This window comes from Ruegeria sp. AU67, assembly GCF_900312795.1.
Taxonomy (GTDB): Bacteria; Pseudomonadota; Alphaproteobacteria; order Rhodobacterales; family Rhodobacteraceae; genus Ruegeria; species Ruegeria atlantica.
Genome location: NZ_OMPH01000027.1, coordinates 1 through 115,343 on the forward strand (window position 1 = coordinate 1; position 115,343 = coordinate 115,343).

Here is a 115,343-nt window from a genome sequence, read left to right on the forward strand (position 1 = left end):
CAGCGCGCCCGCCTAAATCATTCCCTAAGATGCCCCCAGTCTCTCCTGAGCGTCTCCACCGTCTCTCCGATGCGTCCGGCCGTCTCTCCGACCCGTCAGCGCCGCCTCAGCAGCGCCGGTGAAGGGGGTTCTAAGTATAACCGCATAAGTCCGCAAGCAGAAAATGACCTCCTGGGCGAATTTTTTCCATTTTTCTGCTTAATTGTTTTTTATCAATAACTTAAGTTGTATCATACACCCCTTCGAACGGCGATCTCATCAGTTGAAATACAAGTCGGACCTACACCTGCCTGCGCCTCCAGTAATCGTACCCCTATATATAGACAGGGCGCCCCATCACACCACAAGACTCAATCGAGTCGGAAACGATTCAATGAGTCGGAACCGGCCTAAAAAACGGTGCTAGTACTCAATTCAGGTATGGAATCCGCGCGTGTCTACCTACGCCGGGCTTGCGCATTGGCCCGGGATGCTGTGTGGTCGCCTCTGTAAGATGCCCGGGTTAGCCGTGAAATGACCACCGATACAGCCGACATGTTTCCACGCATAAATACCGTAGGCTATGACGGCCTTCTTGTCTCCTTTGCCGATGCCATGGCCGAACCCTCGAACCGAGCGGCGCTGGCCTTTAGGGGCGCAATCGACGCGGCATCCTGGGACGGTGTTGTCGAAACCTCGGCATCCCTTGCATCGGCCTATCTGAGGTTCGATCCCGACAAACTGCCTCGCACTGAAATCCAGGATAAAGTGCAACACCTACTTGCCCAGCAAAATTGGTTTGAGGCACCACTGCCTGCCGGTCGCAGGTTGTGGCGGGTCCCCACAGTTTATGGGGGCAAGCTTGCTCCGCAACTGGACGATGCAGCGGCGGCGGCGGGGTTGGATTCCGTGGAAGCCGTTCAGCGGCTGAGCGCCACAAAGGTACGCGTATTAACCATCGGCTTTGCACCGGGGCAGCCGTATCTTGGTCCGCTTGGTCCTGAGTTCGATATTCCACGTCTGAAGGAATTGACTCCTATGGTCCCAGAGGGGGCCTTGGTAATGGCAATTTCCCAATTCGTACTGTTCTCGGGCCCTACTCCGACCGGTTGGCGGCACGTGGGCCAAACCGCATTTCGCTGCTTTCGCCCTGACGCACCGCAGAGCTTTACGTTGAACCCAGGGGATGAAATGCAGTTCCTGTCCGTTTCGCGCGACGAACTGGAAACCATCCGCGCCAACAACTCGGACGGCTCAGGCGGGGCCACCTGCGAGGAGATCGCGGGATGAGTCTGATTGTTCATCGCATTGGCCCGGCCTGCACCATACAAGACCAGGGCCGTGTCGGGTATTTGGATCAGGGGCTGTCCCGATCCGGCGCCGCCGACCAACTGGCCCTGCACGAGGGCGCAGCGTTGCTGCGTCAAAACCCGGGACTGGCCGCTTTGGAAATGGCTGGAATGGGGGGCGAGTTCGAGGCAACGCAATCTCTCGGCATCGCTCTGACAGGTGCTCCGATGCAGGCCAGCATTGATGGCGCACCTGTGGTCTGGAATGCGTCGCACCAGATGGAAGCCGGGCAGCGGCTGGTGATTGGTGCTGCGACGCGCGGGACCTATGGCTACTTGCATGTCAGCGGTGGGATCGCGTCCGAAGCCTTTCTGGGATCACGCTCGGCGCATTTGACCGCCAAGATCGGAAGCACCATTCAGACCGGAGATACATTGCCTGTCGCCGACGGATCAGGTGTGACGGGCTTGAAACTCAACCCGGATGATCGCTTCTCAGGTGGCGTTCTACGCGTGATCGCCAGCTTTCAGACCCCCCTGTTTGATCAGGAAACGTTGGACCGCTTTGTGCAATCCGAGTTTCGGCGTGGCAGTCGGGCCAACCGAATGGGGATGCAGTTGGATAGCGAGGGCGAAGGTTTCGCGGCCCAGGGTCAGCTGAACATTCTGTCCGAGGTCATTACCCCCGGTGACATACAGATGACCGGTACAGGCAGCCCCTTTATCCTGTTGCCTGAATGTCAAACCACCGGAGGTTATCCCCGTATCGCGACGGTTCTGCCCTGTGACCTTCCGCGCGCGGCACAAACCCCGGCGGGCGGGCAGCTCAAGTTCGAATTCGTGTCACTGGACGAGGCCACAGCCCTGCAAACCGCCCACGAAGCCGAACTAGCCCGGCTACCTATGCGAGTCGAACCGCTGGTCCGCGATCCGCATGACATCCCGGACCTCTTGTCCTACCAATTGATCGGCGGAATGATCTCTGCCACCGACTAAGGAGTATCACCCATGCCAAGCGTCGATCTGAATGCCGATATGGGCGAAAGCTATGGCCCATGGAATATGGGCGATGATGAAAGTCTTCTGAAAATCATCACATCCGCCAATATCGCTTGCGGCTTTCATGCCGGCGACCCGGACGTCATGGCCAAGACGATGACCTTGGCCGCCGAAAACGGCGTCGGGATAGGCGCGCATCCCGGCTTTCCCGACCTGCAGGGCTTTGGCCGCCGCAACATGAAAGTGCCCCATGCCAGCCTGCGCAATCTGGTTCGGTATCAACTGGGGGCGGCAATCGGAATGGCCAAGGCCGTTGGCACCGAAGTGCGGCACCTGAAACTGCACGGGGCGCTGGCCAACATGTGCTCGGTCGATATCGACATGGCCCGAGCCTGTTATCAGGGCGCGCTGGATGTCGATCCGGACATCATCATCATGGTTTTGGCCGTTACCAAACAAGAAGAAGCCGTGCGCGAACTAGGGTGCAAGTGGGTCGGCGAGATCTTTGCGGACCGGGCATATAACAACGACGGAACTCTTGTCGACCGCAGCCTGCCCGGCGCGGTTATTCATGACCCCGAAATTGCCGGACCGCGCATCCTGAACATGGTGCGCGAAGGTGCCATCATCACCGAAAGCGGCCAGCGGCTGGAGACATCCATCGACACGATCTGCCTGCATGGAGATGGCCCAACCGCGGTACAAATCGCCCGCTCGGTTCGCACATCCCTGATCGACGGCGGGGTCGATGTGACAAAATTCATGCGATAGAAAGAAGGGCGTAATCCTGACGATCTATCCCCTGACTGTTGCCTGTATGGAATACAGACCCTAGCATGCCCGACAAGTGCATGTTCTGAATACCACAATTCCAAGCAACGCCATGCCAAACCGGTATAGGCAAGGAGGTTGGCCAATGTCTTTTGATCTGATGAATTACGAACCACGCGGCGACAAAAAGAACTCTGAGTTCTTCCACCAATATCTGCCGATGATCTACGAACGCCGCCAAAGCTCGGGCGTGGCGGATCAGGTCGGGGCGATGCAGGCGATCGTCATTCAGGTTGAACCGGACGCTGTGTTCGACACGCTGATCGAACTCTATGTCATGACACCTTACCGGCATACAGCCGGCTATCTGGGCCAGACGCACAAATTTGCGGTGTTGCATTCGCACTCCGATTATCCCGCGATGATCGTCATGGCTCCGCTGAGCGCGACCTTCGAGGACTTTATCCCACGCATTAACCGGATGTACCCGCTGGCCCGCAACACCCCCCAGACCCGCTATGTCGGAGAGATTTATGGCGCCACGGACCTCAAGACCCTGACCAAAACGCTTGAAGATCAGAACATCAGGTTTGAGTACAAGGGAGACACCGAAAACCCGTTCTACACTTCGGACGGGTTCAGATTTACGTCGCCGTCCGATTTCACCTGTAACAGGGTTGGTTACTCATCCCTGGATTTCAACGACACCGACAGCCTCGGTTTGGGTGATCGGATATTGCTGAGCAATGACGAACAGGCGCGGCTGGATCAGGCGGCGGCGTTCGGGGCAGACAGCAAAATCGCGCCTTTGATGCTGGGGGTCGACCACCTTGCAACACGCATTCTGGCCGGCGAGCGTGAGGACGCGATCCTCGAGTTTCTGACCATGGTGCCCTATTACTTTTGGGGCGCGTACAACATCTTTGAGATGAACTCGTCTACCAATGTGAACCGAAACGCGAATGTGGACGATGACAAGAAATCCCCCGCCAAGGTCTTCACCGCGAACAACACGCCCTCCTTCGTCAATTCCTTCGAACAGCTGCCGATGCCAACCGAGGATTTCGTTCGGAACTTTGGCCGTCGCCTGCACCACATGGCAATCGAGATCCAGGACGGCGACCACGGCGCGGGTGAAAAGAACGTCGATTTTGTGGTCAACACACTCAAGGCTGAAGGTGTGCCGTTCCTGGCCCATGTGGTGGGCGAGTGTAAGGATGATCCGAACCTCAAACAGATCTTCTCGAAGCATTCGAAGTACACGCTGTTGATCACCGAGTATATCGAACGTTGCCACCACTATGACGGGTTCTTTACCAAGGATAACGTTGCCGCCCTGACCGCTGCGGCGGGTCAGGATGAACAATACGAACACGGCCACGTGTTCGACTGACAAAAAAAGGCTGCGAGTTTCCTCGCAGCCCAGATCCATTCAGGAGAGTATGTCGAGCCTTATGACGGCCCGATCATGAAACAAGTCACATTCCGGGCCTGCAACCGGCGGCAGGCCAGATCGGCCTGTTCGCGGGTCATGCCTTGGAATGTCGCGTCGAAGCCGCGCGAGCTTTGGTTCACCTTGCGCAGCGTGCCTTCCAGAGTGGTCATTTCCGACAGGGCCGTTTTCAGCAAAATCTTTTCCGCCTCATATCGGGTGGTATAGCGGCCAACGTTCACGCCCCATAGCCGTCCGCCCGATGTGGACAGTCGGGTAACGATCTCTTGCTCGGGTTCGGGCTGCGCTGCTGGATCGGTCGAGGCCAGAACCAGGTCAGCCGGGCGCGCAGCGGGACGGGGTGCGCCACCGTCACCAGAGGGCTGAATGTCGGCAGCTGCAATCGCCGCAGCGATCCCGTCTTTTATGCGCGTACCGTTTTTGGCAGCCGTCTCAGCCACAGTGCCAGCAACCTGAACTGCGGCACCCGGTCCAGGGCGCAGAACGGGGCGCAGACTGGATTTTGGCGCGATAGTCAGGGCCGCGACTGTCGCACCCAATCCTGCGTTTCCGGCATAGGTGGGGCGCGCCGGCTTGCGGATCGGGGCACGCGAGGGGGCGCGGCGGAATCCCATATCCAGCAACTCAGCGACTTTTGCATTCCGCGACGCGCCGGATTTACCGCCAAAGACAGTCGCGATGATGCGTTCGTCCTTGCGTTTGGCCGATGCAACCAGGTTAAAACCAGCGGCCCGCGTGTATCCGGTCTTGATTCCATCCGCACCTTTGTAAGCTGCCAACAGACGACGGTTAGTGTTTGGAACCGTCTTGATCCCGGCATGCGTGGATTGGCGCGAAAACAGGTTGTAATACTGCGGGTAATCATAAAGCAGGTGGCGACCCAACGTGGTCATATCCCGCGCGGTCGACAAGTGACCTGATTCCGTCAGGCCATGTGCGTTCTTGAACGTTGTGCGGCTCATACCCATGGCCTTGGCCGTGCGCGTCATGCGACGGGCGAATGCTGCTTCGGATCCACTGATCGCGATGCCAATCGCCGTGGCCGCATCATTGGCGGACTTCACGGCAGCCGCCCTGATCAGATATCGGAACGCAATGGTTTGCCCGGTGCGAAGGCCCAGTTTCGAGGGGGGTTCAGAAGAGGCCTTTTTTGTAATCCGAACGGGCGTGTCCAAGGTGATCTCACCATTCCGCACCGCCTCGAACGCAATGTAGAGTGTCATCATCTTGGTCAGAGAGGCCGGATGCAGTCGGGTGTCAGCATTGCGCGAATGCAGAACCTCGCCTGTCCGGGCGTCGATGACCATCGCCGCATATGGTGCCGCAAATCCCTGCAACGGCGCGAAGGAGAGCAGCCACAAGAATGCTATAAGAAATAAGCCCATCCGGGCCGGAACTGTCCGCCGAACCTGCACGATCTTTGCCTCTGTCTACCTCAGGCCGCCGGGTTTTCCCGGTCAGCGTTAATTATTTTTATTGCCTACAAGGCTAACACAGAGACCCAATGAAATAAACCGAAAGCGTGCAAATTCGCTGTTTTGTTAAGCGTCCGAACCGGCACTACATGTAGACGCGCGCAGCCCGCAACCTACCACATCCACGCAAATTGAACCCCTTAACGTAATTCCCACCTCGTTTTTTGAAAACTGAGACCAATTGGCAACATCAACTTAGGCGCTGAACCAGATCAGCAAGTTCGCCCAAATCCCGCATCTCGCGATAGCGCGGATTGCCCGCAGGGGTTTCGGCCTTCTCAATCTCCCAGACCAACCGATGGGGCACATAGACGCCCCAACATCCGGCCTGAATTGGGGCGACGACATCGGACCGCATCGAATTGCCTACCATCATTGCAGATTCGGGTCCGTCACCATGCCGCGCAAAGATACCGCGGTAGGTTTGTGCTGACTTTTCGGACACGATTTCGACCTCGTCGAACAACTCTCCCAGACCGGATTGCGCCAGCTTTCTCTCTTGATCGATCAGGTCGCCCTTGGTGATCAGAATCACCTTATGCGTATCAGTCACCGCTTCGATGGCCTCTCGCGCGTGGGGCAAAAGCTCGATCGGGTGGGCTAGCATGTCCTGCCCCGCTTCGACCAACTGGCGGATAACCGAGGCTGGAACACGGTCGTCGGTCACTTCGATTGCGGTTTCGATCATCGACAGGGTGAAGCCTTTGATTCCGTAGCCGTAGTGCCGGATATTACGTTTTTCCGCAGCAAGCAGCCGATCCAACAGGTGATCGCGATCAGCGTGATCGGCCAGCAATTCCGTGAAATGCGTCTGCGTCAGTTTGAAAAACCGCTCGTTGTGCCAAAGTGTGTCGTCGGCGTCGAACCCAATTGTGGTCAGCGCTTTTTCCATTTCGATTACGTCCTGCTGGCTCTTTTCTCTGGCCCCATGCACGTTATATAACCGATCAGACAAACCGAAGCCTGAATCGGACAAAGGCGCAATGACTGAACACAAATGGATGATGTCTGACCAACCGGACAACGACGATGATCCGTCGCTGTTGGTGCAGACGCGCCCTAAGACCAAGCGCCCGCCGTTGTACAAAGTACTGCTGCTGAACGACGACTACACGCCGATGGAATTCGTGGTGCATGTGCTGGAGCGTTTCTTTGGCATGACCCATGCCGAGGCGTTTGAAATCATGTTGATCGTCCACAAGAAAGGCGTCGCCGTGGTTGGCGTGTTCAGCCATGAGATCGCCGAAACCAAAGTGGGCCAGGTCATGGACTTTGCCCGCAGGCACCAGCACCCCCTGCAATGCACAATGGAACGGGAAGAGTAAGGCCACCTTAGCCTTCTCTCTCATATTTGCCGATGTCCCCTCGTCTTGATCTTGCCCTGCAAAGCGGCCTTGAGCTGTCGCAACCACTCAGCGTGCTTGGACCGACATCCGACAGCGATCTGTCGGCCCTGCCGCGTGAAACGCAGGTTGTGCAGCCATTCAAACCGTTTCACGACCACTTTGCCGGACAGGGCTTTGCCGCCGTCCCGGAAGCCCACGACCCTTGTCAGGATGCCATCGTGATCATGCCCCGCGCCAAGGCGTTGGCGCGCAGCATGGTGCATCAGGCCTGTCAGCGGGCCAGCGGACTGATTGTCATAGACGGTGCCAAAACCGACGGCGTCGATAGCCTGCTGAAAGACATCCGCAAACGCGTTGACGTCGAAGGGCCCATCGCCAAGGCGCATGGCAAGATCTTCTGGTTCCAATCCGCACCCGAGGCTTTTGCCGACTGGGCCGCCCCGAACAATCAGACAGTCGATGGCTTTCAGACCGCGCCCGGTGTGTTCTCGGCTGATGGGATTGACCCTGCCTCGGCCCTGCTGCTGGGCGCATTACCCGAAAAGCTGGGTGCAAGGATCGCTGATTTGGGCGCTGGCTGGGGGTATCTCGCAGCCGGTGTGCTAAAGGCCGCCAATCCGCGCGCGTTACATCTGGTCGAGGCTGACCAGATCGCCCTTACCTGCGCACGCTTCAATTTGGCCAAGACCTGCGCGCAGTTCCACTGGGCCGACGCCGTCACTTGGAACGCGCCGGAACCGTTGGACACGGTGATCATGAACCCTCCGTTCCACACATCGCGCGCCGCCGACCCTGACCTGGGTCAGGGCTTTATCAAATCCGCAGCTCGAAACCTGACCCGGAGCGGCAATCTGTGGATGGTCGCAAATCGCCACCTGCCCTACGAGGTCACGCTGGCCGAGAATTTCGTACAGGTTCAAGAGGTGTCCGGCGACAATCGGTTCAAGGTGTTTCACGCCTCTCGCCCTCGACGGTGATCCCGGTTAACCTCTGCCGCAAATCAGGAGACAACGCATGTCCTTTTCCATAGCCGGCAAGACCGCCATTGTCACAGGCAGCGCCAATGGTGTCGGACTGGCCATCGGGCGCCACTTTGCGGATGCCGGGGCCAATGTCATGTTCGCCGACATGGACGAAAAACGGCTGTCCGATGAGCTTGGCGAACAGGCCGATGACAGCAACATCCGGTTTTTCGCTGGCGACCTGCGGGAAAAGCTGACCATCGCAAACCTGCTGTCTGCCACGCTTGATGCGTTTGATCAGGTAGACATCCTGATCAATGGCGCGCGGCAGGTGATCCCGTCCGATCCGCTGGACGCGGACGACGATTCCGTGCGCATGCTGCTCAATCAGAACCTGATGCCCTCGCTGCGTCTAAGCCAAGCGGTCGCCAAACGCATGATAAAACAAGCAGGTGACACTGACAAAGGCCCCGCCGGGTCGATCATCAACCTGTCTTCAATCGCCGCGCGGCGCACCCACCCCGATCTGATGGCCTATTCCGTATCCACCGCCGCGTTGGATCAGATGACACGTTCGCTGGCCGTTGCACTGGCCCCGAAACGGATCCGCGTCAATTCCATCGCGCTGGGATCGGTCATGAGCGCCTCGCTGCAGTCCACGCTCAAGGAAAATCGGGATTTTCGCAACGATATCGAGAGACATACGCCCTTGGCCCGAATCGCAGCCCCGAACGAACTGACCGAAACGGCACAGTTCCTGGCCTCGGACGCGGCCGGCTTCATCACCGGACAAATTCTGACAATTGATGGCGGCCGCACCTTGCTGGACCCCGTCGCAGCCCCGGCTCATTAATCCGTATGTTCGATACCGAAAAATCAACCGCCGCCGCGTGGTTCCGCCAATTGCGCGATGAAATTGTCGCCGCGTTTGAGGCACTTGAAGACACCCACAGCTCTGGCCCTTTTGAAGACGCAGCACCTGGCCGGTTTGAGGTCAAGGAAACCAAACGCCATTCCGAAGACGGCAGCGATGCGGGCGGCGGGTTAATGTCCGTGATGCGTGGCGGGCGGGTCTTTGAAAAGGTCGGCGTCAATGTCTCGACCGTATACGGCACTTTGGGTGCGCGAGCGCAACAGGCCATGGCGGCGCGTAAGGGGATACCGGGGATGACCGAAGATCCGCGTTTCTGGGCGTCGGGAATCTCTCTGGTCGCGCATATGCAAAACCCGCATGTACCGGCCGTTCATATGAACACCCGCATGTTCTGGACGCCGCACGCATGGTGGTTCGGCGGCGGTTCGGACCTGAATCCCTGCATCGAATACGATGAGGACACAGCGCATTTTCATGCCACCCAAAAGGCGCATCTGGATCCGCATGGTCCCAGCCATTACCCCCGCCTGAAAGACTGGGCTGATGAGTATTTCTATCTCCCCCACCGCAAGCGCGCGCGAGGCGTAGGCGGGATATTCATGGATGATTATTGTACCGGAGACTGGGCCGCAGATTTCGCGCTGACCCAGGATATCGGTCGCGCGTTCCTGCCGGCTTTCCTGCCATTGGTGGAAAAGCGCCGCATCCAGGGTTTTGACGAAGCGGCCAAAGACACGCAACTGGTGCATCGGGGCCTTTATGCCGAATACAACCTCGTCTACGACCGGGGCACAAAATTCGGGCTGGAAACCGGCCATGACCCGGATGCGGTGTTGATGAGCCTTCCTCCAATGGCAAAATGGGCCTGATAGATTAGCGGAACCCAAAATCCAGGAAGTTGTCAAAGCAATAGCCCTGCGCGGACCCCGCCGACATGTTCTCACCCACACGTTTTACGGTAATCGAATATCCCGGCGTGGTATCGACACCATCGGGTGGGGTGAGTGAAAACTGCACCGTGCGCACGCCTTTTTCGTAGGCCCGAACTATATAGATACGCTGGGTTGCTTTTGTTCTCAGGCTGCGAATAGCAAAGTCGCCTATCCCGCACCAATACGCGACCGGGGCCGAAGACCCACTGACGGCGACCTCGTAAACACCGTTGTTCATAGGAGTGACTGTGGTTTTAAAACCCGGGTAAGCGCCGATTCCGATCCCAATTCCCTGTGCAAATAAAGGCGACACCGCAAATGTTGCCAGGGCCGCTATTTTCAAAACTCGCATAATGGCAATTCCTGTTTCGAAACACTTTTTCAAGATCATACCGGACACGTGGTCCGAGTAAAGCGGCACCATTTTCGGGAATTCGGCCGACAGGACCCCGACACAGCACATACAGGCAAATCAGTATCATTTTTGATTATAAGCAATTAGGATCAAGGCATATATTGGCTGGGGTTTGTTTTGAGCAAAGCGTTTCCAAATGACTGGTTTGATATCCCGTCCGAAAAATACGCAGATTTCGGCGCCATGTTCTATCTTGCATCGCTGACCAATACACACAGGCCACGCACCCTCGGGCAGGTGCTCTATGCCTTTGAAACGCCTTTTCGGCTGAACCAGTACCACATTTTCCGGCAGAACGGTTTCCCACGCGGGTTTGTGACCTTCGCCGGCCTCAGCCCCGAAGCCGAGCGTCGGTACGCCATTCAGGAAAAACCGCTGAAAGATACGGACTTTGCCAGCGGCACGTCCTTCTGGATCGTCGACCTTGTGGCCCCGTTTGGACAAACCAACCAGATCGTCGAAATACTGAAAAAAGAAATCCCCCACCCTCGGGTTCGAACCAATCGGATGGACAGCGACCTGACCCGAAATCGCATCGTGGAGTGGACCCGCGACGACGCGGGGGACGTACACATGAAGCTTTACCGGAAGAAAGAATTTCGTGAGGTCCTGAAAATGGAGGGGTCTTGAAATGGTATCGATCGTAGGGACAACAACTGGCTTTGTAACCGGAGATCCCCCTAATCAGGCCAGTGGCGATCTTGGCTTAACCGGCTTTCCTCGGACGCAATCCTGGTCGATCTCTGATCAGCCATCACTGGGCGTGGCCTCCATTAACCCAAATACCGGCGAATGGACCTACACGGTCAATCAAAGCGATTTTGACGATATCCCGTTCGGGACTACGGTCACTGATACCTTCACGGTACAGGTCACCGGATTGGACTTTTTATTCCAACCATATGACCTGACCCAAGAGATCACCATCACCCTTGAAGGCGTGTGCTTTACTGCAGGCACCTTGATCCTGGCTGAAAAAGGCAATCAAAAGATAGAAACCCTGAGCGTTGGCGACAATGTGATGACCGTAGATCGCGGGCTGCAACCGATCCGGTGGGTGGAAAGCAGCGCCTTATCGCCGGACCGATTGCGAGACAATCCGGCCATGCGCCCGGTTCGGATCAAAGCTGGCAGCCTTGGCGCAGGACGGCCCGAACGCGATCTGCTGGTATCACAGCAACACCGCATTCTGGTCAGCGGACCAAAGGTCGAGCTTTTGTTCGGCGCGCCCGACGCGCTGGTTGCGGCCAAGCACCTTTGTTCCTGGCCAGGTATCGCGATTGACACCTCGGATGACCCGGTCGAGTATTTTCACATCCTGCTGGATAGCCACGAAATACTGACAGCCGAGGGCGCACTGGCTGAAAGCCTCTATCTCGGCGAAGAATCCCTGTACACTCTGTCCTCGGACGCATTGCAGGAGCTCGCCGCCATTTTCCAGGACACAGCCATGCCGAATGGGCTAGGATTCGGCCGAGCAGCCCGCCTGATCCTGCGAGAATTCGAAGCCCGCGCGCTGGCTTAGACCCCGCGCAAGTGCCCACCCACGTCTTGCGGTGCCAGTGCGACCGTTTTGATGACCGCAAAACAGGGTTTGCCCGGTTCCAATCCCAACGCTTCGACGGAACGGCGAGTAACCCGGGCCAAAACAGAACCCGCGGGTGTTCTTACGGACACAATTGCACCCGGCCCTTCGCCTGCGCGGATCGTGTCGACCGTACCTTCCAGAACATTTAAGGCCGAAAGACCCTCGGGGCATTTGCTGGACAGAATAACCTCTTGCGCGGGAATGCGGATTCGCAGTTCTTCCGCAATTTGCAGGGGTATCCGGGGCAGAAACAAAGACGACCCGCCTGCGTCCAACTCGGTCAGCCCGTCCGAATGATGTTTGACGACCCGAACCTGCAACACTGCACCGACAGCCCGCACACCCGCCGGTGCGACCGACGGATCGGCCAGTACATCGGAGGCCGGGCCATGCCGTACGACCTTGCCCTCTTGCAACGCGACAACCGATGTCGCCAAACGCGCAACTTCCGCGGCCGAGTGTGTGACATACAAAATCGGCACCGAAACCTCATCCCGCAGCCGTTCAAAATACGGCAATATCTCAGCCTTTCGCGCGTCGTCCAATGCGGCCAGAGGCTCATCCGCAAGGATCAACCGTGGACTGGCCAGAAGAGCGCGGCCAATGGCAACGCGCTGCTTTTCCCCGCCGGACAACCCTGAAGGCCGCCGGTTCAACAGGTGCCCGATCCCCAGCATTTCGATCACTTTGTCCGGGCTTTCGCGGCGCGCACCCTTGGGCGCGAACCATTTTCCGTAGAACAGGTTCTGGCGCACAGTGAGATGTGGAAAAAGACGACCTTCCTGAAAGATGTAACCCAGCCGTCTTTTGTGCGGTGGCAACCAGAGGCCTTGCGCGGTGTCAAACAGCTCCCACCCGTCTACAGCAACCCGACCGGCCATGGGTTTCACCAAACCGGCGACGGCATTTACGATGGTTGTCTTTCCAGATCCGGACCGCCCAAACAGAACCGTCACACCGGGTGGGGCATCAAAACTCAGATCCAGCTTGAGGTCAGGCAAATCGTGCTGCAAACGAACGGACAGGCTCATGATCCGGCCACTCGCGCTGCAACGCGTCGCCCAATGAACTCGGACAACAACAGCGCGCTCATAGCAACCACGATCGAGATGACCACTAAACGGGTGGCCGCGGCTTCGCCGCCCGGAACTTGCAGGAAGGCATAGACCGCTGACGGCAGGGTTTGCGTCTGACCCGGGATATTCGACACAAAGGTAATCGTTGCCCCGAACTCTCCCATCGCTTTGGCAAAAGCCAGTATTGCCCCGGCTATAACGCCGGGCAGGATCATCGGAAGGGTCACCGTAGCAAACACAAACAGGCGTGATGCACCCAGTGTGGCTCCGGCCTGTTCCAGTTTGGGATCCACAGCTTCGATCGACAGGCGTATGGCCCGCACCATCAGCGGAAATGCCATTATACCCGCGGCAAGGGCGGCGCCAGTCCAACGAAACGCCACGACAATTCCGATCTCTGCCAGCAACTTGCCCAGCGGCCCCTGAATTCCAAAAGTCAAAAGAAGCAGGTAGCCGGTCACCACCGGCGGCAGGATCAACGGCAAATGCACCAGCCCATTCAAGACCTGCCGACCCGGAAACCGCCAACGTGCCAGCGCGTAGGCAACGAATATGCCCAACGGCAATGTCACCAGTGTTGCCCAAAACGACACACTTAGCGACAACTTCAGCGCCTCAAGCTCTGCAGGTCCCAACCACCCCATACCGCTATCCGTTCGGCAGGGTGAAACCCTGCTTTTCAAACACAGCCCGCACCGCCTGAGATTGCAGGTGGTTCAGAAACACCCGCGCGGATTCAGCACCGGCAGCCGTCAGAGCCGCCGGGTAGATGATGGGCGGATGCAGGTCGGGCGAAAACTCGGCGATAACACGAACCCGTCCCTCGACCTGCGCATCGGATCGGTAGACGATCCCCATCGGGGCCGCACCCGTGGCAACCAGTGCAAGGGCTGCGCGCACATTGTCCGATTGCGCGACCTGAGCCTGAACACCCTGCCACAACCCTAAGCTTTCCAACGCCGCCTTTCCGTAGATCCCAGCCGGCACGGCATCAACCAGCGCCATAGCCAGATATCCACCGTCCAGTCCGGAGGCCAAAGCGACCCCGGGCCGCATTTCGCCAATGTCAGCCCCTTCGCTCCCAGCGACCAGAACCAGGCCATTGCCCAGCAAATCTACACGAGTAGTAGGGTCAATCAGGCCCTGATCTTGCAGCACATTCATCCAATCCACGTTGGCGGAAATAAACAGATCTACCGGGGCACCCAACTGAATCTGGCGCGCAAGAACGGACGATGCCGCGTAGGATACAGTTATGGCCTGCCCAGTTTCCTGCTCAAATTCAGATGCCACTTCATCAAGCGCGGTTTTGAGGCTGGCCGCAGCAAAAACCAAAATCCCCTCGGCCCCCACGCGAAGCGGGGCCAGCGTCAAAACGCCCAGAACTAGGGCCGCAATCAGAACTCGGCGCGCGTGGGACAGGATCGGTTTTCTCCCACCTGGAAAGTTGCAGTTCCTTTGGGGATATCTGAGGCGGCAGGTGACACGCAAGCGCCTTTGCAATCACCCACGACGTAGAACGCAAAACGACAGGCCCCTCACAATAGAAACGACCCCGCAACACGAGGCACGGCGAATTTCCCGCCCGATTGGATTGTCAGTGGCTAACAAATCAGATTCTGGGAAAGAAATTCTGCCAGACCCTCTTGCACCCGGGCGCAGGCTTAGCTAAATGCACCGTCACGGGTGATTAGCTCAGTTGGTAGAGCGCTTCGTTTACACCGAAGATGTCGGGAGTTCGAGTCTCTCATCACCCACCATTCCCAATACTTTCAATGGTTTAATCAGGTCCTTGTAACGAGAACTTGGAGACTATTTGAGGATGAACGTACGGGAATCGAAACCTAAAAACCGTGTTGGATTACCTAGAGGATTGTTCCTCAGAGGCAAAGGATACGCTCTTAGGGTAGCTGTACCGGCTGAATACCAAGACATTGTTGGCAAAAAAGAGATCGTCCGAGGGTTAGGAACTCAGAACCTAGCCGAAGCCTTGAAACGTCGACCTAAAGCCCTTGAGGAAATCCTTGAAGCTATCACCAAAGGACAAACACCGTCTCAATCATTTCGCCCCAATAATACGAAGCAGGGGTATACTGTGAGAGAAACCGGTGACAGGTGGTTAGCTGAATCGGACGGGATAAATAGCAGCACAAAGGTTAGATACCGCCAACACCTTAGGACCTTTGAGGCGTACTCCGGAAACATACAGGTCGCGGACATTAACCGCTCTATAGCACTGGGTTTCATTGAGCACCTCAAAGCCAAACCCTCAGAGCGAACTGGGCAACTACTCTCGGGCCGCTCTCTTCAATCATGCCAATCCTGCTTAGCTTCTTATTGGCGTGTTTTAGATCACTGGGGTTTGGTTGATCCCGAAATGCGGAACCCGTTTAGCTCTCTCCTGAGACGTATGGCTGGCCAAAAGAAGAAGGTAGACCCACGAGTCAAGAAACTAAGGCCAGTAACCAGAGAAGAAGCTCAAAAGCTGCTGCAATACATAGCTGACAACAATTGCCTCAAATACCAATTCGAAATGTACGTCACAGTAAGACTGCTTTGGGTTACTGGATGCAGACTCAATGAAATCTGTTCGAGGTACTTAAAGGACATTGACGACAGAGGAAATCATATCAAAATCAACATCCCTCAGAGCAAGACAGAAGCCGGAATAAGGGATGTAATGATCGTTGGCGCAGAGGATTGTCGACTTCTACGGGAAGCTATCAAAAGGGCAAAAATAGTAGAGCCAAGTTGTCCAGAGAATATCGGTAGGTTGTTTCCTCGTATTGCTTTGGGTGGCTACGATAGGCACCCCAGCCATTATTTGGGGAAAGCGCTAGAAAAAGCGCGAAAGAACCTAGATGGCGACAATTCCAACTGGGATATGCACTCTTTTAGGAGGACTGTAGTTTCTGTTCTTGTTAACGCAGGAGTTTCACGAGAAGCAAGAAATCTCGTTGTGGGTCACTCTAACAAAGACGACATCGGCATTAGCGTTTACGCAAAAAGAGCCGATCTACAAGGGATCACAAGGAACACCTTCGAGGTTCTAAACAAGGAGCTTGGAGGGAGACTCAAGGGATCGGCTTCCTTGGACTGATCCAAGGTAGGAGACATCTCACTGCACCGTTAAGGAAGCCCTGCCTCAGGATGGGCGTTTGAAGCTAGTGTAGGCCAACGCCCAGCGCTTATTGTCGCTCCAACCATGCCGTTACGGAGTCAAAGCAACTTCGACCAAGGTGCGCCAACGCCCGAAACCATCATCCCGATAGATAAGAGGCCAATGGCGCACTAACAATCAAACTGGACCAGTCAGATTAGGCTGAACATAGATTAGTCTAGTGTTTCCAAGTTTCACAGTTCAGCGCTCGATAGGTAATGCAACATTTGAAACGCAACCATCAGTAATAGAAATGGCCATCGGACACTAACTGACACCGTCACTAGAAGACACTTCGGGGAACCATTTAGTTGCTGCTGCTCAAGAGATAATCTCGGCTCTTACTAAAGCGCCCCATAATTGTACCGTTAAGGAAGCGTTGGGGTCTCCAACTGCACCCTTACGGAACCGTTTCAACCCCTCAACGTCCCTCTTAGCGGCTCTATGGAGACGACAGTAGCAGAGGTCCTAAAGCTGAGGAAAACATCTTCAACGGTGACGTCTAAGCGGACGGCTCCTGAAGCCAAAACACAGCGAAAGGCGTTTTCGCGCCCAGCACCAACCTAACCAAAGGACATCTTGATGACCACTTTACCAACCACTTTGGTGGACCTGAAGTCATGCCCGCAATGCAACCACAAATTTGAACCAAAGAGGTCTAACCAAAAATTCTGCTCTAGAGTTTGCCAAAAAGCGGCCACGCACAACACCTCAAGGGGTAACCGCAAATCCGAGAATGCTCTCCGGAATGAACGACACTATGCTCGCGCCAAAGACCTTGCAGAGATGATCTATTCTGCTCCACCACTCGAACGATATGGGATCATGAAGCACATCCTCTCATTCGTTGATGTTGATGCTGGACTCAGAAACATTCTGTGTGACCCACTAAAGCTTAAGGCAGAGCCACGGCTTGATAGTCGAATGAATTTTGCCAAAGCTGCAAATGCATTTACTCAACAGCAATTTGGGGTCTCCATTAAAACCTATATCAGACGTGTCCTTTATGGTGAGGAACTGGAACTGGTGGAGATCGACCACAATAGATCGCAGCCAGCCCCCATGACACTAAAGCGTAGGCAATATCTTGAGGAACGAAGGAACAAACCATTGGGTTCTCAACAGAAACATATCGACTTGCTCCGTATGGAAGCTGAGGATTGCTCCGAGACCGACCCTGACCGGTCTGCAAGATTGTCCCTCAAGGCCGACCGTTGGCAGTGCCGCACACCGACAAAAGAGGACTTTGAGCGGATCGACAAGATCGTTAACACTGCCGTCAACTCGATCCAACTGGATGATTGTCAATTTGAAGCTAATCCGCCCTCCGCATACTTTAGTAGTATGAGGTTATGCTTAGAGAGTTCACAGGACTTCTCCAAAAACGCCACCTAGTTGGTCACGTAGTGACACCCAACGCTTGGCATAGTGTTAGTAGAGAATACAGAATTGAAGCAGCTACTTGGATCACATTCAAAGCCGTAAACCATGAGTAAGCCGAGGATCTGTAGCCTAGGTGCATCTGCCTAAATGGATTTCCTCTGCATCACTCAGAGAAAGTTCATGATCACTCGATAGAAGCAACTGCTCAGATCATCTTCTCAACATTCTTCGTAAGCCACAAAGTGTAACCTATTTCTTAATTGGCTATAGGAATGAGACATTCCAACTCATGTTCTGCGGGGAGAGAGCCAAGTGTTGCAATCATTGACGCCGAGGGAACACGTAACCATTGAAGAACATTATCCTACCTAAATGGGCCTCTTTTGCGATGTTAACTGTGAATCTCCTGAATCGTGACTTCCTCGGCTCCAAATGACGCACAAAACCTTGCCACAAAGAAGCAGTGAGGCAAAAGAAATTCCGGTTAATATACAATACTTTATGAGATAACTGTTAGTAAATACCTCTCCAGAAGCTGATATCAATTTCATCCTCGGAAACGATTAGCTCATGGTTCGAGGTTACGCCCATCGCTGGGCCCACCTCAGTCTAGAAAACCATTTTCAATAGCGTTTGCGTTGAGTTATTTAGCGTTCAATTTCCGTTATTACTACAACCTTTCAGATGGTTAGAAGAATTTTGCTGAAGGATATTGACTCACACTAATTCAAAAAGTTACGTTACTTTACGTTTTGGTTACTGGAGTAAGGTTATGCCACCACTTAGCAATGCCGAAAAACAGGCTCGACACAGAAAGAAAGAAGCACTCAAGAAAATTGCCCACAGGTGTTTTGTAGATGCCTCGTTGGGCGCTTGGCAGCATGCAAACGCGTCAGAGCGGCTAGAGGAAATCAAAAAACTAGCGGAGTTGCCTTCGAGCTGGACCGATGAAGACTTTGATTGGGCTGTCGAGAGGATGGAGCAGCTTCGGATGGACTTGATCATGCCTGACAACGACCTCCAAAACGACGTTCATCAGGCGGGTTACTCTGGGGAAGAGTTTCTGAAAACATCGGACCCAAAAAAATTCTTAAAGAAAGCCGAAAAGGCGGTTGAAGACGCTCGCCTCCTTGCATCGCATTTGATTTCCGCAATGGAGCTTACTGACTTAAGTAACAGCGAGCGAGCCGCAGCACTTATGCAAGCTATGCGCTATGTTGCTCGTTCACTGGCAAATGAACGATCAATACAAGCCACCGATGCAAACATCGTCTGTTTGACGGTCTTGCCCCCCCAATATCGACGCCCTGAATGGTACCCCAAAGAATTTGCAAAGTGGATTGCGTATAGGCTCGGGCAAGAAGATGAAAAAAACCAATTGGGACGAGAAATTGTTGACTTCGACTTCGGGATTTGAGCCATGAGCGGAGACACAAACCAAACCGGGAACACGCCCACAGTTGAAGAATTCGTGGTGGAAACCTCCGTAACCTATCGAGACGAAGAGTACCGCGTCCGCGACAACGGCGCTGTTTTTCGAAGCCAAGCAAACCCAAAAAGGCTACGCCCGCTTGACCACAAATGGACTTTCGGACGGCAAAACTTAAAAACGGGTTATATGTACTTATCGAGCGTTCCTATTCACCGGATTATCTGTAGTGCGTTCCACGGCCAACCACCATCAGAACAGCATGTTGTAGATCACATCGATACCAACCGTGCAAACAATCGACCAGAAAACCTTCGATGGGTGACAAAGCTCGAGAATCTTCTAATGAACCCGATTACTGCGGCAAGGATCGAGTTTGTTTACGGGTCCTTTGATGCGTTCTTTCAAGACCCATCAAATGTCCAGACACACACGGATTTTCCGGATGTCTCGTGGATGCGTACCGTTTCAAAAGAAGAAGCCCGAAACGCCAAAGAAAGCCTTGCGAGTTGGGCAGAGAGGCGGAAAGAGCCGATTGGTGGCACCTTAGGTGAATGGCTGTATGGTGAACACAAATCGGTGGAGTCCGAACCCGCAAGAGAAGAGTATGATTCACTAACGCCGTCGGTGGTTCAGGTTCGATGGAAAGTTCCTTCAGAATTTCCCTCTTGCCCCACTCAAATGACTGAAGATGCGCTGGACAAATACGCCGCATCCCTCAATTTCGGTGAAGTATTCGTTCGAAACGATTTGTACAGTGGTCTTGTCGTGCAACGCGCCTTGAGCGATGAAGGTCTAATAGTTCTTTCGCACTGTGTTTCAGGGATCAAGGATTGGGCCATCGCCCAGATTCAGACGAAAGACCAACTCTTTTACCACAAGAGCATCGGAACTTTTTTCACACTGCAAGGAGCGTTGAAGGAATTCTGCAAACTTTCAGACGAAAGCTATGAGGATTGCATCGACGACTACTGTTGATGCGAACCAAATGACAACTCTACCCAAAGTCTGCAAACGGATTTGAAGCCTTTTTGAGGAGGGTGAGCCGAGACGCGAAAACGGTCTGGGTTCGCAAGTGTGAAACGACTACGGGAAATAGCTGGTAGTATTCTGCCGCTACATATTCGCAATTCGCACTTGAGCCTTAAGCGAATGCACGGAAGCCGCTCAATTTAGTGGACTGACTAACGCACTTAAGACACCCAGGCTCCACGGTTTAGCAGCAATAATAAGAACAATAATCCCCTTTTTTTTGAAGTCGGTTTCCAAAACCCCTGCCCCCTTAGTTTCCAACTAAAAACTCAGCCAATAGGCCAAGGTTCTGTGTCCATCTGCTGAGGGTGGCGGAAATGGTGGCAATGAAGTCGGTCTCGGCTTTTGGCAAACAATTGCCTCAACGTCTAAGAACCTAAAGGAGATCATCACCATGATCATCGGATACGCAAGAACATCTACACTGGAACAACAAGCAGGACTGGAAGCCCAACAGAGGACACTCTCGGAAGTTGGATGCGAGAAAATCTACTCGGAACAAGTCTCCTCTGTTGCCCGTAGAGAGGCGCTCAGTGAAGCTCTCAGCTACTGCAGAGAAGGAGATGTCCTCATTGTCACCAAACTTGACCGCCTTGCTCGTTCAGTCAGGCATTTAGGCGAGATCGTGGATGACTTAACTCAAAGAGGCGTCGATCTAAGAGTACTCGACATGTCCCTTGATACCTCCACAGCTACAGGGAAACTCATACTTAATGTACTAGGGTCTATCTCTCAGTTTGAAAGAGAGATGATGCTGGAGCGGCAACGAGAGGGAATAGCCAAAGCCAAAGCCGTGGGCAAATACAAAGGCAGAAAACCAACGGCACGTATGAAGGCTTCTGAAGTGCTTCAGCTACAAGGGCAAGGCTACAAGAAGCACGAGATCGCCCAGCGCTTAAGCATTTCTCAGAGATCGGTCTATCGGATCGTTAATGAGGCGTAGCAGTTAGCGGCTGTGGAAAGCCCGTGCTGAAATGGCCAACACAATGCACAGCTAATGGTTATTAGCATTCGACCCGAACGCCCATTGGCTGTGATGGCGCAAAGACATATCCCACTTTTTCGAGCATTAGACTCCAAAATGTGACAACCTAATGCCGTATCATTTTAGGTGAGTTTGGCGTGAAACAGACTTCTAGGCGTCTATTAACGATTTTGGCTGCTGATGTCGCCAATTTCACCAAACTAGTTTCAGAAAACGAAACTGGTACGCTCGAGCGCCTTGCAGAACTACGCTCAATCATGGACCCGATTATCGAGTCGCATGGAGGGCGAATTGCTAACACTGCTGGCGACAGTGTCTTGGCAAGCTTTGAAAATCCGACAAGTGCAGTCCAAGCGGCAATACTCATCCAAGAGAAACATGGGCAAAGTAACTCCACCGTTAAGACAAGTGATCGCGTCAGGTTTCGTATTGGCATAAACATTGGCGAAGTCACGCAGCAACCCAATGGAGATATACTCGGCCACGGTGTGAACGTAGCATCTCGTTTAGAAACTATTTCTGAGCCCGGTGGAATTTGTTTGGCTGAGAACGTAATCGAGCAAGTGAAAGGAAACTTGGAATATAGCTTCACAAAAGTCGGCGAGCATTTCGTTAAGAACTTAGACCAACCATTGAAAGTCTATAAAGTCGGCGAGGCCAGCATTCCCGCTTTCGAAAAGGCGACACGTAAAGTCCAAAAGTGGGTTCGTAGCCAGTACTTTCTACCGCTCTTGCTTGCGGTTGTTTTGATATCAACAGCTTTCTCTTTATTTGCTGTGTATTCCCAAAGAGGTGATGAATCCAAAGTTTTTGATACTGAAAACTTAGAGGACTTCTTGTCCTTAGACCCAACTGCTGAAGAGCTGCTGGAGTTTTTTGATTTGGTAACTACGGGTGAGTTTGGAGACTCGAAATACTACGTTATCCGAACTTGGGGGGCAGAATTCCCGCTTCTAGAACAGATCGCTGAAGTTTTGGGTGGGCATATCGTCACGATCACAAGCCAAGAAGAAAATGAATTTGTCTACCAGCTGACTTTAGAAGATGAAGGACACTGGATTTTCGACGGAAACCTTGCACTCGGACCATTAATCGGTTTGGTGCAGGATGACGACGCCATCGAGCCCAATGGTGGCTGGAGATGGGCCAACGAAGAAGCCCTAACGTTCACAAACTGGAAACGTGGAAGCCCAGACAACAGTAGTGGCAACCAAGACTACGCGAACTTTCAAGGCCCAAACGTTCCCAAAACTAGCCCAACTTGGAACGACACAACGATTTGGAAGCGTTCGTTCATATTAGAGGTTCCCAACCCCTAGTTTAGATAAGGTTCCAATTCTTTAAACGTGTTGAGTGCCAATTGCGGGCAAGGAGTAAGCTCACTTCAAGTAGCTAGAGGCAACAAAAAAGCTGAGGTATGCAACGTGCCTCAACATCTAAATGGTGTCGTTTTCCGGATCACCACAGGCAATCTGTCGCTCCACCCAAACTAACTGCCCTAAAGGACGGAGAGCGGCCCGAGGTCACCCTTCGCCCGTACGCTTTGAGCCTAGGTGAAGCCGGTTGGTTGCCGTACATGCGGATATATATTGGTATCCAGCCGACGTGGGAGTTGTGGCTCCAAGCTTTAGTAAACTCGCCATTTACCGGCATTCTTGAAATCTCACCGGTCCACCAACCAACCGCGGTGTGAAGGTTGTTGCCGTTTACAGACTTCGCAGCAACATCAATACCAAGATTGCGAAGAACAGCGGCACCTTCAACTGCATGTTGCAATGCGACGTTATATTCACTTTCTAGCGAAAGGCTTGAGACAGGGATACCCTTGTGGCCCGGATGTCGCTTTAAGTTTCCAACACTCTTCAGTACGTAGTCGTAGCCGCTGTTGAACTTTTTATACCCAGTCTTCATAAGGCGCTGGTCGCCCTTTACACTTCCCCACGCGAGCATCGCGACACCCGATGCCATACGGCTATCCGCAGATGAGTTCCCCTTTGATCCTTTTTGTCCCGGAAGCATTTTATCCCCCCAGGCAATCAAAATCTCTCTCTCTACAGGGCTTAGCTGTCCTCTGCTGTCGAGCGTCACTACAAACATTGCAGTCATCTTCATTAGGTTTGACTGAATGTAGATGGGAGACCAACCGCCTTTTAAATTTGGCTTTGTGAAGGTCTTAGCGGAAGCAATTTTGAGCAGGTTGGCTTTGTGTTTTTCTACATTGCGTCCAGCAACTACTTCAGCAAGCCACATGCTGTATTGAGTAGAAAAATTCACACCATCGTCATTTGGGTAGGGTCTTCGAGTCAGCGTCTGTGCTAACTGGTATGACGGGATACCTTGATAGGATGAGCGACACTGAGATGTTGAATTTGGGGGCGTCCAGAAAGAAGCACCAGACCGAAAGTTTTGCGCCAGCGTCTCTGCTGGCAAAGAAGAAATCAAACCGATTGCTAAGGCGACAAACACTTTCCAAATCATGGCCATAATCCTCATCGAAAAAAGATAATCTGCGCACTCGTCGTTCAAAACCCACCGTCATATGGACATCTTCTAAGTAAAACCAGACCAACTCGACGTGTCAAATTTTCCCAAAATTGGCGACTGACTTTGACAAGGTAGATTGCACGTTGGTCGTCTTGCGAGCGTTGTTCTCCGTACATGTAACGACTTGACCTCTGATTCCGTTACAGTAAGTGTCGTACTCGAACCACGAGGGTTCACCTGAGAAAACCGCAGTTGATGCTTTGGGAAAACACGCACAATCCGTCACGGGTGATTAGCTCAGACAGCGGAGCGTCTGTGAAACAGTTGGTAGAGCGCTTCGTTTACACCGAAGATGTCGGGAGTTCGAGTCTCTCATCACCCACCAATTTATCCCCACAATGTATCAAGGTCTTACGCGACCAGCACCTTTTGCTGTACTGCGCATGAAACTGTGTCCGCTGCGCCTCCGCTGCACTTAGACAGAAAAGATGTCTCCAACACAGGAGATATGGGCCATGGCAACAATCGTAAAACGGCCTAGCGGGAAGTGGCAGGCGACGGTTCGGAAGGAAGGGCAATCCCGATCTAAGTCCTTTCTAAGGCGTGCTGATGCAGCGAAGTGGGCGCGTGAGGCGGAGTTGAGCGCGGACAGAGGATTGCTAACCCCAACCCACTGTGTGAGCGCATCCGAGATGACACTTGGTGAGGTGCTGAGAAAATACCGAGATAACATCACGAGCGAGAAGCGATGCGCGGACAATGAAAGTTATGCAATCAACGGATTCCTGCGTAAATGCTCCCAGTTAGCCAGCAGGAAGGTCAGCAAGCTGCGATCCGCTGACTTTGTCTACTATCGAGACCAGCGCATTAAATCCATGAAGGCGGCGACTGTGGTGAGGGAACTGGGTTGGTTGCAGCACGCCCTTGATGTCGCCTGTGAGGATTGGCGGCAGAACCTGCCACATGGGAACCCGGTCAAGCCTGTCCGGCGACCCAAGATCAACAACCGACGCGAGCGACGATTGCAGCAAGGAGAATGGCAGGCTTTGTTGGAAGCGGTAAACCAAGCTCGGTCTCCGCTGATGAAGCCATTGCTGACGCTTGCTTTGGCAACCGGGATGCGCCGAGGGGAATTGCTGTCGATACAATGGAAGCATGTAGACCTTGAGCGTCGGACAGTGCTCTTGCCCCAAACCAAAAACGGTCGCGCCCGTACAGTACCTCTCAGCCCGAATGCCGTTGCCGTTTTGATGGACCTGCCACGCAGTGACGACCGTTGTTTGCCCCTGTCAGGTAACTCTGTGCGGTTGGCCTTTGAACGCCTCAGACAACGTGCAGGCGTGGATAACCTTACATTTCATGATATTCGGCACGAGGCGGTGTCGCGTTTTGTGGAAAGCGGATTATCGTTGGCGCAGGTCCAAATGATCAGCGGACATCGGGATTTGCGGATGCTGATGCGTTACACCCACCTGCAGACCGATGACATCGTGGCAAAGTTGGCAGCCGTCGAACATGCGTAAATCGGCGTGATGCTGTGCAGGGTGGTCGTAGTCTCTCAATGCGTCAGTATTTGACCACCCTACTCCCTATCAAGCGACAACGCTGCTCCCCTAGCCTTTTGGCTGTCCCGTGGCTGGCTTTCTGTCCCGCACACATTTGGAAATGGCATTAACCCTTCTTCTTGTGAACACACAGGCGCTAACCCTCCGTCTTGTGAACTAACAAGCGCTACCACTCCCTCAGTTGAGCAAAACCCCTCCCTCAGTTGAGCATACAGGTTTCGCTTGGTCATTGTTGATCGGGTCGCTTAGACGACCTGGCCTTCCTTTACTCCAATGCGAGTGGAGTAAGTGGTAAGTAAGCATAAGTAAATAAACACTAAATCACGATGACCTGTAAGCAAAGGTACTAAAAAGAGGGCTTTTGATCCCTCTAGTTTATCCATTGCGTGTTCACCGGGATTTCCTCCCAGTCGCCCCAACGGGGCAATTCCATTTGCTCGGTATCCACCAGAGCGCTTTCCCCAAACTGGTCCAATGGACCGAACACAGGAGGCTTGAATGCCCCACATCACTATTGTCGACAAACCCTGTGGGTATGGCAAATCCACAGAAATCAACCGCAGCTTCAAAAAGCAGGAGAAGTACATAGCGGTTGTGCCTTACCTGAGTGAGGTGGAACGGTTCATCGAAGATGCCCGAAAAGGCTCCGATTTCATTCTTACACAACCCGTTAACAAAGGTAGCAACAAAAGCGATCACTGCGAGAAGTTGATCCGGGCAGGCAAATCAATCGCTTGTACTCACGCACTTTTCTACCGACTTGGAACTCTGGCAACCCAAGACACAGGGATTGCGAGATGTACTAAGATCGATAGCAACGGCATACCGACCATCGAAGTCGATCACCTACTTGATGGATACAACCTCATCATCGACGAGGTCATTGATCCCTTAAAGGTGGACCAGACAGTCCGAAAGGTTGACTTTGACACAGCTTACCTCGGCCTTGGCTTGGCAGAAGAGGAGCCTGACGGACGTATTGTTCCAACGGCACTGTGGGATGAGCTATACCACAAAGGAAACAAAACATTTGACCGATCACTCTATGACAAGGCCAAGTCGGGTGCACTGTATCGCATAAGCGAGAAGCTGTTCGTCCTCGCCATTCCCAAAGAACTCTTGCTCAAGCCCAAATCCGTAACGATATACACGTACCTTTCGGAAGGATCGGTGCTGTTGCTGTACCTGCAAAAACTGCAGAAAGGCCACCCCGAATGCTTCACATTGGAGGTGGAGCGTCTGGATGCAGTAGATGAGGCAGCATGGCGAGAAGATGTTGCTAACGCGCTAACGGTTCTACCCATGCCCGAGTTAGGGAACCAAAAGTGGACACATTGCGCACAGCTAAACACGATCAAAACGCACCGTGAATGTTCTTCGGTTGGTCAGAAGCTACGCAAGTTCAAAGACAGAGAACTGTATGGAGTAAACCTCAAAACCGTTATGCTGACGTGTGCACGTGACCTGTGGCATGGGGCAGTAACAGGCCAAAAGCCAAAGGCAGGCAGGCTATCAAAGCATACACGGCTGTTCGGTCGAGCGGTGAAGGAAGAAGTGTACAACAAGGACACGGAGACCTTTGACGAGGAGTGGACCACAAACGGTGTCAGCTTTGTGCCCAACACCACACGCGGTACTAATGACCATATCGGATGCACAAAAGCGGTGTACCTATATGACCAAAACCCCAACCCACAACTGTTGACCTTCTTGGGTATGAAGCGCGTCAGCCACGAGGCTCGAAGTTTCTCGGATGCCTATGCGTTGACCGAATTAGTACAGTGGCTGTTCCGATCCGCAATTCGTGTGGGTGGGCTTAACAACGCCGGGCGAGATTACCAACCAAGGCGTCGGGTAACGCTCTACATGCCATCTCAGAGAATGCGGAACCTATTGCAGAACTGGCTGCTGTCGGGTCAGGTCAACAGTGGACCGGTCTATGCGAAAGGCCAGAGACAGGTTGAGTTGCTTGCCCGGTTGGAGGGTCGTCAGGTGGCGGCAGTAGCCTAATGCCGTTTGACATAGCAGCGGAACAGACGTTCCTAACTCGTGAAGAGGCCGCCCTGTGCGGCCTTTCTCGTTTCTGGACGGGTCGTCCTTGTAAGTTTGGGCACATGGCTGAGCGGTACGTCAGCAATCGCCAATGCGTGCAGTGCAATGCGGTGAAAACGATAGAGCGGGATCGGAAGTGTCGCGCAGCCGATCCCGCTTACCGTATGTTTAGGTCGGTACTAAACCGGTCGGGACAAGTGCTGATGGGTCGCGCAAGACCGTCCAAGTCGGTTGGCTGTTCCAAGGACACACTATCGCGGCACATAGAGGCCCAGTTCACAGAAGGCATGACATGGGAGCGATATGGTCAGTGGGAGGTGGACCACATTACCCCTCTATCGGCTGCCCGTTCTTTGAACCACCTCATCGAACTTTGCCACTACAGCAACCTGCAACCTCTTTGGAAGCGGGACAACCTAGCAAAAGGCGGGGCGTAAGCCTCGCCCCTGCGGGCTGGCATCTGTCTTCTTTGATACAATGGCTTCCCAAAGTGGTTCAGGCCGCACAGATACAGATAGCGAGTATTCAGCCAAAAAAGTTAAAGCCAACATTCGCTGAGGTTGAGCCGAACTTCCGTTCTGCGGGCAAAGCTGCCGCTTTTTAACTCTGGAGGCAATGGTTGCGCTCAACTCGAAAGGGAGCCTTTATTACGCGGTTTTGCATGTCCCAAGCACATTGTCATCCACAGTGGTAAAACGCCTGAAAAGCGACTTAAACCCTTGGTTTTTGGCGAATGAGCAACTTCAAATTCAAAAGGCTAACGTTTCAACGAAATTCGCGTTGAGTTTATATATGGATTCCACATTTGCTAAGCCGTCGTAGAATGTAACATCGCTGATTATGCGTTCATCGGACAGTTCACCTTCGATCCAAAACGCATCGAAAATCGATTTAAATTCGACACCCTTTGGGTAGTCAACATGAATGATCTGGTTGGGTGGAGGCGAAGGTGTATGGACGCAAGAACCTGCAACCGGGACAAACAGGAATTCGGTTACAATTCCTTCACCGATTGTCAGTGGTACTATGTACCCGGGTAGCTTGATCGTCGTACCTAGTTTTTCTAGATTTGGACCGCGCCCGATTGAGTTGTTTTGCGCAATGATTTTTCGGCGCTCTAGCATTAGCTTTTCTACGTCGACATCATTTGCGGCCAGAACACCGTTGGCCGCCTTATATTCTTGAATTAGATCAGGATCAGAGCGCTCACTGGTACTGGATGTTCGCCAACGAACTTGCGTTCGCATAGCGTTCAACAACGGATCTGGCAGCGTTTCAAATGGAGTTTCCAATGACTTTAGGGTTGGCTTCAAATCACGCCAGCTAACCGCACCATGCTCCTGAATAGATTCATCTAGCGCTGTGGGACTTGCGGCAATGGCCAAATCAAGTATGCGCTCAGACATGTCAAAACGCTTTGCCCCTGAAGGAGACGTTTGGGCAGCAGGGTCTCGCGGCCCTTGGGCAACTTCTGCCTGAGCAGCTTGAATGTGTGCGAACGCAAAAACAGTAATTATCAGAGCGATCAGGTTGCTTCTCATTTCACAGCCCCAGTTATTCCTCATGGTTTCGATGGAGCAAAGTTCTCGGCCAAGTTCTACTATACATGGGATCGTTCACTCTCGCGTGTCTGCTGTTCCCAGCCACTGAAAGCAGTCTCTTGAAATCTGCTTCCAAAGCGCCCTTCAAAAAAAGAACGACAAACCCAGTTTAAGTTGTCTATCCGGCCCGCCGTCAGGTTTGCGCTCTAGAGTGTAGTATCCCACACTGACGTCCATCGCGGTGCCTTTAGCTTCATTGATGATCGACGTCTTACCAGCAGTCAAACCCAGTGGAATTGCCCAAGCTTCATCATTTCTGGCGGCATTCCAGTTGTACGAAAGGACGTTGTTGTACCCGATGTACCAGCCCTCTCCCAAACCGTAATTCAGAATGGGTTGCAGGATGGTCACGTTGAAATCGTTCTCGCCCCACATATGAGCAATGACGCCACCCCACGACAGATCACCGGTTTGCCCAAACATGACAAAGGCAGGGCCAGCTCCCCAACCTGCGCCTTGCAAGGCGTCATTCGTGTGCGTTGGCAGGGAAACTTGCAGGCCGTAGCCCAGTGCGATTCCGCTTTCTCCCGGCGTAGGTGAATAGAAAGCCTGTACAGTTGAATCGCCGATGCCCCAGGTCAAATCGTCTTCTTCCGAGGGGTCGACAATTCCAGGCGGCAACACGGCTCCGGGTTGGACACCTTGAATCGGCACAATCCCCCGAAGCACCAATGTGGCGTCTGTCAACGGTACGGAATAGACGGGCTGTAGCTGAAAATTGTAGCTGTCGTCGTCGTTAGTCCCGGTCCTGAAAGCGATTGTGTTATCGGTGATTAGCGCCTTTGTGTCCGCAAGCGGATTCGCGGCCTTCCGCGCTGCCTGACAAGCCGCGTCACAAGCCTGAGCTTCATTGGGTTGAACACTCATCAGCCCAGCGAAGAAGATAGCACAAGTGCAAAGTCGACTTTTCATCATATGCTCCCGTGTTCCGCTTAGATTATTCTGTAGACTTTTTCTTAACTTTCTTTGCCACTGCGGATTCATCTGGATGGTCCTTGCGCTGCAGCGGCAATTGGTTGACCAATCTCTGCCCCAATGCTTCGGAACAGTTCCTGATGGTCATCCGAAAGCTGCGATAGGGTGACAATTTTCTCGAACTGCGCCAACTCAACTAACTGCGGAATGAAGGGTTCGATCAACGCTTCGTGCCGGGCGTGGGCAGCCGCATCCACATAGCGTTCATAGCCGTACACCGTCTCGCCAACTCGGGCGAATTCATAAACTAAAAGCCCGTCATCGGTGGCAGATGCCTCAACCATGTCTCTGGCCAAAGCATCAAAAGCCTGTGCGTTTTCAGCCGGAACGCTCAGTATGGCGATAAATGCGACTTCTTCCGCGTGAGCATGAGTCACCATTGAAAAACTTGCAGCCAGACAAAAAGCTGTACTACAATCCAGTCGTTTCAATTTTGACCTCCTATCCGGAGTTTGCAGGAGACGGCCGAGGGCGTTGTGCGCCCCAGCAATCAAATACCGTCACGGTGCGTGAACCGCCCATCCATAAGCGTGCCTAACACCTTGATGTTCGAGATTTCACGCGGTTCTACTGCAGCAATGTCCTGATCGAGAACAACGAGGTCGGCATACTTGCCCACTTCGATGGATCCTATCTTGTCCTCCATCGCTTGCTGCGCGGCAGGATAGATCGTGACCGCTTTCAACGACTCTTCCAGTGAGGCCGGTTTGCGGGACAACGGGAACGGCTTGCTGTCCGGATTCAGCGGGTCCTGCAACGTCATCGCAATTTCAACGTTCAGGAGCGGACCGATCAGATCAATCGGCGCGGACGGCACATCCGAAGAAATCGACACATTGTGCCCCAATGCCATCAGCGACGAATAACGGGCAAATATCGCCTCGACCTTTGCGCGCCCCAACAGGTCCAACGCGTTTACGTCCTGTGCTTCCCAATCAACGTGGAAAAGCGGGGTCGTGTTTACCATGATTTCATTTTCGATAACTTTTTCATGGTCCTGATCAGTTACCCAAAAATAGTGGTGCAACAGGTTGTTCGGCACATCGTAACCTGCACCGCGCGCGGTCAAGATCGCGTCCACCGTGTTGCGCACGGTTTGTGATCCATCGACGTGAGTGCCCACTGGAAGACCGTTCTGATTGGCCTGCAGGTAAACCGAAGTTATCATTGGACCTTCAATGGCAGCCGCGCCGCGCGTCGCAGACCCGTCTGCGTAATCGTCCAGCATCCAGGCGGTTTTTGAACTCCAGTTCCCTTCCGGGTGGATCTTAATTCCCCAAATGCGCAGCATGTCGCTGTCGTACTGCTCGCGTAATTCGAGAGTATGTTCCACGATGTCGTCAGCAGTGGCGGTGGGGTCCTTGAAGCCGGTCGCGACAAATGTGCGGATCGACAACTCTCCATTCTTTTCAAGTTCATACAAGTGCGAAAGAACCAGTTTCTCGTCTTCCTTCACAAGCGACAAGTCGGTTACCGTTGGCATGGCCATCAGAGGTATGTGAACGGCGGTTATACCGGTTTTGACGGCCTGATCGTATAGGTTTTTCTGGATTGCAGGAATCTCGGCTGCCGGGTCCCACGCTCCTGCATTTCGAAATGCCGCAGCCCACTGGAACTCAATGCCAATCCCGGTCTGGTTGCCTTCGGCGTCGCGCTGCCAGAACATCACACCCGGCACCTGATCCTCTTCGTCAGGGCTGACTTGACCCGCCTCAAAGGCTTTGGAATTCATCCAAACGTCGTGGATTGTGAAGTCGAGGATAAAGGCCGGACGATCGGGCACCACCGAATCCAGATCTTCTTTCGTGGGCCACCCGCCATACGAAACTTGATTGAACCCATAGCCAAGGATCAACTCCTCGCCAGGGTTTGCATCGGCGTACTCCTTGATTGCAGCCAAGGCCTCTTCAAGCGTTTCAATTCCAAACAGGCTGACACCGCGTGACGTCCAGCCCGATGCAACGATGTGATCGTGTCCCGACACAAAACCCGGCAACAGGGTATCCCCGCCCAAGTCCAGAACTTCGGTGGTATCGCCGATCAGCGCCTCTGCCCCTGCGACATCGCCAACGTAACTTATCTGATTACCCGTGACCGCAACGGCTTGCGCCGTAGGCGCATCGTCGTTCATGGTCAAGACGGAAGCATTGGTAAAGACCAGATCGGCGGCCTGCGCATAGAGAGACGTTGAGGATACCAATAGCGCAGCAAGGGAAAGTGTTAGCTTCTTCATGTGGCACTCCGAGGACATTGACAGGTTTTCTATGTTCGAGATCGATAGTGTAACCTGAGTTTAGGACTGGCTATCCGAATAGTGCAAACTATTGTGAATAATTGAATTTCAATGTGCCGCAGCCTGAGACGAACTTAAAATGAGTTGATTGAGACGCTATGTTCCTGTCCCAAAAAATACGCTCAGTAGAAGACTTGCCCGACTACAATGACGTTCAATACGAAGCGCTGGTGTTATCTCCCAAAGGACCAAAGCTGAATTGGCGAAGTGCCCAATACAACGGTTTTGGCCTTCACTCCGAAGAAATTTATTCGCGCTTACGTTATCAAGAAGTTCAACATAGCAGTACGATCTTCTACGGTTTGTTCCTGCCAAATGGTGATCCGGTTCGATTTCAGGGAACCCTGTATGAGGGCCCGTTTCTTGTGTGCTGGCAAGGGCAAAAGCCAACAGAGTATGACTACGTGGCCGAAGCTGGTACTCAGATTTACATGCTGGAAGTCCCGTGGTTACAGGTCGAGAAGCGTGGGTGGGCAACGTTTAACTCACCGATCCGCCTATCCAGATCCAACGCTCTGAGTGCTTATGCCCGAAGTATTGAGAAATATCTTTGCCACAAACAAACTACCACGTGTGCAACAGAAGCTTGGACGTTGAATGACATTTTCGAGAACCTCGAAAACTTGGCAGGTAAAATTCTATACTGTGCTGAACCACAAATGACCGCAGAAAAGGCTGGCCATAGTCAATGGAAGACCGTTGTGGCGGCCGAAGAGTATTTTTCAGAAAACCCGGCCGGCACAAAGCTAACGGTTCAAGAGCTTTGTCGCGAACTCGGGGTATCGAGGCGGTCACTCTTTTTGGCTTTTGAAAAACAACTTGGTGTTGGCCCAAGCAAGTTTCAATCGATCGTCCAGCTACATCGGCTAAGGTCACTTCTGCTGGAAAGCACTTATGAGAAAGGTGTCGTTTCGAAACTCATCGGCGAAGCCGGTTTTAGCCACCTAGGCCGCACATCAGTTGCCTACCGCCAATTCTTCGGTGAGACGCCGACAGAAACGGCGAGCCGACCAAAAAACGGTTCGGCTACAGGGGTTTCTTAAGACCAGCGCCCGCTTTGGGACCGAACGAAAATTGACGGCACATTTTTTTGAGAGGGTATCTAACCGTACTGTGTAACTAGTTGCCCCCATACCCCCCCCGGCAGGCAGCGTCCGCTGCGTCTCCGCTGCAAACGCGCTGCTGCTCTTACTGATTTACAGGGTTTAGATTGGGGCGGAGCACACTTTCAGTATTGCAGCGCTTTGTCGACTGTGAGAGTGTTAACCTACTGGCAATGCAAGACATCTTTCAATGGGGTGTTGGCGGCGGTAGTGGAAAACAGCACCTTGTTGCACGTGCGGATTGGGGTGGAGCGCTTCGTTTACACCGAAGATGTCGGGAGTTCGAGTCTCTCATCACCCACCAATTCATCTCCGCAATGTATCAAGGGCTTATGCGACTAGCACCTATTGTTGTGCCGCCCGTGGAACTGTGTTCGCTGCGCATCGTTTTTGCATTCTGGTAGGTAGTTTGCTCTGCGTTTCTCTATTAGCTCGAGTTTATTGCCCCCCAGCTTTAGACAACATAGCCTTCGCATAATCACGTTTTGCTGTTGCGCTATCCTCGAAGCGAGCATGCACGACGCAATAGAATAGGCTACTGTCATCTAGACCGTTGCGAGGCGTAAACCAATCAAAGGGTTCGGTCAGCTCTACCGATGCAAACTGGCCAGTTGGTGGCGCAATAGGTGCCAGATTGGCTTCACTATTCGTGATATCTTCGAGAAGCGTTGGACGGGCCGTGCCGGTATCCGGTGTGAGAATACCCATGATCTGCTCGCGACCGGCCGGAATGAAACGCCCGCTCTCCTCGACTGGAAACCGGATCGGCTGTCCGGCATAAACATCTCGCTGCACTTCACTGTTCTTAACAACAATCATTCCGTTAACGAGCACGTACGGTATGCCTTCTGACGGAAGACCTTGCTGACCGAGAGTATAGTTCGCCTTTTCGGTCACAGTCTCCGGATCAAAAATCGTGATGTCCGCGACCATGCCTTCTTGCATTCGCCCACGCACCTGCATCGCTCGCAAACCTGTGTCACCCAATCGCTTCGCATGGATGTAACTTAGCTGAGTGAGTGTGAGCATAAGCGGCACATTCGCTTCGCGCGCCAGTCTCAAGACAAGCGCGTGGCTGCCTGCTGACCGAGGATGCCCAGCATAGTCTTCATAAGGGGCATCCCAACTCATCAAGTTGCCCTCGATGTCTAGCCCGGCCATACCGTCGCCCGAGATGCCATAGCCTGCGATGGTGATCCAATCATTCAGCCATTGCTCCCTTGGCGGACTAAAAACAATTGCCGTCCGTCCCGGTTCATTCTCAGCGAAGCTCAAAAACTCGTCTTTTGTCACGAAGCGATCGAGCTGGGGGTCAAAGATGGTGTCTTCGTATTTGTATCCCATCGAACCTTCCCAGTTTTCAGGGGCGATGATCGATGCGCCGTAGTTTCCCGACCCGGCGGTCCAAGGGTAGTAGCTGGACCAAACGTTATAGCCTTGGTTGCGGGCCATCTGGAGCTTTTCCTGATTTTCCCACCAGCCATAGTCATTGTCATGGTGTATGTGGAGCGGTGCGCCAAGCACCATCGCATTGACCAAGATTTCATTTACACCCGTCTGTGTTTCTGTCGGCGTCGAAGCACTGGGTTCAAATCGGTGATGGACGGAAGTCAGTCTACCGTAACGCGCCGCAGCCCGCTGTGCTTCGAACATCTCATAGGTGGTAATACCTTCGCGGGCGTAGCCGATGGTCGATCCCACGCCGAGGGCCCCAAGACGTAGTCCCTCATCCAACTGGGCAGTGATTTCGTTCATCTGCTCACGGTTGCTTGGAACAGAAGACCACCCCTCGACGCCATCTTCCACGGATTGCGCCCGCAGTGCGAAGAAGTTCCGGAAGTCTATATCCCCACCTTCAAGCACGAGGCCGTCATGAACCCGCATCCGTGCGAATTCTTGCCCAACGACCGTGCCATAGTTTGCCTGTGTTGCGCCTTCGCGCGCACTATACCATTCGTCGATGTTTGCTGCCCCAACCTCAAAATCCATTTGAGTCGTAACGCCATCACGAAGGTTTACCTTGATACCCCAAGGGTCCAGCCCGTGCTGCTCGAGATCGATAAACCCGGGGGCAACAACGTGCCCTGTTGCGTCGATGGGCTCGCTACCATTAATTTCTTCGTCATTAATTGCAGTGATCCAGCCGTTGCTTATTCCCACGTTAGCGATCTGATCGAACCCGGTTTCCGGGTCCATTAGCCGACCGTAGAGAATGACAACGTCGTAAGTCTGCGCGAAACACAAAGTCGAACACACAGACAACGTGCATGCCAGAAACAAGGCACGCATGGATAGATCCTCCCTTTGATCGACAAAACTGAGTGTTTTGTTGTTTTTGGCGTCTGCTTTCGACTCACATTAGAAAACGATCCGGGTTCTTAGGCCGAACAGCGTAATGCTGTCCTGAGTGGGGTCCTGCAGCGGGTCAGAAATGAACTGCAGTGACGGCGTGATCTGCAGTCCGGGCGAGATTGAAAAACGGTAGAATGCTTCGAGCGTGAACTGGTCACCATCTATGCCTCTTGCCTCGGCCCAGTTCAGGCCCAGACCGGCCAGGTCAGTATTGCGACCGTAATATCCCAGACCTGCAGAGATGGACCGATCGTAGAGCGCCGCTGTTCCTTTTGAGGCGCCTGCACGAAAGAATGGCATCCATTTATTGCCAACAAACCATGCCGCTGAAAATGCAGCCCCATAGTCTTCAGGGCGGCTGCCATCGTCGGCTGCATCCGCATGCCAAAGGGTCAAGTGGATATTGTCGAAATAGATGCGGTCAAACCCGGAGGTGTAGCCGAGTTCGAGTGACTTGAAGAGATTGCCATCGCTAAACACATCAAAGTTTGGATCAGACGGGTCGGCGTTTGCGTCTGAGATGCTCGCAACGGCGTAGAGGTTCTCGCTCAGCTTTAAGCCACCGGCAATGCCAAGGCCTGGATTGGGCGCGTTAAGTGTAGGGTTGGTATTGAAAGACAGGTTTTGGAAACCGCTGTAGGGGCTTACCAACCCATAGATATCCACAAAGTCTGTTACATCAATCTGCCCGACTTGCAGCGTCCACGAGCCGTTCTCGGCCCTTTGGGTCCAGAACAGGTTGGTCAGCAGTAGACCATTATCGTTGAAGGCTGTCCCTGTGATCGAAAGGGCTCCACCATCTAGCCCAAGGAATTGCGGGGCAATATCGGTATAACTGTGCCGGTCTTCGATCTTGAATGTCAGAGACCCCCGTTCAGTCGCCTGCCAACTGCCATAGAACCGCGCAATTCCGCTGGCGGCTTCGCCCTCCCCCAGATCCGCGTTCGTGGTTTGGCCCAACGCCAAATAGTCCACGTTGAACCGAAACCCACCCTCAGCCAGTCGGTCTTTCCACTGAAACCAACCCGGTGCAATATTGAGCGGAAAATCGGTACGATATTGCGGATCAGTTAGCCCATCTCCGGGCTCTAGATCAGCTTCGACGGAAGATGGCCCGGATAATCCCTGAGCCGACGCTGCGCCAGCAAAGACAATACTCAGTGCGACAACAAGAAGTCTTATCATTCAGACGCCTGTGCCCCGCCGGTCTTGCGACTGCCCGCCGCTCGGATACGATCAGCGGCGCGCTGCTTCCATTCCAGCCCGTCTGCTTCGGTTTCCAGAGTTTCGACACGTTCCGTATCCAGCTGGTATGTCGCATTCATGGGCATGAGGCCGTCCACAACCATCATATTCTGAACAGTGGGATCGATAGTCAGCTTGCCCGTCAGCCGAACGGGTTCGTGGAAATAGCTGGGCGTCCAGTCTCCATTCAACCGCACACGGATCATCTGGTTGGGCGGAGGTGGAGGCATGTGGCTACACATACCTCGTTCTGGCACTAGATACGCCACAGATCGCCCGTCTGGATCGCTCGGGCCCGGAATGGCAAAGCCCGCGATTGTTATTGTTTGACCATCGAGTTGAGGATTTCCGCTCATTCCTGCCTTTCGTCGCCGTTCTTTCACAAGTTCTCGTTGATCGAGCAGCCAGTCGACATCAACGCCAACTCCCGCCAAGGCATCCTCGGTCTCGGTCAGAAGCTCCTGCCATTTCTGTCTTTCTTCCGCGCTGCCAGCGTCTTGCTGCAGCCTGCCACGCATCCGCACAACGAAAAGGACGTCGTCGAACTGTTCGGGGCTGAGGTCCCGATAGGGATCTTCATAGACCTGCACAGATGGGTCTGGAAGATCGACCCAGTCCAGCGCGGTTCCTGGCGTTGCCATGGCGGAATGACCGTAACAGACCAAACCCGCGAGCAAGATGGAGCGAAACCAAAAGAACATGAATACTCTCCGGTCGAGTTTCGGGGTTATTTCAGTGTGTTTTTGTATATCACACCGTCCTTCATGATCAGCCGGATCGTTTTAGGGCTTTCCGGTCTCGGATCGGCACCAAACCACTGATCACCTGTGCCAACAACCGAGAAGTCTTCAAGGGGGTTACCATCGATCAGCAGGATGTCCGCATATGCGCCTTCCTCGATCACACCCAGTTTGCCTTCGGGATAGGGGTTCATGAACGGCCCGGACAAAGCAGCGATTTCACCGCCAGTAGATGTCATTGCGACCAAAGAGGCGTGGGAGCCAAAGAACTCATTATTGAGATGTTTTTCATAGGCAATTTGAATATTGCAAGCTGCTACAGAACCTACGCAATCCGTGTGAAACCCTCTTTTAGCTGGGCACTCATTCATGTTTTTTATGTAGTCGCCGAAAGCCTGCGTAGCGGACTGTGCCTTTCGTAAGCTGGCTGGGACATCTCGAATGGCAGGAATATCGAAGAGATTTGGATCAAATGCCGTGAGATTGGTTGTGATGTAGGCTCCTTTCTCTTCCATCAGCGCCGATATTTCACAATCAAACATGAACCCGTGTTCAATTGATCGCACACCAGCATTCAGTGCCGCCATGATCGTTTCCTTGCGGTAGGAATGGGCCATGACGTAGCTTTCGTATTCGTTGGCAACCTGCACGGCCGCTTCTAACTCTGCCGTCGATCCTGCCAATAACTGCCACGGGTCAAACACTGAAACTACACCGCCTGATTGCATGTACTTCAGTTGTGTTGCTCCCATCCGGAAGTTGTTACGAGCAAACTTGTACATTTCGGAGACACTGTCGACTTCTTGGGCCATATTCAGACGGCTGAAGTTCGAAGACTGGCCAACAGGCGCCGTAAAGTTGGCGAAATCAGCATGGCCACCACGCGTACTTAGAAAAGCAGCCGCAGGGTAGAAACGCGGCCCGGCAATGGTCCCGGTGTCGATTGCGCGGCGAAGACCTCCATTAGCGCCACCTGCATCTCTTACGGTGGTAAAGCCTTGCATTAAGTACATCTCAGCCATTTGAGTGCCGTGAATCGCGAGGTCTTCCCAAGTGCTGTTGGCTTCCATTGCGGGCAACGTGGGTCCTGGCAGCATCAGGTGTGCGTGATTTTCGATGAAGCCGGGGGTCAGTGTCCTCCCTTCTCCGTCAATGACCGTAGCGTCGGGGGCATCGATCGCATCGGTTGATACGGACTTAATCAGGTTGCCCTCGACCAATACGCTGGCATTCTCGATGCGCTGTTCATTCACGCCATCGAAGATATGCACGTTGGTAAACAACGTTTGGGGTTCTTCTTGATCCTGAGCCTGCGCGGACGCTGAAAAAGAAAGACCTGCAGCGACAATTACCGTCGAGCAAAGCGACATTCGTAGACCGGACATAAGCACTCCCTTCATATTCATGTTTTGCCAACTGTAGTCCGGAAATCTTTGCCTCGGTTGCCACTTTTGAATTGGCGTGTTCGAATGTAATCGTAAAAATGGCCACTGAATCAATCGACCAATCATCACAAGGGTGACGAGCTTGCCTTTCAACTCCACCTCTCAAGAGCATAGCGAGGGCTTTATTCGCCTCTCCTTAGCCGCTCCGTTTTTGCAATATCTCACCGAACGCAAGATCAATCCGCAACCAGCATTGGACCAAGTCGGATTGAAAGCCGAACTGTTGTCTGACCCATCCGTGTTCGTTCACTCAGAGCTGGTCTACGGTTTGGTGAATGCCTTCTCAGAAGTATCAGGGGATCGATACCTAGGACTGAATGTAGGGGAGACGTTCGACCTACAAGGATGGCCGCCGTTCGCTCAAGCCTTGCAATCTACAGAAACGCTATTCGAGTTTTTTTCTCGCTTTGTTGGGCTCGTACCGCGGGAATCAAATTCTGTGCGGCACAGCCTCGTCATTGAAGCAGACAAAGCGACTTATCGTATCGAGAGGCAACAGGAACCAACTGTCCCACCCATTCAGGTGACCGGTTTTGGTGCCGCAATCTATGTACGCCTATTGCAGACCGTCGTCGGAGGGTCCTGGGATTCTTCGCGTGTGCAATGGGAAAGCAGATACATCAATGGGCTGCCCATCGACTACAAAGGGATTGACGTCAGTCTTGGACGCGATCCCGGAATGCAAATCAGTTTTCCTGTGGAGTGGTTGTTTTTAAGCCATGCCTCAGAGGCCTACACCACTCCCTTAGACTCAACTTGGCAAAACGAAGAAGTAACCGTAGTGGCTGCGTTGCGATCTGTCTTGCGCGATAAGTTGGATGAAACAGATTTGGGGCCGGAGGTGGTGGCCGGATTTCTGGGTATACAGCCGGACCGGTTTCTGAGAGCCCTTCAGCAACAAAGGACAACGCTACCCCGGGAAATAAAGCGGCTTCGTGTCGATGTCGCAAAAGAACACCTCAGAGAGGACAAGATGACAATTGCGGAGATCGGTCTCATGCTTGGTTATTCCGATAAGAGCCACTTCACTCGTTTTTTTCGAGGCCAGACAGGCATGGCGCCGACAAAATTTCGCCTTGGATAACAACTAAGGCGCGAATACTCGGATTGGCTGCCCACAGCTTCCAAATACTTATCCTAGCAGCGCCGACAAGAATTAGAAACGCGTGTTCTGGAGCCACTATGCTTGCTAATTGAAGGCTCGTCTTATCGGAGGGTGAATGGCTGCGTAAATTCGGTTTCCTACGCAAAGCCACCGTCTACGGTCGCCAGTATCACTGATGTAGCGAACGGCAGCTCCGTGGCAGACTTTACACACTCCAATCCGTGTAGGAACATTTACTTTCTCCCAGCCAAGATGTCATTGTATCCACCGTACTCGGTCGCGATTTGTCTCTGAGTTCCCTGCAATTCAAGAGCATTGTGCTTAAATCAGGTGTGGGATGATCTTCCCCTTGCCCCAGAAACACTTGGCCTACAGGTTCTGTGATAGGTATCCCAAAGCAGAAATCCCTTTTCGGGGGCATTGTCATCTTTCTTGACTAATAAATTTGTTCCTGAACCAACTGCCTCTTCCACTACTGCAGTTGCAAAATATCTGGGACGCAGAGTTTTCTTTTGGCCGGCATTTTGTCCGCACCATCTGATCGCTTCAATCGCTTCGGGCCGTCTTTGACCTTGATCTTCGGCTTTGCGATTGGGCCCTTCAAGGTCACGGGCCAGGGGCTCTTCGAAAGAGGTTCGCCAATCTTGCGGGGCTGTAGATTTAAATCCAAGACCTTGCCGGCTACATCGACACCGCCAAAGACGACAACTTGGACATGATCCGTCTCCAAGGTGGTTTGTTTCGTCGAAATATTTCCATTGGAGATACTAATCGGCGCGCGTAAGCATACGATTGGGGCAACCTTTTGTTTTTCTTTGGTAAAAACCCAAGGTAGCACCCCTAATCCTGCCAGATCTAATAGCTGGGTCTCGATCGAGCCATCACGCAATGAAACTGTGGCGTTGCCACTCATGCTGTTGGCAAAGTACTTGGGTGAATCGGTTCCACCGGTCACCGAAAAATCTGCATAGATCGTACCGCTTGCGCCTTTTTTGAATTTCAGACCGTGAAGAATATCATCCAGCTGCCAGCCGCCTGCTTTGCCGGTCAGCGTGAGCAGACGCGCGTCGTTTGATAGATCCATTTGCCCGCTGACGTCGAAATGGGCGCCTCCGTATTCAAATTTCAAAGGCCCAGCTTTAAGCTCATTTTTGTTGAGCGTCAGTTCGCTCTGCAAACTGCTTATGCCTTTGGCACCCTCTATGTGCCGAAGGTCAATGTCGACATCCATATCCATACCGGACAAGAGAACTGAACGTCCAATTGGTTTAAGCGTCACATCTCTCAAAGGGCTAGTGTCACCGGCTTCTTGATTGACATCTTCCTCGTTGGGCTCCGCACCGCCTAGCTTCCGCAACTGTGCGGCGGCCTGAACGATGGTTCGGATATGATCTATCTTTATCAGGTCACTCTCTATGGAACCCTTCAGCACAGGATCACTTGTTGCATCATCAAGATCGGCGACAATTTCAAGGACAGATTCAGCAACTTCGACATTGGCACTCGCGTTCCAATCGGTACCTTCGCTGGCGAGGTCAATCTCTAGGCGAGCCTGTCCGGTTTCCACGCGTTCAAGCGATAGTGCCTCCAAAAGGTCCGCCCCGGATGGGACTGCGACGTCAATTGCCAAATCTAGGTCCTCGAATTTGAGTACATTCTTGACAGTGCCATGCACCTCAAGGTTCCAGACGTCCGTATCGCTTGTCTTTCCATCCAAATTCGTCAGCGAAAGCTGATTGATGTCGCCGTTCAAACGGAAGTCACCAGAAAACCTGCCGAGTTGGTCGTCCGGTCCTAACAGTTCTGGTGAGATCAAACTGCTTGCCGGAATGTCCATTAGACCTTCCGCTGATATTCCTTGTAATTGCAGCGCGTCATCGACCGAACCGTCCAAAATGATTAACGGATCAGCGGGGTTCCCAATTCTCAAGTTGATGCTGCCGACCTTTAACGCGCCTTCTGGTGTTCTGGAAAGTTCGGAGAACTTGATCGGGGGCGGGCCCTCGCCAGAGGTGTCCAATGTGAACCCGTTGGTCTTAATGACCATTTGTCGCTGCGGAACCTGCCCAGGCACGCTGTCGATAACCATGTCGACCGCGATAAGTTTAAGATCATATCGCGATGCGGCAGGGGCTGGTTCAGCATCTTCTGGGTACAACCGAATGCGGGTTGTTAACGACACGTCTTCCGGATTTCCCAATTCCCCGATCTGCCCCGTCAATGAAAGGCTTTGTCCGCCTTCCAATTCAGCCAATACAGATAGGTCGTCAATTCGTGCTACACCATCGACTGATTTGAACGTTGCACCAATATTCCCTGTACCTTCCAAAACGCGATTAAGCTTCAAGATATCGAGAAGCTGGCCAAGTTCGGCAATCTCCACGGTCGTTGCCACTTGCAGACCGTTTTCTTGGGGGACTTCCTCGGCGACAATAGAAATCTGTTCAAAGTTCACCGCCACTTGAAACGGGTCTTCCGCGGGGAATGTCGCGTTCAGATCAAACCTCTCTCCGTTCAGCGAACCGGCCGCGACTGCGGTCGCAACGTCGGTTTCCGTATCACGCTTTAAGAGCACTTCAGGAAGCTGCAGATCTAACTCAATTCCGTTTAAATCGTTCTGATAAAGAATGGCGATATCAATCAGATCAATTTTGCGATCCGTTAGAATTCCGGCTAACAGCGGCGTCGGGGAATTTGCAGGTTTCCCGGCTTCGGCTTCCGTTGGGGAAATGGACTGCCAGTTTCCGAAGCCGTCTTTGTCTGTGATTAGGTTCAGATGAACACCTGAGAGCGAAAGACCACTCAGTGACAGTTTATTGTTCCAAAGGTCGCGGGCGGACACTTCGAACTGAATCTCGTCGATTGCCGCGAGGTTCAAATCTGCATTCTGAGAACCAGGTAGTACCAGCCCTGCCGCTGACACCTGCAATTGCCGACCAATACCCAGACGCACTTCATCTTCAATTCTAACCTCTTGGCCAAGTTTCTTGGAGATCAGATTTTCGACGAAAGTAGTCCTGACCGAGGAAAACAACGCAGAAGACAGGAAAAGCCAAGCTGCTAACACAGCCACAAACGCGACAGCGCAACAAATCAATAAGCCTTTTGCAACGTACCGCACGCTCTTCTCCTAAGATTCCGATTCAGCCGTCGGGCAGCCTAGACCATTTAATCATAATGTTAATGGAATATATGGCATCCTAGTTTTCTGAATTCTGAACGACCTTGACCCTTCAGCTAATGCCGCTCGCTGATTTGGTCGGACAGCTAAGATACGGGTAAATTACGAAAACTCGTTTGTGCTATTGACCCAGATTCAAAAACGCTGGCTAGAAGCGAGCTTTGCAAGCCAAAACCAACAAGTTGCATTAGCGTCGACTACTGCGACTCGACGCACCAACTAAACGATTGGCGCCCAAAGCACTTCTATTTCGCACATTAATCTAATTACTGTTATATGTGAATTCTTCAAACAACGAGGACACGATGAACTCACTAACCAGAATAACACGTGGGATGGGCGTTGCGTTAAAGGACGGTAGAGTGAAAGGCATTCTTGCCTTCACAGTTGGAATGATTTTATGGGCCTCGGTCTTTTACCACTTTGTCGAAGGTTGGAGTTGGCTCGACTCAATCTACTTTTCTGTGGTGACAATTTCGACTGTAGGGTTTGGTGACTTCTCACCTGAAACCGCGGCAGGGAAGATCTTCACAATGATTTACATCATCGTGGGCCTCGGTGTCTTCGTGACCGCGGCGACCACAGTGGCAGATACAATCTTGTCCCAAGACGACAAAAAAGCGGACAAATAGATTTTCCCAATTTGGCCAAATCGAGTTCATGCCCAGGCATTGGATTGACTAGGCATCTCAAGCCGTGGCCCGGATTCATTTGTGTCTTCAAGCTGATAGATGATAACTAAAATTCAAAAAAATATACATATTATGTTTTTTGAGTGTAACATTCGAAAAACACATGGAGGGATGGAATGGAAAAGACTCAGGACGCAAAGATTGTCGATCTAGCGATACGATTGCTCTTTCTCGGACTATTCCTCTACAGCGCCCTGGTCATGGTGGCCCCGCTTGCGAGCGTGGTTATCTGGGCAACGATCCTCTGCGTCGCGCTTTACCCTGCATTTGATTGGCTTCAGTCCAAACTGGGAGGACGAAAGAAGCTTGCAACGACAATCTTGGTTTTGTTAGGCCTTGTTTTGACCCTGGGGCCAGTCGCGACTGCGGTGTCTGGCGCTGCAGAACTAGGGTCCGAGTTTGCGGAACAGGCCGACAAGGGTGAGTTGAAAGTCCCACCTGCGCCCGAGGGCCTCAAGGAATTGCCATTGGTTGGAGACAAGATTTCCGATGTCTGGGGAATGTTTGAGCGCAATCTTGACGGCGCGCTTGCGAAATATGGCACGCAAATCCTTGAGATCACCAAGTCGCTGTTCGGAAAGGTGTTGGGCATCGGCATCGGACTTCTTGGCTTAGCTTTGTCCGTTTTGATTATGGGGGCGTTGTTCAGTCCCGGTCCAAATTTGGTCCAGGGTCTTCAGCGCTTTGCCAACCGTGTCTTCGCACCGCGAGGCGGTGAATTCGTAACGCTGGCAGGCGCAACGATTCGGAACGTGACAAAAGGCGTGATTGGTGTAGCAGCCATTCAGGCGGTCTGCGTTTGGATACTATTGGCTTTGTTTGGGATTTCTTCGGCCGCCACGCTGGCATTTATCTGCCTGATACTTTCGATTATCCAAATCGGGCCCGGATTGGTTCTTATACCGGTAATTATTTACGCATGGAGTTCCATGTCCGGCGGAACTGCTTTGATCTTCACCGTTTTGGCCGTTCCAGTCATGATAATGGACAGTTTCCTAAGACCCGTGTTCATCTCAAAAGGCCTCGAGACTCCTATGTTGGTCATCCTCATCGGTGTTCTCGGAGGTATGATGGCGTACGGTTTGATCGGCGTCTTTATGGGGCCGGTTCTCTTCGCTGTTTTCTATGAGCTGTTCAAAGTGTGGATTGATACTTCGCCCGAAGCCGAGGGCGTTGCTGAGGGTGCGGCGAAATGAGGAAGACGATATGGACAACCCTGGCTGTCATTCTGATTTTTCTTGTCTGGTATTTGGTCGCTGATCGGAAAACGCCATTTACCGGGAACGCCAGAGTAAAAGCCGTGGCGACCCAGATCGTCCCGCAGGTGACAGGCACTGTGACTGACGTACTGGTCGAAAATGGCCAGATAGTCTCGGCCGGAGATGTCCTTGTCCGGATCGACGCGCGACCCTACGAGATTCAGCGCGACAAAGCGGAAGCTGATCTCGAAGCGGCCACTCAAGAAGTGGGCGCATCTTCGGCAGAGGTAAGAGCGGCACAAGCCAAACTAGCAAGGGCGCAGAGCGATCTGGATACGATGCGCATTCAAACGGAACGTGTATTTGCGCTCGAAAAGAAAGGGTTGATTGCCGTCTCAAAGGCCGATGATGCGCGAGGGCAACTGGCAGAGTCCGAGGCAAACTATGAGAACGCAAAAGCGGATCTGGAAAAAGCAAAACAGAGGCTTGGTGACGACGGGATTGAAAATCCGAAAATCCAGCGCGCGTTGGCTGCCCTGGCGGATGCAGAGCTTAACCTTGAGTGGACTGTACTACGTGCTCCGGCGACAGGTGTCATCTCAAACTTGCTGATAGCCCCTGGAACATATGCGCGGTCCGGCCAGGATCTGTTGACGTTTCTGGACGCAACTGACGTCTGGATCGAGGCGTATTTTTCCGAGAACAACCTAGGAAGAGCCTCGATAGGTTCTCCGGTTGACGTGGTGTTGGATATGCATCCAGGTCAGATTATTCCGGGCGTCATTGAGAGCTTTAGTGCGGCTGTTTCCCTAAGTGGCGGTGATGTGCCCGGGCAATTGGCGAGCCCGCCAAGCACTAAAGGTTTTTTGCGGGAGCCTGAGAGATTCCCAGTCAGGATCGTTTTGCCTGGCTATGAAGCAGGAAGCACCGAAGATGACCTTCGCTTTCAACTGAATGGGCAAGCCGATGTAATCATGTATCTAAGTGACAGCTCGTTGCTGAACCTCGTAGGTCGTACCTACATCCGCGTGGTTTCAATTCTGTCCTATGCGTACTGAGGACCAACGCTCTGTCACCCGGCTTGCGCTGGGTGTTACCGGCGTCTATTCATTGGGCTTATTTCTTGGGTGGCCGCTTGCCGTCGTTGGGGCGGTGTTCGCCGCCCTTTTTCTGCAAGCACCTGCCGCATTGCCTTTGGCAGCATTTGCTAAGCTCTTTGTCTTCTCTATTGGATTGATGTTCATTTCGTTCCTGTTGTCGTCAATCTTCTCACCATATCCGCTTGTATTTCTTATGCTGGTGGCCATTGGAATAATCCTGTCTTTCAAATGGTCCGTTTCAGGCGCCGGAGTTTTACCGGGTGTGATAGCGCTCATGGGCGCATTGATGATTCCGAACCTGGTTCTGCAATCACAGGACCTGGCTTTGGTGCTCGTGTATTGGATACCGTTGAACCTGCTATTTGCAGGCTTCGTATCGACGTTGATGTTCGTGTTGATACCCGCTGAACCTCAAACGGCGGCTCAAAAGAAAGCTGTGTCGCAGGCGAGTTTCGACCCACATCGCCGAATTGTCAGGATGTCTCTTGTCACAGTGCCGTTTGCTATGGCGTTCTTTATTTCCGGAGCGTCTGCATTGCTTGTTCTGTTCTTCGTCGCGCTGCTGAGCCAGCAACTCGCGGCAATGCCTGCCGCAGGTAAAACCGTTGCAAAAGCCATGCTGACGGCAAACCTCCTTGGGGCGGCAGTTTCCATCATATGCTATGAAATAAACGTAATAGCTCCGGTTATTTTGACGCCCATTCTGCTCTGTTTTTTCTTTTGCCTGACTCTCGGCGCACTTGGAAAATCTCAAGCCCCGCTCGCCGCCGCTGCCGGCTCTGCTATTACAACGGCCCTGATCGTATATGGCGGATCGGTTGCGCCGTTTTCAGACGAGGCTGACGTCAAGAGCATCACTCGAGTTTTACAAGTTGCCAGTGCGGCATTTTTTGTAATCGTTGCATATGTCGTGGTGGATGAATTCTGGCCGGAAAAAGAACGCAAGGCTTCTCAATGAACTTTGTAGCTACAAGGGTTGGCGCAGCAACAGACAGTGTGTCCGTTGTGAGAGTTTTTGAAACACCAATGTTTCGCGTTCCCTTTCGCGCACGAGCTTCGGGCATGATGCTTGTCAAAGGAGTCTAGCCAGTGGGCATTTAGACCAATGCCCAGAAGCGATCTGCGCTTCACATTCCTCAATAACTTGACGTCGACCTGTCGCGGTTTTCGTCATACTGAGACCCGGATTGGCTATCTCGTGGATCAGGCAGATACCGGACTTGCCTTCGCCGATGAACTTGCATGACCTCGTCAAAGATCAGGTCCTGCCGCATAACCTAATTGGACATTTTGATGGGCTGTTGACGTTGAAAAGGAAAGAAAATTGGCCGTGGAGTACGCATAGCGGCGATTGATTATTTAATAGAAAATCAAATGGCTGGGGCAACCTTTGTGATAAAGAACGAAGACCGCCGCGAACTCAGGGCCGAGGGCGATAACTTGCTACGGTATGTAGTGAAAGAAATTGCCAAGGTTCGAAACACCATTGGCGAGGGTACGTGAGAGCAGGTCCGGCATTTAACCGTAGATCGCTTCACATAACACCTCCACCACAATGTTCGCTGTGACGCAATCAAACATCCAATGGTTTCGGAATTTGTTAATAAAGGCATCCATCGATATTGATGCCGCAATGGGTTCCACTCCGTCTACAGACCAAGGGTCCTCGCGGCCTCTCTGATCACGAAAAAGAGAATGCTCGGGCTTCTCAGGGTTTGGTTTAGGTGAACTGTGGGCTGCGATGAAACAGCGCCAGCGCAAGGTTGTCTTCGCAGCTCATCGCAGTTACTTCAGATTGGTATTAAACCAATCAATGGTTCGGTCCCAAGCCAGGTTTGCCATCTCCTCATCGTAACGTGGCGTGCTGTCATTGTGGAAGCCGTGGTTGGTGTTTTCGTAGATGTAGGCCTCGTATACCTTGTCGTTGGCCTGCAGGGCTGCCTCAAAATCTGGCCAGCCCGCGTTGATGCGTTCGTCAAGCTCTCCCATCTGAACAAGCAACGGCGCCTGAATTTTGGCCACATCTTCGGCCGCTGGCTGGCGCCCGTAGAACGGGACACCAGCGGCCAGTTCGGGATAGGCCACGGCAATTGCGCTGACCACACCGCCGCCGTAGCAGAAACCAACAGCGCCGACCTTCCCAGTGCAATCATCTCGGTTCAACAAGTATTCGAACCCATTGAAGAAATCGTTCATCAATTCGACCCGGTCCACTGTCTTTTGCAGCTCGCGCCCATCGGCGTCGTTGCCAGGGTATCCGCCCACCGACGTCAGGCCGTCTGGAGCCAGAGCCATAAATCCGGCTTTCGCCAATCGGCGCGCCACATCTTCGATGTAGGGATTCAAGCCGCGATTTTCGTGGATGACCAGTACTGCCGGCAAGGGCTCATCCACACCGGCCGGTCTGACAAGGTAGCCCCTAACATCGCCAGTTCCATTTGGTGAGGGATAGGTGATGTAGTCTGCATGAATATCGGGATCGTTGAAGGATACCTGCTCGGCCAAAGCATAATTCGGGCTGAGCATGTTCAGCAACGCGACCGCAGATAAACCACCAACCGCGAACTTACCGGCGCGGTCCAGGAACTGGCGCTTGGTGATTTTGCCGTGCGCGTAAAAGTCGTACAGGTCCAGAAGTTCCTGGTCGAAGTCCTTTGCCGTCATGCGAGTCATTGTAAGTCTCCTTATGAGTTGGCCGTTCGCAAGGTGGGGTTGTCAGATCAAAGGGTCGTGGTTGGTTTGAGTTTTTCAGCGGGCTGCTAGGACACACCCATTGGCAGTTCTTTTTGCGCGTACTGTTCGCGCAGCACGTTCTTTTGGACCTTTCCCATCGTATTGCGCGGCAGGCCCGGGACAAGTTCGTAGCGACGCGGATGTTTGAATCGCGACAGCTTGTCTCTGATGGTCACCGCGATCTGTTCCATATCAAGTTGCGCGCTAGGCTCGGCAACCAGAGTGGCAATGATAGCTTCGCCAAAATCGGTGTCAGGAATGCCAAAAACTGCCGATTCCAGGATGCCGTCGATGTCGTTCAAGACGTCTTCAATTTCTTTGGGATAGACGTTGTAACCACCAGTGATGATCAGGTCTTTTGACCGACCAACAATCGACAGATAACCATCCTCGCTGCATTGACCCAGGTCTCCGGTGATGAAGAACCCGTTTTCCCGTAGCTCTTCGGCGGTTTTCCCGGGCATTTGCCAATAGCCTTGGAATACATTGGGCCCTCGTACTTCGATCATTCCAACCTCGCCCCGGGGCAGCGGTACTCCAGTTTCAGGATTGGTAACGATCACCTCGGTGCCGGGAAGCGCCAAGCCGACAGTTCCTGCGCGGCGCTCACCTTCATATGGGTTTGAAGTGTTCATGTTCGTCTCGGTCATGCCATAGCGTTCAAGTATGCGGTGGCCCGTGCGCGTTTCGAACGCCAAATGGGTTTCGGCCAGCAATGGGGCTGAACCAGAAATGAACAAACGCATGCTCTCTGTGGCCTCTTTGGTGAAACCGTCATCCGCAAGCAATCTGGTGTAGAAAGTGGGGACACCCATTAGAAGGGTCGAGTGGGGCAACTCTTCCAAGATCATGCCAATGTCGAATTTTTCCATAAGCCGAACTTTGGCACCTGCGAGCAATGACGTATTCATCGCCACGAAAAGCCCATGTGTGTGAAAGATTGGCAGCGCATGAAGCAGGCGATCGGCGCTGGTGATGTCCCACAATTCCACAAGAGCTTGGGCATTGGACAGAAGGTTTCGCTGACTTAGCATTGCACCCTTCGAACGGCCCGTAGTGCCTGATGTATACAGTAAAGCCGCAAGGTCGTCCGGTGCGCGATCCACGGTTTCGAATACGCAGGGTTGTGCGTCAGCCTCTAGGCTTAGGCTTGGACTATCGCCGCCGAGGGTCAGCAGCTTTGCGCCCGATTGGGCTGCCAATTTTTTTATTTCAGCTTCATCGTTGCTGTCGCAAATGATCATCGCCGGTTGAGCATCAGAGATGAAGTAGTCCAACTCTGCCATGGTGTAGGCAGTGTTAAGTGGTAGGTAGACAGCACCTGCCTGAACCGAAGCAGCATAGAGCGCAATCGTATCAGCCAGCTTGGGGGCCTGCACTACGATGCGATCCCCAGGAGAAACTCCGCTGTTCTGCAAAACATGCGCGATCTGTGCGGCGCGCTTCAGAAACGCGTCATAGGAAACCACCTTGCCATCATCGAGTTGCAGGAATGGAGCCGTGTTGCCCTCGTGGCGGGCAAACAAGCTGTCGTAGAGGGTATTGGTCACGCTGTATTTTCCCTTGGTTTGATCGCAAGCGCCGCAGTTGAAGCCGCACGAACTGAACGCGAGGCTTGGATAGTGGCATGTGTCGCGAATTCTTCGTGGTGACGTTCTGTTTTGTTCAAGTCGTAAAGGTAGTTGACCATCGCGCCTCCGGATTGGGCGCGCCCGTTTGGCGACGGATCTGCGTCGGCGTGCAGTTCATGAAGCTCAGCACCATTGCCCAGATGAAAGCGGGCCACGGGATCCAGCGACATCCCATCTTCACGCTTCGCAAGCAACAAATACCGGGCGGCCATTGCGCGCACGTCCTGTGGCGCGGCTGTTTCTGCTAATACGGCCTTGGCGGCATGTCCGTGTACGGGATGCTCTGTTTCACCAGACAACCACCGGTTCAGCCCCGGTATCGGCGACAGTGTCACAAAGGTATCAAGCCCTCGAAGCTCTCGCGAAAGCTCGGTCACAACCTGCTTTATCAAAAGATTCCCAAAACTGATTCCTGCTAAACCCTTTTGGCAATTTGAAATGGAATAGAACGCCGCGACCTTTGCCTGCTCGGCTTCAATCGGTTCTCGAGCTTCAGACAAAAGCGTATCGATCGCGCCCGGGATTTCAGTTGTAAGGGCCACTTCGACAAAAATCAGCGGCTCATCGGGCATCGAAGGGTGGAAGAACGCAAAACAACGACGGTCAGGTGGGTAGAGCCTGCGCCTCAAGTCGTCCAGATCGTTGATCTGGTGAACCGCCTCATATGCGACGATCTTGTCCAGAACGCGGGCAGGCGTATCCCAGCTGATTTGCTTGAGAACAAGAAAGCCTCGATTGAACCAGCTTCTCAACAAATGGACAAAATCAATATCGGTTCGCTTGAGTTCGGCATCAGATTTGAGAAATCGCAGTAGATCAACGCGCATAGCCACAAGTTCTTGCGTCGCACCAGACGGCTGGTTCAGCCGACGCAATAACTCCTGCCGCCTGGGTTCTGCGGATTCACTAAGCTTTTGATACAGATCGACACTTTGATCATTGGCATAGAGGCGCGCCGTGTCAGCGAGTTTTTCTGCGTCTAACTCAAGCTGGTCATTCAAGTAGACAAAAAAGTCCAGTTTTCCCGCGTCATCCAGGGTCTGGTAGCGGTCAAGTATGGTGGACGCGAGCGTGAAGCCCGATACTTCACCTTCTGTGGACAAAAGCGCCTCGCAAAGTTCAGCAATGGATCGTTTATCATCCTTGCCACGCCTTTTGTCAGGACGGTCCAGCAATTGGTTTAATAGATCGCCCAGAAACCAATTCCGTTGCATTTTAGGTATCCATCTGGCTGCTCAGGTACTCACCCGTTCGACGGTAGTGATCGATCAAGTGCTTGGTCGCGCTGTCTGCGTCATGATCTAATGCGGCGTCCAGAATGTGATGATGCTCGGCGGCGATGTCCCGCTTTTTATAGCTCGAACCGCCAGCTGCCAGATAGCGGTAGCGAATGTTCAGGTCGTAGAGCTGCGAGCAATATCGCAGCAGCAGTGGTAATTTCGAATTGTCCAACAAAGCCATGTGAAACGCTTTATGGGCGTCTTCAAAGTCGTGCGCCCCATTTTGGCCAGCCTTTTTCATATGGTGGTGACGCAAAACAAGCCGATCCTCCCAGGCCGCATCCGCTTTGGCGATGGAAGCGCGCAACGCGGTTTCCTCGAGGTTGCATCGCAGCAGCAGGATTTCCTCAAAGTTACTCTTGCTCACGGGCGCAGCCCTAAATCCGCGCTGGTCAATCCGTTCAACCAGCATGTCCGAGGTCAAAAGGCTCAGCGCCTCGCGAACTGGACTTGCGCCAGTGTTTAGAAGGCCGCGGAGTTGCTCGATCTTAAGTTTTTGTCCGGGCGGCAATTCGCCGGTCAGGATCATTTCGCGCAGCCTTCGATACGCACCATGAGTGGCTGATGTCTCTTTGCCCTCGGTATCAAGCATGGCGTCCATATCCGACTTTTCCTTTTTTGCGGCAAAAACTCTTGCGCGCTCTTAGCTGAGGGAACTCGTGCCAGTCGATAGACCAACTGAAAGGTTCAGCGAACCTTCGTTTATCATCCAGCGCCGAAGTACAAAGCTGCGCGCCCCGCTTTTATGCATGGGGTCGTCCTCGGCCAGCTTCCGCGCGGCCTCAAGACTATCAGCGCGATAGATGATCAGGCCAACCCCTTGCATATGCTCACCGGTCTCATCCGACATCGGCCCTGCAAAAGCCAACTTCCCCGCGCGTTCAAGATCCGCCTGATACGCCAAGTGACCTGGAAGTGACGCCTTTACGTCTTCTGGCGCTTTGGTCGGTGTGCTGAGTGCAACATAAAGTTCCAGTGCCAGTGCGCCTCGGCTTTTCGCTTCTGATTTATAATCTGCCCAAGCAACCATCGCGGATCTCCAAAATATCGATATTATTTGACATATTGCAAAATAGTCGGCAAAAATCAAGCGAACTGATATGGATGGTGAAAATGAAATACCTGGTGGGAGAAACCTCGGAAGGCACTGCGGTCTTTGCTGTGAACGGTAAAAACGCAGTGAATCTAACGGCTTTGGACCCTGCCGTCGGTTCCGATCTGATGGGTTTAATTGCCAAGCCTGGACTGGCCGACTCACTGTCTGACAAAATCGCCGCTGCAGACAGTGTGCCTGTGTCTTCTATCACACCAGCATTGCCCGTGGTCGCGCCCGGCACGATCATTTGCATGGGTTTGAACTACACGGACCACATCAAGGAAGGGGGCTACGACATCCCCGAATATCCAACGCTGTTCATGCGCGGGAAAAACTCGATCATGGCGGCGGGGCAGCCCATGGTACGGCCTGCCTGTTCTGAGAAGCTAGACTACGAAGCCGAGCTTATGCTGATCGTTGGAAAAAGAGGTCGGCATATCTCGGAAGAGGACGCACTGGACTATGTTTTTGGCTACACCGTGTTCAACGACGGGTCGCTGCGGGACTATCAGCGCAAAACCGTTCAATGGACGCCTGGCAAAAACTTCGATGATACGGGCGCGATCGGTCCTTTCACCGTAACGCCGGACGAAGTGCCCGAAGGGGCGTCCGGTCTGAAGATCGAAAGCCGCGTGGGCGATGAAATCCTGCAAAGCTCGAACACTGCCAATATGATCTGGGGCGTTCGTCAGGTCATTGCGACGATTTCGGAATACACCACTCTGGAGCCCGGAGACCTGATTGCGTTGGGCACACCACCGGGTGTCGGTCACGCCAAAAAGCCCAATCCACGTTGGCTGAAGCCGGGTGAAACCGTCGAAGTCGAAATTGAAGGCATCGGAATCTGCGCCAGCCCGATCATCGACGAAAAGGACTCCAAGTCAAAGGTGGCCGCAGCATGAGCGCACCAACCGGGGCAGAGCTGGAGGCACTTCGCGCCAAGGCGCAGCAGGATCATCGCGATCTGCGCGAACGGATTCCACGTTTGTCGGATGACGCGATTGCCTTGATCCTGCGCGAATCCAGATCGCACTACGAGTGGACCGACAAGCCTGTTTCTGACAGCATACTTGAAGAGATCTACGACATCACGATCAACGGCGCGACCAGCATGAATACGTTGCCTGCGCGCTTTATTTTCGTGAAAAGCGCAGAGGGAAAAGAGCGGCTTGCCAAGTCGCTAAAGCCGAAAAACGTGCCAAAGATGATGGATGCACCGGTCACGGCGATCATTGCCTACGACTTGGACTTCTGGAAGGAACTGCCGTTTCTTTTCCCGCACGAAGATCGGCGGCCCTTGTTTGAAAACAAACCCGAATACGTAGCGGACACGGCCTACCGAAACGGCACTCTGCAGGGCGCGTACTTCATGATTGCGGCCCGGGCTGTCGGGTTGGACGTCGGCGCCATGTCAGGTTTTTCGAACAAGATCGTCGACGAAGAGTTCTTCGCGGGCACGACGCTCAAGTCCAATTTTCTTTGCAATTTGGGCTACGCAGACGAGACCGGTCTGTTCCAGAAGCTTCCACGTTTTCCATTCGAAAAGGTTTGCACTTATGCATGAGGAGGTGACGCTGTGGCTATGAAAGTAAAACCTGTCGTGACTTACCGAACGACAGCTCAATGCCCGACACATGCGCGTACCGAGATCCCAATTCGCGATCTTGATGTGGTTGTCGACGAACCCGTTGAACGCGGTGGAACAAATCTTGGCCCGTCTCCGACCGAAACCGCAATGGCAGCCTTGATCGCCTGTACGAACGTCATCGGGCACAAGAATGCACACCGGTTGGGAGTTGATCTCGGCGCGGTGACAATCGACGCGAAATGCAGGCTGGATCGGCGCGGTGTCCTGATGGAGGAGGAGATCGATGTTCCGTTTCCGGAAATCGAGCTCACCGTGAAGTGTGACACGCCCGCCAGTCAGGAGGAGCTGACACGGGTGGGCGAAGAGACAGCCAAGTATTGCGCCATCGCAAAACTATTTGAAGCGGCAGGCACAGACCTGACCGTCAACTGGGTCAAAACAAACCAATAAAGACAAAAGGCCCGACTTTCTGGGAGGAGAGAAATGAAAATCTGGACCAAACGCAGCCTTATCGGAGTTGCTCTGGCAAGCGTCATGGCGCTGCCCGCCGCAGCAGAGGAAACTATTTCTGCCGTTGTCATCGATGGCTACCCAGACCGGGCATTATGGGTGAAGGAGTTCACCAACTTCTTCATTCCGGAGGTGGACAAGCGACTGGCCGACGCCGGCAACTACAAGATGAACTGGCAGGAGAACTATGGCGGTTCAATCGTAAAGCCGAAAGGCGTTCTGGAGGGAATCCAGCTGGGCCTTGGTGACATAGGCATCGTCACAACCATCTTCCATTCTTCGAAGCTGCCCAGCCAGGGTATTTCGGGATCGACACCCTTTGTGGCATCGGATTCCCGTGCCGTGGCCAAGGCCGTAGATGAAATCGCACGCGAATACCCGGCGATGCAGAACGAGTTTGCCGCACAGAACCAGGTCTATCTGGCCACGGGTGTTGTTCTCGACACATATCAGATTTTCTGCACAGAACCGGTTGCCTCGGTTTCGGACCTAGAGGGTCGCAAGATTGCCGGTGCTGGCCTCAACTTGCGGTATCTCGAAGGCATTAAGGATGCGGCAGGTGTGCGCGGTGGGCTGACCGATTTCTACAACATGCTTCAGACGGGTCTGGTTGATTGTGGAATGCTGTGGCCCGAAGCGGCGAAGACGTTCAAGATCGCTGAAGTCGCCCCGTATATGCTCAAGGCCGATCTGGGTGCTGTGAACTCAAAAACCATCACGGTTAATGCAGACTATTGGGCAAGCCTGCCGGACGAAGTCAAAGAGGTGTTGACGGCGGTTGCCATCGATTACCGTGACCATGTCGCCGGTATCGCGATGGACCGCGCCGCTGCTTCGCGGGATGCGTATGTTGAAGCGGGTGGAACAATCGTTGAGGTTTCGGACGAAGACCGTGCCGCTTGGGCAAACGCAATGCCGAATGTCGCGCAGGAATGGGCCGCGACGCTGAATGACAACGGCGAACAAGGAACTGAAATGCTGACCGCCTACCTTGGCAAGCTTCAAGACGCCGGTTTCACCGGAGTGCGTGACTGGACGGCCGAATAACCGTCCGGCGATCCACGAAAGGGGCCTTTCATGCTGAAGACCGCAGTTGCTGGCCTGTCGCGGGTCGCCAATTTTCTAGCAATCGCCGCCAACGCTTTGGGTACGCTCGTCGTCCTGGCGTTGGTTGTTGTTCTGAATGTCGACGTTATTGCACGTGGCCTGTTTTCAGCCCCATTGCGTGGCACTTATGAGATGGTGCAGTTTTCGGTCGTGATGATCGTCTTTCTGCAGTTGGCGGACGTGGTCAGAGTAGATCGGTTAACACGCTCGGACGGGTTCCTGAACCTGCTACACCATCGTCGCCCGGGCCTGACAGCCAACCTGAGGCGCATCATCAATGCCATCTCGTCGATCTTCATGGCATTGATTGCCTATGTGACATTCCCTGAATTCCTACACATGTGGCAGACACAGGACTACTTCGGAGTGCCCGGTCTTTTCACATTGCCATGGTGGCCGGTCAAACTGGTCATCGCGTGCGGTACTGCGCTTGCCTGCGTGATCTTCCTGCTCAAGGTCGTCACGGCGCAGGACCGTCCGCAACTTATTCGCACCCCTGAACATGACGAGGCCGCAGAATGACGCCGATTGAGATTGGCCTGATCTCGGTCGTTGCCATTGTTTTTCTGATCTACGCGGGTGTTTATATTCCCATCGCCTTAGGCGTCGTCTCGTTCGTGTCGATCTGGTTGATGCGGGACAACTTCACACTAGCGCTGAACCTGCTGAAAGTGGCGGTCGGCGACAGCGCGATGGAGTATAGCTTCGCGACTATCCCGCTGTTTACCTTCATGGGGCTCATCGTTTCAAAGGCTGGGTTAGGCAGGGACATTTATGAAGTCATGACCATGCGGTTTCGCAAGGTCAATGGCGGGATTGGAATGGCCACGGTTGGAGCCAACGCCGTCTTTGCCGCCGTGACCGGGTCGTCCATTGCATCCGCATCCGTGTTCACCAAAGTCTCGGTGCCGCAGATGATGGCGCAGGATTACAACCCACGCTTTGCTGTTGGCGTGGTGGCCGGGTCTTCGGTTTTGGGCATGATCATCCCGCCATCGGCCATGCTGATCATCTACTCCTTTGTTGCTGAACAATCCGTGGGGGACATGTTCCTGGCCGGGGTCATTCCCGGGATCATGTTGGCGATCGCCTATGTCGGCGCGATCTGGGCCATGGGCCGATTCACACCGGCGTTTGTCGGTGGCCGCATCGTGGCAGATACCGAATGGATGTCCGGGCGCGAGATTGCGTCCAAAACGCTACCAACACTGTGCATCATCACTATCGTTCTTGGCGGGATCTACACCGGCTGGCTTACTGCGGTCGAGGCAGGAGCAGCCGGTGCCTTCGTGGCTTTGATCATCGCTGTCCTACGCAGATCCATGTCCCCAAAAGCGTTCTGGGATGCGTTGCTGGAAACCGGTCATATCACAGCGGCGATCTTGTTTCTGATCACTGCGGCTTCGATCTACAGCCGCATGCTGGGACTGGCCGGGCTGCCCAATCAGTTGCAGGACTTGCTTGCAGGAAATTCCGCGTCCTTCTGGTCGATTATGCTGCTGTACGTCCTTTTGATGCTGTTTTTGGGAACACTGCTGGATACGGCTTCGATCATCCTGATCGTCGTCCCGCTGTTTCTGCCCATGGCTGAAGCGCTGGATATGTCGCTGATCTGGTTTGGGATCATCACCGTGGTCGGCGCCGAAATCGGGCTTTTGACCCCGCCACTAGGCATATCCTGCTTCGTCATCAAATCGACGATCAATGACGACCGTATCTCTCTGAAGGACGTGTTTATGGGCGCGCTGCCCTTCGCCTTTGTGATGCTGATCGTTCTGTTCATTCTGATCGAGTTCCCGATCCTCAGCCTTGCCCTGATTTAAGGAGGCCAAGATGCGCTCTGTCACCAAAGACAATATCACCGATGTGTTCATGGGATACCTGTCCAAGGATACTGATCCGCGGATGCGTGAAATCATGGGGTCTCTGGTCAAGCACCTCCACGATTTCGCCCGTGAAACCAACCTGACGCATGACGAATGGCGCACGGGAATTGCATTTCTGGAGGCGTGCGCCGCTGTGGAAACCGAAGACAGGCATGAGTTTGTCTTGGCCTCGGACGTGTTGGGACTGTCATCGCTGGTGGATATGCTCCATTCAACTCCAAATGCCACAAGCTCGTCTGTTCTTGGGCCTTTTCATGTTTCTGGCGCACCGCCACTGCCATTCGGTGGTGATATGAAGCGTCACTACGGTGGGCCGGTTCTGCTGGCCGAGGGCGTTATCAGGGATGCCGAGGGTAATCCGATTGGCGGTGCAGAGCTCGACATCTGGCAAACGGCGCCAAATGGAATGTATGCAAGCCAGGATGAAGAACAGGACACCTTTTCTTTTCATGGCCTGATGACCACTGGTGAGGACGGTAAGTATGCATTCACGACCGTCAAACCAGTCGAGTACACCGTGCCGTCAGACGGGCCTGTCGGGGACATCCTGCGCGCCTGCGGTCGCCATCCTTGGCGACCGTCGCACCTGCACTATATCGTTAAGGCACCCGGGCACCGATCCTTAGTTACCGAGATTTTCCCCGACGACGATCCTTACTTGGATCAGGATACAGTGTTTGGTGTTCGGGATGACCTGGTGATGACATATGTTGAAAGGCCGGCTTCAGAATTTCCCGAAGGCATGGAACTTTCTGGCAAGATTACTGAACCTTTCTTGCACGTAAAGTTCGATGTGAAGCTTGCCAGAGTTTGAATGCTATTGAGGGTGGTGCGATGCTGAAACATACCTTAATTTTAGGTGCAACGCTTCTTTGTGGAACTGCCATCGCAGAAGAGCGACCGATCTTCGATGCGCATATTCATTACAGCCATGATGCCGTAAAACTGGTTCCTCCCGAACAAGTTGCCAAAATCCTTCGGGACGCAGGCGTGCGCAAAGCACTGGTTTCCAGCTCGGATGACAACGGTACCCAATTGCTGTTGGCCGCAGCGCCGGACATTGTTGTTCCAGCCCTTCGCCCTTACCGTCGCCGCGGTAAGATCAACACCTGGATGCACGATGAAACTGTAATCGACTATCTGGATGCAAATCTGGCGAAGAACGAATACAAAGCCATCGGCGAATTTCACGCTTATGGTGATGATATCAAAACGCCGGTCATCCAGCATATGATCGCACTGGCAAAAGAACGGAACCTAATTCTGCATCACCACGGGGATCGAGAGGCCGTTGACCTGATTTTTGAGGCCTGGCCCGAGGCTCGGGTACTGTGGGCCCACTCTGGCTTTGACGATCCGGCCAGTGTAACTGATGCCCTGAACACCTATCCGAGACTTTGGGCCGATCTGGCGTTTCGCTCTGATATGGTCTCGCAGGGGCGTGTCGACCCAGATTGGAAGGCTGCGTTCGAAGCGCACCCAGATCGGTTCATGGTTGGTACGGATACATTCGCTCCAGAGCGTTGGTACTACGTAGGCCCTCATGCTGATTTTTCACGGGAGTGGTTGGATTTGCTTCCGGACCAGATCGCAGACAACATCGCATACGCAAACGCAGAACGTTTACTGGCATCAGAATGATCCGCTGGGTTGTCTGGTTTCTAGTATCATCTGGCGCGGCCGTCGCTTGTGAAACGGCAGGGCAACGCATGAGTTCGGAAACTCAAAACGCACCTAAGGTGCATGTGGCAGTCGACGAAATTCGATTGTCCCAACCGTTTTTTATTCTTGTGACATTCTGTGATGATGTTGCCGTGAGTGACGTGCGCGTCGATGCAATAATGCCTGCTCACCAACACGGGCTAAACTACGCCCCCAAAATCACTGCATTAGGCGATGGGGTGTTCCGTGCAGATAACATGCTGTTTCACATGCCGGGGCTGTGGGAACTGCGAGTTGACGCCAACTTTGGCGGGCGATCGGTATCTTACACTTCCGATGTCGTGCTAAAATGAAGGTGCTGGTGACAGCGGCGTTTGTAGTCCTAGCGGGGGCCGTTCGTGCCGAAGTCCTGTTGTCTGATGACGAAATTCAGCAAACGCTGTCCTTCGGACCATGGCCAATTTCGTTTCAGTCGGACCCAAGCAACAGTGTTTCAAACGATACAAGAGCGATTGCGCTAGGAGCGGCATTATTCAACGATCCGGTATTGTCAGTCGACCGCGCATTTTCTTGCGCAAGTTGTCATGACCCTGAACAGGCATTTACCACGTCCGATGCGCGAGCATTTGGTCGCGTCCTGTTAGATCGAAACACACCATCCCTGCGTAACCTTGCTGGTCTCCGCTGGTACGGTTGGGGCGGCAAGAGTGACAGTCTTTGGGCCGCCAGCTTGCATCCGATCATCGAAGAACAAGAGATGGCGCACAGTAAAGAAAGCCTAAAAACAGCTATCTCAGAAAGTATCTACATTGATGATTTTGAAGCCATATTTGGCGACATCCAGATTCAAGATCCAGAACTTGTGCTGGTGAACACTGCCAAAACGCTATCTGCTTACTTGGAAACATTGGCAACCGGCCGGACACAATTTGACGATTTTCGCGATGCATTGGAGAACCAAGATTTAGCAGCCGCTGCGAACTACCCCGAAGCTGCCCAGCGAGGTCTTCAGCTGTTCATAGGGCGTGGAAACTGTGTGTTGTGCCACAATGGTCCGAGATTTTCCAACAATGAGTTCCATGACGCAGGCGTTCCCTATTTTCTGAGCGAAACCGAGGTCGACGACGGGCGGTTCGGTGGATTGAACTTTTTGCTTTCAAACGCTTACACATTGGACGGCAACTGGAGCGACGATCCGGAAAAGCAAGGTGCATGGGTGGTTCGCAGTGTCCGCAGGAGCCACTCAGATTTTGGGACCTTTCGTACGCCAAGCCTACGGGGCGTGGCCGAAACCGCGCCTTACATGCATGACGGCAGCCTGATCGACTTGGATGCGGTGATCAGGCACTACAGCGAAATTGATACGGAAAGGTTGCACGCCGACGGTGAAGCCATTCTTTCGGAGTTGAATTTGTCTGACCAGGAGATTGCAGACTTAGCTGAATTTTTGGAGTCACTGTCCAAATCGCCTTAGTACAGCGCTTGTGTTAACGGCTTGGAAATGGGCTATCTGGCTTGCGGCCATGGCGAACTTGATCCTCCCCCACTGAATTGGTCCGCCCGTATAGTTAGGAAACGGAGGATCAAATATGGGAATCAAGCGTCACAAGCCGGAAGAGATTGTCACAAAGTTGCGGCAGGTTGAGGTGCTTTGCGGACAGGGAATGCCACGCGTGGGTGCCATCCGGCAGGTGCAGATTACAGAGCAGACATTCTATCGCTGGCGAAAGCAATATGGCGGCATGGGAACCGACCAACTGAAGGAGCTAAAGCGGCTTCAAAAGGAGAATGAACGGCTGAGACGGGCTATTTCGGACCTGACGCTGGACAAGCTCATCCTGTCAGAGGCCGCAAAGGGAAACTTCTGAGCCCCTCGCGCCGTCGAGCCTGTATTGACCATGTGCGAAGCCGGTTCCGCGTCTCAGAACGTCGGGCTTGTCGCGTCTTGGGGCAGCACCGATCAACACAGAGGCGGTTGCCAGTTGGGCGTGCTGACGAGGATCGCCTCGTGGCCGACATGATCGAACTGGCCCGCCAGTATGGTCGCTATGGTTATCGTCGGGTTGCAGCTCTGTTGAGAGATGCTGGCTGGCAGATCAACGACAAGCGGGTTGAACGTCTGTGGCGGCGTGAGGGGCTGAAGGTGCCCGTAAAACAGCCTAAGAAGAGCAGGCTCTGGCTGAACGATGGTTCTTGCGTCCGACTACGGCCAGAGTATCGCAACCATGTCTGGTCATATGACTTCGTTCATCACCGCACTGATGATGGGAAAGGGTTTCGAACGCTCAACATCTTGGATGAACACAGCCGGGAATGTTTGGCGATCCGGGTGAAACGGAAGCTGAATTCAGCCGAGGTGATCGACGCGCTAACCGACCTGTTCATCCTCCGAGGGGTTCCGGCCTACATCAGGTCAGACAACGGCCCGGAGTTCATAGCTCAGGCCGTTCGGGATTGGATAGGGGCGGTAGGAGCCAAGACCGCCTACATCGAACCGGGATCACCCTGGGAAAACGGATACTGCGAAAGCTTCAATGCACGGCTTCGGGACGAGTTGCTGAATGGTGAGATCTTCTACTCGCTGAGGGAGGCGCAAATCTTGATCGAACAATGGAGGAAACACTACAACACGAGACGACCACATAGTGCTTTGGGCTAACGCCCACCGGCCCCTGAAACCATCGTCCAGATGGACCAAAGGCCGATCATGCACTAACAATCAATTTGGACCACTCAAGTGGGGCTGATCAGTCACACAAGTGGCTGTTCAAGGAATGCGCCCATCCATTCGGCTCAACGATGGTCGAACCCTTGATGCAAACAAGGTATTGGCTACGGTCCGTTGTCGATCCTGCAACGCGGACTGATCACATTTTCAGATCAGCTCACGCCTCCGGACATTGATGCACTTCAGTACATCGAATACGGCTCTGGTTTCAAAGAATTCCTGAAGTGTAATCAACGCTTCTATCCGGACATATTGTTTGAAGATTCTCGAGCCAGCTTATTGGCGACCACTTAGCCGGAAAAAATCTACTACGACGCTGCTTTTGGTAAACCAACCCGCCAGAATATCCAGGGTCTGCTCTCAGTCTCAGAAGGGCCAACACGTCGATCAGCTATTGGAGAAGATGCATTAATCAACGACATTCTTACTGAGCTAACAGAAAAGTTCGGTGGAGTTGTCAGAGACACTTTTGTTGATGGCGTGGCCCAGAATTGGAGCACGGAGAGGTACATTCTAGGCAGTTATTCGATGGAGGACAGCAGTGACTATGGTGTCGATGATATCCTTAAACCCGTGGCAGGCAAGGCGTCCTTTGCCGGCGAAGCATTGGGAGGAGACGCGCAATCTACAGTTCAGGGTGCAGCGTTTTCCGCAATCACGGCCGCGAAAAATTTGCTTGCATAGTAAAAGTACCAGCTGGCCAGCACGCTGTTTATTGCAGCTCTGCACCCTATGAAACGGAAGTATAGCCGACATTCATGCATGGTGCAGCGTTGGTCATAAAGGGCTCATTCCCGTCTTTCTCTGCGAGACGCATTGACTGACGGTAAGAGCCCAAAGCCTCGGCGCAATTTCCATCACTCTGTCTGCCCTGCAAAATGGTTACAGCTAAGGTTGTAACGAAGACTCGTAATCCTCGGTTTTACGCCGTTCCCTTCAAATAGTGTTGTTTTCATTGACACATTGCCTTGCATGCGATCCGCTAAACTACGTCATCTGTTTTAACGCAAGGATTTGATGTCATGCCAGAATCGCTCAACCTGCATAAATTTGAAAACCTAAGTCCTTTCCAAATCAAAGACGAACTTATCAAGTTGGCGCAAAAAGAGGCGCGGCAGATGGCTCTGCCATATCTTAATGCTGGTCGAGGGAACCCTAACTGGATCGCCACTAAAGCGCGGGAGGCATTTTTCCTTTTGGGGCAGTTCGCTATGACAGAAGCACAGCGCCATCGTAATGAGCCGCAAGTCGGTCTGGCTGGGATGCCGCAAGGGCCAGGCTGTTATGAACGGCTAAAAGCATATTGCGCCAAATCGGTTGAAGGAAACGGTCCTCCAGGTGCGGAAACTTTGGTGGCCGTAGTGGATTTTGCGATTGAGAAATTTGGTTTTACACCGGACGATTTCGTGCTCGAGTTGACCGACGGTATTGTTGGCGACCACTACCCGATGCCCGACCGGTGCATGGAGCACAACGAGGCGATTGTCCACGAATACGTTATGTGGGCGATGTGCGCGGGGCACCGTCCGGATGCGAAGTTCGATATCTACGCAGTTGAGGGTGGAACCGCTGCGATGTGTTATATTTTCAAGGCACTCAAGAACCAGCGGTTGCTGAATGCCGGCGACACCATTGCGTTGGGCACACCGATTTTCACGCCCTATCTGGAAATGCCGGTACTTGAAGACTATGGGCTGAACACCGTGGATGTATCTTCGAAAGAAGAGGACCACTTTCAACTGAACGACGATGATTTCGAAATTTTGTCCGACCCGAAAGTCAAAGCACTATTTCTGGTCAACCCGGGCAACCCGTCTTCAGTCGCTATCAGCCCCGAAGTCTCGACTCGGCTTGTCGAGTTCGTAAAGAACCGCCGCCCGGACCTGATCATTTTGACTGACGATGTTTACGGGACCTTCGTTCCAAACTTTCAGTCCATCTTGGGGCACCTGCCTGAGAATACCATCGGGGTCTATTCCTACTCCAAGTATTTTGGTTGTACCGGATGGCGCTTGGGCGCGATTTTGGTGGCCGAGAACAACATCTTCGACAAGATGATTGCGGAGGCTCCGGACGAAACCAAGGCCGTCGTCAACGCACGATACGAAACGTTGACGCCTGATCCATCCTCGTTCAAGTTCATTGACCGGATCGTTGCCGACAGTCGCGATGTTGCGCTGAACCACACCGCAGGCCTATCACTGCCGCAGCAGGTGATGATGACTTTGTTTTCACTGGTCGAGCTTATGGACGAAGAGAAAGCCTATCAGAAATTCTGCTGGGGTATTCTGAAGCATCGCTTTGACGAATTGGTCGAAGGGATGGGCATCGAAGTTCCAGATAACCCGCTGTTCGACAAATATTACGGTATCATCGACTTCGAATTCTGGCTCCGTAAATACGTGGGCGAAGAGGTGGTCGAATGGATTAAAGAGAATGTCCACCCGCTAGATATATCCTTCAAACTGGCTCAGGATCACGGGATCGTTTTGCTGAATGGATCGGGCTTTGACGCGCCCAACTGGTCGGCGCGGGTATCGTTCGCCAATTTGGATGATAGTGCTTACCGCCAGATCGGAAGAGCGGTGCGCGCTGTGGCCACTGGCTACGTGCAGGCCTACCGTGCCTCGAAAGGACTGCCGTTGCACGGTTGAGATCTAGCAATAGCAAAGAGGAACGGATCAGCGTGTTGATTGGCACACACGCTGATCTCACCCCTCCAAGTTAGGACCCCGGTTGTTGCGCTCATTTCCGATTTGACTCACGGAACAAAAGCCACAACCAACGGTCCCCAGAGCGTCAGGAAGATGTTGGCCACGGCATAGGTCATGGTGAAGGCTGGTGTGGGAGTCGAGTTTCCGGCCTTTTCCAATAGTGTCGCAAAACCGGGATTGCCCGAGCGTGATCCGGTCACAACCGCACAGGCCTCAATCGGGTTTTTAATACGCAGGGCGAAATAGTTGATTGGGAACTGCACGATCATGGGCATCAATGTAACCACTACACCCAACAGCAGCAGCGTGATCCCATATTCCTGAATCGCCTCTAGTGCGGGCTTGCCTGCATTGAGGCCAACGACACCAACAAACACAGCTAAACCAAAGCTCTGAAGGAAATTTGCGGCCCCACGGTTAATACCGCCGATCTTGGGTCGCCGGATGCGCATGTAACCGATGATCAACCCTGTAACTAGGCAACCGAGACCGGACCCCAAAGCCACTTTGGTTCCTGCGATGACAAAGCTGATCTCTCCTATTAGAAAGCCGATGGCGACGCCGATCCCCAATGCAATGAAATTGGTTACCGAGGCCGAAGGCGGAACGTAGCCCGCAACTTTCGCAACTCGATTCAGATCGTCCTTGTGACCGACAATACTGACCTCGTCACCTGCGTGTATCTCGGTGTTGTGCAGGACAGGGACATCATGGCCCATGCGGGTGATCTTTGAGATGTGAACACCGCGCCTCTGATCCGCTGTCAGAGCCTCACTCAATTCTGCCAAGGTTTTGCCAGTCAGTTTGCGGTTGGTGACCACTACGTTACGGCGTTCCTCTACAACCGTCAGTTCAGGAGGATACTCTCCGATTTCACCGCTGGCGCTACGCTCGAACTGGGTCAAAGTCGCTACGAGGCCGGAGACGACTACAACGTCTCCTGCATTGACCACTGTTTCAGGATTCGGATCCACAGGAGCGCCATCGTGGAGTAACCGTTCAACGATTAGATCACCATCATAACCGCTTTCGATGTCTTTGACGGTTTTTCCGGCAATGGTTGCATCGGCATTTACCTGATAGGCTCGGGCGTCAAACCGGTTCATAGGAAGGAACTCACCTTCCTCTAGTTTGCGACCGCCGCCGCTGAGTTTCTGAGCCAGCTTAATCGCTTCTTGCCGCAGGTCGACACGCATAATGATTGGAATGACACTAACTGCCAATATTGGGCCGATCGAGCCGAAGATATAAGTAACCGAGTATCCTACGGCGATGTTAGTTTTTAGCTTTTCCGCCTCATCTGCGGCCAGCCCAAGCAGATCGATGGCATTTCCAGCGGTGCCGATGATTGCAGATTGTGTCAGGCCACCAGCCGCCAATCCAGCCGCCAACCCTTTATCCAAGCCGGCCAACCGAGCAACAACAATAACAAAAAACAACCCCCAGAGGGTCATCATAAACGCGGCAAGTAACTTGGTCAGCGCAGTTCGGTTCAAAGCCGCAAAAAATTGAGGGCCGCCATTATAGCCAACCATAAAAATGAAGAGGGAAAAGAAAACATTCTGAACATCGGTACTGAGGTTGATACCGCCGATCTGGCCAATGAAGACCGCCACCAACAATGTACCAGCGATGCCCCCCAGTTCGAACTTGCCGACCCGAAACTTCCCTACGCCGTATCCCAGACCCAGACAAAGAAACAGTGCCATGATCGGGAAGGCGCGCAGTTGTTCTGTAATCAATTCCATTGTGAAATCTCCCGCGTCCCAACGGTGGTCCTTTCCGTTCAAGATACAGCGCCTTACTGTATTGAAAACAAGAATATTCAGACAACGGGCGTCGTGCAGACTTTTCGAAAGTACTTGGAACAAACTTTATTAAGGGCAGGTGCATTTGGACCGACTTTGTTGCACAAATCGCATGGGGGATTAATTTATTGAATACAGCGTGATAGCTGTAGGGTATGAGCAATTCGACTAGTTCAAAGGCATTGGTATTGTCTCGTCTCTCAGCATTTTCATTCGGTTCAGGAAAGCGAACATATCGACCAGATATTGCGTGCGCTGCCTTTATAACAAGTGAGCAAATCCGCTTGCCATCATGCGCAATCCTGCCTGCTCGTGGCTCGAAACTGCTTCGTGATGGGGCAGGAAACTGGTGGTGAATCCAATGTGTATGGTCAAAGCGGTCTGGCTCGTTCCGGACATTCGAGCAAAGCAGAATTGGGGATGACTGCTTCAGCAGAGCCGAAGTTCGGACACTGCATAACATCGGACGGTTAGTTCGTCGTTCAGTACGACCCTAAAGACGTTGACTGCTTATCTCTCGGATGGATTTCCGAATTGGAAGTTTAACTGGCGGTTTGTCCTGAGATAAGATAACGGCATGCCCAAAGCCTCCTCTGCTTTTAAGATCACAGAAGCCGAAGCACGGGCGTCTTCACCTGCATCATGGTGATGAAACTCAAGGCCGAGGTATTTCTTAAGATTTTCCAATCCGTGCCCGCCGGCACCCTTCAACGACGGCCATGCTCGACGGGCAATCGCCACACTATTCGTCCAATGCGACGAGATCATTGACACGCTGTACCGGGCACAAGCAGCCGTCATCGCCTTTTCATCAAATGCACTGTGTTGCACAAGGTTATGGGTGTTCAGAACTTCATGTAGGGACGCGTAAACCGTGGGGAATGTTCCAGCCCCAATCACAGTTTCGGCGGAAATCCCGTGGAGCTCAGTATTGAATGACTCAAACGGTCCCTCAGGGTCAATCAAGACAGAGTAGGTTTGCATAAAACCACTGTCGCTAACAAAACAAAGCCCAATCTGGCATATGCTACCGATAGATTTGTTCGCCGTTTCGACGTCCAATGCAATAAATCTAAAAGGTCCGGCCGGCGGCGTACTAAGATGTCCAAATCTGTTCAACGTATTCACCGTTTGGGCGCTCTGCATCTGCCAGAATTTCTTAACCCAAGCTGCCGAGCCGACAACTGAGAATCCTAATTCTCTCGGGTCGAGTGGGTCTTGGCAAGTCGTTCTCGCTCTCAAGGTGTGCATTCTGCCTTATTGTAGCTTCACTCACGGCCCCGACCAATCGTTCACTCACCTCGCTGTTGTCGCATTGCCACCCGTCTTCCTGACGTTCGCTGCAACTGCACAGACTGGACGAGTGTAAGTTCACACATTGTTTCCACGTGGTCGATCCGGCTTTAAGAGTGGATTCCACTTACTCGAGTTCTCAGGTAATACGTAACTATGGATATCGTCGTCATTACGACCATCATCACTTCTCTTTTTGTTGTAATCGGCGTGGCGGAACCGCTGGCCGCACGAATGCGCCTGCCTTACAGCGTTATCCTCGCCGTCCTAGGGATAGTGATCGGGCTTGGCGCGACGTTCTTTCTCGACACAGACCTGACGGATGCATTGAATCCGGGGGCACAGGCAATTATCGATCTACCGATCCGGTCAGACGTCTTCCTCTATGTTTTCCTGCCCACGCTGCTCTTTCAGGCGACACTCGGCATGAACCTGCGCAGGATGCTGGATGACTGGATGCCCATCCTGATGATGGCCGTTGTGGCAGTAATTGTTGCGACACTTTCCATTGGCTATGCGCTCAGTTGGGCAAGTACGCTGCCGCTGGCCGCCTGTCTGTTGATCGGTGCTATTGTATCGACAACGGATCCCTCAGCGGTTGTCAGCATTTTCCGGTCGATTTCGGCACCGCGCAGGCTGTCGCGAATAATCGAGGGCGAAAGCCTGCTTAACGATGCTGCTGCGATTGCTCTTTTCGGGCTATTCATGAGCTTTGTTATGCTCGGGAGACCCAATCCACTGCTAAGTGAAGCCGTGGGGCAATTTCCGCTGTTGATCGCAGGTGGAGTTCTCACCGGTTGGCTCATGGCGCGCATGGCGGTTTGGCTGATGGCTTTCGTAGGCCGCTGGGAAATGGCGCAGATTTCAATATCCGTGTCTTTGCCGTATCTCGCCTATATCGTTGCAGAACAAAGCGTCGGAGCTTCGGGTGTCATCGCGGTGGTGGCTGCAGGTCTTACGCTCAACCTCACAGGCCCCGGTCGTCTGTCACCGGCCACCTGGACAAATCTGCAAGAAGTTTGGGACCTACTGGCACATTGGGCAGGCGCGCTGATCTTTATTCTTGCAGCCTTGCTGATACCACGATTGCTGGAAGAGGTGCGGCCGTCCGACTTTGGCCTGCTGGTTGTGGTGGTCCTGGCCGCCATGTTCGCACGGGCGGCAATTCTGTTCGGGTTGCTGCCATTGCTTACGGCAATCGGTCTGTCACCTGCTGTCGAACGCCCGTATCGCACCGCAATACTGTGGGGTGGGCTGCGTGGTGCTGTGACGCTGGCTCTGGCTCTGGCAGTCACCGAAAGCACGCATATCCCGCTTGAGACGAAGCGCCTAGTCGGCATTCTGGCCACTGGCTTTACGCTGTTTACACTGATTGTTCAGGGTACAACCTTGCGCATGGTGATCACAAAACTGGGGCTCGACAGGCTTTCTCCGCTTGATACCGCCCTGTCGCGTCAGGTGGTCGCCGTCGCCTTGCAATCGGTACGCGAGGACGTGTCCCGCACAGCAGAAAACTATAACCTGACGCACGATATCGTCAGGAACGAAGCCAAACAGTTTAGTGAACGCCTGGACGAGGCCGTAAAGGCCGCCGAAGACAGTGCGCAGATCCTGGATCGTGACCGGGTCACGCTTGGTCTTATTGCGCTGGCCGGTGCAGAGCGGGACTCTGTTTTGGCCAGGATGCGGGAACGCACCATGTCATCGGTTCTGAGCGAGAAAATTTTGTCCGATGCGGATCGGCTCATTGAAGGCGCACGGACTGGCGGGCGGATCGGCTATCAGCGCGCATCAAATCGGTCGGTCGTTTACGGCAGATCTTTTCGGATCGCCGTGTTTCTGCACAACCGGCTTCGAATTTCGTTCCCACTCACGCGTATCACAACGGATAGGTTCGAAAGATTGCTCATGCAACGTCTGATCCTACAGGACCTCGATGGGTTCGTCCGCGGCCGCATCCGCCGGATCCACGGCCGCCGGATTGCGGAATTGCTGGATGAAGTGTTGGCGCGTCGATCCGAGGCGGTTGAGACGGCGCTTGAAGGCCTGCGGCTGCAATTTCCCGGCTACGCCGAAAAGTTAGAGCGACGATTCATCCAACGAACCGCTCTGCGTCTTGAAGAACGTGAATATGCGGTCATGCGCGAAGACGGCCTTGTGGGCGAAGAACTTTATTCTGTGTTGATGCAGGAAGTGGCGACGCGACGTACGTTATCTGAAGGGCGTCCGAAGTTGGACATCACTCTTAAAGGACGGGATCTGGTCAGGCAGTTCCCACTATTTTCTGATCTCGACAAGTCTTCGCTCAGGAAACTCAGCCGGGCGCTGCGTACCCGATATGCAAACGCAGGTGATACCATCATATCTAAAGACGAATTCGCCCAGAGTGTATTCTTCATTGCTTCCGGGGCGGTGGAAGTGGAACTCGGCCGGCACACCTCGCGGCTGGGTCGTGGTGAAATGTTCGGGCAATTGGCAATGTTATTGAAACGGCCCCGTCGCGTAAATGTGCGGGCAATGGCACCGTCGACGCTGCTTATGCTCGACGAGGCAAGTTTCCGGCGCTTGCTGCGGCGAAGCAAGGCCATGCGAAACTCTGTCAAGATGAGCGCAGATAAGCGCATGATCGAACTTGCGGTTTTGGATCTGGATGAGGCAGAGGGATCCTCTGAAAAAGGGACCATATCTTGAGAGAATATCAATTGGAATTAAGCCGCGAAACCAACAGTGTTGTTTCACGGGCACCAGTCGGGTTTACGCAAAGCGCAGGATTTTCAACAGCTCAAGACCCAAAGCGCGCGCAGAGCGGTCTTTTGCTGATCGGTTACCGTCGTCTTCTGATCACGTACTGGTATTATCATCAAGCCCGGCAAAAGACCTGATCCGTCCGGAAGAGCAGACGCTCGCTTAAATGCCGCAAATATCGGCATCGGACCCAGGTGAAATCAAAGCACAGCCATGCATGACACCACGCAGCTCAGCGAGACCGCGCATCCTGCCTATGAGCGGGTAACCAGGCTGTGACGGACGTGTGAGATCGCTTAGCAAGGCATGGCCGTGGTCCGGCCGCATGGGAATTTCATAATCTGATCGACCCTGATATCGGCGCCGTTGTTCCTCGGCCAACAAGGTGCGGATCGTTGCAACCATATCGGTGTCTCCTGCAAGATTTTCAGACTCGGAAAAACTGTGGCGATTGCTGTCGCTTGGACCCTCGCGCACTGTATTTCGAAGATGTACAAAGTGGATTCGATGACCAAGCTGAGCAATGAATGATACGGGGTCGAAATCTATAGCAACGCCCAATGAGCCAGTACATAGCGTCGCCCCATTGGCCGGGCTGTCGACAGCATCCAGAACGGCGGCGTAATCGCTTTGCGACGACATGACTCTTGGCAACCCAAGCAAGGGAAACGGCGGATCATCGGGGTGGCAGCATAACCGGATGCCAAGGTCTTCAGCCGTTGGAACGACTTCGGACAGGAAATCAACCAGATTGGACCGGAGCATTTCCGTTGTCATGCCAACATATGTGCCTAGGTGTCGTCTCACGTCCTTAAGAGACCAATTGTCGTTTGCGCCCGGCAAACCAGCGACAATATTGTTCGACAGGCTCCGGCGATCTCCATCGCCGAGGTCTGCAAACCTATCCTTAGCAGCTTCTATGATCTCGGCTGAATAGTCTTGCTCTGCGCCCTTCCTGCATAGGATAAAACAATCGAATACAGCAAAATCAACAAGGTCAAACCGCATCGCATTCCCGCCATGCGGCAACGGATAGCTCAGGTCAGTTCGCGTCCAATCAAGCACTGGCATGAAGTTGTAGCAGACCGTTTGAATACCGCATTCTGCCAAATTTCGCAGACTCGTCTTGTAGGCCTCAATGTGCTGCCTCACCGGGCCAGTTTGAGATTTGATTACTTCAGACACCGGCACGCTTTCGACGACATCCCAAGATAACCCAGACGGGACGCCTTCGGGCTGTTCAATCTGTTGCTGCCGCTCTTTGATGTGATCGACGGACCAAGCCTCTCCTGTTGGAACATGGTGCAAGGCTGAGACGATGCCGGTTGCGCCGGTTTGCCTGATTTCGCCAATCGAAATAGCATCGGAAGGGCCAAACCACCGCCAAGTCTGTTTCATGAACTTGCTCCTAGTTCGTAGAGGGCCACCATCACTCCTCATCTCTCCCGAGATTCACATCGACTGGAATGAGCGCGCCTTTGTGGCGGACGACATGGCTTGCAAGGCGACATCCTTGCCGTATTCCGGCAGTTAAATCATCGGCTCTTAAAATGCTTGCCAATACGCCAGCATTGAAACTGTCCCCTGCCGCGGTGGTATCGACAACACCTGTCACTGGATCAACGTCAACCTCATCGCGTTGACTATCTTTCTGAAAGACCACTGGCTGAGCGCTGTTTTTGACAACAATCTGATCGACACCAATCTCAGCATATCGGTTCAGCGTTGCAATTGAATCGCGATCCCCGAACCACTCGGCTTCATCATCGTAAGATGGCAGAACGAGATCAGATTGTGCCGCAGCCATCATAATCGTGTCTGTCATTTCCTGCGGCGTAGACCAAAGCCGCGGTCTCAGGTTCGTGTCGAAGGCAACAGTCATTCCGTACGCTTGTGCATGACGCAATGCATCAAGCAGCTTTTCGCGTGATTGTGGATCGAGAATGGCGAGGGTTATTCCAGACAAGTAGATTAAGTCTGCGTCGCCAACTGCCCGCCCAAGCGCAATCTCGTCGACTGCGAGTTGTCTGGCTGCGGAGTCGTTGCGCCAATATGAAAAACTGCGCTCACCATTGTTGAGATGGATGAGATATAGCCCAACTGTTTTGCCTGGGATGACTTGGACGTGCGTGTCGGATATCCTGCTTTCTTTCATGAACGTTCGCATGTCCTGCGAGATCGCGTCGTCTCCGACAGCGGTCAGATAGCTGACGTCGATTTCTGATGCGACTTGTGCAAGATACCATGCTGTGTTGAAGGTATCGCCTGCAAAACCAAGCTTGAACTCACCGATCTGATCTGATGGGGCAAGTTCCGCCATGCACTCCCCGATTGCCAAGAAACGCATGTCAGTTACAGAAAATCGTCGCGACGGGGTGTGAAACTGTCGACCAATGTACCGGGCTCCAGGCATATGCAACCATGGGTTTGGCCTGACGGGATGACAAAGCTGTCACCGGGGCCAAACTCTTGTTCGCCTTCACCAAGTGTGAAACGAAATCGTCCGCTCTCGACATAGGTTGCCTGAACATGCGGATGGCTGTGCAGGGCACCAATCGCCCCGGTCGCCTGAAACCGGAAGGCGACAACCATGAGGTCCGAATGATCAGACAGGACCTGCCGCGTGACGTTTTCGCCGGTCGAGACGATCGGGAAATAGGACACCGGATCTCTCCTTTCTACTATGAAAACAGCATACCACCGTTGAGATCAATATTTGCGCCCGTGATGAAAGCACTGTCCTCGCAGGCCAGGAATAGAACGAGATTCGCTGCATCATCCACATGACCTTGACGCTTAAGCGGCGCGTTGGCTTCAAAGCCGCGACGACCTGCATCAGGCGTGTGAATGTTGTGAAAATCGGTGTCTATCATACCAGGACAAAGCGCATTTACTCGAATGTCCGGGCCAACTTCCTTTGCCAAGCCTCGTGTCATGGTCATAACCGCGCCCTTGGCCGTAGCATAAGCCACAGCACCTGGCCCGCCGCCATCACGCCCGGCCTGACTGGCGAGATTGACAATGGTTCCTGACGTCATCCTGGACAGGCAAGCCTGCGTCATCAGGAATGTGCTGGTCAGATTCAGGGTCATCACGGCATCCCAATGCTCAACAGACATTTCCGCAATGGTTTTGCGGGCAATCAGACCGCCAGCGTTGTTGACCAGAATGTCAACGCCGCCAAAAGCTTCGACAGTGCGGAATACCAGCGCGTCAACATCCGCCTTTTTGTTCAGGTCGCCCTGCAAGGCAATCGCTTTACCGCCTTTGCCTTCGATTGCAGCGACGGTTTCTTCCGCGCCATTCGAGCTGGCAAAATAGTTGATCGCAACATTTGCGCCTTCAGAGGCGAGTTTGATCGCAACTGCACGACCAATGTCGCGGCCTCCTCCGGTCACGATGGCGGTTTTACCTGCAAGTTTCATGTCGATCCTTTCTATTGCAAAGCGCGAGCTTCGCTTTTGTCATGGGTCTAGTTTGGCTGCCTTCGGAATACGCTCAGAGCGCGACTGGAGACGCCACTAACGGAATGCCCCCGGCATAACTGTCTTTGGGAGCCACAGAATGATTTCAGGAAATGCTGCCAACAGAATGAGGATGACCAGCATTGGGGCAAGGATGAGCACAACTTCTCGCAGGACTTGCACAACATTTAGGCCGCCAATCGCTGCAGAGATAAGCAAGCACAAGCCGTAAGGCGGCGTCACAAGCCCAAAGGCAAGCGAGACGATACCAATGATGGCGAAAGCGATTGGATCAACCCCACCCGCTTGGGCCACAGGCATCAGAACCGTGCCAAGAATGATGATTGTCGGGATTGCGTCGATGAACAGGCCAAAGAGCAGAAACAGCAGCGCAATCAAAATAGCTGTTCCAAAAGCTCCGAACTCCCATGCGGTCAAAACACTCACGATCAGGCGCGGCGCATCGTAGAAGGACAGTAGCCAGCCGAATGCCGACGCAGTGCCGATCGCAAACAGTGAAATGGCCGCAAATCGTGCCGTGTCATAGAAGATGAAGCCCAAGTCTTTGGGTGTGACCGTCCGATAGACAAACATGCCTAGGATCAGCGCATAACCCGCCGCGATGATTGCGCTTTCAGTTGGTGTGACAAGACCGCCTACAATACCGCCAATCACAAAGACTGGCGTCAAAAGAGCAAGTGCGGCACCTTTCCAAGCGGCCCAGAACTCACCCCAATTCGGCGTCGCTGTCACTGGGTAATTGCGGGTTTTTGCGAACCCATAGACCGTAGCCATCAAGGCGAGGCCAATCATCAGGCCCGGAATCGCTCCGCCCAGAAATAACGCGCCGACGGAGACCTGCATGACGCCACCCCAGACGATCATCAGGATCGACGGTGGAATGATGACCCCCATCACCGAAGAGCACGCGGTAATGGCTACGGCAAACCGTGTATCGTATCCTTCTTTCTGCATGGCAGGGATCAGGATTTTTCCGATACCCGCCGCATCTGCTGTGGAAGATCCGGAGATACCTGCAAACAGCATCGACACAGCGACATTCACATGGCCCAATCCGCCAGGCATCCAGCCGGTCAACACCCGTGCCAGTTCGATCAACCGGTCGGTTACCTTGCCGGAATTCATCAGGTTGGCTGCCAGTAGAAAGAATGGCACGGCCAACAGGATGAACGAGTTATATGATTGAAACATCCGATCCAGCACGATGAACGGCGTCAGCCGCAGCTCAAGCAACACAACCGGAAGGGACGCCAAACCCAATGCGAATGCCACTGGGATACGGATGAAAATCAGCACCAGAAAGCCCGCAATAAGCATCGTGGCGGCAGTTGCAGTATCGAGGATCATGCCTGGTTGCTCTCTCGGTTAAGATATTTCGCGATGACTTCGGACAACCGATAGCCTGACAAGAGAAACCAAAACCCTCCGGCAATCGGGACCGAGATGTGCGTAATCGCAAGATTGGCGCGCATCATTACCGACCGCTGGTTGCCCCCAAACTCAGTGTATTCGATGCCGTAAAACAGGAAGAACGCCCCAAAAATCATGATGGCAACGTGCACGATACCGTCTTGAAGCAAACGTGGCAGCGGTCTCATCGCATTCCGGGTAATGCGAACGTCGAAATGCGTGCCGTCCCAGACAGCAACAATCGACCCGATCATCACAATCCAGACGAACAGGAACGTCGCCAGCTCTTCGGTCCAAAGGTAAGTTGGGATCAAACCGGTGTAGCGAGAAACAACTTGCATGGCGACCGGTATCGCCAATGCCCCCATCATCACACCAAGCAATATGCGAAGCCCCGCGCAGAACTTATCCAGATATTTTCCAAGCATGTTCCGCCCTACTCCGCAATGTGACGCGCCAAGCGCATCGGAAATTGTGCCGACAGGCGAGCTTGAAGAACCACCCGCCCGTCAGCCGGGAGATTACATTCCGCGAACGTTATTGAGCAGTTCTGTTGCGCCCAGCTCTTCCGCATAGGCGTCCTGGACCGGCTGAACCAATTCCAGCATTTTCTCACGGCCCTCGAACTCATGCACTTCGATCTGACCTGCGTCGATCATCGCCTGAAGTTTTTCACCGTCCTGACCGCTCTCTAGCGCGCGACCAAATGCACCGGCCTCAGCGCCAGCTTCCATGATGGCGGCTTGCAGGTCCGCTGGCAGTTCATCGAAGATTTTCGCTGACATCACAATTGGACGCACGGTGATCGTGTGCTGAGTCAATGAAACATGCGGCGCGACCTCGTAGAACTTCAGGTTTTGAATCGAGGCTGCTTCGTTCTCGAACCCAGCGATAACGCCTGTTTGGATTGCGTTATAGACTTCGTTGTAGGCGATGGCAGATGGTGCCGCACCAACGGCCGAGAATGTCTGCGCTTGAATCGGCGCCCCCATGACGCGCATGCGGTGTCCTGCAAGTTCATCCATGTTTGTGATGGGCTCGGCAGATGCCAGATTCCGCACACCGCCACCGTGATAACCCACAATCACAATGCCCGCGGCTTCGCGCAGATCATCCTCAAGAGGTTTCAGTGCATCCGACGAAAGCACCGCATCCCAATGTTCTAGATCACGAAACAGGAAAGGCATATCCATCAATGGAATGGACTCTGAAAACACGGCCATATTGGAAGGAGCCAGAATGGTGTAGTCTACCGCGACACCCTGGTTAAGGTAGGTCACGTAGTCGGATTCGACGCCAAGCTCGCCGTTGAGACGCAGATCGAAATCAACTTCGCCATCGTATTTCTCAGCGACCAGTCGTTCGAATTCTCGCAGAGTTTTAGTGAAGGCATGCTCTTCATCAAACATGCTTGCGCCACGAAGCGTGACATCAGCCTGCGTAACCGAAGCTCCGCCAAGTAAAACGGCTGTTACAGCCAACGTTTTCATTGAGAAATTGAACATTCTATCCTCCCAGATCAGGTTCAAATCTTATTTTGCCCAGTCGTCTATGACTGGTGATCGCATTCGAAACCTTGCAAATGGCTATGCCAGATCAGCACTCACCCAAATCTGGATGGTCTGATTTCCTCCCGACTAGCACGATTGCTCCGCTCTCGCTCATGGCACACAACACGAAAACTGGGATACTAGTCAACATTTAAATTGGTACTTCTTCCAATACATATATTTTTTTCATTTAAAAACAGCGGAAAGATTGTCGCCTAGTATCCAAATACAATCTATCATTTTCCTCTTCGATCTGCCACAATGCCTTCAAACAGAGGTTTGGAAAGCAAAAAAATGGCAGCATTGGGAACCCTTGAGCGCACGACGAGTAGCGATGTCGTCTTTGACGAACTGTTTGGACAAATTACCCGGTTGGAATTGCTCCCCGGGACAAAGATATCCGAAACGGACGTAGCAAAGTCATTCGGGCTCTCCCGTCAACCTGTGCGAGAGGCTTTCACACGGTTAGCCAACCTCAATCTCCTATTGGTGCGACCGCAGCGTGCAACAGTGGTTCGACCGTTCTCACGACAGCTTATCGCGAACGCACGCTTCGTGCGTGCAGCGGTCGAATTGGAAGTTATCCGCGCAGCCGCGTTAGATCGCGACAAATCGGTAGACGCAGCTTTGAAAGCTAACCTTCGCAGTCAGGCGGAAGCAATTTCAGCGGAAGATGTCAGCGGGTTTCATGATCTGGACTACCAGTTTCACAAATTACTTTGTGCCTCGGCCAAACAAGAGTTTGCGTTTGAAATTATCGCCGAAAACAAGGCGCAGGTTGATCGCCTTTGTATGCTGGCACTGACTAGCAAAAAAGCAATGGATGAGTTGTATTTGGATCATCAGTTTCTCTTAAAGAATCTTTTTGACGGTGATGCAAAGGCGGCTGATCAAGTCCTTCGTACGCATCTTGAGCGTTTGACTCCAACGATCCAGGCAATCTACACGACGCACAACGCCTATTTTGATGAATAGGTATCTTTGTTTAGGGCCACTTTTTTTGACTTACTGCTCCTCAGTTTAGCGTAGAATAGGGTTAGGTGAAGCTATCTCTGATTGAGTAGTCAGCTCATCCGAGTGCCTACCGGCACAAACAGCTAACCCAGTCTGAATCTAGCAATTGACTCTGCGTGCAGAAAACGTCTGCTGAGAGATCAGATTGACGGGTGCAGCGCAGAGAACGAATGCCCTTCCTTGCTACGGAAAGGTTTGATCGATCGCTGATCGAATTGGCTCATAAGGAAAACTTTCCGGGACGGTATTCAGAGCGCCCAAACCTGGTTGACAGCGGTGATTGCTGAAAACCCCGCGCCGTGAACTGTAGATTGCGCCTCTCCGCCGAGGGTTTCCCCAGCAAAGAAAACCCAGCTCTCATCCGCAGGCAAAATACGCCCACATCATGGAACCCACTCGCGGCGAGGCACCGACCGAGATCAAGGTCTACGGTTCCTCCAACAGACGCACAATTGACGGAGAAATCACCAGACGCTCGGTAAATTTTATTGAGCGAAAGGCCAATAGCGACAAGCCGTTCTTCCTCCATATCCAATAACGTACTGTCTCTTGCTTTTGTTTTGTGAGCCAGTGGGATTTGGACAAGCCAAACGCCCATGGCCATCATAGGTAAGGCGCAGCCTTCCCCATTGGGCAACCATATCAAGCGACGCCGTGTACTCGGCTACGCCTGCGGGCCGCACCACTATTGTCGAATAGCATTGCCGCGCCGCGCCCTCAACGCGTTCGCCAAGTGGCAGATCAGAAGGAACAAGCGCCTTCGACGTCTGATCTGGAAATCAGCCCTGATTTTCCCAAAAGGAAGTCAGGATCAATTAAATCGGTCTAGATGTTGGATGACGGAAGTGGGGCGAAAATGGCAGGGTTCTGTCGCTGGTGGCAGAACTATGTGTCGCCTTACAAAAGCAGTGGAACGTCACAGATCTTTGACTCTATCAACGGCCAGAACCTCAACAAATCCGTGAATCACGTCATTCAATTCTGCTCCAAACGTCAAGCGATTCTGCCCCAGACCGAATAGCAACCTCTCATCGACGCTGCTGCTAATCTCTCCAATAGCCTAGTGTTCCAGATGGTGCGCCGTGCGCTAGGGTCAACTAGGACGAGAAGGCTATTGAGACCAAAATACAAACCAATCCCCAAATTAGTTTTGCATAGTACCGAGCGCCTTTTCTTCTAAAAGGCTACCCGATCTCCTCCTTTCAAATCCAGAATTTCCCTTGCCTCATAAGGCGTTGCGACCTGGCTGCCTAAATCCTCAACGATACGCCGAATTTTGGACACTTGTTGGGCGTTGCTATCAGCCAGTTTTCCACGAGAGATGAACAGGCTGTCTTCAAGGCCGACGCGAAGGTTGCCGCCCATCTGGCTCGCTGTTGTGGCAAGCGACATCTGTGATCCACCTGCTCCTAAAACCGACCATCGATAGTCGTCACCAAAAAGCCGGTCGGCCGTACGTTTCATGAAGATCAGGTTGTCGACCTCGGGTCCGATACCGCCGAGGATGCCAAAGATGAACTGAATAAAAATGGGTGCCTTGAACAGCCCGATATCCATGCAGAATTTCAGGTTGTACAAGTGACCAACATCGTAACACTCGTGTTCGAATTTGATGTCATGCGGGGCCAGAGTTTCCGCCGCCTCGCGAATGTCCCGGAACGTATTGCGAAAGATGTTCTGATCGGAGTTCGCGACATAGTCCTTCTCCCAATCAAACTTCCAATCGTCATCGCCATACCGGTTAGCTAGCGGATGAAACGAGAAGTTCATCGAACCCATATTCATAGAGCACATTTCGGGGCTGAAGGTCTTGGCCGGATTGATCCGGTCCTGAATGGACAAAGTCAGCGACCCTCCGGTCGACAGGTTCACGACAGCATCCGTCGCTTGTTTGATGCGCGGCAGGAAAGGTGCGAAGTCATTCGGGTCGACCGATGGTGAGCCGTTCTCGGGGTTGCGCGCATGCAGGTGCAGGATCGACGCGCCGGCCTCGGCAGCGTCAATTGCCTGACGCGCGATATCATCATAGGTGTACGGAAGTGCATCCGACATGGTTGGCGTGTGGATAGCCCCGGTTACGGCGCATGTGATGATCGTTTTTTTCTGACGGGCCATAGGTTCAGCTTTCCTTGGATTGTCCGATGTGCTTGACGCGATAGCCCAGCGGGAAAAGTTGCAGGTCATAGCGGCTGCGGATCACGCCCCAGATGCCTTTTGGCGCCTTGAGCATGACAACGATTGCGACAACGCCGAGAACGATCAGGTAAGTTGTACCGAGGTCTGCGAGTGTTTCGCGCAGGGCGAAGAAAACCAACGTACCAATAATCGGCCCTTCGATGGTTCCGATGCCGCCGATCACCACGATGAAGATAACAAAGGCGGTCCAGTCATTGACGCTGAACGCCGCATCCGGCGAAATGCGCAGCTTTTGCAAAAAGATGAGCGCGCCGATCATCGCTGTGAATGCAGATGTGACGACATATACGATGAACTTTGTGCGCCAGATATCAATGCCAAGACTACCGGCAGCCAGTTCGTTGTCGCGAATTGCCGTCAGCGCCAACCCTTGCCGCGAGCGTAGGAAGAGATACACGGCAGTCACCACCAGAACAGCGGCCCCGAGCGCCAGCCAATAGCTCAGCGCCTCTCGCATCGCGCGCCCGGACGTCAGTGATTTAACGATGGCGACAGGCAACGAAGATCCTGACCCTCCGCCAAGCGCTGAGATTTGCGCGAAGCTAAGTCGAAAGACTTCGGCGATGACCCAAGTACCTATGGCGAAATAGGCGCCCCTTAGCCTGAAGATCAGAACAGCAACCGGGATTGAGATCAAAGCCCCCAGCACTCCCGCCGCTGCGATGGCGGCCAACGGGTGCAGCCCGCCCAACATCGTCAACGCAAAGAGCATATAACCACCGAAGCCCACATAGGCCTGCTGACCAACCGAGACGAGACCGGCGTAACCCGCCATAAGGTTCCAAAGGGTGGCGAGGGACAGGTAGAGAAACAACTCGCCCATCAGACGCATGTCGGCGCGACCCGCCCACCAGGGCGCTGCTATCAGAACGAGTAGAGTGACTGCGGCTAGGATCGCAGCAACCCGGGCTGCTTTTGACGATCGAGATACGGAATAGTCCTGCAGATTCATCCGGAAATCCTCGGGAAGAGGCCGTTCGGACGAACGGCAAGAATGACAAGAAAGGCGATATGGCCAGCAAGCACCTGCCAACCCGGATCGATCTTGGCACCGATGGTCTGCGCAACACCAAGGATCACGCCGCCAACCAGTGTACCCCAAAGGTTGCCGAGCCCCCCGATAATGACGGCCTCGAAGCCAAAGATCAGACGACCGCCGCCGATTGAGGGATCAAAGCTAGTCCGAATCCCAAGCAGGATACCGGCAATCGCAGTCACACCCAGGGCCAGAGCCATGGCCAGACCAAAGATGTGCCGACGATTAAGGCCCATGAGCTGGGCGATGTCCTGATTGTCCGAAACGGCACGGAACGCGCGCCCCAGAGCGGTATGATAGAAGGTCCATTGCAGCCCCCAGATCACTGCGATGGCGATACCGAAGGTGAGAAGCGGTAAGATTCCGAGCGCCACACCGCCCACGGCAACGCTTGCTGTTTGCAGCGCACCGGCATTCAATGTTTGGGGGTCTGCGGTGTAGACCTCCAGCAACCCGTTCTGAATAATCACGCTCAAGCCGAAGGTGACAAGCAAGGGCGGAAGAATATCGTCGCCCAAAGTTTGGTTCAGAAGGCCGCGTTGAAGGGCATATCCGATCAACGCCATGGCGGGAACAACGATCACCAACGCGGCCATCGGATGCATTCCCGTCGCGGTCGTAACCGTCAGCCCGAGATATGCGGCCAGCACAATCAGGTCACCATGGGCAATATTGACCAGCCGCATGACTCCAAAGATCAATGACAACCCTGCCGCGAACAGAGCGTAAAGCCCGCCGAGTAGAGTTCCCTGCACGATAGCGTTGAGCCATTCCATGTTATGCGATCCCGAAATAAGCGCGCGAGATGTCTTCGCGCGAAACGGTGTCAGACGCGCTTTCCAACGAAACGCGCCCCTCTTGCAGACAGTAGACCCGGCTCGAGACCGACAATGCCTTGGTGATGTCCTGTTCAACGATGATCGCGCTCATACCCTCGCCAATAATACCCGGAAGCGCTTCGTAGATGTCTTTGATGATTATCGGCGCCAGCCCGAGGCTAACTTCGTCAAAGAGGATCAAATCAGGGTTGGCCATGAGAGCGCGCCCGATAGCAACCATCTGCTGTTGACCGCCAGAGAGCGAAGTAGAGGCCTGATCTTTTCGCTCTTCAAGGATCGGAAATAGATCGTAGACGGCTTTCAGATCCCAGGGGCCTTTGCGGCCAACCTGAGCTCCTATCATCAGGTTCTCTTTGACTGACAAAGAGGGGAACAATTGGCGACCCTCTGGCACCATGGCGAGACCAAGTTCGGCAACCTCGTCCGCTCGAAGTCGGCTGATATCCTGCCCCCGGTAGTGGATCTGACCTGGTCCGTTCGTCAGCAACCCTGTGATGGACCGCATCAAGGTGGTTTTTCCCGCACCATTTGCACCAATAATGGCAAGTACTTCGCCCTCGCCCACGTCCAGTTCGACGTCGTAGAGTGCTTGGAAGTCGCCGTAGTATGCGTTCAAACCGCGGGCCTGGAGAATTGGATCATGCATCGGCTTCGATCCCCAGATAGATCTCTTTGACTTCAGTGCTTTCCATGATCGTTTGCGGCTCGCCCTCGGCGATCTTCTTTCCGAAATCGATAACGATCAGGCGGTCCACAACAGCCAGAAGCGCATGCACGACGTGTTCGATCCAGATGATGGTGACGCCGGAGGCATGAATGTCCTTGATGGTTTTAACCAGTGACTTGCACTCAGCTTCGGTCAGCCCACCGGCGATTTCGTCCAGCAGCAGCAATCTTGGCTTGGCGCAAAGCGCGCGTGTCAGTTCCAGGCGTTTTCGTTCCAGCAATGTCAGGCTGCCTGCAACAGTGTTTGCCTTTGGCAGCAGCTCCGTTTGATCCAGTACTTCCAGACAAAACCGTTCAGCTTGGTGCCCACGCAGCCCAGCCGATTGCGTGGCAGCGATCATGGCGTTTTCGAAAACGGTCATGCCCGAAAATGGCTGCGGGACCTGAAACGAACGGGCGATCCCTGCATGGCTGCGTCTTGCTGCGCTCCATTTGGTGACGTTCTGACCCTCGAAATCGATACGTCCGGAATTCGGTTTCAGAGTCCCTGTAATCAGATTGAACATCGACGTTTTACCGGCGCCATTAGGGCCAATCACCCCAAGTGCCTCACCTTGTTGGACCTGATAATTCAGCGCATCGGCGACAGTGATTGCGCCAAATGCTTTGCTCAGGTCTTGGAGATTCAGGATTGTTGTCATGCTTCTCTCGGATGAAGGGTTCGGCGCCCAGATCGGCGCCGAACAATTGGTCAGCCCAGCAGCTTCATGTCTGCCGTCACCGGAACCTCGGGCGCGGTGCTGTTTGCAACGATCTGCAACTCATACGCGTCTCCGGACTTTTGCCACTGACCACCGACCAGTGGCGTCTTGGTTACGTTGTTCATAGGCCCATCACCCCAGTTTACCGGTCCGACGATGGTGTTCAGGTTCGTAGATGTGATTGCCGAAATGATCGAAGAGGGGTCTTCCAGATCATCAGCCCTTTTGATCACGTCCGCGACGACCTCGAACAGAGCGTGTTTGAAGCCAAGCGGTTGCGTCCATGGACGTCCCGACTCTGCTGTGTACCCTTCTGCCAGTTGTTTCGACGAAATGCCGGTCAGCGAGGACGAGAACGGGTGATGTGGAGACCACCAGACCTCGGTCGACAACCCATCGCCACGATCACCGAGCGATTCAATGACAGACGGGAACAACAGCGCCTTGCCGATCGTGACGACTTTGGGGTTGAATCCTTGCTGTGCGGCCTGGCTCCAGAACGTCGCGAAATCCGGCGGGATCATGTTGCCGGTAACGATTCCACATCCAGCCGCCTTGAACGCTGCAATCTGGTTTGAGAAGTCATCGGACAGCGGCTGATAACGGCCGGGATCGGTGAGTGTGTAACCGGCGGCGGCAAGCGGTTTGGGCAGACCCAGTTCCGCATCGCCCCAGGCATTGCCGTCGGCATCGTTGGGGAAAAGCCCCCCCACGGTCTTGGCCACTCCGGTTTTGTCCCACATGTCGAGGAAGGCGGCAATAACGTCTTCAAGACCCCAGAAGAAGTGATAGGTGGTCTCAAACCCTTCGCCCGGAACACCGTTACGGCCAAAGAAGTACGGCTGCCATGGGCAGTCGGTTGTGATGCAAGGAACTTCATTAATCTCTGCCTGATCGGCGACAGGGTTCACGGTGTCCGGCGTTGAAGCCGCAACGATGATATCGACCTCATCACCCAGGATTAGGTCAGCGGCGACCTCTGCTGCTCGGTTTGGATTGGACTGGCTGTCTTTTGAGATAATTTCGACATTCCAGGTCTTGCCATTGTTGTCCAACCCCGCCGAAAAGACCTGCTGAATGGCTTGCAGCACATATTCGTCGGCCTCGGCAAAACCGGCCAGTGGTCCGGTGCGCGGGCTGACGTTACCGATCCGCAGCGTCGGGTTCGCGGCATAGGCCCGCGTTGCCCGAAGGATGGCCGGCGCAGCAATCGCCGCTGTGGCTCCAGCTATGAAACCACGCCTCGTGGCTGTTTTGAAAATCCTTGTCATTGCGTCCTCCCTTCACCGGCCTCCCGCCAGTGTTTGATTGATCTTACAAAGTCTTCTCGAGATTCTTCAGATGCGTTGCGACACGCTGGCGAACTTCATCTGCCTCGCCTTCGGCCCACTTTCTGAACCCTTCGCCGGATTTCATGCCCAGCTTGCCCGCATCGACGAGCGCCTTGAGATAGGTTGAGGGGCCATTGTGCGCCTCAAGATCGTGCAACACGTTTTCATGGATATCGAGCGTCAGATCGGTGCCAACAAGGTCAGCGTTCTCTAACGGTCCAAGCACGGCCAACCGGCGGCCAAAACTGGACTTGATCACGGTATCGACGGCCTCTGCGTCGCAGATACCGTTTTCCACCAGGCTGACCGCTTCACGCCATAAGGCGTGCTGAAGCCGGTTTCCGATAAAGCCGGGCACATCCTTTTCGACCATGACCGGAATTTTTCCGGCATCCTTCAATAGATCGTACATTGTCTGTGCAGTCTCTGAGTCTGTCCACTCAGTCTTGATGACCTCGACCAACGGGATCAAATGCGGCGGGTTCCACCAATGCGTTCCGATGGCCCGGTTTTTCAGCCGCAAACCAGACATGATCTGAGTGATCGGCATGACCGAAGTATTGGATGCGAGAACGCAAGTCTCTGGTGCGTGCGCCTCGATTTCAGCAAATATCGCTTGCTTAAGCTCCAATTTTTCCGGTGCCGCTTCGAAAACCGCGTCCGCATTTCGGACCGCGCTTTCCGTTGTCGCAAAGATCTCAATCATCTTGAGGGTCTTTGTGATTTTATCCTCGTCATCCCCCATCGCCGCCATGCTGGCGCGAATGCGCTCTGACACCGTATCCCGGGCTTCTTTCACCGGATCCGTGATGGCGACGTATTGACCGGCCTTCGCTAAAGTCAGTGCAATGCCATGGCCCATAAGACCTGCGCCAATCACTGCCATCTGCTGCTTCTTACGAACCATCATTTAACCCGCCGTATATCCACCGTCGGCATGAAGGATATGCCCGGTGTAAAAATCGGAAGCCCTCGACGCGAGGAACAGCAGAGGACCGGCAAGGTCTTCTGGCTCACCCAGTCGCCCCTTTGGAACACGGGTAAGGAAGCCATCGCGCACCGCTTTGGCCTCGTCGGTTTCTTCGAACATCCAAGCTGTCAAAGGAGACCGGAACACTGTCGGAGCAATCGCGTTGACGGTAATTCCAGTCGGCCCGAGCTCACACCCCAAGGCTTTGGTGATCCCGTTTACTGCAGCCTTTGATGCGCAATACGCAGTATAGCCAGCTGGATGGCCAAGAATACTGCGGGCGGAACTGACGAAGATGATCTTGCCATATTCGCTGACCTTCATCTGTTTCGCCGCCGAACGCGCGAGCAACCAGCTTTGATTGACGTTGGCATCCATCACCGCATCAAAGGTTTCGGGAGCCATTTCGTTGATTGGAGCGACTTTGTTCATGCCGGACGCGACGACGAGAATGTCCAGCTTGCCAAAACTGTTGACCGCTTCATCGACCAACGCGTCGCATGACGCTTCATCGTTTGGACGTGTGTTCACTGTTACAACAGCAGCTCCGAGTTCCTCGCACTCTTTGGCAATCTCGTCGAGCGCTTGTTGGTTGCCTGCTGCCAAAACCAAGTTGCAACCGGCCCCGGCAAGAACACGTGCGGCCACCATGCCAAAAGCCCCAGAGGCCCCCGTGATCAGTGCGACATTGTCCTTAACATCAAACATCTTGAGTGGATTAGACATACTATTCGTCCTCAGCTTTCTGGCGGGTACGGAATGACGACAAGCATCTTGCAGGTGTGGTTCGAACGGTTTTCAATTTTACGAACTTCGCCCGGCGTGATCGTGCAGCTGTCCATGGGACCCAGGGTGGTTTCCACTCCATCAACGATGACGGTTATTTCGCCGTCCAAAACCACGTAGACCTTCTCGAACGGCGTAGAGTCCGGCCCAGCACCTCCACCCGGCAGGAACTGACTAAAGCCGATCCATTGATTTGTCGGCCCGCCTTCCTCGAACCCCTGCAACCGAAGCCCGTGGCATCCAAAGTGGTTCGGTGCTTCGTAGGGTTGGGCGTCTTTAAACCGCTTTAGATGCATGTTCGTCTCCGCTCAGGGTAATAGTATTGGTGACCGCCGGCGAACCGGCGACCGGTCCGTGAGTGTTCAGAATTCTTCGCCAGCTTCGATGCGATAGGACTGGTTCTTGTCGATCATCGCCACCAGGCGGATGATGCAGCCATCACCACGGTCCCAGTTCCAAGGGAAGAATGCGAAGGTGCATCGCTTGCCGGTCACCGCATCAAGGTCACCGCCAACATTTTCAATTCCAAGAATACCTCTGGAGAACAGCATATTGTGCACCGGCTCCCACTCAGGGAAATCAACTTCCCACGGAGTTCCACCTGACCACTCGAGATATTCCTTCTCAAGATGCGGCATGATCGGACCATTTCGCTGAGGACCAATGGCCGTTGCCAGCGGGTGATCGTTTGCCTGGGTGTCATGCCCAACGACTTTCACACCTTTTTCGATCATCCACTCGGCGGCCGAAGGGACAAGACCCGGGCAGTAGGCGAAATAGTCACCATCTTCGTACTGCTTGTGCCAACCGGTATTGATGATCAGAACGTCGCCCTTGCGGATCGCGTGCCCGCAAGCCTTTTCCAGATCATCGCCTGTGATTTGCTCCCACTTTTTCTTGGGGACAGAAACCACCAGGCCCGAGCCGAAGAAATGCGGCAGCGGTACCTCGTCGATGAACGGCGTTCCCTGAACAACATGCGCCGGTGCATCGATATGCGTGGTCACGTGCATGGTCGTGGTAATCGTTTGCGACAATACGCCCGACTTGGCCATGTAGTGTTTGCGGTCGATCTGGACGTCTTTGAAATAGGGCCAGTTAGGGCATTGAAACCCGTATCTGTGACTCAGGTTATAGAACTCCAACCCCATGTCATTGTCGGTGTTTGCCTGAAACTCAATGCCGCGGATTTCAACCATTGGGCATATCTCCTCTGTTCGCCGGCGAAGCGGCGTTGGTCGATTTGAATTGAATGGGTGGCCTCCCCACCTGTCCCGTATCATGATGCATACGCACCGCAATTCGGTCAACTTAAAACTCACATTACGGTTGACTTGCACCGTATAGTGGTACAGCTTGCCAGTGCGCCTGACATCCACAGCGGCAGAACCAAGAAACGAAGAGGAAGCGTAAATGCCTGATAAAAATGACAAAGGTGGCATTCAGGTCATTTCGAGAGCAGCTTCGATTCTGCGTGTTCTGAAGGAAAGCCAGTCCGGGATGAGCCTGGGGAAAATTGCCGAACGCGTTGACCTGCCCCGCTCTACGGTACAGAGAATCACAAGTGCCCTTGCAGAAGAGAAATTTGTTATTTCCGATGCGAATGGAGGCGGTCTGCGGCTCGGCCCTGAACTGAACGCCCTTGCCGGAGCGGCCCAATACAGCATTGTCGAGCACTGCCGGCTTCTTTTAACTGAACTGACGCAAAAGACCGGAGAAACAACTGACCTCGCAGTTATGCGCGGTATCGGTATGGTTTTTCTGGATCAGGTTCCCGGCGTGTACCGTTTGACGACGGTCTCGCAAGTGGGCGAGGTTTTTCCTTTGACCACCACGGCGAATGGCAAAGCATGTCTTGCCCAACTTAGTAAAGAAGATGCGATCAAGCTAATTCGAAATGAATGGGACCGGAACGGAATCCAGAGGAACTTAGATGAGTTCTTGTCCGAACTGGCCGTGATCCGAGAACAAGGCCTTGCCTATGACATGGACGAGCATTCTGCCGGTGTGTCGGCAATAGGGTTTTCCTTCGTCGATTGGGTTGGAGATTTGCACGCAATCTCCATTCCGGTACCAACAACCCGATTTGCGCGACAAAGAGCAGCCATCGAAGAAGCGTTAATCGAGACATCCACAAATATTCATCAAACCTTCCGATGAACTTAAGAAACGGGCTCGAGAAGGGTTCGGCTCTTAGGGCCGAACTTTCTAAAATGTCCGCGATTCTGCCGGGAAACAGTCCATGCATTCCACCGATCGGATGGCCGCTGAGTCCGCAAGGCGGCGAAGGGTGATATTTGCATTGAATCGTAGCATCGCAACCACCGGGTGATTGGAGACGTTATCACGAACCGAGAACTTCACTGAATGTGGCGCTGTGAGTGGTTCTGTCGCTGGCGGCAGAACTATGTGTAGCTTTAAACACTTACTGTGGAACGTGATGAAACTTTGACTCAATCGAAGGCGAAAACATGAGCGAATTCCGGATTTACGTCACGCAATTCTGACCCAAACATCAAGCATTTCTTGCCCAAAACGAATAGCGCTCTTTCGTCGAAGCTGCGGATAATTCCCTCAAAGGTTCTGAATGACACGTCCGAACCAGTCTCCGTTATCCGTCTCAAGCAATGCTCTCTTTGCAAGGCCCACAAAGACTTTAATAAAGACCGGCGACCTTTGCCCTCAGTTTGATCAGTGATGCTACGGTGTCGATTATGGGCGTTGAGATTCCTGTAAGTTGCCCTATTTCTTGCACCGAAGTGACCAAGGCATCAATTTCCATCGGTCGGCGCAACTCCAGATCCTGCCACATAGAGGTTTTGTGCGCGCCGACAGCCGCTCCACCGTCGAGGCGTTTTTCAACATCTATCGGGAACTTTACACCAAGTTTTTCACCGACTTGTTGAGCCTCGAGCATCATTCCGCGTGCCACGGAGCGTGTGCCTTCGTCGGCACACAGAACATCAAGTGTTGAGTGGGTAAGAGCGGAAATCGGGTTGAACGACAAGTTACCCCACAGTTTCAGCCAAATTTCATCCCGGATTCTTGGTCTGACGGGCGCGCGCAGTCCAGCGGCGGATAGTGCGGCCGAAAGCTTGGCAGCACGGTCTGATTTAGCACCATCGGGCTCGCCCAACGAAAAACGATTGCCTTCGATATGCTTGATTGATCCTGGAGCAATGACCTCGGCGGCAGGATAAACAACACATCCGAGGACGCGATCTGGCCCAAAACCGTCCCACTGAACGTCGCCCGGATCGACTGACGCCAACCTCGTTCCCTCGTAAGGACCGCCTAGTTTGTGGAAGTACCACCAGGGCACCCCGTTCACTCCACTTACTACGGTTGTCTCGTCTGCAATCAACGGCTGCATTGAGTCTACGACTGCTGGGACGGAATGCGCTTTCAGTGTGATGAAGACATAATCTTGTGGGCCGAGATCGGCAGCATTATCTGAAGCGCGTATTGGAACGCTAATTGGATCCTGCCCTTCCTCAAGCAGGGTCAGTCCTTTTTCCTGCACTGCTGCCAAGTGGGGGCCACGCGCGACGACACTGACTTCCGTGTCGGTCTGTGTAAGTTTCGCGGCAACGTAACCTCCGATAGCTCCAGCACCAAAGATACAAACTTTCATGTGTCTAAGCCTTTGCCAATCCCAATTTAGCAGCTAGTCCGATCCTTTGTATCTTGCCAGTCGCGCCTTTTGGAATTTCTTCAAGAACAACCACCGAAGTCGGCACCTTGAATTTTGCGAGCCGCGCGCGGACAAAAGCCCTGACCTCCTGACCTTGGATCGTCGCTCCTTCTGAAAGCACCACAGCTGCCGCTATGTCTTCACCCAGTTTTTCGTGGGGAACGGCAAAACAAACTGCCTGAGCGACTTCTGGGTGGCTTAAGAGTACAGCGTCAACCTCAAGTGGACTGATTTTCTCTCCACCGCGATTGATAAGCTCCTTAAGACGACCGGTCAGTCGCAGATAATTCTCTTCGTCGAATGAACCCTGGTCGCCAGTGCGAAACCAAGTTTTTCCGTCCACTTCAAAGAAATTGGCGGCATTTGCCTGCGGGTTGCTTTCGTATCCCGGCGTCACGTTCGGACCGCTGATAACGATTTCTCCGACGTCCCGCGAAGAGATCAGAATATTTTCGTTTTCGTCTGCAATTCTGACTTCGGGGCCTGCTGCTATTCCAACAGATCCGGGTTTTTGCGTTTGGGGAGCAAGCGGGTTGCAACACATTTGATGTGTCGCCTCAGTCATGCCGTAGGCTTCGATGACGGGCGCATTAAAAGTTGCCACCAACTCTTCCATTACCGGGCCCGGCAACGAAGCAGAAGAAGACCGAAGAAAGCGCAACCGCGACTGCTCTATGATCGATTGGTTTCGTGCAGCTCGGGCGAGGATAGCTTGGTGCATTGTCGGAACCGCGGAGTACCAGGTCGGGTCGACTTCAGCGACTTGAGAGAAAAAGCTAAGAGCGTTGAATCCGGGGGCGCAGCTAATTTGAGATCCAGCACCTAAAGACGCGGCAACAGCCGCAATCAACCCGTGGATATGAAACAGCGGCATAATACTCAGACAGCGATCGTCGATTGTCAGTTTCAAAGATGAAGCCACATTTCGCGCGGATGCGTAGATATTAGCCTGCGTCAGAGGAACGATTTTGGGACGCGACGTAGTTCCTGACGTGTGCAGTATCAGGGCGACATCGTCTTTACCCGGTGCGGATGTGTCAGCCGGGCCAATTGAGTCACAGGGCAAAATGGAAAACTGACCGGCCGAAAGTAAGCGATCGTGAGATGCCCTCAAGATAGCAATGCCAAGGTCCCTAGCAGCTTTTACGGCAGGTCCATCTTCGTCTTCGTTTACGAGAAGGGCCTTGGCCTTCAGATCCTTGAGGTAGAAAACGTATTCTTCGTAAGTGTACGCCGGGTTCAAAGGTGCCGTCGTCGCCACTTGGGCGACGGATATGAAGGCCGTCGCCATTTCGGGGCCATTGGGCAACACAATTGCCACTCGGTCGCCGCGACCTACTCCGATCTGATGAAGATCTTTTTTGACCTTTGCGCAAAGCTCTCGCAGCCCGAGGTAGTTCAACCAAGATCGACCTGGGGCACCGATAGCATTTGCGGTACCAGAATGGGGTGCGATCAATTCGGCAACTAAGTGGGGCATCTGGAATCCGTTTACAAAAGCGTTGGCCTATTTCGCGGAGAGGGTTTGGTGTGGTTGCTAAGTTACCTTGACAGTTAGGTTACCCAATTTGTCGACCGACAGCACCAATACATCGCCGCGGTTTACTGGACCAACTCCAGAGGGCGTGCCAGACAGGATAACATCGCCGGCGGCAAGTTCGAAGTAATCGCTTAAGTAAGAGATCATTTCAGGGACTTTCCAGATCATCTGGTTCAAATCACCTTCCTGCCGAGTTTCTCCGTTTACCGATAGGCGAATTGCGCCTTCGTCGAGTGGCCCAACATCTTCTGCCTTATGCACCGGTCCGCATGGAGCTGATCGCTCAAATGCCTTCCCGATTTCCCAAGGACGACCCATTTTCTTCATTTCGCCCTGCAGATCTCGACGGGTCATATCCAGTGAAAGCCCGTAGCCGTAGACATGATCCAGAGCATCTTCCACAGAAATATTCGTTCCGCCGGATTTAAGCGCCACATACATTTCAGCTTCATGATGTACGTCCGAGCTGTGAGCCGGATATGGAAATTCTCCGGATGGATCGAGGTTGTCAGGGTTTTTTTGGAAGAAAAATGGGGGTTCACGATTTGGGTCGTGGCCCATTTCTATGGCGTGCGCCGCGTAGTTTCGACCAATGCAATAAACCCGACGTACCGGGAATATGCCACCGCCTTCTACCGGTATTTCGTGAACCTTCACCGCGGGAATTACAAGATCGTGCATCGCTATCCTCCTGAACACATCGTTGCCAAAGATCGGTTTGCCAATCTGTGGCCTTGTTCCGATCGATGCTGTGCCACACCCGAAAAGACGTAGCTCTTGTCTCTGTCATCGCCAATGTGACCGTCGATTTGCAAGAGGTTCAGCCGCTGCTTAGCCCAACCATTTCCAAAATTGGTCGGGCGCTAGTTTAGTGGTCGGCCTCAAGACTAGCTGGCAACACGCGGGAGTAAACGGACCTCAGATGCGCCAACATGGCCTGCGCCGCCTGTTCTCCGTCTCCACTCGATATCGCCGACAGGATTAAGTCATGCTCTCGAAAGCTGGAATAATCATCGGGGGGTTTATAGGTTTTACGAGGTTGTCCCCACACAATGGACCTTCGAACGGAATTCAGAGTCTCGAAGAAGTACAGGAAAAGCTGGTTACGAGTTGCCCGGGCTATCGCATGATGCAAATTATTGTCCCATGCTTCATATGTGCGCCAGTCTTCTGCGGCTCGGCACCTCTCAACGCAGAGCCTCATTTGCTCGCGGTCCGAACGCGTAGAATGAAGCGCGGCAAGGCGGCTAAGCTGCGGCTCGATGGTAAACCGAACACCCACAACCTGTTCAGGCTTAATCTGTGCACCCAAATAGGTCACGTCCGTCAGATTTAGAACCGGTCGGGCACCAACGAACGTGCCCCGACCCACATGCCGCCAGATAAGGCCCTGCGCCTCTAGTTCGGCCAATACGCGCCTCAGCTGATTTCTGGTTGTGCCTAGCCATTGGCACAGTTCCCTTTCAGGTGGAAGTCTATCGTTGTGCCGGTATCCCGCATTGTCGATCAGGTCCCGGACACGTTGCGAAAGTTCTGAAGGCTCACTCACATTGCCACCCAATTTGCTGATTGGTTGATTGATTGAAACGCCAAGTCGGCAAAAACTCAAGGGCAAGTGACAACCAATTCTGAGTCGCCTGCCAAGATCGGTGACCTAAGTGGGCGCCAGAATGTAGGAGGAGAGCCGAGTGCGTTTAGCGACTGTTTCATTAGATGGCCACGCCGTTTGCGTCGCATTGCTTGCTAACGGATGCAGGGTGGATGTTTCGCGTGCGATTAAGATGCTCATGCCGGATACGTCTATTGATGTAAGCACAATGCAGCTGATTATCGAAGGCGGTCAGACCGCGCTGGAGGCGTTGAGTGCAGTTGTTGCCGCGGGTGAGGCAGGCGAACTCAAGGACTTGCTCGTCCCCGAAGACGCGCCTCTTCTGTCGCCCATTCCCACGCCACGTAAGAACGTTTTCTGCGTGGGGCGAAACTACGCTGAGCACATCGCAGAAGGCGAACGGGCGCAAAAAGAGAAAATCGGCATCACCGAACATCCGGTTTTCTTTACCAAGCCGCCGACCTCGGTCGTTGCGCCAGACGCCGACATCCTACTTTTCCCTTCGGTGTCGCAGTCCATCGACTACGAAGTCGAGTTGGCAGTCGTGATAGGGAAGCGCGGGCGTAACATCAGCAAGGAAGATGCGTTTAATCATGTCTTTGGGTATTCTATTCTGAACGACATAACCGCCCGAGACATACAGCGCCGCCATGGCGGCCAGTACTTCAAAGGCAAAGGGCTTGATGGATCTTGCCCAATTGGTCCCTACATCGTGACCGCCGATGCCATCAGCGATCCACAAGCTCTGTCGATCAGACTGACAGTAAACGGTGAGCAGCGCCAAAACGGGATGACGTCGGACATGATATTCGACATTCCAACGTTGATCGCATCCTTGTCAGAAGGCCTGACACTAGAACCGGGAGACATCATTGCGACAGGTACGCCATCAGGCGTCGGATACGCAATGGAACCGCCGCAGTTTTTGAAAAACGGGGACGTCGTAGTTTGCGAGGTTTCCGAAATCGGCACGCTAAGGAACACAGTGCGCGCCGTATAATGGCTCCTACGCAGCAATCGCTGTGAGGCGTCAACATTCAAGGGAGGAAGACTACAATGATGAACAGAAGGACTTTCACAGCGTCCCTGCTTACTGCTGTTCCAGTAGCAGGAGCACTAGGAACAATGGGTTTTGCGCAAGACTTGCGTGAAATCACCTTCGTGCAACCAAGCCCTTCGGCAATCAACTCATTTCCTGTGTTTGTCGCCATTGGCGAAGGGTACTTTGCAGATGAAGGATTGAACGTGACAGTCGAGGCGATCAACGGCTCAGGCGCCGTGCTTCAGGCGTTGTCTGCTGGGCAAGCGCATTTCGGTCGCCCTGGACCCGGACCTCTGATCGCAGCGCGGTCGCGCGATGTGGATGCCGTACATATCTACAACGTTGCGGCACGCAGCAACTTCGGCATCGCGGTGCCAGAAGATTCTGAAGTCCAAAGCGTTGAGGAACTGCGAGGAAAAGTCATCGGAACCGGCACCGCGGACGGTGCCGAAGTAGGTTTTGCACGAAACGTCTTGACCGGTGCAGGTATGAAAGAAGGTGAGGATTTCACATTTCTTACTGTTGGCGACGGCGGCCCTGCGACTGCAGCTTTCCTGAACGGTGAAATCGACGCATATTCTGCTTCGACGGCTGATACAGCAATCCTGAACCAGCGCGGAATGAAGGTGCGTGACATCACGCCTGCGGAATTCGGGCGTTTCTTCGGAAACGGTATCGCCACAATGGCTGACACAATCGCCAACGATCGCGAATTGGTCGAGGCCTGGAGCCGCGCGTTCGCACGTGGCCATGCCTTTGCTCTCGATGATGCTAACCGTGAAGCTGTGCTGAAGCATCTGGCGGACGGCAATCCGCAGGAAGGCGAAGACAAAGAATTCCAGGCCGCGCTGTTCGATGCCGTACGCTCGAAGACCATAGCAGCGGATCCAAGCAATGGTCTGGGATGGTACCCCGCCGAGGTTTGGCAAGAATGGCAAGACGCACTTGTCGCAGGGGGCGAAATTCCGGGACCGCTTGATGACTTGAGCGCCGCCTGGACCAATGAATTTGCCGCCATTGGCAACGAGGCCGCCAGCAAATGAACGCTGCAGCCGCACAAGAGTTTTCCGGCGCGCCCTTGGGCACGCCGGTCTACGAATTGACCCATTTAAGCAAGACCTATGCACGCAACCTTGTTGTTGCGCTTGAGGACATTAATCTGACGCTACGGAAAGGAAGCTTCACTTCTGTCATTGGGTCCAGCGGGTGCGGGAAATCCACACTGCTCAAGATCATGGCGGGTCTGATCCCCCCCACCAAAGGGCGTGTGATCCTACAGGGCCTGCCAGTGACCGGTCCCCGGCGAGACATTGGTATGATGTTCCAACAGGCAACACTATTTCCCTGGAAAACAGCAGTGGAAAACATCGTGTTGCCAATCGAGATCCGCGACGGAAAGGCAGCCGCCAAGCAAGCAATGGGCAAGGCTCACGAACTTTTGGACATCGTGGGTTTGAAGGGGTTCGAAAACGTATACCCGAATGAATTGTCGGGCGGCATGGCACAGCGCGCCTCAATCTGCCGTATGTTGATCACTGAACCAGCTGTGCTTTTGTTAGACGAACCATTCAGCGCGCTGGACGAGCTGTCACGTGACATGATGAATATGGAACTGCAGCGGATTTGCCATGAACAGGATGCGACTGCTTTTCTTGTTACGCACTCTATTCAGGAAGCCGTGATTTTGTCCGACGAAATCGTCGTATTGAAACCACGCCCAGGCAGGATTGCCGAGATCGTGAAGGTCGACCTGCCACGCCCACGCACGTTGGATATGATGACCACGCCCAAGTTTGGCGCTATTGTGGACTACATTCGCGGCCTCCTGGATAAGGGAGAAGAAATGTGAGCGACGTTCATAACCACTCACCTTCCCTAAAGGATTCTGACACCGCAGAAGACACGGTATGGGAACAGAAAATTCACTTTATCGACTCGGTCCCACGCTGGCTGGCGATGACCTTTGTCTTCGTGGTTTTCGTGGGCACATGGCAAAGTGTCACGAGCCTTGGGCTGGTTTCCCCAATCATTTTGCCGACACCGATGGAAACCCTAAAAGATATGATCTTCGTGGGACAAAATCTATTGACTGGCGGCTACATGCTTGGGGCGCTGTGGATCACAATCAAAGAAGTTATCTATGGTTTTGCGCTGGCAATCGCGATCGGTTTTTCGCTGGGCGTTTTGGTGGGGGAAACGGCATTTGGTGAAAAGGCAGTTATGCCTTACCTGGTGGCCATAGATACCATGCCAAAGGTGGCATTTGCCCCACTCTTTGTAGCGTGGTTGGGTTTTGGCATTGAATCAAAGGTCGCGCTCGCTGCCTTTATCGCGACATTTCCAATCGTTGTTGGTACTGCGGCCGGGCTTCACGCTGCCGACGAAAACGCGCGTATGCTTTTCAAGACGATGGGCGCAAGTCGGATGCAGACATTGTTCAAGATGAAACTGCCGACTGGCCTGCCGCAAATTTTTACCGGCCTTAAGATCGGAGCAGTCGGCGTAATGGCTGGTGCGATCACAGGAGAATTCCTGGGCGGTGGCAAGGGATTTGGCGAACTTATCCGAGTTGCGGCCTCGCAGCTCAACACGCCGCGCGTCTTCTCGTTGATCCTGTATCTCAGCCTTGTTGGTCTGGTGGTTTTTGCGTCGGTGGTTTGGACACAGCGTAAATTGGTGTTCTGGCACAAAGAACAGGTGGGAAGAGATGACTTCTGAGCCTGTGAAAATAGACTGCCACACCCTGCGTGAATTTGTGGCGGTCGCGCTCGAAACTCGAGGTGTGTCAAAAACAGATGCGGACAAGGTGGCCTCGTTGATGGTCGAGGCCGACATTTATGGCTACGGTACGCACGGTGTCTTTCGCCTGCGCCAGTACCTTGCCCGGCTGGCGGGAGGTGGCTCCAATCCTACGCCAAAAGTAACTGTAGAACATGAGACTGTCGCAACCGCTTTGATCGACGGAGACGATGGCCTCGGCCATCTGGCTATGTCGGCGGCGCGGGATCTTGCAATTGAAAAGGCAAAAGCGGCCGGTATCGGGTGGGTTGGTGTTCGGCGCGGCAATCATGCGGGACCACTCGCACTTTATGTACGTCCACAAGCCGAGGCAGGGCTGCTTGGTATGGCCGCGGCAGTGGGCAGCGCGAACCACGTCCCGCCTTATGGCGGTAGCGATTTGCTTCTTGGCACCAATCCCATTGCTTTTTCCGCCCCTGCCGATGGTCCCGACCCGTTTGTGTTTGATATGGCGACAACCGTAGCTGCGATGGGCAAGATAAAAACCCTGTTGCAGCAAGGCAAGCTTATGCCCGAGGGCTGGATGGTTGGGCGTGATGGAAATCCATTGACGGACCCCGCCCTCAAGTCAGAAGGATTTCTGTTGCCGATTGGGGGTCCGAAAGGGTTCGGTCTTTCCGTAGCTATCGGGTTGATGGCCGGGGTCTTAAACGGCGCGGCCTTCGGTTCTGATGTGGTCAATTTCACCTCGGACACAACTTCATCCACAAACACCGGCCAGTTCGTTATGGCGCTCAATCCGGCAGCCTTTGGGATGGGCAATGACTTTGCTTCTAACACAGCCCGCGTGTTTTCTGAAATGCGTGCATCCGCCCCCCTGCCCGGTCATGATCCCGTGCGCCTGCCGGGCGACGGCAAAACGGCTGCCGCAGAGGCCCGCCGCAAAGACGGTGTGAGGCTGAATCCCGCTCTTTGTCGAGACCTCAACAAACTTGCTGAGGACTGTGGGTTATCCCCTCTGTTTCCTAGTCTCAGCGCCGACTAGCAGCGCATCCGTGGGAAGCTGGTAGGCGCTTTTTACTAGGGTTTAGCGAGGTGTCTCGTCCTCTGCCTCCAGAGCTTTCACAAGAGCAGAAAGTTTGTTCATCATGTGAAGCTTCATGGATTTCCCAAGCCCATCTGCATTACGGGCCCTGAGTAACTCCATCATGGCTTCATGTTCGTCGATGGCCTGCGCCCAGCGCTCGTCCGACAAGTTGGCCATAAAACGTGCGCGGCGGACCCGTGCGGCCAACAGCTTGTGGTGGCTCGCAAGGATATCGTTTCGCGCGCCACGTATCAGTGCCTGATGAATGTCCTGATTGGCATTAAAATATGCCTGTCGGTCATGTGACTTATAGGCTTTCAGCATATCGGCGTGGCGACGTTCGATTAGTTCAATTTCAGCGGAATCCAGGTGCTGACATGCCAACTCTCCCGCCAGTTGTTCAAGCGTCGCAAGCACTGGAAACGTATTCTCCAATTCCTCTCGCGTGACACTTGCGACGCGGGCCCCCCGGTTGGCTTGAAGTACCACAAAGCCTTCTGATGCAAGCACCTTTAAAGCTTCTCGCAAAGGTGTCCGTGAGACCCCCAACGAGTCACAAAGCTGCTTCTCGGGCACTTTTTCACCCGGCTCTAGCACATCTTCGACAACCAGGTTACGCAGCCTTTCGACCAGTTCTTCATGAAGGGTCGGGCGTTTAATGCTGTCCGTCAGGTTCATTTCCATTTCCTAAACATCAAGAACCATATCCAACAGGCGCGCGACGTGCATGGGCTTCCGCTGCGTACCTTCGGCGATTTGATGGCGGCAAGATGTCCCATCGGCCACGATAACTGCATCTATAGGTGCTGCTTCCAACGCCGGGAACAAGTCAAGTTGTGCCATCTTTATCGAAACATCGATAGTTTCAGGCGCATACCCAAAAGCCCCGGCCATTCCGCAACAACCGCTTTCTATCATGTGAACCTGTGCCTCCGGAATACGCTTCAAAAGGTTGAGCATCGGTGTGACGGCATCGTGTGCTTTCTGGTGGCAATGCCCATGCACATAGATCGGGCGATCCAACGGCTTCAGGGGCAAGTCCGGCTGATCGGCCAGAAATTCCTCAAAGGTACGCGTTGCATTCGACAACATCTCCGTTTCCGGCCCCGGGCAAAGCGCCAAAAACTCATCCCGGAACGTGAGGATAGAGGAAGGTTCGAGCCCGACTACTGGAACACCTTTTGCAACCGCCTCTCGCGTCGCGTCAATCACGCGTTGTGCCTCGTGACGCGCTTCGTCTACGCAGCCCATAGCTAAAAGAGTACGTCCGCAATCCAATGCCCTGTCGGATTGATCGTCTCGCGCCACGGCCACCCGAAGTCCGTTTGCCCGCAAAACCCGGACAGCGGCGCGTAAATTTTCCGGTTCGAAATACCGGTTGAACACATCGGCAAACAGCAACACCTGCGGATCATTGTCCTGAGCCTCGGCATCACGGAACGGAGCAGAAGACCACACTGGCAGATCACGTCGCGCTGAAATACCAGTCGGTCCCTCCAATAGCTTACGCGAGGGTCCAATTTTGTTTCGTAAATTCACAAGCCACGCGATTTTCGCGACTTTTGGCGCATATCGGGGCAGGTGAGCTATAAATTTGTCTGCCAACGTCAGCCCATCTTTTTTACGTTTTGCTGACAATACTTCGATTTTCATTCGCGCCATGTCGACGCCGGTCGGACATTCCCGAGCGCAAGCTTTGCAGGACACACAGTACTTCATTGTGTCCAACATGGCATCAGACGACAAACCGCCCGGCATCTGCCCGCTGATGGCAAACCGCAGCGTATTTGCCCGTCCACGCGTAACATCACGCTCGTTTCGGGTCGCTCGGAAAGATGGGCACATAACCCCACCCTTGAGCTTGCGGCATGCACCATTGTTGTTGCACATCTCGACGGCGCCCTGAAACCCTCCTCCGGAACCTGGCCAAGCGGACCAATCCAGCGTCGTTTCGAATTCAGGAACCGAATAGCCCTGACCATAGCGGAACAATCGCCGGTCATCCATCGCAGGCGCGTTCACGATCTTGCCGGGGTTCATCACCCCGTTGGGATCAAACCGGTTTTTAACCTGCTCAAACGCAGAAACGATACGCTGACCGAACATCTTCTCATGAAATTCTGATCGTACGATCCCGTCACCATGTTCACCTGAATGAGATCCTTTATATTTTTTGACCAGTTCAAATGTTTCTTCGGCGATCGCCCTCATTGTCCGGACGTCTTTGTCCTGCCGCATGTTCAGCACAGGTCGCACGTGTAAACACCCCACCGAGGCATGCGCGTACCATGTTCCCTTTGTGCCATGTTTTGCAAAGATTTCGGTCAGGCCAGCGGTGTATTCGGCGAGGTCGGGCAGCGGGACAGCGCAATCTTCGACAAAAGAGATTGGTTTTCCCGCCTCTTTCATCGACATCATGACATTCAACCCGGATTTTCGGTACTCGGCGATAGAATTCTGCAAAGAGTTGTCCGTAACAGAGACAACGCCGCCCCACCGGTTTTCCGCACCGCTGAAAGCAAACCCGAGATCTCCCATCAGTTGCGAAAGCTCGACCAGTTTTGCGGCATTTGCCTCGACGCTACCCTCGGCGAATTCCACCAGCAGTAGGGCTTCAGGATTGCCCTCAACAAATGCATTAATCGTTTCGCGAAACAATGGGATTTCACGCCCCAACGCAATCATGGTGTCGTCGACCAACTCTACCGCCTGGGGATTGAGTGTCACGATGTGCTGAGTGGCCTCCATTGCAGCACGGAATGTCGGGAAATGGCACACACCGGTAACTTTCGCGGCCGGCAGCTGTGCCAGACTTAATTCCAGCTCTGTGAAATAGGCCAATGTGCCTTCTGACCCCACCAACAAATGGGACATGTTGATGTCGTTACCGATGAGGGCGTCGATATTGTACCCGCCCACACGGCGTTGGACTTTGGGAAAACGAGCGTCAATTTCAGCAGCCTCGCGACGCCCAAGAGCGCGCATGTCACCAACAAGATCCGCAAAATCGCCTGATGCGGCCGTATCAGCGCTGAACCGCGCTTCCGTGCCGTCAACCATGATTGCGTTTATCGCACGGACGTTGTCTCGCATGATCCCGTATCGCAGAGATTTTCCACCTGAAGAATTGTTTGCCGCCATCCCCCCAAGAGTGCAACGAGACGCTGTTGACGGATCCACGGGAAACCACAGGCCATGCTTCTTCAAAGCTACGTTCAATTGATCCAGAACAACACCGGGCTGAACGCGCACAATACGTTTCTCAACGTCTACGTCTAGAATTCGATTCAAGTGTTTCGTGTTGTCCAGCACAACACTCTGATTGACCGTTTGCCCGCATTGCGACGTACCGCCGCCGCGAGGCAGAACCGAACTTCCTTCGTCTCGCGCAATGGACATTACAGCTTGGACATCTTCTGTGGACCGAGGGATCACCACAGCGTCCGGTGTCATCTGATAGATTGAGGCATCGGTCGAGTATCGAGCAAGCGATGCCGGATCTGACATCACCTCTCCCTGTACATCAGACAACAGTCGGCGGTACAACGATCCATTCTCTACCATCAGGTTCGCCTTCCCTTACTTGTACGCCTAATTAGACGCTTCACTTCATCATTGACTGAATAATGAATTCATAATTAACTTTTGCAATAGGCAATAGCGTCACTCTTTTGGCACCAGCGTAAGGATGAGTTCAAATGCGTCAGGCAGGCAGACATTTTTTGCAGATTCCAGGGCCGAGTGCTGTGCCAGAGCGCATCCTGCAAGCCATAAGCACGCAGACCATTGATCATCGAGGACCGGATTTTGCTGAAGTGGGGAATAAGGCCCTAAATGGCATGAAGACGATTTTCAGGACAAAACAGAACGTCTTTATTTATCCTTCATCCGGCACCGGCGCATGGGAAGCCGCACTTGTGAACACGGTTTCGCCTGGCGAAAAAGTTCTGATGTTCGAAACAGGGCATTTCGCCTTCATGTGGTGCAACTTGGCTGGAAAACTAGGATTGCACCCAGAGCTGATCGAAGGGGATTGGCGCGGCGGCGCGGACCCCAATCAGATTGAAGACCGTCTACGTGCGGATGAGCAGCACGACATCAAGGCCGTGTGCGTCGTTCACAACGAAACGTCCACCGGCTCAGTCTCACCAATTGAGGAAGTGCGCAGGGCCATAGACGCAGCAAAACACCCTGCGCTTCTAATCGTGGACTCCATCTCCGGCCTTGCGTCGATTGATTTTCGGTTCGATGACTGGGGGGTCGATGTGTGTGTCTCCGGCTCGCAAAAAGGACTGATGTTACCGCCTGGTCTGAGCTTCAACGCCGTGAGCGATCGGGCGCTGAAACACTCAAAATCCGTGACCACGCCGCGAAGTTACTGGGATTGGCAGGATATGGTCGGGCCAAATCATAAGGGGTTCTTTCCCTACACCCCCGGCACCAATCTTCTCTATGGATTAAATGAGGCCATAGACATGTTGCACGAGGAGGGGTTAGACAACGTTTTTGCCCGTCATGCCCGACACGGAGCCGCGACACGGGCTGCCGTGCGCGCCTGGGGTCTTGAGGTTTTGTGCACACATCAAGGTCAGGAATCGGGCGTCTTGACTGCGGTTAAGGTCCCAGAGGGTCACTCCGCCGATGCGTTTCGTGCTACGGCCCTTGAGCACTATGACATCTCACTAGGAAATGGTCTGTCCAAGGTAGCCGACAAGGTGTTCCGCATTGGTCATTTGGGCGATTTCAACGACCTAATGTTGATGGCCACCCTTTCTGGTGTAGAAATGGGGCTAACCAAGAGCGGTGTGCCTCATAACGGAGGCGGCACTCAGGCTGCCTTGGAGCATCTCAAGGCTGCGTAGCGCTGGACAGAGTTTCTAAAAACACAGCCAAACCAAGACTCATAGATCGGACAATAACCAACCTTTTTGACTGCCTACTCATAAGGAGACTTACAATGACTCGCATGACGGAAAAGTACTTTGACCAGAAACTTCTGGACCTGTAAGACTTTTTCGCGCACGGCAAAATCACCAAACGCCAGTTCCTGGATCGCGCCGGTATGTTTGCGGTTGGTGGTTTGTCAGCTTTGCGTCCTTGCGACAAGCAATGGCCTGTCTTTCACCGTCGTCGCCACACGCTACCTTTCGATGCACCATGACGCGTTCAGGTACTGATGTTAATGCGGGCTGCGGCGAATTAAACGAAAGAGCCCATGTTACAAAATGCTGCGATCCGTGCGAATTTCGGCTTTCGCCTCGGATTTGAGGACTACTGTCTCCTACCCGAGATCGCAGGGCTTCATTCAAACGGGAAGCAATCTAATCGCTCGTATCCCTTGTCAGTCACCAGAACTTGGGTTTCAAGCTTTACGCTCTCGGAGCCTTCTTCCGCCATCAAGCTTTCGACGCAGACAACCATGCCGGACTCGAACCGCCCTGACATCGCGCCGGGGCCCCAATCTACGTGCAAGGGCACCACCGGCCATTCATCAGCCATGCCGACACCGTGCACCGCGAGTGAATAACGGTAAGGCACGTGCGCATCGGGGATGCGCCAACTCATCTCATTAAATTCGGTGAAGCTCGTGCCGGGCCGCACAAGGCTAAGATTATCATAAATCTGATCCAATGCGGTATCATACAGGCGGCGCTGTGTACCCGTCATCTTTGTATATCCGCAAGTCCAGGACCGGGACAGGTCGGCGCAATAGCCGTAAGGCCCGATCATATCAGTATCGAACGAAATCAATTCAACGGCCTGACAGACCCTGTTTGAACATTCCTGATACCACGGGTTTGTCCGGGGTCCACACGTCAGCAACTTGGTTTCCAGCCAGTCTCCGCCTGAACGGGCGTTTTCAAAATGCAGGTGTGCCCAAAGCTCACGCTCGGTCACGCCGGGGAGGGAGTGGTCGTAAATGCGCGCCATACCGGCCTCGCACACATGGATTGTCCAGCGCATAAGTTCGATTTCATCGGCTGATTTGATCGATCGGGCGATTTCGGTGATTTGCGTGCCCTCTATATAAGACAGCCCGCGCGCTTCCAGCGCATGGACACCGCTTCCAGCCAGAGTGTCGCAGGCAATACGCGTGTTGCCGCCACCATATTCTCGGATCAAGTCAGTGATTTCATCGGCCCAGTCTTGAATGGTGGTCCCCACCTTGTCACCCGAGGCCATGAAAATCCAAGTTTTGGCGATACGAATTTCGTCAATTCCGGGTAAGCCCTCGCTTTGATGCAGGCAGCCCTTGAATTCGAACATTATCGCCGGACCACCCGCAAGGATCAGGGCATAGCGCATGGGATTATGTAGCGTCCAGACCTGCATGTTTGAACAATCAAACGCGTAGCGAATATTGCATGGATCATAAAGCAAAAGTGCCGCGCAATCCGATTGGTCCAGATGGTCGCGTAGACGTTGCAGCCGATATTTCCGTGCGCGGTTTAAAACCATATCAGGTACGGGGCTTATTAGGGGTTTGTCTGCGCCCTCAACATTCAGATAGGTCAGTTTGCGGTCATCTTTTAATGCAGCACTTGAATTCATGATGCACGTCCATAGAACCCGATACGCTCCTGCTCCGAGAATTGCACGCCTGAGCGCTCGTAGTAGGAAAATACAGCGATGATGCGGTCCTGATCACCTCTGACAGGTGTAACACGATGAGCTGTGTTCTTGCCTTTGAAGATGTTGAGAGTACCGGGTTCCAGCGTTATGAGCGTTGGTGTGCGTCTTCCTTCTAACAGATCTGCCACACCTTCGAAGTTTGGATTTATGTCGCTGCGCAGATCCTGATCGTATTCGAAGTCACCGCCCTCATCGGGGGCCTGCAACATCAGCGTCGTCGTAAACTCTGAGCGGTCGAAATGCCAGTTAAGTGCCTGACCATCTGAGTAGCCCATGACATTCACCCGGGCGAGCGGGTCCTGCATCGTGAACAATTCGGTCTTGTCCATGACAGCGGCTAGGAATTGAGCGAAGGGCCGCCATTCATAAAGACGGATCACTGCGGCACGGCCCATCTGATCGGCGCAGATAGTCCGGTTCGAAGTTTCAAATTCTGTCAACGCTGGATGATCGGACTCCAGACCAACGATATCCTTCTTGAAGAAGATATTGTGACGTCGTGCGTGAGTGAACGCCTCGTGATCAAGAACCGGCTTCAATTCTTCTACCGCGCCCGCCAACGCCTCGGGTCGGAAAAAGCCCTGCAAATTAAACAAACCATCTTTGGCCAGGCTGGCCTTGCAGCTCTCGACCAAATCCTTCCAGCCAAGGTTATCAGGCTTGCCCAGGGGATAACGCTCTAGATCGATCAGGTCTTTCATGTCAGCCCCTCCATGGTGATGCGCAGAGGTTAAATGTGTAGTGCCCTTTCAATCAATAGTGTTTCTAATTATCATCCATAAGCAAAACTTTCGGATGACTCATGGACAAAAGCGCTCCACTCAACGCCCTTCGTGCTTTCGAAGCCGCAGCCCGCACCGGATCGTTCACCAACGCAGCGCGTGAGCTGGGGGTCAGTTCGGCCGCGGTCAGTCAACAGGTTAAATTGCTTGAGGACTTTTGGCAGGAGATGTTGTTCATCCGGCAAGGCAATCGAATTTCATTAACCGAAGCCGGGCAAACCGCCTATCCGCAACTCGCCCATGCCATGAGTGAATTGGGCGCGTTGTCAGCCAAGATGCTGCGCAAGCAGCAACGGAAGAAACGATTGACACTAAGCTCACCTCAATCAGTGGCTGAAACCTGGCTCGCGCCGAAAATCGCTGCGCTCGCAGATGATGACGCTCATGTGCCGCTCAGTATCCGTGTGGACGAAGACCCCATTGATCTGGTGCTAAACAAAGTAGATTTGCGGATATTCTATGGTCACGATCTCTATGGTGAATACCAGGTTGAAGAGCTTTTTGCGGATAGATTGATAGCCGTCGCCAGCCCGGGTTTTGCCGCGCGTCATGGCAACAAGTTGGGAGCCGTAGAGGATAATTCCTTCATTCACACCGACTGGGGACGAGGGTTCGCATCTTCTCCGGACTGGGAAACCGCGTTGCTGGGCCACAGGAGAGTCGACCGCTCTTCAGGTCCGCTGGTTCAGTCCAGCAGTGCGGCTCTTAATTTTGCCAAGCACGGCTTGGGTGTTGCGTTGGTGCCAAACATGATGGCTGCCGATGAACTTTCCGCAGGAAGGATCACAACAATGGAATTTGAACCGTTAGAGCTCACACACAGCTATATGCTGGCTTACCCAAAGAGACTCAGGTCAAACCCTGAGGTCCGACTAATTCTTGAAACGTTACGGAATGTGTAAGATTACTGACCCGGTCAGTCTTGAAACTGAGTAGTGCTCCAAAGTTTGCTGGAGCTGTTGAACATTCTCAAAGCAGACATTAACGCATTTGTGTACAAGTCTGTTACGTCCGCATTGCGGTTGTCGCGATGCGGCACCCCGAACGGCTGGTTTCGCAACCCTTGAGTGATTGGCGGTATTATAGCGAACCACGAACGTCTCTGAATGGGTGTTATATGAAGCGATCGCTGGTTGCGTGCCCGACCTGCTATCATGTACCTTCGACAATGGTATATTGGGCCTTGGCATTTTCTTTCACAAAGTACCTCAGCAGACTATCGCCCTCGGCGATGAGGTCGAGGCGATCTTCGTTCTTTTTCACCACGGCTGCCCATGCCATTTGATCTAGTATAAAATCATCGATGATCGCTATGCGCAGCCCAAGGCCCATTTCCTTGGTTTGCTTTTCAATGTCAATAACCCCTCAATATACCCGATGAGGTCGGGTAACAGATCCTGATCTTTCACGAGATCATGAAGGTTTATCGGCGGCGGCGTGCCGGATATTTGCCTGATCCACGAGATCGCCAAGGCGGGTCTCAGTATGTAGAAATACGCCTTGAAAATCACCACCTGGCTCTCACTAACATGCTTGTCCCATTGCTTCTGTGCCAAGTGGCGATAGTGGTGCAGACAGGATTCTCCGTAGGTCGTCCTGGCTGCAAAGGCAATCAGCCGTTCACATACCGCATCATTCCATCTGTACCTAATAGGACTGGATAACCATTCCAACAGCACGGGGTTAGGTTTGGTCAACAAACCAAGTGCTTCACGAATATCCCATCCGTTTATGTCACAATCGCCCTCAATGGGCAGTTCAATGACATCACGACCAGGCTCAATGCTCAGGTACCAGTCTGTCCGAAGTGCGTAGGTGAAGCGTACATTATAGTCGCTGTCGGGAGACGGGAAACCCCATACACGGCTACCGCTTTCAATGGCGAACAGCACCCGGACATCATGATCCGCCTCTAAAGCGGTGAGTTTAGATTGGATGACTTGCTCGATCTCAGGCGAAATGCTGGAAGAGAAAGTTGGGCGGGTCATCGTGTTTCTCGCAGTGTCAAATCGGCCATCTGAAACGGTACACCATGGTTTTATCAACGAGATCTAGGGGAGCAACCGCGGCGCAATGGCCAATGAGGGCTGTATTATCATGTGCCCACCCCCCCCAACTACTATTGGCGAGCATGCGCCGAGGAACATCTGACAACTCCACCGCGTGCTCTGGTTCAAATATCCGTTGAGACCATCGGATCAGATTAACTCATTACTCTGGTCGCCAGTTCACGAACCACACCTCGTGTCTCTTTCGGGTACGCGCGAACAAATCCGGCTTCACCGGAAATGGTCTCGATTTCTTTTCAGTCCAGTGCGGGACCCAGATGGATCGCTGCGATCTCAAACTGCTCTGCCCTTTGGCCCAGTGTAACGTAGGATCCCGCGAAAGCCTGAATACTCTCTTCAGTGATGTAGCAACGGTAATTCTGCGTGTCCGGGTTTCGCACCGAGATCTGATTAAGGAAGCCACCATCCCACAAACGCCGGATCGATATCACATTCATTTTCAAGCGTGCCGCCGCATCCAAGAGCGGCAGGTCGCCAGAAAATGCACGCTCCTGCTTTTCTAAGGCTTCAGCTTGATCGATCAGCATACCAGCCAACCCGTCGACTTTTGGATCACGCGACACGCCGGTCAATCGACCTGCCACCCAATCGCTTACAACGCGTGCCAGAGGAACCCGGCTCTTTCGGCTGAATTCCTTGAGTGGCAACCTATGACGCGCCGGTGATGCGACGCGCAGGCCTTCAAGCCGGGTCAGCAAGGTCTGCACAGAGGAGGATGACAAATAGCGCAGAGACGTTCCAAAACGATGGGCTTCCAAAACATTCTGCCGGATCAGCGCCTTCACCTGGACCGGATGGATATTCAGCTGGGTCGTGGTGGATTTGATATTCTGCAATCCAGACCAGAAATCGAGCACGGCGGCCAGATCCTCATGGCTAACATCTTTCATATTTGACAGGTCGCTCGCATTTTGACCACGAAGATGGACGAGAATACCTTGCACCCGGACCTCACCGACCCCATGTAACTCCCGCACGCGTTCAAGCGTGATGAGTTTGGGTGTTGAAATTTCCGTACCCAAAACTTTCACGCCGGTCTCCAGCGGATAGTTCTCCCGTACAAAATCCTGCACGCAGGCCCTGAGATCCACTGCTGCAGAGTCCTCTTTAGTGTCTTTCAGCCAGGTGTAGAATTCGCCCATATCTGTCGTGAAATAAGACCGTTTAGAGCCAGACCGGCGTCTGGCGCGCTCCAACTCAGATTTCAGGGCTTCCGGCCCACTCCTCAGAACCTCGAACCCAGCCGACATGGCGGTACGCTCCAGCTCGAAATCCAATTTCGAACTACCGACACTGTGATCCACGGCAATTGTCATGCCTAACGTTAGAGCGGCCTGATGAAGATGCGTTAGCTCCAGAGGTCCAACCAGTCACCGGAAACCCCGACGTTGATACGGCGACTCAGGTAGGTTTCAAACCAGGATCGCCCAAGCGTTTTCGCGTCTTGAGCCGCATGAAAGATCTGATCTTTGTGACACGCCACCTGTACAACCACGTCATAAGTGAGATGTGCAACCCTATTAGACAACACCGTGTCCTCGGCTACGCCTGCAGGCCGCACTACCATTGTCGAATTGCATTGCCTCGCCCCTATCCGCGTTCGCCACGTGGCAGATCAGCAGGAACAGGCGCCTTCGGCGTCTGATCTGCAAATCAGCCCTGATTTTCCCAAAAGGAAGTCAGGATCAATGAAATCGGTCTAGGTGCTGGATGAGGGAAGTGAGGCGAAAATGGCAAGGTTCTGTCGCTGGTGGCAGAACTATGTGTCGCCTTACAAGTACTGTGGAACGTCACTGATATTTGACTCCATCGACAGCTAAAACCTCAGTAAATCAATGAATCACGTCATTCAATTTTGACCCAAACGTCAAGCATTTCTCGGCCAAGGCGATTAATGGCATTTTATCGATGCTGGCGTTGATGTTTCAATTTTTGCCTACTCCACCCAGCGACTGACAAACGCGTTGGGGTTCTTATCCGGAGCCTCCAAGCCTTTCCGATGTATCCTCCTTGGCATTGCCCTCAGCCATTCTGCCAAAAGCTTGTCGCCAACCTTCAGCAAGTTCTTCCATCTGAGACAAAACCTCGGCATCTTCCGGCAGAATACGACGAGTCAGACGTGCGCGTGTAACAGCTAATACTGACCAATTGGGATTTGGCCTTTCAGCCAAGGTGATCCGATCACCGGCGCCAACTTCGCCAGGTTCGAGTACACGCTAGTACCATCCGGTTCGGCCCGTCTTCTGAAACTGGTAAGGCATTTCCTTGCGCCCCGTGTGTAGCCCAAGTTTCCAGCACGGTTGCCGCCCCTGGCTAATTTGAACTACCGCCGTCCCGAGTAACAGGATGTCGCCGATGCAGAGGTTTTCCTCGGTCAATCCTGTCGTAGAAATGTTCTCACCAAACGCCGCTGGCATTGTGCCGGGTGCCATTAGGTCCTCTGCTTGCCAAGCCGAATAGTGATCAAAATCATAGTGATGGATGGCTTTGTCTTCGCCTCCATGCACGGTCAGGTCCGCCTGAGCGTCCCCGGAAAATCCAAGCAAGGTAATGGCTTGCCGCCCGCCCACCCGGTCTTTCTGAATAGCAGACGGTGGTTTACCTTCCCAGCGATCTCTGATGGATCCAAGAAAAATGCCGTCGATGTTTGCCGACAGTTCAGGATGGTTCATCTAGCTTCCTCGTGCTCAATGCAGATCTTGTCTTTTTCGCCGGGCTCCAATGAAACACTCAACAATTTGCAAAAACCGTTTTCCGTCGTGACATCATGATGGGCGCAGGATTTGCATTGGCCGAACGATCGGCCTCCATTTGCGGCCAAAGCCAGACTGAGGCTTTGCATCAGCCCCTGCTCAAGCATGGCTTGGTTTTCTAAGGGCATAACTCCAATTGCCTGAGCAACTGGGTTTGTCTGACGAACGATCTCGCCCCCGTCCTTGGTGAGTTCGTAGGAAATCGACCGCTGATCATGTTCTTTGCGGTGCTCTTCTACATAGCCTTTGCGCGCCAAAGCTTTGAGCGTCTGTGACATCGTTCCACGGGTTGTTCCGATGTATTCTGCAACATTCGATGGGGAGCGCGAGTACATGTTCGCCTCAGCGAGGTACTCGAGCGCCATCCTCTGAGTCGGGTTCAAATCTCCCGCCCATCCTTCGGAAGCATAAATCCGGGCCAGACGGTTGATCAGTGCGCGTATGCGATGATCTGTGTTCATATCACTTTTAGTAGCGACTCGAAATTATAGTTGCAATGTAATTCTCATTATAGTAGCGACTCGCTATCTTTTAACAGGAGACCCCCATGAAACTCTCAATGCTCACTTCCACTCTGGCCCTGTTCATCGGCAGCGCAGCTCTTGCTGATGGGGACCATGCCATCCATCAAGATGGCGCCATCATATCTTCGGCAGACGCCAGTAAAATCGCGGACTTTGACATTCTGGCCGCGCACGCGCATCGCAATGGAAACACCGTCACTTTTCACATGACAACGAATGGAGCGGCTGGCGCCTCGGTTCCGGTGGCAACCGGAGAGGTCGGTGGATCAGACGTCTGGTCATATGTCTGGCCTACGTCCTTGGACCCTTCGGCCGTTGGGTTCGAAGGCGGCACAGGCATCCTTGCAATGGCCGCAACCAGTCATCCAGATTTTGATGACACACCGCTTTTTGACGAAAACGGCGACGGAGATCCGGCCAATGACGGCATCGAATGGCACAGCCACTGGGTTGTGTTGACCCCGACCGAAGCGTGCGGACCCGACGCGCTTGCCGTACGGGACATCCCCGAAGGTTCCACACCCAAGCTACCTGCGACATGGCCTGGGTTCCCGATCTTTCTGGACAGCCCTGGGTTTACACCGCTATTCGACGGACCCGAAATTGTGGTGAACGCAGGCTTCGCCAGCGACGTAGAACTGGATGGTGTCGCTTATGACGGTGTCACATCCGCCTTGAGGGTTAACGCGAATATCCATGCGCCCTTGCTTTGCGTCACAGATGTTTTCGACGTCGCATCTGGCGACCTGAGTCTGCCGGGCAAACTTCACTGAATTTCGACCGTGCAGCCGCCGATCCCAAGGCGGCTGCTTGCTAAAGAGGACGAGAATATACAAACACCAGAACTAGACGTATCGGAATGGTTCAACACAGACACACCCCTGACTTTAGGCGGCTTAAAAGGACGGGTTGGTGAGATCAAATGGGTTGAGGTGATACGTACCCGCATACTTCTCTGGCATGACTTGGACGTAAAGCGTTCATTTCGGGAAATCCCCTTTTTCAATGGCATCGTAGAGATCACGCTGATGACTTTCGCGGTCGCCGGCGATGATCTGTGCTGCTTCTTCATCAGTCAGATTCTTGATCCCCTGCTGGGTTTTAAAGTGGAATTTGACCCAGAACCGTTCGTTCTGTACATTGATAAAACTGAACGTGTGGCGGATGTGTCGCAAACTTTGGGTCTGGATTGACGAGCATGTAGATTTCGAAGTTGGTTGTCCGCGTATCGTTCTCCAACAGGTTTCAGCATGATTTTCTTGAAAGGCTGTCATTTTCCCAAGGATGCGGTTTTGTACGCCGTTTACTTCTACCTGCGGTACACGGTTTCTTATCATGACTTGGAAGAGATCATGGCTGAACGAGATGTGCGAGTTGACCACGCCACATTGAATAGGTGGGTTGTGAAATACTCGCCGATCGTCGCTGCTCGTGCGCAATCAATGAAGCGTCCAACTCAGAGTTCATGGCGCATGGACGAAACCTACATTCGTGTGCGCAGCAAGTGGATGTGTCTCTATCGAGCGGTCGACAGAGCGGGAAACACCCTTGATTTCATGCTGTCTGAGCGTAGGAACTGTCCAGCAGCAGCACGGTTCTTTGGCAAAGCGCTGGCTTCAAATGGAATCCCAAGCAAGATCGTCATCGACAAAAGTTGAGCCAACGCGGCGGGCATTCGAGAGGTGAACAAAATCCTCAATCGGTTTGGCTGCCCAGCAAAAATCCAAACGGCCAGGTCCAAGTATCTGAATAACCTGATCGAACAGGATCATCGATTTATCAAGCGTCGCGTACGGCACATGTGTGGGTTCAAATCATTCAGATCCGCATCAGCTGCCTTGGACGGCATCGAGGTCGCCAACATGATCCGGAACCGGCAATTCCCCAGCAATACGACGTCTGGCTTCCAGCTATTCGCCGAGATCGCAGGATAGGTGTGCCCAGTAAGTCGCTGACTTTGGCCGTTCCAAATGTTTGCGACACATCCCCTCTAGTCTGACTGATCAGTCATAGATTTCTACCGACAGCGCATCCATCGCATATGAGGTTTCGATATTTGCCTGGCCGTCCACGTAATTGAGTGACTGGGACCTGCTCAGTGCCCGCATTTCCCCGCTTATCCAGACAGGCTTATATAACTCGTCGATTTCGAAGCCTTGTTCGTATCGCACATAAACCATCTGATTGGCTGGAGGTGGTGGTGTGTGAATGCAGGCTCCAACTGTCGGAACCAGAAGGAATTCGACCGCCTTCTGGTCGACAATATCCAGGGGAAGGAGATAGCCGGGAAGACGCACGTTCTCCCCCAAAAGGTCAAGGTTCGGTTCGCGCGCGGCAATCAACCGTTGGTTCATCACAATTTCGCGTTGTTCAAACAACCAATCTGGGTCAAGACCTTGAGATACGAGGTCTTCGCGGATCTGAAACGCTTCGGCGCGCTTCTCGTCATCCGCAGTGCCCGCATGCAGAATCTCAATCCGATAAAGCATGGCCAACGCATTGACCTGAGAATATTCTAGGGTGGCAAAAGGATCGTGGTAAGGCCGCTCTTCAGGAAGGAGATCCTGCCAACTTATGTTGCGCGGATCCGCTGCTAGAAGAGGCCCCGCAATCGCAAGGGCGAATAAGATATTCAGAAAATGCGCAATGGTCTTCATTTCAGCGGATCCTTTTATTCAAAGCCGCACCGACAGTCCGTCTGATAGCGTCATACGGTACACCCTTAACGCAGGTATAATACTGGCAAGAAGACCAGAGCAGAAAACGATGGCTATGAGAAGAACCTCGCGAAAACTCGGCACGCCAACACCGATGCGAAGCCCAAAATTTGCGGCAAGAAGCGGATCTATCACGAGCGTGAGAGCGCTGAGCGCGATTACTCCAAGCACGATGCCGGCCAACAACAGTAAAACGGCTTCAAGCAAGATCAGGGAAAAGACGCCGGCTGGTGTTGCGCCCACGGATCGAAGGATCGCAAATTCACGCCGCCGGTTGTCGAGCGAAGCAGACAACATGACCACCATGCCGATCATTCCAGCCACTGCCACAGCGCCTGCCATCAGACGCAGCGCAGTCTCGGCCGTACTGGTAATCGACCAAAGCTGCAACAGCGCAACATTAGGAAGAACAGCGGTCAGTGCCTCGTCGCGATGGTCTGCCAGTTGCCGTTGAATTGAAAGCACCGCCGTTTTCTCCTCCAGCCCGGCAAAAATCGCGTTGATGGTCCCCGGTTCATGATCATGGCCATCGTGATCGTGCCCGTCAGAGGTCGTGACAGTTTGCCCCTCGTCTTCATGGCCGCTTCCGTGAGCATGACGGTCGTCATGTTCCTGATGCCCTTCTTCGTGCTCGTCAGGCTCGTCTAACTCCACATGGTCATGGTCTTCGTGTTCTCTGGCGACTTCTGGTGCTTCGATCAAAACGAATGGGTCCGCAACCTCTGACGCAGGTTCTTCGTGCAAGGCGTCAAAACCCTCGAGTGAGACAAAAACCATTCTGTCGACGGCCGTCCCGGTATGCCCCAGCACGCCGGTCACTGTGAATGGCGCTTCGTCGTGCACATCAAAGGCGACTTCCCCTGAGCCATGGGCATTCACGATTTCAGTGCCTGACGTGTACCCGAAAGCCTGAGCAACTTCTGCTCCAATCACTGCACCATCTGGAGATTTAAACGGAACACCTTCAGCAAATATCAGTTGCCGGCCGCCACTATGACGAAAGTGGTCAAAATATTGCTCGGACGTTCCGATCACGGGATATCCACGAT

103 protein-coding genes, 1 tRNA gene and 2 pseudogenes (1 of these 106 running past the window's edge) are annotated in these 115,343 nt (G+C 53.4%); 50 read left to right on the forward strand and 56 right to left on the reverse strand.

Translation table 11 applies throughout. The annotated features are described in order from the left end of the window. Positions 1 to 513 precede the first annotated feature (513 nt). From DK510_RS14025 to DK510_RS14040, 4 genes are all read left to right on the forward strand, one after another. A complete protein-coding gene (locus DK510_RS14025; protein WP_109312632.1) occupies positions 514 to 1,269 on the forward strand; it encodes an allophanate hydrolase subunit 1 in 756 nt (251 codons plus the stop codon). After that, positions 1,266 to 2,264: a biotin-dependent carboxyltransferase family protein gene (locus DK510_RS14030; RefSeq protein WP_109312633.1), complete on the forward strand. Its 999-nt coding sequence runs from the start codon at positions 1,266 to 1,268 to the stop codon at positions 2,262 to 2,264. Before DK510_RS14025 ends, DK510_RS14030 begins: the two co-directional genes overlap by 4 nt. 12 nt (positions 2,265 to 2,276) lie before the next feature. Continuing rightward, positions 2,277 to 3,038 (forward strand): LamB/YcsF family protein, encoded by a 762-nt coding sequence (locus tag DK510_RS14035; RefSeq protein ID WP_109312634.1) that lies wholly within the window; start codon positions 2,277 to 2,279, stop codon positions 3,036 to 3,038. 145 nt (positions 3,039 to 3,183) lie between these two features. Beyond that, positions 3,184 to 4,431: a hypothetical protein gene (locus tag DK510_RS14040; RefSeq protein ID WP_109312635.1), complete on the forward strand. Its 1,248-nt coding sequence runs from the start codon at positions 3,184 to 3,186 to the stop codon at positions 4,429 to 4,431. Positions 4,432 to 4,490: 59 nt separating this feature from the next. On the opposite strand, the gene DK510_RS14045 is transcribed toward DK510_RS14040, so the two are convergent. Further along, positions 4,491 to 5,876 (reverse strand): D-alanyl-D-alanine carboxypeptidase family protein, encoded by a 1,386-nt coding sequence (locus DK510_RS14045; protein ID WP_109312636.1) that lies wholly within the window; start codon positions 5,874 to 5,876, stop codon positions 4,491 to 4,493. A gap of 280 nt (positions 5,877 to 6,156) precedes the next feature. Further along, on the reverse strand, positions 6,157 to 6,858 hold the full coding sequence (locus DK510_RS14050; RefSeq protein ID WP_109312637.1) for an HAD family hydrolase: 702 nt from the start codon (positions 6,856 to 6,858) through the stop codon (positions 6,157 to 6,159). A gap of 91 nt (positions 6,859 to 6,949) precedes the next feature. Between DK510_RS14050 and clpS the strand changes: the two genes are divergently transcribed. The 4 genes from clpS to hemF are packed head-to-tail and all read left to right on the forward strand — an operon-like array spanning position 6,950 to position 10,017. Next, positions 6,950 to 7,291 (forward strand): ATP-dependent Clp protease adapter ClpS, encoded by a 342-nt coding sequence (clpS, locus tag DK510_RS14055; protein ID WP_058271961.1) that lies wholly within the window; start codon positions 6,950 to 6,952, stop codon positions 7,289 to 7,291. A 32-nt stretch (positions 7,292 to 7,323) separates the two neighbouring features. Next, positions 7,324 to 8,289, forward strand: coding sequence for a class I SAM-dependent methyltransferase (locus DK510_RS14060; RefSeq protein ID WP_109312779.1), 966 nt, complete (start codon positions 7,324 to 7,326; stop codon positions 8,287 to 8,289). Positions 8,290 to 8,326: 37 nt separating this feature from the next. Next, on the forward strand, positions 8,327 to 9,127 hold the full coding sequence (locus DK510_RS14065) for an SDR family NAD(P)-dependent oxidoreductase (protein ID WP_109312638.1): 801 nt from the start codon (positions 8,327 to 8,329) through the stop codon (positions 9,125 to 9,127). 5 nt (positions 9,128 to 9,132) lie between these two features. After that, positions 9,133 to 10,017 carry an oxygen-dependent coproporphyrinogen oxidase gene (hemF, locus tag DK510_RS14070; protein ID WP_109312639.1) on the forward strand — a complete coding sequence of 295 codons (885 nt, stop codon included), beginning with the start codon at positions 9,133 to 9,135 and terminating at the stop codon, positions 10,015 to 10,017. Positions 10,018 to 10,021: 4 nt separating this feature from the next. Here hemF and DK510_RS14075 read toward each other — a convergent pair whose 3' ends face one another. Beyond that, entirely contained in the window at positions 10,022 to 10,432 is a 411-nt protein-coding gene (locus tag DK510_RS14075) for a hypothetical protein (RefSeq protein ID WP_058272063.1), read from the reverse strand. Positions 10,433 to 10,612: 180 nt separating this feature from the next. Here DK510_RS14075 and DK510_RS14080 point away from each other — a divergent pair, with 180 nt between their 5' ends. Both DK510_RS14080 and DK510_RS14085 read left to right on the forward strand, forming a co-directional pair. After that, on the forward strand, positions 10,613 to 11,125 hold the full coding sequence (locus DK510_RS14080) for a toxin-activating lysine-acyltransferase (protein WP_058278492.1): 513 nt from the start codon (positions 10,613 to 10,615) through the stop codon (positions 11,123 to 11,125). Position 11,126: 1 nt separating this feature from the next. Then, a complete protein-coding gene (locus tag DK510_RS14085) occupies positions 11,127 to 12,020 on the forward strand; it encodes a Hint domain-containing protein (protein WP_109312640.1) in 894 nt (297 codons plus the stop codon). Here DK510_RS14085 and modC read toward each other — a convergent pair. Genes modC through modA form a run of 3 tightly spaced genes read right to left on the reverse strand, consistent with a single transcriptional unit; the run spans position 12,017 to position 14,581 of the window. Then, a complete protein-coding gene (modC, locus tag DK510_RS14090; protein WP_109312641.1) occupies positions 12,017 to 13,114 on the reverse strand; it encodes a molybdenum ABC transporter ATP-binding protein in 1,098 nt (365 codons plus the stop codon). The two genes, DK510_RS14085 and modC, sit on opposite strands and share 4 nt — an antisense overlap. After that, complete coding sequence (gene modB, locus DK510_RS14095; RefSeq protein WP_109312642.1) at positions 13,111 to 13,803, reverse strand: molybdate ABC transporter permease subunit; 693 nt, start codon at positions 13,801 to 13,803, stop codon at positions 13,111 to 13,113. Before modB ends, modC begins: the two co-directional genes overlap by 4 nt. A gap of 4 nt (positions 13,804 to 13,807) precedes the next feature. Then, entirely contained in the window at positions 13,808 to 14,581 is a 774-nt protein-coding gene (gene modA / locus DK510_RS14100; RefSeq protein ID WP_109312780.1) for a molybdate ABC transporter substrate-binding protein, read from the reverse strand. Between the two features lie 262 nt (positions 14,582 to 14,843). On the opposite strand from modA, the gene DK510_RS14105 reads away from it, so the two are divergent. The 7 genes from DK510_RS14105 to DK510_RS14135 all read left to right on the forward strand — a co-directional run bounded on the left by DK510_RS14105 (position 14,844) and on the right by DK510_RS14135 (position 22,467). Beyond that, positions 14,844 to 14,919 (forward strand) — tRNA-Val (locus DK510_RS14105). A 62-nt stretch (positions 14,920 to 14,981) separates the two neighbouring features. Next, positions 14,982 to 16,259: a tyrosine-type recombinase/integrase gene (locus DK510_RS14110; RefSeq protein ID WP_109312643.1), complete on the forward strand. Its 1,278-nt coding sequence runs from the start codon at positions 14,982 to 14,984 to the stop codon at positions 16,257 to 16,259. Positions 16,260 to 16,901: 642 nt separating this feature from the next. Then, positions 16,902 to 17,714: a hypothetical protein gene (locus DK510_RS14115; protein WP_160116523.1), complete on the forward strand. Its 813-nt coding sequence runs from the start codon at positions 16,902 to 16,904 to the stop codon at positions 17,712 to 17,714. 760 nt (positions 17,715 to 18,474) lie between these two features. Further along, complete coding sequence (locus DK510_RS14120) at positions 18,475 to 19,119, forward strand: hypothetical protein (protein WP_109312645.1); 645 nt, start codon at positions 18,475 to 18,477, stop codon at positions 19,117 to 19,119. Between the two features lie 3 nt (positions 19,120 to 19,122). Beyond that, positions 19,123 to 20,109: an HNH endonuclease signature motif containing protein gene (locus tag DK510_RS14125; protein ID WP_109312646.1), complete on the forward strand. Its 987-nt coding sequence runs from the start codon at positions 19,123 to 19,125 to the stop codon at positions 20,107 to 20,109. Positions 20,110 to 20,557: 448 nt separating this feature from the next. Then, the gene (locus tag DK510_RS14130) at positions 20,558 to 21,106 is read left to right on the forward strand and encodes a recombinase family protein (protein WP_109312647.1); all 549 of its coding nucleotides are present in this window, start codon (positions 20,558 to 20,560) and stop codon (positions 21,104 to 21,106) included. A gap of 179 nt (positions 21,107 to 21,285) precedes the next feature. Next, positions 21,286 to 22,467, forward strand: coding sequence for an adenylate/guanylate cyclase domain-containing protein (locus tag DK510_RS14135; RefSeq protein ID WP_160116524.1), 1,182 nt, complete (start codon positions 21,286 to 21,288; stop codon positions 22,465 to 22,467). Positions 22,468 to 22,606: 139 nt separating this feature from the next. On the opposite strand, the gene DK510_RS14140 is transcribed toward DK510_RS14135, so the two are convergent. Next, entirely contained in the window at positions 22,607 to 23,626 is a 1,020-nt protein-coding gene (locus tag DK510_RS14140) for a hypothetical protein (protein ID WP_160116525.1), read from the reverse strand. 899 nt (positions 23,627 to 24,525) lie between these two features. Here DK510_RS14140 and DK510_RS23000 point away from each other — a divergent pair. Together DK510_RS23000 and DK510_RS14155 are read left to right on the forward strand one after the other, a co-directional pair. Beyond that, entirely contained in the window at positions 24,526 to 25,155 is a 630-nt protein-coding gene (locus DK510_RS23000; RefSeq protein ID WP_200833245.1) for a site-specific integrase, read from the forward strand. 540 nt (positions 25,156 to 25,695) lie between these two features. Beyond that, on the forward strand, positions 25,696 to 27,207 hold the full coding sequence (locus tag DK510_RS14155) for a hypothetical protein (protein WP_109312651.1): 1,512 nt from the start codon (positions 25,696 to 25,698) through the stop codon (positions 27,205 to 27,207). A gap of 791 nt (positions 27,208 to 27,998) precedes the next feature. On the opposite strand, the gene DK510_RS14165 is transcribed toward DK510_RS14155, so the two are convergent. The 4 genes from DK510_RS14165 to DK510_RS14180 form a co-directional block, all read right to left on the reverse strand. Continuing rightward, positions 27,999 to 28,790, reverse strand: a complete 792-nt coding sequence (locus tag DK510_RS14165) for a DUF3299 domain-containing protein (protein WP_160116526.1) — start codon at positions 28,788 to 28,790, stop codon at positions 27,999 to 28,001. 144 nt (positions 28,791 to 28,934) lie between these two features. Continuing rightward, entirely contained in the window at positions 28,935 to 29,834 is a 900-nt protein-coding gene (locus DK510_RS14170) for a hypothetical protein (protein ID WP_160116527.1), read from the reverse strand. Then, entirely contained in the window at positions 29,831 to 30,256 is a 426-nt protein-coding gene (locus tag DK510_RS14175; protein WP_160116528.1) for a putative quinol monooxygenase, read from the reverse strand. Before DK510_RS14175 ends, DK510_RS14170 begins: the two co-directional genes overlap by 4 nt. Positions 30,257 to 30,315: 59 nt before the next feature. Continuing rightward, on the reverse strand, positions 30,316 to 32,058 hold the full coding sequence (locus DK510_RS14180; protein WP_160116529.1) for an amidohydrolase: 1,743 nt from the start codon (positions 32,056 to 32,058) through the stop codon (positions 30,316 to 30,318). A gap of 158 nt (positions 32,059 to 32,216) precedes the next feature. Here DK510_RS14180 and DK510_RS14185 point away from each other — a divergent pair, with 158 nt between their 5' ends. Next, entirely contained in the window at positions 32,217 to 33,161 is a 945-nt protein-coding gene (locus DK510_RS14185) for a helix-turn-helix domain-containing protein (protein ID WP_109312657.1), read from the forward strand. Positions 33,162 to 33,659: 498 nt separating this feature from the next. Here the strand turns inward: DK510_RS14185 and DK510_RS14195 are convergent, their stop codons facing one another. The 4 genes from DK510_RS14195 to DK510_RS14210 form a co-directional block, all read right to left on the reverse strand. After that, a complete protein-coding gene (locus DK510_RS14195; RefSeq protein ID WP_109312658.1) occupies positions 33,660 to 35,510 on the reverse strand; it encodes an amidohydrolase family protein in 1,851 nt (616 codons plus the stop codon). A gap of 69 nt (positions 35,511 to 35,579) precedes the next feature. Continuing rightward, positions 35,580 to 36,758, reverse strand: a complete 1,179-nt coding sequence (locus DK510_RS14200; RefSeq protein ID WP_109312659.1) for a carbohydrate porin — start codon at positions 36,756 to 36,758, stop codon at positions 35,580 to 35,582. Beyond that, positions 36,755 to 37,519, reverse strand: coding sequence for a DUF3299 domain-containing protein (locus DK510_RS14205; protein WP_109312660.1), 765 nt, complete (start codon positions 37,517 to 37,519; stop codon positions 36,755 to 36,757). The genes DK510_RS14200 and DK510_RS14205 overlap by 4 nt, the downstream gene beginning before the upstream one ends. Before the next feature lie 26 nt (positions 37,520 to 37,545). Then, positions 37,546 to 39,096 carry an amidohydrolase family protein gene (locus DK510_RS14210; RefSeq protein WP_234999087.1) on the reverse strand — a complete coding sequence of 517 codons (1,551 nt, stop codon included), beginning with the start codon at positions 39,094 to 39,096 and terminating at the stop codon, positions 37,546 to 37,548. Here DK510_RS14210 and DK510_RS14215 point away from each other — a divergent pair. Next, positions 39,086 to 40,087, forward strand: a complete 1,002-nt coding sequence (locus DK510_RS14215) for an AraC family transcriptional regulator (protein ID WP_160116530.1) — start codon at positions 39,086 to 39,088, stop codon at positions 40,085 to 40,087. The two genes, DK510_RS14210 and DK510_RS14215, sit on opposite strands and share 11 nt — an antisense overlap. Positions 40,088 to 40,580: 493 nt before the next feature. On the opposite strand, the gene DK510_RS14220 is transcribed toward DK510_RS14215, so the two are convergent. Beyond that, a complete protein-coding gene (locus DK510_RS14220) occupies positions 40,581 to 43,229 on the reverse strand; it encodes an AsmA family protein (protein WP_109312662.1) in 2,649 nt (882 codons plus the stop codon). A 422-nt stretch (positions 43,230 to 43,651) separates the two neighbouring features. On the opposite strand from DK510_RS14220, the gene DK510_RS14225 reads away from it, so the two are divergent. The 4 genes from DK510_RS14225 to DK510_RS14240 all read left to right on the forward strand — a co-directional run bounded on the left by DK510_RS14225 (position 43,652) and on the right by DK510_RS14240 (position 47,238). Beyond that, complete coding sequence (locus DK510_RS14225) at positions 43,652 to 43,921, forward strand: potassium channel family protein (protein WP_233493465.1); 270 nt, start codon at positions 43,652 to 43,654, stop codon at positions 43,919 to 43,921. Positions 43,922 to 44,097: 176 nt separating this feature from the next. Beyond that, complete coding sequence (locus DK510_RS14230; protein WP_109312664.1) at positions 44,098 to 45,177, forward strand: AI-2E family transporter; 1,080 nt, start codon at positions 44,098 to 44,100, stop codon at positions 45,175 to 45,177. Continuing rightward, positions 45,174 to 46,238 carry an HlyD family secretion protein gene (locus DK510_RS14235; protein WP_109312665.1) on the forward strand — a complete coding sequence of 355 codons (1,065 nt, stop codon included), beginning with the start codon at positions 45,174 to 45,176 and terminating at the stop codon, positions 46,236 to 46,238. Before DK510_RS14230 ends, DK510_RS14235 begins: the two co-directional genes overlap by 4 nt. Beyond that, positions 46,228 to 47,238, forward strand: a complete 1,011-nt coding sequence (locus DK510_RS14240) for a DUF2955 domain-containing protein (RefSeq protein ID WP_109312666.1) — start codon at positions 46,228 to 46,230, stop codon at positions 47,236 to 47,238. Before DK510_RS14235 ends, DK510_RS14240 begins: the two co-directional genes overlap by 11 nt. 827 nt (positions 47,239 to 48,065) lie before the next feature. Here the strand turns inward: DK510_RS14240 and yghX are convergent. The 5 genes from yghX to DK510_RS14265 all read right to left on the reverse strand — a co-directional run bounded on the left by yghX (position 48,066) and on the right by DK510_RS14265 (position 52,954). Continuing rightward, the gene (gene yghX / locus DK510_RS14245; protein WP_109312667.1) at positions 48,066 to 48,953 is read right to left on the reverse strand and encodes a YghX family hydrolase; all 888 of its coding nucleotides are present in this window, start codon (positions 48,951 to 48,953) and stop codon (positions 48,066 to 48,068) included. An 86-nt stretch (positions 48,954 to 49,039) separates the two neighbouring features. Beyond that, the gene (locus tag DK510_RS14250) at positions 49,040 to 50,563 is read right to left on the reverse strand and encodes a malonyl-CoA synthase (RefSeq protein WP_109312668.1); all 1,524 of its coding nucleotides are present in this window, start codon (positions 50,561 to 50,563) and stop codon (positions 49,040 to 49,042) included. Then, entirely contained in the window at positions 50,560 to 51,858 is a 1,299-nt protein-coding gene (locus DK510_RS14255; protein ID WP_109312669.1) for a malonyl-CoA decarboxylase, read from the reverse strand. Before DK510_RS14255 ends, DK510_RS14250 begins: the two co-directional genes overlap by 4 nt. Before the next feature lies 1 nt (position 51,859). Next, positions 51,860 to 52,525, reverse strand: a complete 666-nt coding sequence (locus tag DK510_RS14260) for a GntR family transcriptional regulator (RefSeq protein WP_109312670.1) — start codon at positions 52,523 to 52,525, stop codon at positions 51,860 to 51,862. Positions 52,526 to 52,567: 42 nt separating this feature from the next. After that, positions 52,568 to 52,954 (reverse strand): YciI family protein, encoded by a 387-nt coding sequence (locus DK510_RS14265; RefSeq protein WP_109312671.1) that lies wholly within the window; start codon positions 52,952 to 52,954, stop codon positions 52,568 to 52,570. Positions 52,955 to 53,037: 83 nt separating this feature from the next. Between DK510_RS14265 and DK510_RS14270 the strand changes: the two genes are divergently transcribed. From DK510_RS14270 to DK510_RS14335, 13 genes are all read left to right on the forward strand, one after another. Beyond that, the gene (locus DK510_RS14270; protein WP_109312782.1) at positions 53,038 to 53,922 is read left to right on the forward strand and encodes a fumarylacetoacetate hydrolase family protein; all 885 of its coding nucleotides are present in this window, start codon (positions 53,038 to 53,040) and stop codon (positions 53,920 to 53,922) included. Next, positions 53,919 to 54,584: a malonic semialdehyde reductase gene (locus DK510_RS14275; RefSeq protein WP_109312672.1), complete on the forward strand. Its 666-nt coding sequence runs from the start codon at positions 53,919 to 53,921 to the stop codon at positions 54,582 to 54,584. The genes DK510_RS14270 and DK510_RS14275 overlap by 4 nt, the downstream gene beginning before the upstream one ends. 18 nt (positions 54,585 to 54,602) lie before the next feature. Then, complete coding sequence (locus DK510_RS14280) at positions 54,603 to 55,058, forward strand: OsmC family protein (protein WP_109312673.1); 456 nt, start codon at positions 54,603 to 54,605, stop codon at positions 55,056 to 55,058. Positions 55,059 to 55,091: 33 nt separating this feature from the next. Continuing rightward, the gene (locus DK510_RS14285) at positions 55,092 to 56,165 is read left to right on the forward strand and encodes a C4-dicarboxylate TRAP transporter substrate-binding protein (protein WP_109312674.1); all 1,074 of its coding nucleotides are present in this window, start codon (positions 55,092 to 55,094) and stop codon (positions 56,163 to 56,165) included. 30 nt (positions 56,166 to 56,195) lie between these two features. Continuing rightward, positions 56,196 to 56,747, forward strand: coding sequence for a TRAP transporter small permease (locus DK510_RS14290; RefSeq protein WP_109312675.1), 552 nt, complete (start codon positions 56,196 to 56,198; stop codon positions 56,745 to 56,747). Beyond that, positions 56,744 to 58,048: a TRAP transporter large permease gene (locus DK510_RS14295; RefSeq protein ID WP_109312676.1), complete on the forward strand. Its 1,305-nt coding sequence runs from the start codon at positions 56,744 to 56,746 to the stop codon at positions 58,046 to 58,048. The genes DK510_RS14290 and DK510_RS14295 overlap by 4 nt, the downstream gene beginning before the upstream one ends. A gap of 10 nt (positions 58,049 to 58,058) precedes the next feature. Beyond that, positions 58,059 to 58,925, forward strand: a complete 867-nt coding sequence (locus DK510_RS14300; protein WP_109312677.1) for a dioxygenase — start codon at positions 58,059 to 58,061, stop codon at positions 58,923 to 58,925. Between the two features lie 20 nt (positions 58,926 to 58,945). Beyond that, positions 58,946 to 59,752 carry an amidohydrolase family protein gene (locus tag DK510_RS14305; protein WP_109312678.1) on the forward strand — a complete coding sequence of 269 codons (807 nt, stop codon included), beginning with the start codon at positions 58,946 to 58,948 and terminating at the stop codon, positions 59,750 to 59,752. Positions 59,753 to 59,820: 68 nt separating this feature from the next. Next, positions 59,821 to 60,126: a FixH family protein gene (locus tag DK510_RS14310; protein WP_160116531.1), complete on the forward strand. Its 306-nt coding sequence runs from the start codon at positions 59,821 to 59,823 to the stop codon at positions 60,124 to 60,126. Continuing rightward, complete coding sequence (locus tag DK510_RS14315; protein WP_109312680.1) at positions 60,123 to 61,247, forward strand: cytochrome-c peroxidase; 1,125 nt, start codon at positions 60,123 to 60,125, stop codon at positions 61,245 to 61,247. Before DK510_RS14310 ends, DK510_RS14315 begins: the two co-directional genes overlap by 4 nt. Before the next feature lie 115 nt (positions 61,248 to 61,362). Beyond that, positions 61,363 to 62,432 (forward strand): IS3 family transposase gene (locus DK510_RS14320; RefSeq protein ID WP_109312681.1). Its coding sequence is split into 2 segments (ribosomal slippage): positions 61,363 to 61,627 and positions 61,627 to 62,432, totalling 1,071 coding nucleotides; the frame shifts between segments, so codons are not numbered across the junction. 423 nt (positions 62,433 to 62,855) lie between these two features. Continuing rightward, positions 62,856 to 63,185 carry an FAD-dependent oxidoreductase gene (locus tag DK510_RS14330; protein ID WP_255414886.1) on the forward strand — a complete coding sequence of 110 codons (330 nt, stop codon included), beginning with the start codon at positions 62,856 to 62,858 and terminating at the stop codon, positions 63,183 to 63,185. 338 nt (positions 63,186 to 63,523) lie between these two features. Next, a complete protein-coding gene (locus DK510_RS14335) occupies positions 63,524 to 65,155 on the forward strand; it encodes a bifunctional aspartate transaminase/aspartate 4-decarboxylase (RefSeq protein WP_109312684.1) in 1,632 nt (543 codons plus the stop codon). 107 nt (positions 65,156 to 65,262) lie between these two features. Here DK510_RS14335 and aspT read toward each other — a convergent pair whose 3' ends face one another. Together aspT and DK510_RS14345 are read right to left on the reverse strand one after the other, a co-directional pair. Continuing rightward, the gene (aspT, locus tag DK510_RS14340; protein ID WP_108860838.1) at positions 65,263 to 66,963 is read right to left on the reverse strand and encodes an aspartate-alanine antiporter; all 1,701 of its coding nucleotides are present in this window, start codon (positions 66,961 to 66,963) and stop codon (positions 65,263 to 65,265) included. Between the two features lie 570 nt (positions 66,964 to 67,533). Further along, a complete protein-coding gene (locus DK510_RS14345; RefSeq protein WP_109312783.1) occupies positions 67,534 to 68,169 on the reverse strand; it encodes an exonuclease domain-containing protein in 636 nt (211 codons plus the stop codon). 303 nt (positions 68,170 to 68,472) lie between these two features. Here DK510_RS14345 and DK510_RS14350 point away from each other — a divergent pair, with 303 nt between their 5' ends. After that, entirely contained in the window at positions 68,473 to 71,007 is a 2,535-nt protein-coding gene (locus DK510_RS14350; protein WP_109312685.1) for a cation:proton antiporter, read from the forward strand. A gap of 216 nt (positions 71,008 to 71,223) precedes the next feature. On the opposite strand, the gene uxuA is transcribed toward DK510_RS14350, so the two are convergent. The 7 genes from uxuA to DK510_RS14390 form a co-directional block, all read right to left on the reverse strand. After that, positions 71,224 to 72,459, reverse strand: coding sequence for a mannonate dehydratase (uxuA, locus tag DK510_RS14360; RefSeq protein WP_109312687.1), 1,236 nt, complete (start codon positions 72,457 to 72,459; stop codon positions 71,224 to 71,226). A gap of 31 nt (positions 72,460 to 72,490) precedes the next feature. Further along, positions 72,491 to 73,408 (reverse strand): sugar kinase, encoded by a 918-nt coding sequence (locus DK510_RS14365; protein ID WP_109312688.1) that lies wholly within the window; start codon positions 73,406 to 73,408, stop codon positions 72,491 to 72,493. Positions 73,409 to 73,413: 5 nt separating this feature from the next. Then, a complete protein-coding gene (locus tag DK510_RS14370) occupies positions 73,414 to 73,725 on the reverse strand; it encodes a cupin domain-containing protein (RefSeq protein WP_109312689.1) in 312 nt (103 codons plus the stop codon). A 17-nt stretch (positions 73,726 to 73,742) separates the two neighbouring features. Beyond that, entirely contained in the window at positions 73,743 to 74,486 is a 744-nt protein-coding gene (locus tag DK510_RS14375; protein WP_109312690.1) for an SDR family NAD(P)-dependent oxidoreductase, read from the reverse strand. Positions 74,487 to 74,582: 96 nt separating this feature from the next. Further along, positions 74,583 to 75,893 carry a TRAP transporter large permease gene (locus DK510_RS14380; protein WP_109312691.1) on the reverse strand — a complete coding sequence of 437 codons (1,311 nt, stop codon included), beginning with the start codon at positions 75,891 to 75,893 and terminating at the stop codon, positions 74,583 to 74,585. Beyond that, positions 75,890 to 76,384: a TRAP transporter small permease gene (locus DK510_RS14385; protein WP_109312692.1), complete on the reverse strand. Its 495-nt coding sequence runs from the start codon at positions 76,382 to 76,384 to the stop codon at positions 75,890 to 75,892. The genes DK510_RS14380 and DK510_RS14385 overlap by 4 nt, the downstream gene beginning before the upstream one ends. 93 nt (positions 76,385 to 76,477) lie before the next feature. Next, positions 76,478 to 77,461: a TRAP transporter substrate-binding protein gene (locus DK510_RS14390; RefSeq protein WP_234999089.1), complete on the reverse strand. Its 984-nt coding sequence runs from the start codon at positions 77,459 to 77,461 to the stop codon at positions 76,478 to 76,480. A 339-nt stretch (positions 77,462 to 77,800) separates the two neighbouring features. On the opposite strand from DK510_RS14390, the gene DK510_RS14395 reads away from it, so the two are divergent. Further along, positions 77,801 to 78,481, forward strand: a complete 681-nt coding sequence (locus tag DK510_RS14395; RefSeq protein WP_160116532.1) for a GntR family transcriptional regulator — start codon at positions 77,801 to 77,803, stop codon at positions 78,479 to 78,481. 1,215 nt (positions 78,482 to 79,696) lie between these two features. On the opposite strand, the gene DK510_RS14410 is transcribed toward DK510_RS14395, so the two are convergent. The 10 genes from DK510_RS14410 to DK510_RS14455 all read right to left on the reverse strand — a co-directional run bounded on the left by DK510_RS14410 (position 79,697) and on the right by DK510_RS14455 (position 88,304). Then, positions 79,697 to 80,635 carry a 3-keto-5-aminohexanoate cleavage protein gene (locus DK510_RS14410; protein WP_109312696.1) on the reverse strand — a complete coding sequence of 313 codons (939 nt, stop codon included), beginning with the start codon at positions 80,633 to 80,635 and terminating at the stop codon, positions 79,697 to 79,699. Between the two features lie 4 nt (positions 80,636 to 80,639). Next, on the reverse strand, positions 80,640 to 81,668 hold the full coding sequence (locus tag DK510_RS14415; RefSeq protein ID WP_109312697.1) for a branched-chain amino acid ABC transporter permease: 1,029 nt from the start codon (positions 81,666 to 81,668) through the stop codon (positions 80,640 to 80,642). Continuing rightward, positions 81,665 to 82,528: a branched-chain amino acid ABC transporter permease gene (locus tag DK510_RS14420; RefSeq protein ID WP_109312698.1), complete on the reverse strand. Its 864-nt coding sequence runs from the start codon at positions 82,526 to 82,528 to the stop codon at positions 81,665 to 81,667. Before DK510_RS14420 ends, DK510_RS14415 begins: the two co-directional genes overlap by 4 nt. Before the next feature lies 1 nt (position 82,529). Continuing rightward, on the reverse strand, positions 82,530 to 83,237 hold the full coding sequence (locus DK510_RS14425; protein ID WP_109312699.1) for an ABC transporter ATP-binding protein: 708 nt from the start codon (positions 83,235 to 83,237) through the stop codon (positions 82,530 to 82,532). Next, the gene (locus DK510_RS14430; protein WP_109312700.1) at positions 83,230 to 83,958 is read right to left on the reverse strand and encodes an ABC transporter ATP-binding protein; all 729 of its coding nucleotides are present in this window, start codon (positions 83,956 to 83,958) and stop codon (positions 83,230 to 83,232) included. The genes DK510_RS14425 and DK510_RS14430 overlap by 8 nt, the downstream gene beginning before the upstream one ends. Positions 83,959 to 84,008: 50 nt before the next feature. Continuing rightward, positions 84,009 to 85,289: an ABC transporter substrate-binding protein gene (locus DK510_RS14435; RefSeq protein WP_109312701.1), complete on the reverse strand. Its 1,281-nt coding sequence runs from the start codon at positions 85,287 to 85,289 to the stop codon at positions 84,009 to 84,011. A gap of 43 nt (positions 85,290 to 85,332) precedes the next feature. Further along, positions 85,333 to 86,259: a 3-hydroxyacyl-CoA dehydrogenase family protein gene (locus tag DK510_RS14440; RefSeq protein WP_234999090.1), complete on the reverse strand. Its 927-nt coding sequence runs from the start codon at positions 86,257 to 86,259 to the stop codon at positions 85,333 to 85,335. Next, complete coding sequence (locus DK510_RS14445) at positions 86,260 to 87,045, reverse strand: SDR family NAD(P)-dependent oxidoreductase (RefSeq protein WP_108862219.1); 786 nt, start codon at positions 87,043 to 87,045, stop codon at positions 86,260 to 86,262. Between the two features lie 11 nt (positions 87,046 to 87,056). Then, entirely contained in the window at positions 87,057 to 87,401 is a 345-nt protein-coding gene (locus DK510_RS14450) for a cupin domain-containing protein (protein WP_109312702.1), read from the reverse strand. A 66-nt stretch (positions 87,402 to 87,467) separates the two neighbouring features. After that, positions 87,468 to 88,304: a cyclase family protein gene (locus tag DK510_RS14455; protein WP_085823200.1), complete on the reverse strand. Its 837-nt coding sequence runs from the start codon at positions 88,302 to 88,304 to the stop codon at positions 87,468 to 87,470. A gap of 214 nt (positions 88,305 to 88,518) precedes the next feature. Between DK510_RS14455 and DK510_RS14460 the strand changes: the two genes are divergently transcribed. Further along, the gene (locus DK510_RS14460) at positions 88,519 to 89,265 is read left to right on the forward strand and encodes an IclR family transcriptional regulator (protein ID WP_109312703.1); all 747 of its coding nucleotides are present in this window, start codon (positions 88,519 to 88,521) and stop codon (positions 89,263 to 89,265) included. A gap of 496 nt (positions 89,266 to 89,761) precedes the next feature. On the opposite strand, the gene DK510_RS14465 is transcribed toward DK510_RS14460, so the two are convergent. From DK510_RS14465 to DK510_RS14480, 4 genes are all read right to left on the reverse strand, one after another. Then, a complete protein-coding gene (locus DK510_RS14465) occupies positions 89,762 to 90,739 on the reverse strand; it encodes a 2-dehydropantoate 2-reductase (RefSeq protein WP_109312704.1) in 978 nt (325 codons plus the stop codon). A gap of 4 nt (positions 90,740 to 90,743) precedes the next feature. Then, on the reverse strand, positions 90,744 to 92,279 hold the full coding sequence (locus DK510_RS14470) for an acyl--CoA ligase (protein WP_109312705.1): 1,536 nt from the start codon (positions 92,277 to 92,279) through the stop codon (positions 90,744 to 90,746). Positions 92,280 to 92,336: 57 nt separating this feature from the next. Further along, on the reverse strand, positions 92,337 to 93,020 hold the full coding sequence (locus DK510_RS14475) for a fumarylacetoacetate hydrolase family protein (protein WP_109312706.1): 684 nt from the start codon (positions 93,018 to 93,020) through the stop codon (positions 92,337 to 92,339). Positions 93,021 to 93,207: 187 nt separating this feature from the next. After that, the gene (locus DK510_RS14480) at positions 93,208 to 93,888 is read right to left on the reverse strand and encodes a FadR/GntR family transcriptional regulator (RefSeq protein ID WP_108859904.1); all 681 of its coding nucleotides are present in this window, start codon (positions 93,886 to 93,888) and stop codon (positions 93,208 to 93,210) included. Between the two features lie 139 nt (positions 93,889 to 94,027). On the opposite strand from DK510_RS14480, the gene DK510_RS14485 reads away from it, so the two are divergent. From DK510_RS14485 to DK510_RS14505, 5 genes are all read left to right on the forward strand, one after another. Beyond that, positions 94,028 to 94,948 carry a fumarylacetoacetate hydrolase family protein gene (locus DK510_RS14485; protein ID WP_109312707.1) on the forward strand — a complete coding sequence of 307 codons (921 nt, stop codon included), beginning with the start codon at positions 94,028 to 94,030 and terminating at the stop codon, positions 94,946 to 94,948. A gap of 125 nt (positions 94,949 to 95,073) precedes the next feature. After that, entirely contained in the window at positions 95,074 to 96,033 is a 960-nt protein-coding gene (locus DK510_RS14490; protein ID WP_234416594.1) for an ABC transporter substrate-binding protein, read from the forward strand. After that, positions 96,030 to 96,839: an ABC transporter ATP-binding protein gene (locus DK510_RS14495; protein ID WP_108859902.1), complete on the forward strand. Its 810-nt coding sequence runs from the start codon at positions 96,030 to 96,032 to the stop codon at positions 96,837 to 96,839. The genes DK510_RS14490 and DK510_RS14495 overlap by 4 nt, the downstream gene beginning before the upstream one ends. Next, positions 96,836 to 97,708: an ABC transporter permease gene (locus DK510_RS14500; protein WP_109312708.1), complete on the forward strand. Its 873-nt coding sequence runs from the start codon at positions 96,836 to 96,838 to the stop codon at positions 97,706 to 97,708. The genes DK510_RS14495 and DK510_RS14500 overlap by 4 nt, the downstream gene beginning before the upstream one ends. Beyond that, positions 97,698 to 98,774 carry an Ldh family oxidoreductase gene (locus DK510_RS14505; protein ID WP_109312709.1) on the forward strand — a complete coding sequence of 359 codons (1,077 nt, stop codon included), beginning with the start codon at positions 97,698 to 97,700 and terminating at the stop codon, positions 98,772 to 98,774. Before DK510_RS14500 ends, DK510_RS14505 begins: the two co-directional genes overlap by 11 nt. A 42-nt stretch (positions 98,775 to 98,816) precedes the next feature. Here DK510_RS14505 and DK510_RS14510 read toward each other — a convergent pair whose 3' ends face one another. Together DK510_RS14510 and DK510_RS14515 are read right to left on the reverse strand one after the other, a co-directional pair. Continuing rightward, positions 98,817 to 99,494: a GntR family transcriptional regulator gene (locus DK510_RS14510; protein ID WP_109312710.1), complete on the reverse strand. Its 678-nt coding sequence runs from the start codon at positions 99,492 to 99,494 to the stop codon at positions 98,817 to 98,819. A gap of 9 nt (positions 99,495 to 99,503) precedes the next feature. Next, positions 99,504 to 102,380: an FAD-binding and (Fe-S)-binding domain-containing protein gene (locus DK510_RS14515; RefSeq protein ID WP_109312711.1), complete on the reverse strand. Its 2,877-nt coding sequence runs from the start codon at positions 102,378 to 102,380 to the stop codon at positions 99,504 to 99,506. Positions 102,381 to 102,514: 134 nt separating this feature from the next. Between DK510_RS14515 and DK510_RS14520 the strand changes: the two genes are divergently transcribed. Next, entirely contained in the window at positions 102,515 to 103,678 is a 1,164-nt protein-coding gene (locus DK510_RS14520) for an alanine--glyoxylate aminotransferase family protein (protein WP_109312712.1), read from the forward strand. Between the two features lie 439 nt (positions 103,679 to 104,117). Here DK510_RS14520 and DK510_RS14530 read toward each other — a convergent pair whose 3' ends face one another. Together DK510_RS14530 and DK510_RS14535 are read right to left on the reverse strand one after the other, a co-directional pair. Further along, complete coding sequence (locus DK510_RS14530; protein WP_109312713.1) at positions 104,118 to 105,368, reverse strand: Xaa-Pro peptidase family protein; 1,251 nt, start codon at positions 105,366 to 105,368, stop codon at positions 104,118 to 104,120. Then, positions 105,365 to 106,150 (reverse strand): 2OG-Fe(II) oxygenase, encoded by a 786-nt coding sequence (locus tag DK510_RS14535; RefSeq protein ID WP_109312714.1) that lies wholly within the window; start codon positions 106,148 to 106,150, stop codon positions 105,365 to 105,367. The genes DK510_RS14530 and DK510_RS14535 overlap by 4 nt, the downstream gene beginning before the upstream one ends. 101 nt (positions 106,151 to 106,251) lie before the next feature. On the opposite strand from DK510_RS14535, the gene DK510_RS14540 reads away from it, so the two are divergent. Next, complete coding sequence (locus DK510_RS14540) at positions 106,252 to 107,133, forward strand: LysR substrate-binding domain-containing protein (protein ID WP_109312715.1); 882 nt, start codon at positions 106,252 to 106,254, stop codon at positions 107,131 to 107,133. A 250-nt stretch (positions 107,134 to 107,383) separates the two neighbouring features. On the opposite strand, the gene DK510_RS14545 is transcribed toward DK510_RS14540, so the two are convergent. From DK510_RS14545 to DK510_RS14570, 5 genes are all read right to left on the reverse strand, one after another. Beyond that, the gene (locus DK510_RS14545) at positions 107,384 to 107,563 is read right to left on the reverse strand and encodes a hypothetical protein (protein ID WP_109312716.1); all 180 of its coding nucleotides are present in this window, start codon (positions 107,561 to 107,563) and stop codon (positions 107,384 to 107,386) included. Next, positions 107,542 to 108,219: a nucleotidyltransferase domain-containing protein gene (locus DK510_RS14550; RefSeq protein ID WP_109312717.1), complete on the reverse strand. Its 678-nt coding sequence runs from the start codon at positions 108,217 to 108,219 to the stop codon at positions 107,542 to 107,544. The genes DK510_RS14545 and DK510_RS14550 overlap by 22 nt, the downstream gene beginning before the upstream one ends. A gap of 317 nt (positions 108,220 to 108,536) precedes the next feature. Further along, complete coding sequence (locus DK510_RS14555; protein WP_109312718.1) at positions 108,537 to 109,616, reverse strand: hypothetical protein; 1,080 nt, start codon at positions 109,614 to 109,616, stop codon at positions 108,537 to 108,539. A 900-nt stretch (positions 109,617 to 110,516) separates the two neighbouring features. After that, the gene (locus DK510_RS14565) at positions 110,517 to 110,972 is read right to left on the reverse strand and encodes an MOSC domain-containing protein (protein WP_234999091.1); all 456 of its coding nucleotides are present in this window, start codon (positions 110,970 to 110,972) and stop codon (positions 110,517 to 110,519) included. Next, entirely contained in the window at positions 110,969 to 111,514 is a 546-nt protein-coding gene (locus tag DK510_RS14570) for a MarR family winged helix-turn-helix transcriptional regulator (protein ID WP_109312720.1), read from the reverse strand. Before DK510_RS14570 ends, DK510_RS14565 begins: the two co-directional genes overlap by 4 nt. Positions 111,515 to 111,600: 86 nt before the next feature. On the opposite strand from DK510_RS14570, the gene DK510_RS14575 reads away from it, so the two are divergent. Continuing rightward, positions 111,601 to 112,350, forward strand: coding sequence for a hypothetical protein (locus DK510_RS14575; RefSeq protein WP_109312721.1), 750 nt, complete (start codon positions 111,601 to 111,603; stop codon positions 112,348 to 112,350). Positions 112,351 to 112,488: 138 nt separating this feature from the next. Here the strand turns inward: DK510_RS14575 and DK510_RS14585 are convergent. Further along, positions 112,489 to 112,758, reverse strand: a pseudogene (locus DK510_RS14585) (catalase); the annotation flags it as partial. Between the two features lie 69 nt (positions 112,759 to 112,827). On the opposite strand from DK510_RS14585, the pseudogene DK510_RS14590 reads away from it, so the two are divergent. Beyond that, positions 112,828 to 113,511, forward strand: a pseudogene (locus DK510_RS14590) (IS6 family transposase). Between the two features lie 69 nt (positions 113,512 to 113,580). Here DK510_RS14590 and DK510_RS14595 read toward each other — a convergent pair. Both DK510_RS14595 and DK510_RS14600 read right to left on the reverse strand, forming a co-directional pair. Next, the gene (locus DK510_RS14595) at positions 113,581 to 114,234 is read right to left on the reverse strand and encodes a DUF3299 domain-containing protein (RefSeq protein ID WP_109312722.1); all 654 of its coding nucleotides are present in this window, start codon (positions 114,232 to 114,234) and stop codon (positions 113,581 to 113,583) included. Between the two features lie 18 nt (positions 114,235 to 114,252). Next, positions 114,253 to 115,343, reverse strand: the 3' portion of a protein-coding gene (locus DK510_RS14600; RefSeq protein ID WP_109312723.1) for an ABC transporter permease. It continues 313 nt past the right edge of the window; 1,091 of the gene's 1,404 nt are visible here — the last part of the coding sequence; its start codon lies off the right edge, out of view; the stop codon is at positions 114,253 to 114,255.

Bases quoted from the DNA above. Each gene is read 5' to 3' on its own strand.
- DK510_RS14025 (WP_109312632.1), top strand. From the start codon at position 514: ATGACCACCGATACAGCCGACATGTTTCCACGCATAAATACCGTAGGC.
- DK510_RS14030 (WP_109312633.1), top strand. From the start codon at position 1,266: ATGAGTCTGATTGTTCATCGCATTGGCCCGGCCTGCACCATACAAGAC.
- DK510_RS14035 (WP_109312634.1), top strand. From the start codon at position 2,277: ATGCCAAGCGTCGATCTGAATGCCGATATGGGCGAAAGCTATGGCCCA.
- DK510_RS14040 (WP_109312635.1), top strand. From the start codon at position 3,184: ATGTCTTTTGATCTGATGAATTACGAACCACGCGGCGACAAAAAGAAC.
- DK510_RS14045 (WP_109312636.1), bottom strand. From the start codon at position 5,876: ATGGGCTTATTTCTTATAGCATTCTTGTGGCTGCTCTCCTTCGCGCCG.
- DK510_RS14050 (WP_109312637.1), bottom strand. From the start codon at position 6,858: ATGGAAAAAGCGCTGACCACAATTGGGTTCGACGCCGACGACACACTT.
- clpS (WP_058271961.1), top strand. From the start codon at position 6,950: ATGACTGAACACAAATGGATGATGTCTGACCAACCGGACAACGACGAT.
- DK510_RS14060 (WP_109312779.1), top strand. From the start codon at position 7,324: ATGTCCCCTCGTCTTGATCTTGCCCTGCAAAGCGGCCTTGAGCTGTCG.
- DK510_RS14065 (WP_109312638.1), top strand. From the start codon at position 8,327: ATGTCCTTTTCCATAGCCGGCAAGACCGCCATTGTCACAGGCAGCGCC.
- hemF (WP_109312639.1), top strand. From the start codon at position 9,133: ATGTTCGATACCGAAAAATCAACCGCCGCCGCGTGGTTCCGCCAATTG.
- DK510_RS14075 (WP_058272063.1), bottom strand. From the start codon at position 10,432: ATGCGAGTTTTGAAAATAGCGGCCCTGGCAACATTTGCGGTGTCGCCT.
- DK510_RS14085 (WP_109312640.1), top strand. From the start codon at position 11,127: ATGGTATCGATCGTAGGGACAACAACTGGCTTTGTAACCGGAGATCCC.
- modC (WP_109312641.1), bottom strand. From the start codon at position 13,114: ATGAGCCTGTCCGTTCGTTTGCAGCACGATTTGCCTGACCTCAAGCTG.
- modB (WP_109312642.1), bottom strand. From the start codon at position 13,803: ATGGGGTGGTTGGGACCTGCAGAGCTTGAGGCGCTGAAGTTGTCGCTA.
- DK510_RS14110 (WP_109312643.1), top strand. From the start codon at position 14,982: ATGAACGTACGGGAATCGAAACCTAAAAACCGTGTTGGATTACCTAGA.
- DK510_RS14115 (WP_160116523.1), top strand. From the start codon at position 16,902: ATGACCACTTTACCAACCACTTTGGTGGACCTGAAGTCATGCCCGCAA.
- DK510_RS14120 (WP_109312645.1), top strand. From the start codon at position 18,475: ATGCCACCACTTAGCAATGCCGAAAAACAGGCTCGACACAGAAAGAAA.
- DK510_RS14125 (WP_109312646.1), top strand. From the start codon at position 19,123: ATGAGCGGAGACACAAACCAAACCGGGAACACGCCCACAGTTGAAGAA.
- DK510_RS14130 (WP_109312647.1), top strand. From the start codon at position 20,558: ATGATCATCGGATACGCAAGAACATCTACACTGGAACAACAAGCAGGA.
- DK510_RS14140 (WP_160116525.1), bottom strand. From the start codon at position 23,626: ATGATTTGGAAAGTGTTTGTCGCCTTAGCAATCGGTTTGATTTCTTCT.
- DK510_RS14155 (WP_109312651.1), top strand. From the start codon at position 25,696: ATGCCCCACATCACTATTGTCGACAAACCCTGTGGGTATGGCAAATCC.
- DK510_RS14165 (WP_160116526.1), bottom strand. From the start codon at position 28,790: ATGAGAAGCAACCTGATCGCTCTGATAATTACTGTTTTTGCGTTCGCA.
- DK510_RS14170 (WP_160116527.1), bottom strand. From the start codon at position 29,834: ATGAATCCGCAGTGGCAAAGAAAGTTAAGAAAAAGTCTACAGAATAAT.
- DK510_RS14180 (WP_160116529.1), bottom strand. From the start codon at position 32,058: ATGAAGAAGCTAACACTTTCCCTTGCTGCGCTATTGGTATCCTCAACG.
- DK510_RS14185 (WP_109312657.1), top strand. From the start codon at position 32,217: ATGTTCCTGTCCCAAAAAATACGCTCAGTAGAAGACTTGCCCGACTAC.
- DK510_RS14195 (WP_109312658.1), bottom strand. From the start codon at position 35,510: ATGCGTGCCTTGTTTCTGGCATGCACGTTGTCTGTGTGTTCGACTTTG.
- DK510_RS14200 (WP_109312659.1), bottom strand. From the start codon at position 36,758: ATGATAAGACTTCTTGTTGTCGCACTGAGTATTGTCTTTGCTGGCGCA.
- DK510_RS14205 (WP_109312660.1), bottom strand. From the start codon at position 37,519: ATGTTCTTTTGGTTTCGCTCCATCTTGCTCGCGGGTTTGGTCTGTTAC.
- DK510_RS14230 (WP_109312664.1), top strand. From the start codon at position 44,098: ATGGAAAAGACTCAGGACGCAAAGATTGTCGATCTAGCGATACGATTG.
- DK510_RS14235 (WP_109312665.1), top strand. From the start codon at position 45,174: ATGAGGAAGACGATATGGACAACCCTGGCTGTCATTCTGATTTTTCTT.
- DK510_RS14240 (WP_109312666.1), top strand. From the start codon at position 46,228: ATGCGTACTGAGGACCAACGCTCTGTCACCCGGCTTGCGCTGGGTGTT.
- yghX (WP_109312667.1), bottom strand. From the start codon at position 48,953: ATGACTCGCATGACGGCAAAGGACTTCGACCAGGAACTTCTGGACCTG.
- DK510_RS14255 (WP_109312669.1), bottom strand. From the start codon at position 51,858: ATGCAACGGAATTGGTTTCTGGGCGATCTATTAAACCAATTGCTGGAC.
- DK510_RS14260 (WP_109312670.1), bottom strand. From the start codon at position 52,525: ATGGACGCCATGCTTGATACCGAGGGCAAAGAGACATCAGCCACTCAT.
- DK510_RS14265 (WP_109312671.1), bottom strand. From the start codon at position 52,954: ATGGTTGCTTGGGCAGATTATAAATCAGAAGCGAAAAGCCGAGGCGCA.
- DK510_RS14270 (WP_109312782.1), top strand. From the start codon at position 53,038: ATGAAATACCTGGTGGGAGAAACCTCGGAAGGCACTGCGGTCTTTGCT.
- DK510_RS14275 (WP_109312672.1), top strand. From the start codon at position 53,919: ATGAGCGCACCAACCGGGGCAGAGCTGGAGGCACTTCGCGCCAAGGCG.
- DK510_RS14280 (WP_109312673.1), top strand. From the start codon at position 54,603: ATGAAAGTAAAACCTGTCGTGACTTACCGAACGACAGCTCAATGCCCG.
- DK510_RS14285 (WP_109312674.1), top strand. From the start codon at position 55,092: ATGAAAATCTGGACCAAACGCAGCCTTATCGGAGTTGCTCTGGCAAGC.
- DK510_RS14290 (WP_109312675.1), top strand. From the start codon at position 56,196: ATGCTGAAGACCGCAGTTGCTGGCCTGTCGCGGGTCGCCAATTTTCTA.
- DK510_RS14295 (WP_109312676.1), top strand. From the start codon at position 56,744: ATGACGCCGATTGAGATTGGCCTGATCTCGGTCGTTGCCATTGTTTTT.
- DK510_RS14300 (WP_109312677.1), top strand. From the start codon at position 58,059: ATGCGCTCTGTCACCAAAGACAATATCACCGATGTGTTCATGGGATAC.
- DK510_RS14305 (WP_109312678.1), top strand. From the start codon at position 58,946: ATGCTGAAACATACCTTAATTTTAGGTGCAACGCTTCTTTGTGGAACT.
- DK510_RS14310 (WP_160116531.1), top strand. From the start codon at position 59,821: ATGAGTTCGGAAACTCAAAACGCACCTAAGGTGCATGTGGCAGTCGAC.
- DK510_RS14315 (WP_109312680.1), top strand. From the start codon at position 60,123: ATGAAGGTGCTGGTGACAGCGGCGTTTGTAGTCCTAGCGGGGGCCGTT.
- DK510_RS14335 (WP_109312684.1), top strand. From the start codon at position 63,524: ATGCCAGAATCGCTCAACCTGCATAAATTTGAAAACCTAAGTCCTTTC.
- aspT (WP_108860838.1), bottom strand. From the start codon at position 66,963: ATGGAATTGATTACAGAACAACTGCGCGCCTTCCCGATCATGGCACTG.
- DK510_RS14345 (WP_109312783.1), bottom strand. From the start codon at position 68,169: ATGCAGAGCGCCCAAACGGTGAATACGTTGAACAGATTTGGACATCTT.
- DK510_RS14350 (WP_109312685.1), top strand. From the start codon at position 68,473: ATGGATATCGTCGTCATTACGACCATCATCACTTCTCTTTTTGTTGTA.
- uxuA (WP_109312687.1), bottom strand. From the start codon at position 72,459: ATGAAACAGACTTGGCGGTGGTTTGGCCCTTCCGATGCTATTTCGATT.
- DK510_RS14365 (WP_109312688.1), bottom strand. From the start codon at position 73,408: ATGCGTTTCTTGGCAATCGGGGAGTGCATGGCGGAACTTGCCCCATCA.
- DK510_RS14375 (WP_109312690.1), bottom strand. From the start codon at position 74,486: ATGAAACTTGCAGGTAAAACCGCCATCGTGACCGGAGGAGGCCGCGAC.
- DK510_RS14380 (WP_109312691.1), bottom strand. From the start codon at position 75,893: ATGATCCTCGATACTGCAACTGCCGCCACGATGCTTATTGCGGGCTTT.
- DK510_RS14385 (WP_109312692.1), bottom strand. From the start codon at position 76,384: ATGCTTGGAAAATATCTGGATAAGTTCTGCGCGGGGCTTCGCATATTG.
- DK510_RS14390 (WP_234999089.1), bottom strand. From the start codon at position 77,461: ATGTTCAATTTCTCAATGAAAACGTTGGCTGTAACAGCCGTTTTACTT.
- DK510_RS14395 (WP_160116532.1), top strand. From the start codon at position 77,801: ATGGCAGCATTGGGAACCCTTGAGCGCACGACGAGTAGCGATGTCGTC.
- DK510_RS14410 (WP_109312696.1), bottom strand. From the start codon at position 80,635: ATGGCCCGTCAGAAAAAAACGATCATCACATGCGCCGTAACCGGGGCT.
- DK510_RS14415 (WP_109312697.1), bottom strand. From the start codon at position 81,668: ATGAATCTGCAGGACTATTCCGTATCTCGATCGTCAAAAGCAGCCCGG.
- DK510_RS14420 (WP_109312698.1), bottom strand. From the start codon at position 82,528: ATGGAATGGCTCAACGCTATCGTGCAGGGAACTCTACTCGGCGGGCTT.
- DK510_RS14425 (WP_109312699.1), bottom strand. From the start codon at position 83,237: ATGCATGATCCAATTCTCCAGGCCCGCGGTTTGAACGCATACTACGGC.
- DK510_RS14430 (WP_109312700.1), bottom strand. From the start codon at position 83,958: ATGACAACAATCCTGAATCTCCAAGACCTGAGCAAAGCATTTGGCGCA.
- DK510_RS14435 (WP_109312701.1), bottom strand. From the start codon at position 85,289: ATGACAAGGATTTTCAAAACAGCCACGAGGCGTGGTTTCATAGCTGGA.
- DK510_RS14440 (WP_234999090.1), bottom strand. From the start codon at position 86,259: ATGATGGTTCGTAAGAAGCAGCAGATGGCAGTGATTGGCGCAGGTCTT.
- DK510_RS14445 (WP_108862219.1), bottom strand. From the start codon at position 87,045: ATGTCTAATCCACTCAAGATGTTTGATGTTAAGGACAATGTCGCACTG.
- DK510_RS14450 (WP_109312702.1), bottom strand. From the start codon at position 87,401: ATGCATCTAAAGCGGTTTAAAGACGCCCAACCCTACGAAGCACCGAAC.
- DK510_RS14455 (WP_085823200.1), bottom strand. From the start codon at position 88,304: ATGGTTGAAATCCGCGGCATTGAGTTTCAGGCAAACACCGACAATGAC.
- DK510_RS14460 (WP_109312703.1), top strand. From the start codon at position 88,519: ATGCCTGATAAAAATGACAAAGGTGGCATTCAGGTCATTTCGAGAGCA.
- DK510_RS14465 (WP_109312704.1), bottom strand. From the start codon at position 90,739: ATGAAAGTTTGTATCTTTGGTGCTGGAGCTATCGGAGGTTACGTTGCC.
- DK510_RS14470 (WP_109312705.1), bottom strand. From the start codon at position 92,279: ATGCCCCACTTAGTTGCCGAATTGATCGCACCCCATTCTGGTACCGCA.
- DK510_RS14475 (WP_109312706.1), bottom strand. From the start codon at position 93,020: ATGCACGATCTTGTAATTCCCGCGGTGAAGGTTCACGAAATACCGGTA.
- DK510_RS14490 (WP_234416594.1), top strand. From the start codon at position 95,074: ATGGGTTTTGCGCAAGACTTGCGTGAAATCACCTTCGTGCAACCAAGC.
- DK510_RS14495 (WP_108859902.1), top strand. From the start codon at position 96,030: ATGAACGCTGCAGCCGCACAAGAGTTTTCCGGCGCGCCCTTGGGCACG.
- DK510_RS14505 (WP_109312709.1), top strand. From the start codon at position 97,698: ATGACTTCTGAGCCTGTGAAAATAGACTGCCACACCCTGCGTGAATTT.
- DK510_RS14510 (WP_109312710.1), bottom strand. From the start codon at position 99,494: ATGAACCTGACGGACAGCATTAAACGCCCGACCCTTCATGAAGAACTG.
- DK510_RS14515 (WP_109312711.1), bottom strand. From the start codon at position 102,380: ATGGTAGAGAATGGATCGTTGTACCGCCGACTGTTGTCTGATGTACAG.
- DK510_RS14520 (WP_109312712.1), top strand. From the start codon at position 102,515: ATGCGTCAGGCAGGCAGACATTTTTTGCAGATTCCAGGGCCGAGTGCT.
- DK510_RS14530 (WP_109312713.1), bottom strand. From the start codon at position 105,368: ATGAATTCAAGTGCTGCATTAAAAGATGACCGCAAACTGACCTATCTG.
- DK510_RS14535 (WP_109312714.1), bottom strand. From the start codon at position 106,150: ATGAAAGACCTGATCGATCTAGAGCGTTATCCCCTGGGCAAGCCTGAT.
- DK510_RS14540 (WP_109312715.1), top strand. From the start codon at position 106,252: ATGGACAAAAGCGCTCCACTCAACGCCCTTCGTGCTTTCGAAGCCGCA.
- DK510_RS14545 (WP_109312716.1), bottom strand. From the start codon at position 107,563: ATGGGCCTTGGGCTGCGCATAGCGATCATCGATGATTTTATACTAGAT.
- DK510_RS14550 (WP_109312717.1), bottom strand. From the start codon at position 108,219: ATGACCCGCCCAACTTTCTCTTCCAGCATTTCGCCTGAGATCGAGCAA.
- DK510_RS14555 (WP_109312718.1), bottom strand. From the start codon at position 109,616: ATGACAATTGCCGTGGATCACAGTGTCGGTAGTTCGAAATTGGATTTC.
- DK510_RS14565 (WP_234999091.1), bottom strand. From the start codon at position 110,972: ATGAACCATCCTGAACTGTCGGCAAACATCGACGGCATTTTTCTTGGA.
- DK510_RS14570 (WP_109312720.1), bottom strand. From the start codon at position 111,514: ATGAACACAGATCATCGCATACGCGCACTGATCAACCGTCTGGCCCGG.
- DK510_RS14575 (WP_109312721.1), top strand. From the start codon at position 111,601: ATGAAACTCTCAATGCTCACTTCCACTCTGGCCCTGTTCATCGGCAGC.
- DK510_RS14595 (WP_109312722.1), bottom strand. From the start codon at position 114,234: ATGAAGACCATTGCGCATTTTCTGAATATCTTATTCGCCCTTGCGATT.